Genomic DNA, 115343 nt, shown 5'->3' on the forward strand with positions numbered 1-115343 from the left:
CGATACTGGAACTTACCGCGGGTGAAAATGCAGGAGCTGGTGAAGTAACAGCAACATATACAGTCGATGGCGAAAGTTACACCGATACGTTTGCATTTGAGTCGGATGGCGCACAATCAACAGATCCACAATTGAGTGTAACGCTTGTTGATTCATCTGGGGCTACGACTCGAAGTGTTGATTATTTAAACCCTGTTACCGCGCAGGTTGAACTATTAATTGATAATGAACCCGCTGCTTACCAATTAATTGAGTTTGTACTTACTGGTTTAGGGAGTATAAACCCTACAAATGGTACAGCTTTAACAAACGAACAAGGCATTGCAACAATTAGCTTGCTTGCAGGGACTGAAGCTGGGGCTGGCTCTATTGTGGCCACCTACACCGATAACGAAAATACTGTTTATAGCTCTGAAGGTTATACATTTACAACTGAAGGGGATGCGCCCATTCAAGGTGAATCATTAGACTTTTCTATCGGTTTAAGTCTTACCTCTTCAACGACGTTATCAGAAATTAGCACAATCAGCGCCGCAGATAGCGCAGTTGTTAAAGCAACTATTCTTGACGGAGATGGTGTTGAAGTTGAAGGGGCAGTTGTAAACTTCTCATCAACTCTAGGCAACTTAATCCCAAGTATTGGTACTGCACTAACGAATGAGAGTGGTGTTGCATCAATTAACTTAACTTCGGGTACTGTAGAAGGTGCAGGCGTTATAACAGCCCAGTACGAAGGTGTTGAGCAAACGCTGGGTTTTTATACAAAAGGTGATGCTGTAAATCCAGACCAAAGTACTGCAGATATTAGTTTTTCAATCCTAGAAAATTGTCCAGCAGACTTTAAATCTCAAAGAGATGCAAGCCAGTGTGATCTAGTAACTAGTATCTCAGGTGATTCAACGGCGATTCTTTATATCGAAGTGACTAACGAGAATTCGACAACTCCTCTTACGCAAACTCTAGTAACAGCGAGTACAACAATTGGCTCAATCACACCTTCAACTGGCACGGCTATTACCGATGTAAATGGTATCGCACTTTTAGATATAGTTCCTGGTCAAGATGTAGGCGCCGGTGAAATTACTGTGTCAGTGCTCGATAGCGATTTAACTAAGGCATTTCAAATTGCTGCTGTAGATGTTGAAATTGCTATTAGCAGCTCGGTTGCAGACGATGAGCTATTAGCTGCAGGTGCAACAGCACTTATCTCAATTGAAATTTCAAAAGACGGTGAGCTATATACCACACCACTTACTGTTGAATTTTCATCTGGTTGTGTTGGCTCTGGCCAAGCACTTATAGATGAAACAGTAACCAGTATTGGCGGCTTTGCACGCTCTACATACCGTCCGCTTACTTGTGTGGGTGGGGATATAATTACGGCTACCGTGATCACCGGTGGCGATACGGTTTCTGCTAGTACTACTATAAATGTATCACCTGCCAATATTGGCTTTTTACAATTTGTAGAAGTGACTGAGCCAGTAATTGCATTAAAAGGTACGGGTGGTGCTGACAGAACTGAAATCTCTGAAGTAACATTTAAACTTGTGGATTCAAATGGCAATGATTTAGCTTCAAGAACGGTTAACTTTGAGCTGTCAACGGCAGTTGGTGGTATAACGTTAGGCACAGCCAGTGCAATTACTAATGCCAGCGGTGAAGTGACTACCTCAGTTCAATCGGGCTCAATTGCTACGCCTGTGCGTGTTATCGCATCTAGCGAAGAAGACGTAGATGGCGATACGGTTATTGTAACCGCCCCTTCAGATATTCTTGTAATTAGTACAGGCATTGCTGATCAAAATAGCTTTTCGCTATCGCGTTCAATATTTAACCCTCATGCGTTAAATGTTGATGGTAATACGGTATCGGTTAATGCTCGCCTAGCTGATCACTTTAACAACCCTGTGCCAGATGGAACAGCTGTTAGCTTTATCACAGAAGGGGGCGTAATAGAGCCAAGTTGTACAACAACCAATGGTACGTGTAGCGTAACGTGGACCAGCAGTAACCCACGCCCGTTTACTGACTCTATGTATGAAAATACCATTACGCAAAAGTGTGATGGTGGCTTACCATGCCCATTAGGAATTTTAAATAATGACTTAACGGTAGATTTACCGTTAGGTGGACGTGCCACTGTACATGCTTATGCAATTGGTGAAGAAACGTTTTCTGATTTGAATGGCAACGGCTACTTTGACAGTGAAGATTTTTTTGATGATTTATTTGATATTCCAGAAGCCTTTATCGATAACAATGAAGATGGCACCTATGGCGGTAAAGACTGTAATGATGGAACCGACCCCTGTTCACGTGATAACTCAACCGGTGATGAGTTTGAAGAATTTGTCGATTTTGATGGCAATGGTACATGGACCACACAAAACGGCCTATACAATGGTTTACTGTGTCGTGAAGAAGACGAAGCCGCAGGTATTTGTAGTCGTCAAATGGTTAATGTATTTCAAAACCAAGAAATCGTAATGTCGGGTGATACTGCATTCTTTAGGCTAGTTACATACGCGGATGATTGTTCTGCTATCGCGGGTGCAACCGCTTCAGAGGTACGTGTAAACAGCGACCCTGCAAGTCCACTTGTTCGCCGTGTGCAAAACGACCCCACTAGCGCAATAATGTGTCAGGTTGATGCAATAGATTTAACACAAACTGCATCAGGCACGGCTAGCCTTGGGCTTACGGTATTTATAGCGGATATATATAACAACCCAATGCCTGCTGAAACAACCATCTCTATTGACACAGACAATGGTATTTTAACAGGTAGTGATAATTACACTTACCCTAATACAACAAGTATTGTGCCTGTTGGTTTATCCTTTGGTATTACGCGTGAAGACTTAGATGGAGGAAATGAGCAGTTTAGTGGTATTTTAACCATTACTGCCGAAGCGCCTTCTGGGTTAGAAAGTACGCTTTCTGTTAGCGTAACCGACGATTTATAATCGGTAGAATGTAAAAAATGCCAACCTTAAGGTTGGCTTTTTTATTTGTGTTCTATATATTCCACAGCAATTATTTTAAAAACACCGGTTTGTATAATTTAACAACAAAAATTGTTTGTTTATTCAGTAAATACTGAAAAGTTTGTATTAAAAGCTTGTAACAATAGGTGTTTGTAGATATACCTATAAATATTCGCGCCGTTTATGTCGGCAAAACACATTTAAATATTTGGTTAGAAATAGGCAACTATGGGCAAATCGCTAGTAATTGTAGAGTCACCTGCTAAGGCTAAAACAATTAATAAATACTTAGGTAAAGACTTCATCGTAAAGTCCAGTATTGGACATGTGCGTGATTTACCTACTTCAGGTTCGAACAAAGCTAAAGTACCGGCGACTAAAACGCCAGCTGAAGTTCGTAAAATGGAGCCTGAAGAAAAGGCAGCGTATAAACAGCAACGAGATTACACTAACTTAGTTGCACGTATGGGTATTGATCCTGAAAAAGGGTGGGAGCCACATTACGAAATTTTGCCAGGTAAAGAGAAAGTAGTTCAAGAGTTAAAAAAGCTGGCCGAAAATGCAGACCAAGTTTATCTCGCAACGGATTTGGATAGAGAAGGGGAAGCAATTGCTTGGCACCTTCAAGAAATTATTGGTGGTGAGCCTGAAAAATATAAACGCGTTGTATTTAACGAAATTACAAAAAATGCGATTCAACAAGCGTTTGAAACACCTGGTGAACTAAATACCGACATGGTATATGCACAACAAACACGCCGCTTCTTAGACCGTGTAGTTGGCTTTATGGTATCGCCATTATTATGGGCTAAAGTAGCGCGCGGGCTTTCTGCTGGGCGTGTGCAATCGGTTGCGGTACGTTTATTAGTAGAGCGCGAACGTGAAATCAAAGCGTTTATTCCTGAAGAATTTTGGGATATACACGCCGATGTTAAAAATACCGAGTCACAATTACGCTTAGAAGTCACCAAACAAGCAGACAAGCCATTTAAGCCGGTAAATGAGGCTCAGGCTACAGCCGCAGTTAAAAGCCTTGAGACAGCCGAATATAAAGTAATAAGTGTTGAAGAAAAACCCAGCAAAAGCCGCCCAAGTGCGCCTTTTATTACTTCAACCATGCAACAAGCCGCCAGTACACGTTTAGGCTATGGCGTTAAAAAAACAATGATGCTTGCACAGCGCCTCTACGAAGGCGGTTACATTACTTATATGCGTACCGATTCAACTAATCTGTCAAAAGATGCAGTTGAAATGTGTCGTGATTATGTAACCCAAGAGTTTGGCGCAAAGTACTTACCTAAAGACCCAATTAGCTACAGCTCTAAAGGCAATGCACAAGAAGCGCACGAAGCGATCCGTCCTTCAAGTGTAACTGTACTTTCTGGGCATGTTGAAGGTGTTGATGCCGATGCCAAAAAACTGTACGAATTAATTTGGCGTCAGTTTGTTGCCTGTCAAATGGTGCCTGCAGAGTACGACTTAACAACACTTACTGTGGCCGCTGATGAGTTTCAACTAAAAGCAAAAGGGCGAGTACTTCGCTTTGATGGTTGGACAAAAGTGCAACCTGCGGTACGTAAAAAGAATGAAGAAGATCAATCGCTGCCAGCAGTAAAAGAAGGTGAAGTACTTAGTTTAATTGAGCTTGACCCTAAGCAGCATTTTACTAAACCGCCAGCGCGCTTTAGTGAAGCAAGTTTAGTAAAAGAGCTTGAAAAACGTGGTATTGGTCGTCCATCTACGTACGCATCAATTATTTCAACAATTCAAGACCGTGGTTATGTACGGGTAGAAAACCGTCGTTTCTTCGCTGAAAAAATGGGCGAAATTGTTACCGACCGTTTGGTTGAAAACTTCACTGATTTAATGAACTTTGACTTTACAGCAAAAATGGAAGGTCGTTTAGATGATATCGCCGAAGGCGAGCGTGTATGGACCCAAGTGCTTGATAAGTTTTATGCTGATTTTTCTACGCAATTAAACATAGCCAAAGATGAGCCAGAGCAAGGCGGAATGCGCCTTAATCAAATGGTCGAAACCGACATTGACTGCCCTACGTGTGGCAGAAAAATGGGTATTCGCACGGCATCTACAGGGGTGTTTTTAGGGTGTACAGGTTATAACTTACCGCCTAAAGAGCGTTGTACAACCACTATGAACCTAGTATCAGGGGATGAAGCGGTTGCGGCAGATGTTGAAGACATTGAAACTGAAACATTAATGCAAATGAAGCGCTGTCCAATCTGTGAAACGGCTATGGACTCTTACCTAATAGACGAAACCCGTAAATTACATGTTTGTGGTAATAACCCTGCATGTGAAGGGTATATCGTTGAGCAAGGTACCTTTAAAATTAAAGGATACGATGGGCCTATTATCGAATGTGATAAATGTGGCTCAGACATGGAGCTTAAATCGGGCCGTTTTGGTAAGTATTTTGGCTGTAACAACGAAGAGTGTAAAAATACGCGTAAGTTACTTAAAAACGGCGAAGCTGCGCCACCAAAAGAAGATCCTGTGCACATACCTGAACTTGAATGTGAAAAGTCAGAAGCTTATTTTGTTTTACGTGACGGGGCTGCAGGTATTTTCTTGGCGGCTAACACTTTCCCTAAATCACGCGAGACGCGAGCACCTAAAGTGGCTGAGCTAAAGCGTTTTAGAGAGCGTATTTCACCTAAGTTTTATTACTTAGCTGATGCGCCAGATAAAGATCCTGATGGTAATTTAGCCGTAGTACGTTATAGCCGTAAAAATAAAGCGCAATACGTGATGACTGAAGTTGACGGAAAAGCCACAGGCTGGACTGCTCACTACGAAGCGGGTACATGGGTAGAAGAAGCGAAGAAAAAAGCAGCGCCTAAAAGGAAAGCGGCTGCAAAAAAATCGCCAGCTAAACCTAAAGCAAAAAAAGAAGCTGAATAAACGTTAAAATTTATTTAGCCTAAGACAAATAAAAACCGGAATACACAGCCTGTGTCATTCCGGTTTTTTTATGATTATATGCGTCGCAATGGCTTTATTAGCCGCATATTTTTTATTGTTTAGATTTGTACAGTAGATACTTTTTTGTAGCCTTCAGACTCTAATTCATCATTAACGCATTGAAGAACATAGCCAAATAGATCGTCGTTACTTACATCATCATCTTTAGCCCAATTTACACACATATCTGTGTATTCTTTAATTGTTTGTGCAGAAGCTACTGGTGCATCGTCTGCGATTGCAACCGTTGCAGATACAGCAAAAAGTGGTGCAACTATTAATGCTAGCAATGCTTTATTCATTTGTTGATTCCTAAATAAATGGTTTAACGATTTAAATACATTTTAAAGCTGTATTTAAATAGTGCCCAATGCAGAACAACTCTGTTGGTGTAGTGATTTTTAATCGAAATTAAAATAAAAGATAACGAAAAATTTTTATCGTCAAGATGAGTAAATTACGCTTAAATAATTATATAAGTAATTGTGTTGTAATAAATTATAAGCTAAGGTCGCTTTTTTATAAAAAGATAGATTAATGTCAGAACACCAAGCAAAACCAACCAGTACGCCTCGTAAAATACACAAAGTAGAGCAGGGCTTAGAGTCGTTTATATTTAAAGGGCGCTGGTTATTAGCCCCGTTTTTTGTAGGCCTACTATTTGCTGTAATATTGCTATTAATAAAGTTTTTTAAGCAACTTTATTTAATGGGTATTGCCACTTTTAGTGCAACAAACCAAGAGTTATTAGTGGGTATACTTACCCTCGTTGATACCGCTTTACTGGCTGGTTTATTACTTATTATTATTTTTAGTGGTTATGAGAACTTTGTTTCAAAGCTTAATATAGAGGGCCACGAAGATAGGCCGTCATGGATGGGAAAAGTAGCTTTCTCTGGCTTAAAAATGAAGCTTATTAGCGCAATTGTTGCCATATCTGCGGTTGAGCTTTTAAAGGTATTTATTAATTCTAATATTCATTCAAGTGAGGAGCTATTTTGGAAAGTGATTATCCATGTCACCTTTGTAAGCTCTGGCGTGTTATTTGCGCTCACTGATTATTTAAATAGTAAAACACAATCACATTAGAAAGGTTAAGTTAGTGGTTTGGTGGCCTGTATTTCGTCTTAATACCGGCTATAGCAGTCCCACTATTTGAGCACACAAAAAAGCCCGATAAAATCGGGCTTTTGAGCATTATAAGTCAGGGCGTTCTTATTTTACAAAAGCAAAGTAACAGTCAAAACCATTCATGTTTAGCTTATTACCATCTAAAGTAGCATTACAATGAGATAGTGAGTCATGCGCCTCAGTCACTGTTTTAGTCAACTCAAATGTTTGATTGCTATCAGCTAAGTTAAACACACATAACATAGTTTGCTCGTTTAGCGTTCTGTAAAAAGCGAGGATAGGCTCAGCAGTATCAATAAAATTAATATCGCCTGCTAATAACACAGTATGCTGTTTACGCCATGCCATAAACTCACGATAGGCATTAAGTATAGAGTTTGCATCTTTATCTTGTACAGACACAGCCTGCTGCGTATGCGCGCTACCAACCGGTAACCACGGTTTAGCAGCACTAAATCCTGCGTTTTGTATGTTGTTACCTTCCCATGGCATTGGCGTTCTACAGCCGTCGCGACCTTTAAAGTTTGGCCAAAAGGTAATGCCATATGGGTCTTGTAGGTCTTCAAATGCTACAGAGGCTTCACCTAGCCCCAGCTCTTCACCTTGGTACATACATACGCTACCACGTAATGAAGCAAGTAGGGCTGTAAGCATTTTGCATTGTGCTGGGTTTATTTCACCATTTTGGCTCCAGCGGCTCGCAACACGCTCTACATCGTGGTTGCTAAACGCCCAGCACGGCCAACCTTCAGTCATGCGTTGCTCAAGGGTCTGTACGGTTTCTCTTATGTATTCACTTGAATAATCATCCGTGAGTAGTTCAAAACTGTAGCCCATATGCAGCTTATCACCGCCTTGGGTATATTCTGCCATTGTTGCCAATGAATCTTCCGATGAAATTTCGCCAAGTGATACAGTACCCGGGTATTTATTAAGTAGTGCACGTATGTCTTGCATAAACTCAATGTTTTCTGGTTGGGTGTTATTATAATAATGGTACTGAAAAGCATATGGGTTATCTTCACTAAAGCCACGGCCTTGGCGTTTATCTTTAGGCTTTGCAGGATTGTCACGTAATTGTGCATCGTGGTAGCAAAAGTTAATAGCGTCTAATCTAAAACCATCTACACCTTTTTTAAGCCAAAACTCTACATTTTCTAAAACAGCTTTTCTTACATCTGGGTTATGAAAGTTTAAATCAGGCTGTTCGGTTAAAAAGTTATGTAAATAGTATTGACCGCGACGAGGCTCCCATTGCCAAGCACCGCCACCAAAAATAGATAACCAGTTATTAGGCGCTGTGCCATCTTCTTTAGCATCTGCCCATACGTACCAGTCAGCTTTATCATTGTTTTGATTTTCGCGGCTATCTAAAAACCAGTGATGTTGGTCTGATGTATGGCTTAACACTTGGTCAATAATAATTTTAATGTCGCGTTTATGTGCTTGATCTATTAACTCATCAAAGTCGTTTAGGTCACCAAATATGGGGTCTATATCGCGATAGTCACTTATGTCGTAGCCAAAATCTTTCATTGGAGATTTGAAAAAAGGAGAAATCCAAATAGCGTCAACGCCTAAGCTTTTAATGTAATCAATGCGATTAATTATCCCTTTAAGATCACCAATACCATCGTTATTGCTGTCTTGAAAGCTTCGCGGGTAAACCTGATAAATAACCGCACCTTTATACCACTGCTGTTGGGCCATGCTTTTCTCCGTCGTTCCACACAGTATTTATATTGTTATTAGTTTGATTGAAACAATCACTAAATTTTCAAAAAGCATACGTGAAGGGTGCTGCTCTGTAAAAAGTCTGCATACGTATGCAGCTAATTTACTTACATAAAAGCGGTTTTAGCTAAGCAGAAAGTTACCCATAAAAACCGCTGCAGCACTTTTACCAATCATGTTTATTTAAGTGTAACTAAAACAGCTGACTATTTTGGTGCTTATTTTTAAAGGGCTGCACAGCTTTGGTGATTCCACTCTTTGGTCAGACCAATTTAACCTGGTAATCTTTACAAAAGATATGCGTGTAAATTTATAAAAAACCTTTAATTAACGCTATTTACAAATAATGACAAAGGGATTTCAGTTAAATAATTGATGTATTTTTATAATGATAATAAATCACTAGGTTGCACCAATATAAAACTATTTAAAACAGTGGGTTAAAGTTTTATTTGTGAACTCATTGTTAACTTTTAGCCTTTTGCATAGTACTGAATACGTATGCATAAAGTTGTTAATAAAATAATTCGAGCGTTAATATTGATGCTGACAACAAAATTAGCTCGCCTGTTTGACTATCACTCAAATAAAGAAGCGAGTATCACAATATGGGTAACGGGAAAAACATCATGTCTATGTTCAAACCAAGTATATTAACGTTGGCAATGGCTACTGCAGGATTAGCAAGCTTTGCCTCTGTAGCAGCACAAGAAGATACAGTTAAAAATGATGACGTTGAGGTTATCGAAGTAAAAGGCTTTCGTGGCAGTGTTGTAGAATCAATCAACACAAAGCGTTTTTCTACTCAAGTCGTTGAGTCAATTTCAGCTGAAGATATAGGTAAACTTCCTGACTCGTCTATTGCTGAGTCTATTGCACGCTTACCAGGTTTAACGGCGCAGCGCCTAGATGGTCGCGCAAGTAGAGTATCAATTCGTGGTTTTGGTGAAAACGAAAGTGGCACCACATTTAATGGCCGCGAGCAAGTTTCTATTGGCGATAACCGCGGCGTAGAGTTTGACCTTTACCCATCAGAAATTATGAGCGGCGTTACCGTATATAAAACACCTAATGCAAGTATTGAAGCAGAAGGTATTGCCGGTGTTATTAACATGCAAACCGTACGTCCTTTAAGTAAAGGCGAGCGTGTATTTCAAGTTAATGGCCAGTACGAGCAAACTAGCTTTGATAAACTAAACCCAGACGGTAACGACGATGGTTACCGCGGTACTATTTCATACATTGATCAATTTGCAGATGACACCATAGGTGTTGCGTTTGCACTAAATACCATGAGCTCTCCAAATCAAGAAAAACGTTGGAACGCTTGGGGTTACCCTGAATTTACTGCTGATGATGGTCAAACGTACTCTATATTAGGGGGTGCAAAACCATTTGTACGTTCATCAACCCTTGAACGTGACTCAGCAATGCTCGTACTAGAGGCCGCGCCTACAGACAAATTAAACATGACGTTTGATGCGTTATATGTTGATTTTACAGACGAAAAAATCTTACGTGGTATCGAAATTCCATTCGCATGGGGTCAAGGTTCGATTGACCCTGCAAGCGTAGCTGTAGATGACGCAAGTGGTTTTATTACCAGTGCGGTAACAAATGGCCAACGTGCGGTTGTGCGTAACGACTACGAAGAGCGTGAAGCAGAATTAACCGCGTTTGGCTTTAACACTAAATACGATATTGATGACTCGTGGTCAGTAGAGTTTGATGCAAGTTACTCTCAAGTAGACCGTAAAATTTGGAGCCTTGAGAGCTACTCTGGAACAGGTCGAGGCGATGCTCGCGGTGTTGCAGATAACCTTGGTTACACATTTAACGGTGGTAATACAGGTGCTACGTTTACTCACGATTTAGATTACAGCGATTACAGCTTAATACAATTAGGTGGTCCTTTATCATGGGGTGCAAGCTCTGCTTTAAATGATAAATATGGCTTAACCGGCACCGAGTATGAAAACCAAGCGCAAGATGGCTTCATTAATGCACCTACAATTGAAGATGAGTTATCTACGTTAAAACTAGCGGCATCTAAAGTATTAGAAAACGAGTACTTTAGCTCAATTGAATTTGGTATGTCTTATAAAGAGCGCGAAAAAACCAAAGATTCGCAGGGCTTCTTTATGACGTTATCTGGGTTTTCACTTGATAACCCGGGTTTAGTTACCGTGCCAGAGCAGTATCGAATGGGCAGCGTTGATTTAGACTTTATTGGCATGGGTGACATGATTGCCTACAATGTAAATGGTCTTGTTAATGACGGCTACTACGACTTACTAGATGAAAGCTTAACAAATACGAGCCATTTAACTAAATCGTGGACCGTAAAAGAAGAAATTACCTCTGCGTTTGCACAAGCTAATATTAATGCAGAAGTAAGCGGCTTAGCGTTAACGGGTAATATAGGTGTACGTTACGTCCACACTGATCAGTCATCGCAAGGTAATGCATTTAGTACTGTAGATGGCATTGTTGTGGCATCACCTACCAATATTAGCCACGATTATTCACACGTTTTACCAAGTTTGAACTTATCACTTGCGATTGATGAGCAGCAAACAGTGCGTTTTGGTGCAGCTAAAACAATCTCACGCGCCCGTTTGGACGAAATGAACTCATCTATTGATGCATCATACAACACAACGCCTGATGAAAATGGTAACTTTTGGTCTGTATCGGGTGGTAACCCTAACCTAGAACCTAAAGAAGCAACTGGTTACGATTTGACGTACGAAAACTACTTTAGCGATGAAGGTTACTTCTCTGCTGCGTTTTTCTATAAAGACTTAACCCAGTGGATTTTTGACGGCACATACGAAATTGATATGTCGGGCGTTGCTGACCCATCAACAGGTGAAATACCAGCTACATCTGAAGGTACTGGCAGTGGTAAAGTAAATGGCGGTGGCGGCGACCTATACGGTTACGAGCTATCTCTAGCGTTACCATTTAAAATTTTCCACCCATCACTAGAAGGCTTTGGTTTAATTGCAAGCCATACCGGTATTGAGTCTGATATTGAAGATCAAAACGGTAATGAGTACGAGCTACCGGGTCTGTCTGATAAAATTCAAAGCTTAACGGTTTACTACGAAATGAATGGTATTCAACTGCGTACCAGCATGCGTAAACGTAGTGCCTTTAAAGGTGATGTATACGGGCTAGGTTTTGATACCGAGCAAGTGGATATCTTAGGCGAAACAATTTGGGACATCCAAGCTGGCTTCGACTTTAGTGAGGCCGGTGTTGAAAGCCTTGAAGGGTTATCAATTCAGTTCCAAGTTCAAAACTTAACAGAAGAGCCGTTTACATCGCTTTCTGGCGATAACGCGCTACAAGTTCGTGACTACCAAGATTACGGTCGTACTTACTTGTTAGGCTTTAGCTACAAGCTATAATAAAGGTTGTGTGTAGGAGCCCTTGTAATTTGTTTTACAAGGGCTTTTTTATAGCTACTTTATCTAAATTTTATCAAACTTAACAAAGCTTTAAACTGTAAACGTGGACAATAATATGAAACCAATAAAACACGTCGTAATCGCAGGCGGGGGCACGGCAGGGTGGATAACAGCCGCCTTGCTTAATAAAGTGTTAGGTAAAGTAATTAAAATAACCCTTATTGAGTCAAGTACTATTGGCACTATAGGCGTGGGTGAAGCAACAATTCCGCCTATTATTCAACTTAACAATGCATTGGGTATAAACGAGCAAGATTTTATAAACGCTACAAATGCATCTATAAAATTAGGAATTGAGTTCGAAAATTGGAAAACCCCCTCTCATAGCTACATGCATGCTTTTGGCTCATTTGGAAAAGACTTCCCCTTTTGCGATTTTTACAATTTTTGGGTAAAAGGGCATATTAGCGGTGCAGAAGAAAGCTTATGGGATTTTTCTCTTAACTACCAAGCGGCTAAACAGCATAAATTTGCACCCTTAAATACCCTACCTAATACACAATTGCCTGGCTTGAGTTATGCGTATCATTTTGACGCAACGTTATATGCTGAGTTTTTAAAAAAGCTCGCAACATCACGCGGTGTTGAGCATATTGATGCCAAAATAGAGCAGGTAGAACAATGCCCTCTATCAGGGAATATAAAATCATTAACCCTTGGTAACACACAGCAGATAAATGGCGACCTTTTTATAGACGCTACAGGCCAGCGCGCCTTACTCATAGAGCAAACCCTTAACACCGGTTTTGTCGATTGGTCTCATTATTTACCGTGTGATAGCGCCGTAGCGGTGCAGTCTCAAGGTACTAGCGAGCTGAAACCTTATACGCGTTCAATTGCACACAGCGCAGGCTGGCAGTGGCAAATACCGCTGCAAAGCCGAATAGGAAATGGCTTGGTGTATTGTAGTCGTTATTTATCTGACGATGCGGCAACGCAGTTATTAATAGATAATTTACCCGCTGAGCCAATGACTGAGCCGCGGGTGATTAAATTTAAAACAGGGCGGCGGTTAAAGCAATGGCATAAAAATGTGGTATCGGTTGGCCTTGCCAGTGGCTTTTTAGAGCCGCTAGAGTCTACCAGTATTCATTTAATACAAAGTGCCGTAACCCGTTTAATAAAGCTGTTTCCACACAATGGCATAAGCGAAGCTTTAGTTACTGAATTTAATAAGCAAAGCGTGATAGAAATAGAGCACATTCGTGATTTTATAATATTGCATTACACACTAACAGCGCGAGAAGACTCCCCATTTTGGCGACAATGTAAGCAAATGGACATTCCTGACTCATTGGCCCATAAGCTCAAATTATTTAAGCAAACCGGCAAAGTAGTGCGCGAAAACGACGAATTATTTGCCGAAGTTGCCTGGCAACAGGTATTTATTGGCCAAGGGCTTATCCCCGAAGATTACAACAGCATTGTTGATTCACTCAGTAGTGAACAACTAAACGATTTATTCTCAACACTAAAAACGCTTATTACCTCAACGGTAGATCAATTACCCACTCATAAAGATTTTTTAGCAAAAATTAAAAAGGCCTGATGATGCAACTTTTAAAAAAACTTTTACTTGTAAGTGCCTGTACTTTACCAACCATTAGCTACGCACTTGACGTTGAGCCAGCTAATTGGTGGGTTGGCATGAACAAAAACACGATTACCATCATGGTTCATGAGCAAAACATTGCAAACGAGCAAATTAAATTAGCTAAATACAACGGCGTTAAGTTAAATAAAGTAACCCGCACCGACAATCCAAATTATGTATTTTTAAATATTACCATTACCGACGCCGCTAAAGCCGGAACGCTTGAATTTAATAGCAGCGAAACGAGCAATAACTTTGAGTTTCCACTTCTTGAGCGAGATAAAAACAGCGCTCAGCGTCAAGGGTTTACATCAGCTGATACGCTTTATTTAATTAACCCTGATCGATTTGCTAATGGTGATAAACAAAACGATACCGTCCCAAGCATGTTAGAAGCGGCAAACCCGAGTATAAAAGGTGGGCGCCACGGTGGTGATATTCAGGGCGTTATAAACGCGCTTCCCTATTTAAACGACTTAGGCGTAACACAGCTTTGGCTAACCCCTGTGCTTGAAAACAACATGCCTAACTATTCTTATCATGGCTATGCAATTACAGACTTTTATAAGGTTGACCCACGAATGGGCTCAAACCAGCTATACAAAACGTTATCAGTAAAAGCAAAAGAGCAGGGTATAGGGCTAGTAATGGATATGGTTCTTAACCATTTTGGCTCTGAGCATACTTGGGTTAACGATAAGCCAACTAAAGATTGGATTAACTTTAATGGTGAATTTAATAAAGGCAAAAATGCCACCAGCCATGCGCGCCAAACCATACAAGACCCACACGCCAGTGAATACGACAAGCGCCAGTTTAACGATGGCTGGTTTGTAGAAACCATGCCTGATTTAAATCAGCGCCAACCACTGTTAAGTGAATACTTAATTCAAAATGCGATTTGGTGGATAGAATACGCCGATTTAAGCGGCATACGTGTTGATACCTACTCTTACTCAGATAAAGCATTTTTGAGTGATTGGACAAAAGCCATAATGCAAGAGTACCCAGATTTTAATATTGTGGGAGAAGAGTGGACGTCTAACCCTGCTATTGCCTCTTACTGGCAACGTGGCAAGCATAACCAAGATGGCTATACATCAAGCTTACCAAGCGTGATGGACTTTTCGTTGCAAGAGTCGGTAATTCAAGCGCTAAATGAAGATGAAAGCTGGAACACGGGTTGGGTTAAAGTATATGAATCGTTAGCTAATGACTTTTTATACCCTGATACAAATAACATTATGGTATTTGCCGATAACCACGATATGAGCCGTGTTTACACTGAGCTTGGCCAAGATGTTGCCAAAACAAAAATGGCGATGACCTTGTTTTTAACTACACGTGGCATAGCGCAAATGTATTACGGTACGGAAGTACTATTAGATAACACCCCAAGTAAAGACCATGGTGATATTAGAATCGACTTCCCCGGCGGGTTTGAAGGCCAAACACGTAATGCCTTTACCAAAGAGGGCTTAACAAAACAGCAAAAAGAGATGCATAACACCATCAGTACGTTGCTTAACTTTAGAAAAAACAGCTCAGCACTAGATAAAGGAAAGCTTGTACATTTTACGCCTCAACAAGGGGTTTATAGTTATGCGCGTATTACCGAGGAGCAAACAGTGTTGGTATTTATGAATAAAAACACACAAACGCTACAAAAAAATATTGAGTATATGCAAGAGGTAATGCCTAACAGCACAACAGCATTTAATTTATTTACTCAAAAAACACAAAAGGTTGGCAAAACCATTGAATTACCAGCGATGAGCGCAACGGTACTCGTTATAAATACGCCACAATAGTGACCTGAATACGTATGCAGCAACTGTATGGTTGCTGCAGTAATCTTTAGTATAAAGTTAATAACAATACTGACAAAAAAGACACACAATGAAAAAATCAGTTTATGTACCCGCAGTACTGTGTAGTGCACTTATTGCTACAGGGTGTTCAGAAAATAACAAACCTGAACAACAGCAAGCACCTGCCCACACGCAAAATGAGCTTACCAAGCCGGTTGTATATCAAGTATTTACCCGTTTGTTTGGTAATACCGAAACAGCCAATGTGCCATGGGGCACTAAAGAGCAAAACGGCGTAGGTAAATTTGCCGACTTTAACGATGCAGCCCTCAAAGGCATTAAAGAGCTAGGTACCACGCACGTTTGGTATACCGGTGTATTACACCACGCGTTAGTGGGCGATTATACCGACTTCGGCATTTCACAAGATGACCCCGATGTAGTAAAAGGTCGCGCAGGGTCACCGTACGCAATTAAAGATTACTACGATGTTAACCCCGATTTAGCCGTTAATGTAACAAACCGCATGGGGGAGTTTAGCCAGCTTATTGAGCGTACACATAGCCACGGTATGAAAGTCATTATTGATATAGTGCCTAACCATGTTGCCCGTAATTATCAATCACTTGGAAAGCCTAAAGGCGTAGAGGATTTCGGCGCACAAGACGACACCAGTAAAACGTACGATAAAAATAACAACTTTTACTATGTGCCTGGGCAGTCATTTCAAGTGCCTACCTCTACAACTTATACCGTGTTAGGGGGAAAGGCTCACCCACTTGCGGATGGCTTTTTTGATGAAACACCTGCTAAATGGACAGGTAACGGTGCCCGTGCACCAAAACCCGACATTAACGATTGGTACGAAACAGTAAAAGTAAATTATGGCGTAAAGCCTGATGGTAGCTACGATTTTGCTCAGCTGCCAAACGACTATAAAGACAAAGATTACCGTGCTCATTATGCGTTTTGGCAAGATAAAGAGCTACCAGATAGCTGGTACAAATTTAGAGACATTGCACTTTTTTGGTTAGACAAAGGCGTTGATGGCTTTAGATACGACATGGCCGAAATGGTACCGGTTGAATTTTGGAGCTTTTTAAATTCGTCAATAAAAATGCAAAAAAGCGATGCGTTTTTATTGGCCGAAGTATATAACCCGTTAATGTACCGTGCCTATATTCAGCAAGGTAAAATGGATTACCTTTACGATAAAGTCGGCTTTTACGATACCTTAAAAGCGATAATGCAACTTAAACAACCTGCCAATAGTATTTTTGATGCGCATCAAAGTGTGCTCGATATAGAGCAACACATGCTGCACTTTTTAGAAAATCACGACGAGCAACGAATCGCAAGCCCGGATTTTGCGGGTAATGCCCAGTGGGGTAAACCTGCTTTAGTTGTTTCTAATTTAATTAGCCGCGCGCCAACACTTTTATATTTTGCTCAAGATGTGGGAGAAGATGGCTCTGAAAAGGCGGGGTTTGGAGCGCCGACACGTACCAGTATTTTTGACTACATTGGCGTCCCAGCGCACCAAGCATGGATGAATAACGGAAAATTTGATGGCGCTAATTTAACCGCAGAGCAAATAGCACTTCGTGATTACTACAAAGCGGTTATGTCACTGAATAGTTTACCTGCTGTAGTAGGCGGAGAAATGTCGGCACTTAACCTTGTAGGAAGTGAACGTGTTGTTGGTTTTACCCGCTCTTTAGGCCAGCAAAGTGTGTATGTGTTAAGTAACTTTAGTGAGAAGCCACAAACATTTACGGTTAATTTATCAAAGGCACAATTAGGTGCAGTGAGTGAAAATACGCTATTAAATGATTTACTTGAAAATCACACCACCGAGCTTAAAGCTCACCCGCAAGGCGCTACATTTAACCTCACACTTGATGCATTTAGCAGCGCAGTATTAACAAATAAGGCTAATAATGAATAATCAAAATAATAATACCGATAAGCCAAATTTAAGTTTTTGGCAAATATGGAACATGTGCTTTGGCTTTTTAGGCATACAATTTGGTTTTGCCCTGCAAAACGGCAATGTGAGCCGAATATTTCAAACATTAGGCGCACAAGTTGATGATATTCCCATTTTATGGGTTGCAGCCCCACTTACAGGCTTAATTGTTCAGCCTATTATAGGCTATTGGAGTGATAAAACCTGGGGGCGCTTTGGCCGCCGTCGTCCGTTCTTTTTTATAGGCGCAGTGTTAACAACGCTTTCACTATTTATTATGCCGCATTCACCAACGCTTTGGATTGCCGCGGGTATGTTATGGATCATGGATGCGTCAATCAACGTAACCATGGAACCGTTTAGAGCACTTGTTGGTGATAACTTGCCAGAAAAGCAACGCGCGACAGGCTACGGTTTACAAAGCTTTTTTATTGGTATTGGGGCGGTGTTAGCCTCAGCGCTACCATGGATGATGACCAACTGGTTTGATGTAAGTAATACCGCAGCCCCAGGGCAAATTCCTGAATCTGTTAAATACTCATTTTATTGGGGCGGGGTGGTGTTACTTGTCGCCGTGCTCTGGACCGTAGCACGTACTAAAGAATACAGCCCTGAGCAATTAGCGGCTTTTGAAAAGCAAAGCGCTCAACCTACTACAAGCAAAGTGGTTGATATTAACTTTATTAAAGGTGCCATTATTTTTGTGGTACTGGGTTTAGCAACTCTTGCATTAGTCATGGGCTTATCCCTTGAAAAAGAATTATACCTACTTGCTGGTGGTTTATTAGCGTTTGGTATTGTGCAGTGGATTGCAGCGGCGCTTAAAAGTGCGAATAAAACCCAAGGTGGTTTTTACCAAGTAGTACAAGATGTATTTACTATGCCGGAGGCCATGAAGCAGCTTGCCTGGGTGCAGTTTTTTAGCTGGTTTACTTTATTTGCTATGTGGATTTATACCACCGCTGCAGTAACAAGCTTTCATTATGGTAGTAGCGATGCAACTTCTAAAGCATTTAACGATGGTGCAGATTGGGTGGGTATTTTATTTGCCGCTTACAATGGATTTGCCGCAATTGCCGCTATGTGTATTCCGTTTTTAGTTAAAAAAATGGGATTAAAAGGCGCGCATTGCTTTAATTTATTGCTGGGCGCGTTAAGTCTTGCAAGCTTCATGTTTATTCAAGACCCTAAAATGCTACTTATACCTATGATAGGCGTAGGGTTTGCTTGGGCGTCTATTTTATCACTCCCGTATGCCATGTTAAGTAACGCACTACCGAGTAACAAAATGGGCGTTTATATGGGGATTTTTAACTTTTTTATAGTTATACCTCAGTTACTTGCCGCCAGTGTTTTAGGGCTTATTTTACGCCACGTATTTTCTAATCAGCCTATTTACGCATTATTAATTGGTGCAGCTTCGTTTGTTGTTGCTGCTGTTGCAGTAATGCGCGTTAAAAATTCTCATTAAGGACACACAATGAAAAAATATAACCTTATAACCGCCTCTCTTTTAACGTTAGGTTTAACGGCTTGCGGTGCTCAAAACACAAGCACAACTAACGAAAGTACCACAGCACAGGTTACATCGGCACCAGGCGCCCCAGGTGCAGAGCCTTTTTGGGCTTATGCGGGTAAAACAGGTATTGGTACATCATACGAGCAATACCAAAACGGCCAATACACTGATGCAGCTGCAACGGGGGATGTGTCTAAAGTATGGTTTTCAATTGCTAAAGGGATGATCACCGAAACCATGTTTGGGCTTATTCACCAAGCACAAATAAAAGACATGCAATTTATAGTAACAGGTAAAGATTTTACCGTTAGTGAAGTGGATGATTTAAATGTCACCATTGATTACTTACATAAAGATGCACAAGGTCGCCCGTTATCGCTGGCTTATAAAGTAACAAGCACTGATAAACAAGGCCGCTTTAGCCTAGAAAAACACATATTTACTGACCCAGATGGGCAAACCCTGTTTGTACGCAGCGTATTTAATACTGAGCTTGAAGGGCTAAAAGCGTATGTGTCTGTTAATCCGTACATTAATAATAACGGCTTAGGTGACTTTGCTAAAACAACAGAGCAAGGCCTAGTAGCATGGGAAAACGATAACTATCTATCACTTCAATCCGCATCACCATTTAAAGCAAAAACGGTAGGGTTTACAGGAAAAAGTGACGGCATTAATGCACTTAAAACTACGCAATCTATAACTACCCAATACACAAATACCGGCGAAACTGCTGGTAATGTAAGCATGCTTGCAGAGCTTGGCGAGATAAGTGCAAATACCACTTTTGATTTAGCCCTGAGCTTTGGTAAAACGCAGCAGCAAAGTATTCAGCAAGGCGAAAAAAGTTTGGCAAAAGGGTACCAAGCGGTGCTCGATCACTACAACGGCAAAGGAGAAGCGCTAGGCTGGGAAGATTACCTACAAAGCCTAAAACCGCTTAATACCATGGTTGAACAAACAGCCGATAACGGTAAGCTTTTATACACCAGCACCATGGTACTAAAAGCACAAGAAGATAAAACACACGCAGGGGCATTAATTGCTTCTTTATCTAACCCATGGGGCGAAACGGTTTCAGCCAAAGAGGGTTCTACGGGTTATAAAGCGGTATGGGTGCGCGATTTTTATCAAGTAGCCATGGCATTTATGGCGCTTGGTGATACTGCCACAGCAAAAACAGCGTTCGAATACCTTGAAAAAGTGCAAGTAAACAGCAAAACACCAGGTAATAAAGGCGATACAGGCTGGTTTTTACAAAAAACACACGTCGATGGTGAGTTAGAATGGGTAGGCGTACAGCTTGATCAAACTGCTATGCCTATCATGCTGGCATGGAAGTTACATAAAGCCAACGTACTTAGCGATGAAGAGCTAAAAAGCTGGTACGGCAAAATGTTAAAACCAGCGGCAGATTTTTTAGTAGAGGGCGGACTTGCTAAAATTTTGTGGAACGACACACAAATTACACCACCGGCAACACAACAAGAGCGCTGGGAAGAGCAAAGCGGTTATTCGCCATCTACAACTGCGGCAATAGTGGCAGGCCTTATTACCGCAAGTGATATCGCAACGCTTAGTGGCGATGATAAAAACGCGCAGCGCTACCTTGCCACGGCTAAAAAATACAGCAGCGATATTGAATCGCAAATGTTTACTACCGAAGGTAACTTAAAAGGCGAAAATAGCGATGGCGAATATTTTATTCGTATAGGCCAAGATACCGATGCAAACTCAAACACTAAAATTAACGCTAATAATGGCCGCGAAGGGTTTAATAAAAAGCAAATTTTAGATGGCGGCTTTTTAGAGTTAGTACGCTATGGTGTACGCGGTGCAAATGATGGAAGCATCGTTAAGACACTACCTGAGTATGACGATGAAACACTTGAAGATAACCTACAAGTAAAATACAGCTTTAGCTTTGACGATGGCAGCGGCACTTTTGCAGGCTACCGCCGCTATGGCAATGATGGCTACGGTGAAGATGAAGTTAAAGGCACAAACTATGCTGAGGGTGGTAGTAATACACCAGGCCAACGTGGGCGTGTATGGCCATTTTTCACCGGTGAGCGCGGGCATTACGAAATCGCAGCGGCTAATGCAAACAACGCTCTGGATGATGCTAAACAAGCGCAAATTAAAAACAGCTATGTGAAAGGCTTAGAGCAATTTGCTAATAACGGCCTTATGTTACCAGAGCAAGTATGGGATGGTGTAGGGGTTAACAAAGTAGGTTATGAGCTAGGCGAGGGAACTAATTCAGCAACACCATTGGCATGGACTCATGCCGAGTATATTAAATTAGTCCGTTCACTGAGCGACAAACAAGTTTGGGATCATTACCCAGTTGTTGAGAAAGCTTTAAAATAAGGCTAGTTCAAAATGTAAAATTAAAGCCACGGTTAACAGCCGTGGCTTTTTTGTATCTAAGTGGGGGGTTAATGTTTAATAAGCACAATGAAGTTGAGTGATAAATTCTTAACTAGACCCTCTGGCAATTAATACCGGCGGTAAAAGGGTGCTTTGCACTTCTTCTTCACGTATTAATTTAAGTAAGTTCTCTACTAACATTTGCCCTGCGACGGTGGTGTCTTGCGCTATGGTGGTGAGCGGTGGGTTTATGTAGCTTGCAATGGCTATGTTATCAAAACCGACCACGGCCACTTCGTTAGGAACATTAATATTGGCTTCTTTTAAAGCGCGAATTGCACCAATGGCAATTAAATCACTGGCGGCAAATAAGGCGTTAAATTTTATGTTATTAGCAATAAGTGAGCGTGTAGCATGATAACCAGACTCTTCAGTTGAAATAGCATTGGCCATTTTTCGCTCATTAATGGTTATACCGTTAGTAAGTAGCTCATCTTTAAACCCCTGAAAGCGGGCAAAAAATTCTGGGCTGTGATCAGATGCATCACCGATAAACGCGCAATCGGTGCGGTTATGGGCAATTAAATGGCCAGCGGCTAGTTTGCCCCCGCCATAGTTGTCGCAGCATACAGTAAGATCTGGGCGGTTATCTACTGTGGCGCCCCAGCATACAAACTTAGTGTTTTGGTCAAGCAAGGTTTTAAATTTTGGTTGAAAGTCTATGTAATCACCATAGCCGAGCAAAATAATGCCATCGGCTCTGTGGCTGTCTTCGTAGTCGGCTTGCCAATCGGCACTAGCTGATTGAAACGATACTAATAAGTCGTAACCTTCTTTTGCACACGCACGGGTAATACTGCCCAGCATTGATAAAAAGAATGGATTGATTTGTGATTCATCTGATGTTGGGTCTTCAAACAACAATAGCGCAAGGGTACTACTTTGCTGAGTACGCAAGTTGCTGGCATTTTTATCAACTTTATAGTTAAGTTGTTTTGCTATGTCGTGGACGCGTTTGCGTGTTTCTTCATTAACAAGGGGGCTGTTACGTAAAGCGCGAGATACAGTTGATTGTGAAACCCCTGCATAATGGGCAATGTCAAATGAGGTGGCTTTACCTTTCATTGTTACAACTTAATTATATGCTAAATAATTGTGTCATTTTCGACTATTAGTGAATTATTTCAAGCTTTTTGCGATTTATTATTGATCTAATCCTGACACCGGTGTCATAATGCCAATGTTTTATCATTTTGTTGTCAAAACGTATTAGCTGCTATTTTATATAGCAGCCTTTTTTACTGTGATAGCTACTTTGAGGTGATAGCTCAAAGTGTATAAATAACAACGCATAGCCGTTGTAAAATAATAAGCATAAGCCGCTTACACAAAAGAGATAATACCATGAGCCAAAATTCTTCTGCCCAGTTTAACCCTATCTTAGTTGCCGATATTGGTGGCACCAATGCGCGCTTTGCATTAATTACCGACTTTAATGAGCAAACTAACCAATTTGTTATTGAGCATATTAACATATTTCCCAGTGCTAATTTTGGCTCTTTAGAAAGTGCACTTGAACAATACTTAACAACGATCCCTCATGTTACGCCAACTCAGGCATGTTTAGCTGTTGCAGGCCCTATAAAAGCAGGCCAAGTGCATTTAACCAATTTGGGTTGGCATTTTAGTGTTAGTGAATTTAAAGCACATTTTAATCTAACACAATTAGAAGTAATTAATGACTTTGCTGCGTTTGCTTATGCAGCGCCTTATTTAGACTCAACGCAAAATATTACCATTAAACCAGGGCAAGCCGATGCAAATGCAAATATTGGTGTTATGGGCCCTGGTACAGGTTTTGGCGCTGCGTGCTTAGTGCGTACCGCGCAATCTACGGCAGTGTTAAGCTCTGAGGGCGGGCATATGTCGCTTGCTCCTGTGAACGAGCTAGACGCTTTATTAATTAACGAGCTTCGAAAAGAGCACCCTCATGTATCTATAGAAACTGTTTTTTCAGGCCCAGGTATTGCCCATTTATACAAAGCAATGGCAGCCGTGAAAGGGGTTACAGCTAAAAATTTAGACGCAGCACAAATTAGTAGCCTTGCAAACAGTGGCGAGTGTGAAGTGTGCGATGCAACGCTTAATCAGTTTTGTGACTGGATTGGCAGTGTGGCAGGCGATTTAGCGGTAGTATACGGCGCATTAGGTGGCCTATTTATAGGCGGCGGTATTTTACCGCGTATGCAAACCCGATTACTTGAAAGCCGTTTTGTAGAGCGTTTTTCGCAAAAAGGTGTTATGTCGCAATATGCAGGGCAAATTCCAGTTACTTTAGTAACGCAAGATAACATTCCGCTAATTGGGGCGGGTGCGTGTTTATATAACAGCAAGTAAATTTGCTTAATGGTTGTATTTGGATAATGAACAAATGAAAAAAGTAACCATAAATAGCGTAGCAAGCCATGCAGGCGTTTCTAAAAAAACCGTGTCGCGGGTTTTAAATAATGAGCCTAACGTGAGTGCAGCTACGCGCGAAAAAGTACTTAAAGTATTTAAAGAGCTTGATTACACGCCTAACCCAATAGCACGCGGGCTTGCGCAAAATCGCAGCTTTATTATTGGCTGCTTATACGACAATCCCAGTAAAAGTTATATAACACGCGTACAAACGGGTGCGCTTGCTGCCTGTAAAGAAAATAACTACAACTTACTAATACACCCGTGCGAATTACGTGGCGATGATTTAATTAACGATATAGAGCAGTTATTACAAACCTCGCGTTTAGACGGCGTAGTACTGACCCCGCCATTTGGTGATTTTGAAAAACTCGCTAATTTTTTAAAAGCTAAAAAAATACCCTATGCACGGGTTGCATCGGCACTGCTAGAAGATGATTCAATTTCAGTGCGCAGCAACGACGAGCAGGGCGCTTATGAAATAACCGAGCACTTAATTTCGCTTGGTCATAAGTCGATTGCTTTTATTAAAGGCCACCCTGATCACAGTGCTACGCAACAGCGCTTTAAAGGTTACAGACGAGCGTTGGCAAGCCACGGTATAGAATTTGACGAGCGCCTAGTAGAAGAGGGTAACTTTAGTTATCACTCAGGTGTAGACAGTGCGCGCAGTATTTTAGATTTATCGCCACGCCCTACCGCGGTATTTGCATCAAACGACTACATGGCGGCGGCGGTATTAAAGCTTGCCACACAGCGCCAATTACGCGTACCCGATGATATTTCTATTGCAGGGTTTGATAACGCACCAATTGCACGCCATATATGGCCGGGCTTAACGACTATTGCACAACCTGTAGAAGAAATGACTAAACAAGCTGTTACGCAGCTTATATCGCATATTTCGCAGCCACAAGAGCAGCCGTATCAGGTAACGTTAGAATCACGCTTAATTACCCGCGAGTCTACTGCTGCAATAAAATAACCCCCTTTTTTGTTTTTCACAGTAACCCGAATTTGAGTGACGCTTATTCGGGTTTTTTTTGTGCGGATTTTAGCAAATAAACTAAAATTAGCATGGTCATTAATTGGTCACGTTAAAATTTTACACTATTTTTGTTACTCAGGGTTGACACCGGTGTCAATGCTATGCGTTAATACAGTGACACCGGTGTCAGGGTTGTTGTGAGAGGCTCCCTGGTAGCGTACCTTTGAACGGGTAAATCAAAGATGCTCAGTGCAGTTATTTACGTGGAGTCTGTAATTGCTACTGAGCCTTTTTCCTCTAACTAATAGAGATGAGCTAAATTATGTTGCACCCTCGCATTGAAGAAGTCACCCAACGCGTTATTGAACGCAGTAAACAAACCCGTCAAGATTATTTAGATCGTATTTCGCACGCAAAAAAACAAACAAGAGTCCGTGCCGGGCTAGGCTGCGGAAACATCGCTCACGTTATGGCTGCGTGTAGCAGCGACGACAAAGCGCGCTTAAAGGCTGATGAGCAGCCAAATCTTGCTATTATCAACTCATATAACGATATGCTTTCGGCCCATGTGCCATACAAAGATTTCCCAGATTTAATTAAAGACCTTGCTACTAAGTACGACGCAACTGCCCAAGTTGCAGGCGGTGTGCCAGCAATGTGTGATGGCGTTACGCAAGGGCGTGATGGCATGGAGTTATCGCTTTTTTCTCGCGACGTAATTGCTATGTCTACTGCAGTATCACTATCGCATGACGTATTTGACGGCGTTTTTTGTTTAGGCGTATGTGACAAAATTGTCCCAGGTTTATTAATTGGTGCCTTATCTTTTGGTCACTTACCGGTATTCTTTTTACCTGCTGGGCCAATGCAATCTGGTATTCCTAACAAAGAAAAAGCACGTATTCGCCAAAAATTTGCACAAGGCTTAGTAAGCCGTGAAGACTTACTTGAAGCTGAAAGCGCCTCGTACCACAGCGCAGGTACATGTACGTTTTACGGTACCGCTAACTCAAACCAAATGTTAATGGAAATAATGGGCCTACACCTTCCAGGTAGCTCGTTTATTAATCCTTATACTGAGCTTCGCGATGGTTTAACAGGTAATGCTGTAGAAACCATGCTTAAGCAGCTTACAGATGATAAAGAAAGCCCGTGTTTAGCAGATGTAATCAGCGAAAAAACCATTATTAATGGTTTAGTTGGCTTGCTATCTACAGGTGGCTCAACTAACCACGCTATTCATATTGTTGCTATCGCAAAAGCGGCGGGTATTCAAGTAACGTGGAAAGACATGTCTGATTTATCAGAAGTTGTACCACTACTTACGCGTATTTACCCTAACGGCTCAGCCGATGTAAACCATTTCCAAGCCGCAGGCGGTATGGGCTTCTTAATGCGTGAATTAGCCGGCGCAGGTTACTTGCATACTGATGTTAAAACAATGCTTGGTGAAGGTTTAGCGCCTTACATGATGGAGCCGCGTTTAGATAAAGACGACAGCTTAATTATGAGCAACTCAACAGGCCCTTCAAAAGTGAAATGGGTAGATTGCCCAGAAAACTCACTCGATGAAGAAGTACTGCGTCCAATTAGCAATCCATTTAGCAAGCAAGGCGGCCTACAACTACTTACGGGTAACCTAGGTAAAGCAGTCATTAAAGTCTCTGCTGTAGCCACTGAGCACCAAGTAGTAACAGCCCCAGCTAAAGTATTTAGCTCACAAGGCGAACTGCAAGAGGCATACAGCCGTGGCGAGTTAAACCAAGACTTTATTGCCGTGCTTAAAGAGCAAGGCCCTAAAGCGAAAGGTATGCCAGAGCTTCATAAATTAACGCCAGTAATGGCAACACTTCAAGACGAAGGCTTTAAAGTAGCTATTGTGACTGATGGCCGTATGTCGGGCGCATCAGGTAAAGTGCCTGCTGCTATTCACTTAGCGCCAGAAGCTGTTGAAGGTGGCATTATTGCAAAAATTCTTGAGGGCGATTTAGTAACACTGGATGCGCCAAACGGAATATTAAAAGTACATGTTAGCGACGAAGAGCTTGCTAAGCGTGAACTACAACTTAGCCAACCAAGCTTAACCTTTGGTACCGGCCGAGAGTTATTTACTGGATTTAGAAATATTGTAAGCAGCGCCGATTTAGGTGCGAGTGCTTTTGGACTTGAATAATAATTGCCACACACTGGGTAATGAGGAACAAGTAATGAGTATTGAAAAAATCTTAGCGTCGGCACCTGTGGTGCCAGTGGTTGTAATCGAAAAACTAGAAGATGCAGCACCACTCGCTAGAGCGTTATACAACGGTGGCTTAAAAGCCCTTGAAATTACGCTACGCACGCCTGTTGCAGTGGAAGCTGTAAAATTGATGAAAGCTGAAGTGCCAGAAGCTTTTGTTGGTACGGGAACTGTAGTTGATAAAGCAAGCTTTGAAGCATCAGTGGCTGCAGGTGCAGATTTTATGGTTAGCCCAGGTGTGAGTACTGAGTTATTAGCACTTGCAAAAGAGTCAGACATTCCATTTTTACCTGGTGCTGCAACTGCGAGCGAAGTAATGCAGTTAGCAAGTCATGGTTTTAAGTATTTAAAATTCTTCCCTGCTGAAGCTGCAGGCGGAACGGCAATGCTTAAGTCTATAGGCGGACCATTACCACATATTACTTTTTGCCCAACAGGTGGCATTAGCCTAGCAACTGCACCTAACTATTTAGCACTTAACAATGTTATTTGTGTTGGTGGTACATGGATGCTAGACAAACAACTAATTGAAAATAAAGACTGGCAAGCCATTGAAGCGCTTGCTCGCCAAGCAAGTGAACTTAAATAGGAGTCTCAAATGATTAATGTAGCAATTAACGGTTATGGTCGTATCGGTCGCAATGTATTGCGTGCGCTTTATGAGTCAGCACAAAACAGTGAAATTAAAATTGTAGCAATTAACGATTTAGCACCGGCTAATGTAAATGCACATTTAACACAATTTGACTCAGTTCATGGTCAATTTTCTAAAAAAGTAACACTTGCAGATAACACCATGCTGATTGGTGATGACGTAATTACACTTACTCAAGAGCGTGACCCTGCAAACCTACCGTGGAAAGAGCTAAACGTAGACATTGTTTTAGAATGTACGGGCTTTTTCACTAAGCGTGAAGACGCGGCTAAGCACATTACAGCTGGCGCTAAAAAAGTTATTGTATCTGCTCCTGGTAAAGATTTAGATGCAACAGTAGTTCACGGCGTTAACAGCGATGTAATTAACGCTGATAGCAACATTATCTCTAACGCATCTTGTACGACTAACTGTTTAGCACCTATCGCAAAAGCAATTAACGACACAGTAGGTATTGAGCAAGGTAGCATGACTACAATTCATGCTTACACAAACGATCAAAACTTATCTGACGTTTACCACCCAGATCTATACCGTGCGCGTAGTGCAACACAATCTATGATCCCAACTAAAACAGGTGCTGCTGCAGCTGTTGGCTTAGTACTTCCAGAGCTTGCGGGTAAATTAGACGGTATGTCGGTACGTGTACCTACTATTAATGTTTCTTTAGTTGATTTTACGTTTATTACTAAGCGCGAAACAACTGCTGAAGAAATTAACGAAGTAATGAAAGCCGCAGCAACAGGTTCAATGAAAGATATCTTAGAATACAACGAGCTTCCGCTTGTTTCTATTGATTTTAATCACAACCCTGCGTCATCAATTTTTGATGCAACGCAAACAAAAGCTGATGGCAAACTAGTTAAAGTAATGGCTTGGTACGATAACGAGTGGGGTTTCTCAAACCGCATGTTAGACCAAGTTAAAGCATTAGGTCAGTACTTATAATTGACCCTGTAAAAGTTTAGCTTTATCCAACCAAGCCTGCATTATGCAGGCTTTTTTTTGCTTAATTTATACCAATTCGTTTAATAAGGTGCTTAATGCTTTAAAGCTAGGGCGTGATGCAATAACGCTGTTGGTAGAACGCGTTGCTATATCGGACATTTTGCCAAACAATTCATCTTGCTTAACTGCTGCGCTAACAGTACTTAGTAAATCCTCTATTAAACAACCAAAAGCGCGGACTTCTATTAATTGTATTTGCTGTTGTTGATAATTACTGAGCATAGCTAAATTTGTTGATGCTCCAAAATCGCCAAATAAAACGTCATATTGTTCATTTATCATGGTGTTGTGTGCGTAAATATCGCCATGACTTACGTTGTTAGCATGTAAGTGGGCTAGGGTGCTTATCATTTGCTGGGCAACTTTATAAATTGCATCAGGCGAATAGTGACAGTGTGTATTAAATGTATCGCGCGTACAGGTTTCTAAACTTGGCGGCAAACCTAAATTAGTAAAGCGTGTATCTATTAGCTCCATCACTAAACCAAGCTGTGTGCTTTGCTCTATGTAGCTTAATACGTTAATTAAGTTTTTATGATAGCCTGCTTGTAAACAGCAGTTTACTTCATCAAGTGGGTAGCCATCGCTTGTAATTGCCCCTTTAAATAATTTTACCGCCACATCGAGCTGGGCTGTTTTAGCTAAATGAATAACGCCCGATGCACCTTGGCCAATTACTTTTTTAAGCTGAAAATTTTCAAGTGGGGTGTTTTGCAAACGACTGTTAGTTAAGCATTGAGCTTTATTAAATGCATTACCCGCAAAGGCAAGCCAAGCAAGTTTGGGGAGTTCTAATAGCCAATTATCAAGTTTTGTTAGGTTATTAGCAGAGAGCCTAACTAGCTCTAAATTAGTACAAGAGGCCATACTCGCGGGTAGTTGTTTTAGGTTATTTCCTGCAAGGGCGAGCTTTTTAAGCTGTGTGTAATTACCAAAGTCACTTGGCAATGCGCTTAATTTGTTATCGGTAAGTATTAACCATTCAATATTTTTAGGTAAGCTGTTTAGTGCAAACTCTGTTATTTGATTGCCTTTAAATGCAACCATAATTAAAGCAGGGCACTTAGCGAGTACTTTAGGTATATGTTTAAATTGGTTAAACGATAAAAACACCCGCTTAAGCTTTGTTAAGCATGCAAACTCATCTGGCAGTGTAGTGAGATTATTGTTTGATAAATCGAGTACTTCTAAGGTATCTGCAAGGGTTAAAATTTCTAAAGGAAACTCAGTTAAGCCTTCTACGAGTTGTAAGCGAGTAACACCATTCAACCTACCAGACTTAAGCTCTGCAAGGGTATTCATAAATTTTCACAAGCCTTATAAAATAAAAAAGCCAACATCGCTGTTGGCTTAAAGTAAATACGTTTAGTAAAGTTTAAAATTGCGCGTTATGGTAAACGTTTTGCACGTCGTCACAATCTTCAAGCATGGCTAAAAAGCGCTCCATTACTTCTACGTCTTCACCTTCAATAGGGGCTTCAACTTGTGGTACAAACGAAATTAAATCTACGTCAAAATCTGTAATACCCATTTCTTCAAGCGCTGTACGGGTGTTGTTGTATTCTGTATGTGGTGCAAAAACCGTCACTTTACCGTTTTCTACTTCTACATCTGTTACATCAACATCGGCCATCATAAGGGCTTCTAGTACAGCTTCATCGTCATCGCCATCAAAAACAAAAATAGCGAGGTGATCAAATAAATGTGATACCGAATTTTGTGCGCCTATTTTAGCGTTTGCTTTGGTAAAACAAATACGTACATCAGCAAACGTACGTTTGTTGTTGTCGGTTAAACAGTCAACAATAATCATACAGTTACCAGGGCCGTAACCCTCATAACGTGTGGCTGCGTAATCTTCACCGCCGCCGCCTTTGGCTTTGTCTATTGCGCGCTCAATAACGTGTGCGGGTACCTGGTCTTTTTTAGCGCGCTCGATTAAACGGCGCAGCGCAAGGTTACCATCTGGATCTACGCCACCATTTTTAGCGCAAATGTATATTTCTTTACCGTACTTAGAATAAACTTTAGTTTTAGCACCCGCAGTTTTAGCCATTGAATCTTTTTTGTTTTGGTAAGCTCTTCCCATCTGCGTTTCGCCTTAATATATGTAAATTATTGAATAAAATTGCAAGGCCGTATTCTAAAGGTAAAGCCGCAGTATCGCCAGTAAATGGCGTTAATTAATCATCTTGCTGTTGTAAATGCCACATTTGAGCGTATTGACCATTTTGTAATAAAAGCGCTGAATGTGTGCCTTGCTCAACCAGTTCGCCCTTTTTAAATACTAATATGTTATCGGCATCAACTATAGTTGATAGCCGGTGTGCAATCACAATACTGGTGTGGTTTTGAGTTACATCGCGCATTGCCTTTAAAATGGCTTGCTCAGCGTGCGAGTCGAGCGCCGAGGTCGCCTCATCAAAAATTAAAATAGGAGATTGCTTTAAAATTGCACGTGCAATTGCAATACGTTGTTTTTCGCCGCCAGATACTTTTAAACCGCGCTCGCCCACTAACGTTTTATCACCTTGCGCTAAAGTTGAAATAAAGTCCTTTAAATGGGCCATTTCTATTGCTTTATCTATTTCACTATCGCTTGCTGTGGGTCTGCCATAGGCGATGTTTTCGCGTATGCTGGTGTTAAATAGCACTGTGTCTTGTGGCACTATAGCAATGGCTTTACGCAGGCTATCGAGAGTGACGGAGTCTATAGCTTGGTTATCTATGGTTATACTGCCCGCGCTAATATCGTAAAAGCGATAAAGTAACCGCGCCAACGAGCTTTTACCTGCACCACTTGCACCTACAACGGCAACCTTACTGCCTGCTTTAACTTTAAAGCTAATATTACTAAGAATAGGGCGGCTTGCATCGTAACTAAAACTGACATTATTAAAGGCTATATTACTTTTGCTAACACAAAGGTGTTGAGCATGGGGGCGCTGAGTTATCTGTGGTTTTTTATTAAGTAAGCCCAGCATGTTTTCTAAATCGGTTAGGGCGCGTCTTATTTCTCGATAAACAAATCCTAAAAAGTTAAGCGGTAAAAATAATTGGATCATGTAGGCGTTTATCATTACAAGTTCGCCAATTGTTAGAGCGCCCGTTACCACTTCTTTGGCACCTAACCACATTAGCGCTGTAATAGCGCTTGCAATTATTAACGCTTGGCCTGAATTAAGCGCAAGCAACGACATTCTATTTTTTAAACGGGCGGTTTCCCAATTTGCTAAAAAAGAGTCGTATGTTTTGGCTTCAAATTCTTCGTTATTAAAATATTTTACAGTTTCGTAGTTAAGCAGGCTGTCTATGGCGCGTGTATTACTAAGGTTATCGGCGGCGTTTGCCTCGCGTATAAAACGGTTTCGCCACTGCGTTACTGTTACAGTAAAGGTAATATAAATAGCAACCGCTAATAAGGTTATTAACGCAAACCAAATAGAAAATAGTGAGCCAAAAATAATAGCAACGGTCAGTATTTCAAAAAGGGTGGGGACAATATTAAACATTAAAAAACGCATTAAAAAGCTCAGCCCACTAGTACCACGCTCTATATCACGGCTTATCCCACCGGTTTGCCTATCGAGATGAAAAGCAAGCTCTAGCGAGTGTAAATGTTTAAATACTTTTAACCCAATATCACGCATCGCGTGCTCTGTCACACGAGAGAACACCGCATCTCTTACTTCGCCTAAAAACACGCTGGCAAACCTAAGCCCACCATACATAAGCAATAGTAATGCAGGGATAACTAAAACTGGATTGATTGATTTATCAACCGAGTCGATAATTTCTTTTAATGCCCAAGGCATTAAAAGAGTTGCGCCCTTAGCTCCTATAAGCGCTAAAAGGGCTAAAAGTACGCGCCCTTTAAATTTAGTAATGTATGGCCACAGCGTTTTAATGCTTTGTTTTAAGGTCATTGCATCGGCGCGTTTTATAATACTGTGTTTAGAGCGCATTACGGATCTCAGTCAAATAAATACTTAATTAATATGCATTGTATTTTAAATACTTGCCCATATATACTACGCATCCCTTATTTTAGTTTGACGCAACCATGTTTAACGTTCGTGTGTTTATATCTGCTTTTTTACTGTTTTGTGCGCTTTTTAGTGTTCAAAGTAGTGCGCAGTGCGCGACACATAAATTAAACACTGCAACCACCTCATTGAGTGTATTTGCTGATAGCGTTGGTCTAGCTAAAACGCTGCCTATATCAAAATCAGTAAAGGGAAGTGAGCACAAAAAAACACATCAAACTGGGTTTGACGCTCATCAACCTAGGTTAACGGCTAGTAATTCTTCGTTATTTTTACATGTCGTGCAAAGTGAGCCTGAATACGACGTTGTATTTGAATTTTTTGCACACACCCATTTTAGAGAAATATACCTAAGCCCCAACGCGTTTATTGCCCAACAGCCATGGTATACACTTGTAACGCATAGCAAAAAGTCGCGACTCAGCGGCTGGAAAGACGCTAATTTACTTTATACCGCCGTAAGTACCTACCACGCTTAATTTTCTTATTTAATTTTTATTAGGTTTTAACGTTTTACGTTTAAGCCTTGAGATTAATTGTGCTTTTAAAAAGTACGTTACCGGTTCTGGTAATAAGGAAACACCATGTTAAGTGTAAAAAAAGATCACAAGCCGTTTATGGCTAAATTTAAATTAAGCTATATAGCCATGCTTATTGTGCTGGTTTTATTAGCCATTAGCGCATTACCCAACTTATACCCTAATAAATCGTGGTTACATGTAAGCAATGCACCTCATAGCGAAACACAAGCTGTGCCAAGCACTAATGCATTAGTAACTTTTTTAAATAACCAAGGTTTAAAAGTTGAGCAAGGGCTAAATAATCAAACATCTATAAATATTTTGTTAAACGAGCCAACTAAAAGCGCACAAGCGCAAGCGGCTATAAAGGCGCAGTACCCACACACGCAAGTTAAAATTGTAGAACATGCAACGAGCCCACTTTGGCTGCAAGAATTTGGTTTATCACCAATAAAATTGGGACTAGATTTAAACGGCGGTGTGTTATTTGTACTCGACGTAGATTTAGATAAAGCAATTGATGAGCAATTAGTCAGTGCGTATCAACAAGCAAAATCAATTATTATTAAGCAAAAAGCGCACGGCCTTAAAGTGCTGCAAACAGGGCACGGCTTTGAAATAAATGCACACCCAAATGGAGCGAAAAAGCTTACCCCGGTAATCAATGAGCTACAAAGTCGATTTGCTAATTTAGCAGTTTCAACAACCAGTAATGGTGATATTAAAAATGCAAAATTCACCTATTCAGAGCAAGGGCGAAGCAACTTTGATAAAGAAGTTATGAGCCAAACGCTCACAACGCTTCGCTCACGCATAGAAGAATTAGGCATTACCGAAGCCGTCACTCAGCGCCAAGGTAAAAGCCGTATACGCATAGAGCTACCTGGCGTGCAAGACCCAACAGAGGCAAAGCGCATTATTGGTGCAACTGCATCACTTGGCTTTTATCAGTTAAAAGAAATCGGCGGGCAAACATTTGATATGCAATCTGGCGGGACCATCAAACTTGATCCTGTGCCAATTTTTACCGGTGAGCATATTAATAATGCCACTATAGGGCGCGACGATTGGGGTAAACCCCTTGTGCAACTTAGCCTTGATGGGCAAGGCGGCGATGCCATGTCAGCGTTTTCAAAAGCGAATATTGGTAAGCCTATGGCCACGGTTTACTCTGAGTACTCTCAAAACGCTAAAGGTGAAACCGTTAAAAAAAGCGAAGTTATAAATGTAGCGAATATTGCGCAGCATTTAAGTTCACGTTTTAGTATTACCAATATGAAAAGCCAACAGGCAGCGGCCGATTTAGCACTATTATTACGCGCAGGCTCGCTAACAGCACCGGTTACTATTGTGCACGAACAAACAATTGGCCCAAGCCTAGGTCAAGAAAATATAACTAACGGCTTGGCCGCATTGATGCTGGGCATGGGTATTACACTTGCCTTTATGGCAATGTGGTATCGCCGCTTAGGGCTTATTGCAAACGTAGCGCTGTTATTAAATTTAACGTCGCTTGTGGGGCTAATGTCGTTATTACCAGGGGTTGTGTTAACACTTCCGGGTATTGCCGGGCTGGTACTCACCATTGGTATGGCGGTAGATACCAACGTTATTATATTTGAGCGAATAAAAGAAGAGCGTAGAAAAGGGCGCTCTGCTTATCAAGCTATTCAAGAAGGTTACAAGCAAGCCGCTAACACCATATTTGATGCCAATATAACCACCATGATCACCGCGCTTATTTTATATGGAATAGGTTACGGCCCAGTTAAAGGCTTTGCCATAACATTGGCACTTGGCTTAATAACCTCGGTATTTACTGGCGTGTACGTATCAAAAGTACTAAGCCAAACGGTATATTTAAAAATGGCTAAAAAAGCAGGAGTAAATGCACATGCTTAACACTTTTTTAAAGGGCGAGGCGGGTACACGTCTGCGTTTTTCGGGCATGCTTTTGAGCGCCATACTTGTACTGCTATCGGTATTTACGCTTAGTCAAAAAGGGCTTAATTTTGGGCTCGACTTTACCGGTGGTTACCTAACAGAATTTACCACCAGCCAAGGTGTTGAGCTAAAACAACTTGAGCAATTTATTACTAAAAATCACAATGGCGAGTTTGAACTAACCGCACAAGGTAATAATCACTTTCAACTACGCGAAGCGCCCAGCGGTTCAACAGCAAATAGTAGTGATTGGCAAAGCGCCATTACACAAAATGCAGACATTAACGCCGAGGTTTTATCATCAGCATATATTGGCTCGCAAGTGGGTGATGAACTGTTTGAACAAGGTTGTTTAGCGCTATTTTCAGCCATGGTTGCAGTAATGCTTTATTTAGCTGTACGGTTTGAATGGCGTTTAGCTGTTGGCTCTGTGGTTGCGCTAGTGCATGATTTATTACTGGTACTGGGGCTATTTTCGCTATTAAATATTGAGTTTAATTTAACGGTACTTGCCAGTTTGCTGGCCATTATAGGTTATTCACTTAACGACTCTATAATAGTGGGCGATAGAGTACGCGAGCTTTTACGTGTTAAATCTAATAACACACTTAGCCCCGCAAATATTATTAACAACGCAATAAAAAGTACCTTAACGCGTACGCTTATTACATCGGGCACCACACTTGCTACAGTTGCAAGTGTTTGGCTCCTCGCTGGTGCGCCATTACAAGGCTTTGCCATCGCGCTATTTACCGGCATTGTAGTAGGTACGTTCTCATCTATTTGTATTGCCGCCACGTTACCCGAACTATTAGGGTTAAGTGCTAAAAATTACGAAGAAAAACAAGATGCAGAAACGCAAGCGTTGCTCGATATGCCCTAGCAATAAATACTTTTAAAAATCTTCATTAAAACACAGGCGCTTAAAATAATGGTTTTAAGCGTCTTATAACGGTAAAATTAATCACATAGTTTACCGTATTGGTTATTAGCGCCTTTCATGAATAAATCCCACGTAATAGAACACCTTAAATTTGCACTCGAAGCACAATTAAACAGTGCAAAACAAGCTGCCAAAGCCGCGCACGACGCCGCCACTCACGAAGAAAGCGTTGCAGAAACGCAATACGACACCCTAGGACTCGAGGCCGCTTATTTAGCACAAGGCCAAGCCGAGCGTGTAAACGATTGCTACAAAAGTATTAAACAATTTGAAGCCATTTTTAAAGAGCCCACTTACAAAAAAGTGATTATAAGCTCTCTCGTTTGCCTAGAAGATGAAAACGCCTTACAAAAATGGTTTTACTTAGGCCCAGCCGCAGGCGGTTTAACGGTTGAAGTAAAAGGGCTGACTATTCAAGTTGTTACACCAGAAGCACCGCTAGGTAAACAACTTTTAGGCAAACAACTTGATGATGAAGTAAGCCTAACCATTGCAGGAAAAAACCATGAATATGATGTGGTAGAGATTTTATAAAGCATTGGTTTTATATGTAGGTCGGATAAGCGAAGCGCCATCCGACAAAACCATATCAATACAATAAACGCTTATACTTATAAATTAATTGTCGGATGGCATGGCTTCGCCATTTATCCGACCTACGTCAATGTTGTAAATATCCTAAAATTGCGCTTTATTTATCTAATGCGTAACAAATAATACAATGGATATGCAATGCAATATCGTCGTAATTATGTAAAAGGTGGGACGTACTTTTTTATAGTTAATTTGCTCGATAGGAATAAATCGTTGTTGGTTGAGCATATCGATTTATTAAGAGAGTCTATCCGTTTTGTTAAATCTCAAAGGCCATTTTATATAGATGCATGGGTTGTGCTGCCCGATCACCTTCATGCAGTTTTAACTTTACCAGATGATGATGTGGATTATTCGAGTCGCTGGCGAGAAATTAAAAAGCGATTTTCAAAATCACTCCCAAAGACAGAGTTTTTAACTCAAACACGGAAGCGTAAAAATGAACGTGGAATTTGGCAGCGCCGTTTTTGGGAACATACTATTAGGGATGATAATGATTATTGGCATCATGTTAACTATGTTCATTTTAATCCGTTAAAACATGGCCTAGTTAGTCAAGTAGCTGATTGGCCTTATTCAAGTTTTCATAGAGCCGTGAAACAAGGCATTTATGCAAATAATTGGTGCGGATAAAAAATATAAATATTTCGTAGGTCGGATAAGCGAAGCGCCATCCGACAAAGCTATAGCTTCATAATACACTTTAATTTTGTACAAAAGTTTTTGTTAAATGAAATAATTTCGGCCTTTATTACGCGTCGGATGGCATGGCTTCGCCATTTATCCGACCTACCCAACTAGTTAGCCTTTTTCACAAACTTCGCTGTTACCATCATTTCGCCAATACCATCTACTTTGCAATCTAGCTCGTGATCTTTTTTATCAAGCACACGCCTAACGACCGCTTTAGTACCGATTTTAATAACTTGTGAGCTGCCTTTTATTTTTAAATCTTTGGCTACGGTTACTTTATCGCCATCAGTAAGTAAAGTGCCGTTGGCATCTTTAACTAAAATTGCGCCTTCATCGCTTGTACTATTTGGGTTCCATTCATAGGCGCATTCAGGGCATATAAGCAGTTGTTGGTCTTCGTAAACATATTCAGATTGGCACTGTGGGCAGGTAGGGTGTGACATTTATAACGCTCATAAAATAGTAATTTTGCGTATTTTAATCTGCATTAATAGGAAAATATAGTTAATCAATATTTTTTATCTTCACGCTAAAAATATCTCGTTTGTGTGGTTTTTAAAAAGGGCATATAAAGCAGATGTCGCTTAAGCAATTTAAGCGCTAACACTTACAGTAGGTATTTGTTAAAGCACCCATCGTATTAAGTGATACGCGCAATGCCCACTTAGTACGATGGGTGTTTCTATTTATAGTGCTGAGTATTTTATTAGGCATGCTTTTTATATTTCTGACTTAACTAGGAAAAGTCGTGTTTAAAACCTTAATAGTGGTTGATAACAACGAGCAAACACTTGCTCAATCGTTCGACAATGTGATTTCGTTTAATAGTTACTTACGTGATTACCCAAAACATAATGAACCTAAAACTCGCATTATTAATTTATGCGACTCAAGCCAATACTTGAGTAAGGGTTACTATTGCTCATTGCTTGCAGAGGCCCGTAAACACCAAGTTTTGCCAAGTGTAAAAACAATAAACGCGCTTCGAAGTGGCCAAGCTCCTATGTTAAATGTTGGGCAAATTGATGGCGAAATTTACTTTGGTAATGCGCTAAACGAATTACAAAGTAAAGCGGCTAAATCGGTATTTAAACAATACCCAGCGCCTATTTTATTTGTAGATGAGCAAGGTTTGTTACAGCAAGGTTCGCTTAGCTCTTTAAACGATGAGCAATATAGCAATTTTGTAGAAAAACTAAATACGTTTACCCAAACACAGTGGCGCATTGGAAATGTGCAGCGCCGTTTTAGATGGGATATGGCAATACTTGTTGATCATAACGAAAAAGTACCACCGAGTGATAAAGACGCCATTGCCCGATTTATAAAAGCCGCCGCTAAGCACGGCATTAATGCACAAGCATTAAGCTTTGATGAAATAGACAACATTGCCCAGTTTGATGCGTTATTTATTCGCCAAACTACAGCGATTGACCATCCAACGTATCGCCTTGCAAGCAAAGCGCAAAGCCTAGGTTTAGTGGTAATTGATGATGCTGAATCTATTTTACGTTGTTGTAATAAAGTGTATTTACACGATGCGTTTAATTATCAAAAAGTGCCCAGTTTAAAAACGGTTGTAGTGGCTGATCAATCAGCGCAAACGCTTGCGCAATTAGAAGAGGCGTTTACCTATCCGCTGGTTTTAAAAATGCCTGAAGGGTCGTTCTCAAAAGGGGTATTTAAAGTTGCAAACCGCGGTGAGCTTGAAGCTAAATTAACCGAGCTGTATGAATATAGCGCATTGGTACTTGCACAAGAATACATGTACACAGAATACGATTGGCGAGTAGGTGTATTAAATGGCCGCGCTATATATGCGTGTCGCTACTTAATGGCGCGAAACCATTGGCAAATTTATAATCACGATGCTAAACGGTTTTTCTCGGGTGGTTTTGAAACGCTACCTACCTTCGAGTTACCAAAAGTCGTATTAGATGCGGCTTTAAAAGCATGTAAAACAGTGGGTAAAGGGTTATATGGCGTAGATGTTAAAGAGCACCAAGGCAAAGCATACGTGCTTGAAGTAAATGACAATCCAAGTATTGATCACAAAGTTGAAGACGGCTATTTAGGCGACGAGCTATACATGATTATTATGGACGAATTTAAACAACGTTTAGAAGCGCGAGGCCGTGGCTAATAACATGAGTAATCTTGTTATTCGAAAGGCGCTTAGCAGTGATTTAAACGCATTAATTGACGTTGAAAACGCTTGCTTTAATAACGATAAATTGAGCCCGCGTAGTTTAAAGCGCTGGTTAAGTGCTAAGCACGGTATTTTGCTCGTTGCAGAAAATGGCGAGCAAGTATGCGGCTATGGGCTTGTGTGGTGCCATAAAGGCACGCGTTTGGCGCGTTTATATTCGCTTGCGGTATTACCCCAAATGCAAGGTAAAGGCATTGCCAAAATGCTATTAGCAGCGCTTGAAAAACAAACCTGTGAGCGTGGACGAATTTACTTACGATTAGAAGTGGCCGTAAATAACGAAAGTGCGATTGGGCTTTATAAAAGTTTGGGTTACAGAGTATTTGGCCAATATAGCGATTATTATGACGATCACAGTGATGCACTGCGAATGCAAAAAAATATTCGCCAAACGAGTGAGCTAAAAGTAGCGCGATTAACGCCGTGGTATCAGCAAACTACCGAGTTTACCTGTGGGCCTGCGGCGTTATTAATGGCAATGGGCGCACTTAAACCAACAACCGAGCTTAGTCAATCACATGAGCTGGCTCTTTGGCGCGAAGGCACCACCATTTTTATGACCTCAGGACATGGTGGTTGCCATCCGTTTGGTTTGGCACTTGCGGCTAATAAGCGCGGCTTTAAAAGCGAGGTAATGGTTAATACCACAGAGCCTTTGTTTTTAGATGGCGTACGCAATGAGAACAAAAAAGTGGTACTTACAACAGTGCACCAACAATTTGTTGATGGCATTGCACAGGCTAATATACCGCTTGTGCATAAAGATGTTGAGCTTGAGCATATTGAACAGTGGTTAAGCCAAGGCTTTAGTGTGCTGTTATTAATTAGCACATACAGTTTTGATGGTAAAAAATCACCCCATTGGGTGTGCGTTACCCACCTTGATGAGCACTGCGTGTATGTTCACGACCCGTTTTGTGAGCCAGGAAGCGACAAACAACTCGCAATAGATTGCCAGTACGTACCTATAGCGCGCAGTGATTTTAGTAAAATGTCAGCATTTGGTGGTCAACGGCTAAGAACCGCAGTGGCCATTGCAAATAATTAATAGGTTTAATGTAAAGAGTGACTTTTTTAGATTTAATTGATGTAGCCCCTTATTCGTGGGCAGCCATTGGCACCGCCGCTTTTTGCGGGGCCATAATTGGTATAGAGCGCCAGTTACGCGGTAAACCTGTGGGTATTCGTACCTCAGCTTTAATAACGCTGGGCACGTATTTGTTTTTATCGACCGCGTTTAACTTACAAGGCGATGTGATTGATCATTCTCGTGTAGTGGGGCAAATAATTACAGGCATTGGCTTTTTAGGCGCTGGCGTTATGCTTGCAAAAGACGGAGCCGTAGTAGGGGTTACCTCAGCTGCAACCATTTGGGTGCTTGCCTCAATTGGCGTAATGATAGCTACAGACAATTTAGGCGCTGCTATTAAACTTTCAGTGCTGGTGGTCGGTATTTTATATGGTGTGGATGTACTTGAAGCAAAATTTAAAAGCTTAAGTAAAGGCGTCCATACTAAGGTTAAAAGCTATCAAAAGCGTTACTATCGAAAGGAGTTTAACGACACCGAACGCCACTAATTTAGTGGCGTACTACTAGTTAAAGCGTGACTGCTTGATACTCTATTGCCTCGTTAATTGGCGCGGGGCGGCCAATAAAATAACCTTGTACGTTATCTACATTTAGTTTTCTGAGTGTGAAAAGCTCATCTTCATTTTCTATGCCTTCAGCTACAATTGAACAGTTAATTGCTTTTGCAAAACCACATAACGCCTTTGCTAATAAAAACTTTCTACGGTCGTTATTTATATTTTGGGTAAGGCTAATATCAAGTTTTATAATATCGGCTTCTAACTCTAATATATGCTGAAAAGACGAAAACCCAGCGCCTACATCGTCTATTGCCAGCTTTACGCCTTTTGCTCTCAATGGCTCAAGTGCAGCGCGCATAGCCTGGTAATTTGTAATAGGCGAATGTTCAGTCACTTCTAATATTATTCTGGTGCAATCTACATCATTTAATACGTTATTAATTGCACCCGATAATATATGCGCTGGCGATGTATTAATGGTTATGTAGGCATGAGGGGCAAGCTCATCCATGCAGTGTAGTGTATTTTGTATTGCAAGTATTTCTAGTGCTTCACCGAGACCTAAATTATCGGCATCTTTAAACCATACATCGGGTGTTTTGTAAGGCTCGGTAAAAAATCGAGAAAGCGACTCATAACCCGATAGCCGGTTAGTCGCTAGGTTAAAAATGGGCTGAAAATAAATAGTGATGGCTTTTGTTTTTATAATATTTTCAATGAGTATTTTTGTTTCAATACTTAATGTATCAGATTGTGCTTTTTGCTCTATTAGCTCGCTAGCAAGCTCTGATATAAGTTTTAAAAATGCCAAATCTTTATTATTTAAGTTGTCATCACATGTTGTTTTGTAGCAGCAAAAGGTACCGTAAATTTTACCTGATGCTAAAACTATAGGCACACCTATATATGAGCCTATATTTAACTTTTTGGTAACTGGCATAGCCTTAGTAATTGGGTGTTTATGCGTGTTTGGTATGATAGGTTCAAGTTCGTTATCTGAGATTTTTTTGCAATATGTTTGGCAAATAGGATCTGAATTACCAACTGCTACACAGGTGTTATTGGTTTGGTTATCGACCACTTTAAAAACGCGATCTGTTTTTGTAAACTCCGATATAAACGCAACATCCATTTTTAGGTGTTTGCGCACAAGCGAAAGCAGGCGTAATAATTTTTCGTCGATAGAGCCATCACTTTGTTGCTCAAAAAGCTGTTTTTTTATTTCATCGCTCATACAATAACCTGAATCGGATTTTAGGTAATAGTGTAATTTATATAACAATAAAAGCCACTTAATAGCCGCTATGCATTAACCAAATAATTTTCTTCTTACTACTTTTCTGTACTCGCTTGGCGTTTGGCTTAGCACTTTTTTAAACACGCGAGTTAAATGGCCTTGGTCGTTATAGCCAACCTCAAGCGCCACTTCTTGAATAGTTAAATTAGACGACGCTAATAATTCTTTAGCACCTTCAACCCTTAACTGTTGCCAATATTCTATAGGGCTTTGATTAGTTGCAAGCTTAAAACGCCGTGTAAAGGTACGGTAGCTTAAGCTAAATTGTGCCGCTACTTCTTGCAGGTTTAACTCGCTGGCTAAATTAGTTTTAAGCCAAAACTGAATTTGCGCTATTAGTTCATCTGGGTGGCGGTCAACCGCGCCTTCAAGGTAGCGCTGATCTTCGTAGGGTTTACGAACTTCGTGCGAAAAGTTACGTTCTACGTGCTGTGCAGCGGCTTTACCGTAATATTGGCTAATAATATGTACGATCACATCTGCAAGTGCATTTAAGCTTGCCACCGTATACATACGCTCAGATTGGGTTATAAAAAAGTCGGGTTTTAGGCTTACCAATGGGTAGTCGTGGCTAAATTGTTTTGCATAATGCCAGTGGGTGGTAGCGGGGTGCCCATCAAGTAACCCTGCCTCTGCAACTAAACAATTACCAGTACCTACACCAATTATATGGCTGCCAGTTTCAAAGCTTTCTTGTAGCCATTCAACTACCTCTTTATTAGTACGAACAACAGGACGAGGGTTTCGCCAAATGCCGGGTACTATAATTAAATCGTTATACGGTGCGTTAGCAGTAGTGCAATCGGGGACTATAGCAAGGCCTGTACGGTTTTGTATTGGCTCATTATTTTTAGCAATTAAATTTATACTAAGTGGTCTAAAGTCAGCTTGGTTTAAGTGGCCTTTTGCATAGGCTTCGCCGGCTCTTAGCATTTCAATGGGGAGCGTTAAACTGGTAATAAGTAAGTGTGGGTACACAGTAATTGCAATGTTTAGCGCGGGGTTGAGCAGTTTTTTATTCATTTTAAAGCTCCGACCAGTGGTTTTTGGCCTTTAATGCTGAATATTTGGCTATTAAAGCACAAAGTGCAGTGGTTAATCCATTTAAACTGTTTGCTTCTCCAATAACACGCTTTAAAGGTTAATTATGACAGCATTACCTGTAATTGTAGGCATGGGTGGTATTAACGCCGCAGGCCGAACTTCTTTCCATCAAGGTTACCGCCGTATCGTGTTAGATGCATTAAACGCACAAGATCGTAGTGAAACATTTTTAGGCCTCGCCACATTAATGAACTTGGTAAGCGTTGTTGATGGCCAATTACAAGACACAAACGGTAATAATGTTGAGCAAAGCGACATAGAAGCACGCTTTGGTGAGCAAATTATTGCTGGGACGCTTATTCGTAAAATCGAAAAAGAACATTTTGACGCAGATGCCACACCTTGGCAGCAAAAAATGACCTTAAAGTCATCTGACGAAAACGCAATTGTATTTGAAACTCGCGCACGTGATTTACCAACCCCTGTGCCTGCAAGCTGGAATGTACAAGAGCTTGACGGCAAAAAAGTAAAAGTAACGATAGCCGCAGACTTAGACGTAAAGCTTGATTCTACACGTGATAACCCGATTAAATCGGCGGGGCAATTTCCTACCGGGTTTGATCCATCAATTATGTATAACAGCCGTTATCAGCCACGTGGTTTGCAAGCCACCATATTTGCTGCAAACGATGCTATTAAATCAACTGGCCTTGACTGGCAACGCATAATGAATAGCGTAGAGCCAGATAAAATTGGTACCTATTCAGCCTCTGTTATTGGCCAAATGGACGATAAAGGATTAGGTGGTTTAGTTAAAGCGCGTCAGCAGGGCGATCGTGTTAGTACTAAGCAATTAGCACTTGGTTTAAACACGATGTCGACTGATTTTATAAACGCGTACGTTACAGGTAATGTAGGGACTACGTTTTCTACCTCGGGCGCATGTGCCACTTTTTTATATAATTTACGCGCTGCAGTAAACGATATTCAAGCAGGACGCACCCGTGTTGCGGTTGTGGCAAGTGTTGAATGCGCTATAACGCCTGAAGTGGTCGAAGGGTTTGGTAATATGAGCGCCCTTGCAAATGTTGAAGGCCTGCGCCGTTTAGATAACTTAAGCAGTGAACAAGAGCCCGATTACCGTAAAAGCAGCCGCCCATTTGGCGAAAACTGTGGCTTCACATTAGGTGAAGGCGCACAAGTCACTATTTTAATGGATGACGCATTAGCACTAGAGCTTGGTGCAGACATTATGGGCTCAGTACCTGATGTATTTGTAAATGCCGATGGCATTAAAAAATCAATCACCTCACCGGGCCCAGGTAATTACATTACCATGGCCAAATCTGCGGCATTAGCAACAAGCTTATTAGGTAAAGACGCACTACAAAACCGCAGCTTTATTTTAGCGCACGGTTCAAGTACACCGCAAAACAGAGTAACTGAGTCACTTATTTATCATAAAGTAGCGCAAACCTTTGCCATTGATAGCTGGAAAGTAACAGCGCCAAAAGCTTATGTAGGGCATACAATTGCACCTGCTAGTGGCGATCAGTTGGCGATTGCTCTGGGTGTATTTAGCCACAATATTATGCCGGGCATTACGACTATAGATAAAGTTGCTGACGATGTTTATGCAGATCACTTAGATATACGTAACAGTCATTACGATTGTGGCGATATGGACATAGCCTTTATAAACTCAAAAGGCTTTGGCGGTAATAACGCCACAGCTACTGTACTTAGCGCTAAAGTAACGATGCAAATGCTTGCTAAGCGCCACGGTGATGAGGCTATGAGTAATTATACAGATAAAAATACATCTGTTGCTGCTGCGCAAAATACCTATAGAGCACAAGCAGATCTTGGCAAGTACGAATTAGTATATCGTTTTGGTGATGGCGCCATTGACGATAACGACATTGTAATTGGCGAGGACGGCATAGAGCTTCCTGGTTTTGATAAAGCAATTTCGTTTAATGCAACCAACTCCTATCAAGATATGTTTTAAGCACACATACTTGAATCCAAAGGCGCTGTTTAAGGCGCCTTTTTTTCATCTTTTTAATCAGCTAAACCTACGGCGTGTTCTGTTTTGCAATTAAAATATACTGCTGTGAATTTTTACCTAGATGTTGACAATGTTTATTGTAAATAATAGCGAATCACGCTGGTTTAGTTTTTTCTACTTACTAACAGATGTGATCATTTATATGAGTTTAAGAGGTGCTTTATAGCTCATAACTGTTAAAGCAACGATTAGATTGATGAATAAATAGTAAGTATTTTCTTGCGGTAAAAACACACTTTAATAAAAATTTAATTATATTTTTAACTCTATGATATCAAGTTTAAAAAAGATAAAACTAATAACTTATGATTAGTATTAAACAATAAAAATAATTGAAAAACACTAGCGATGTTCCATACTATTTTTAATAGATAAGCCATATCAAAACTACTCCTACAATTAAATAATTACTAATTTGGCTATGAACTTTATTTACAACCCTTTGTAAATTTAACGTACGCCTGAACAGTTAATGATTAATTTCTGCTTAGGTAAATATTCAAATTATTAATTAGTTTAGGAATAGCAATGAAATTAACCTTAAAAATTCGTCGGATAAAAGGTAAGTTTTTACTTAGCTTTTATATTTTGTTGGTTCTACCGCACATTAGTATTGCTGAAACCGTTTTATTTGATGATTACCCCCAAAATGGCACCTCTTTGTGGTCTACTTCATCCAGTGAATCAAGCTTAACGCAGATAGATGAACCAGTAGCTGATGGCGATAAAGCAATCGTAATGTCAGCCCATCATTGGACCCAATCGGGTTTGCGCATTGCACAAGTACCGCCATACGAAGATACCATCCTCGAAGCAAAAATATACCGAAAGTCAGGTAGTAAAGGGACCCTTATGTTTCGTAGGGGGGAAAACTCTTTAAAGATAAATCTAGATGATTCTAATAGCGAGTTTTGGACCATTAATGGCGAGCCAGGACATAATGACTACTCAGATGACACTTGGCATACAATTCAAATACACCTTAAACACTTTAACTTAAACGAAGGAGAGAATGTACTCGCAGTAGGTATTCAGGGCCCTTACGGTACAGGTATATTTTATATGGATTCAGTCTACTTTAAAGAGAATAAATCGATTGTAACTACTAACCCTCCGGCGCCAGGGAATTGGGTACTTACTTTTGAAGATGACTTTAACCAAAACACCCTCAACCCTGATAAGTGGAAAGTTGGCAAGCAATACTTAGGTATGAGTGGCATTGCTGCTAATGCAGGAAGTGAAAATATTAGTGTTGAAAACGGTATGCTGATGTTCAAAGCCGAACGAGAACTCTTTAATCAAGGAGATAAAACGCATCATTATAAAGGGGCTGAGATCAGTACTTTTGGCCAGTTTAGACAGCAATATGGATACTTCGAAGCCAAGATTAAGTATGACTCAATACATGGTACGTGGCCTGCTTTTTGGCTGTTAGCTGATAAAGGAATTTATGGGAGTGATACTTATAGGCGCCAAGCTTTATTGAAATTTAGTCTTGATGATATATCAGATACGGTTGACTCAGCACTTCTAAAGCTCAAGGTCTCTAAAGCAACAAATAAAAGCAGTGTTGCGGTACATAAAACACTTTCGAGTGGTTGGTCTCAGAGTACAGTAACGTGGGATACAAAGCCGAAGATTGACCCCATTTGGTTTACTCACCGTTATGGTGCTTCATCTGGTGATATTATTGAGGTTGATGTTACTGATTATATTCAGAAGCAGAAAAATGCGGGAAGTGATGCCAGCTTTGCCTTAGTCGATAACTATATGAGAAAACAGCTTTTAGAAATATTCAGTAATGAAGCAGAAAACTCAGCTGATAGGCCTGTACTTATTGTTAATGACACAAATATAGGAATAACTGATGATGCAACAGTTCGTGGTGGTGAGTATGCTAAAGAAAACTATGGCGAGGAGCCTATTTTATTGGTTAAAGATGTGTGGGGCGATACATCAACCACTTTTGGTAGGGGTATGGAATTCGATATTATGGAGTATTTAGGCGTGTGGGGAGGCGGTGTCAGTTGGGCTGCTCTACATTGGGATGGATACGGTAGTAAACATGCATCAGTAGAGTCAGATAAACTTTACCTTAATGAAACAGAAGATGACTTTCATCTATTTGGTATGCATTGGGCCCCTAATTACGTTGGAATGTATATCGATGGTGAAAAAGTATGGGAACATGAAAGCGAGCGGATTGGCAGCTTACCCTCATATGTGATCTTATCATTACAAGTCGGTGGATGGGACGGTAATACTCGTAATATTGATGATGATTTTGTGGCCACAATGCTTGTTGATTATGTCAAAGTATGGAAAAACCAAGAGTAAAATTAGTATTAAAATTTAGGGTAACCGGCTACATAAAAATGAATACTGATTTAAACTATTTACTTAGCAACGTGTAGCAAAGGCGCTGTTTAAGGCGCCTTTTTTTATGCCTGTGTTTTTTATAAAAGCCATAATAATACCAATCCGTAATACTCAATCATTTTGCGCGGCTAAACATGTCGCTACAAGCGTTAAAATTCTCAATTAGATTAATTAAATAGCGAATTTTTTACCTAGCTACAAACATGTTTTTCCAGCCTCATAATAGCTCACTTAATAAAGCAGATTGGTATAAAGTTGATTAAAAAATGACGTGTTTTTTATGGATTAACTTGCATTTATGGAGTACCTTTGTTTTTATAATAGAAACATAATCTAGGATGGATATATCGATGAAAAAACTTTTACTAGCACTTTCTCTCGCTTCAACCTTTACTCACTTATCAGTATCAGCAGATGATTTTGTAGCTGCTGAAATTATTAATAAAAACTACGACCAGCTTACTAATACCTCGCCGCGTGCATCGAGGTTAGAAGGGATTAATTTAAGTAGCTACGTGGTTGATGAAAACGGCCAGGTGAGTGATATCGAAATTGTGGCTTCGCTTGGTCAAAAAAAATATCAACGAGAAGCTCTCGATTATGTTTCTAAGCTTAATTATAAAAGTGCACAGATAAATGGCAGTGCCGTGCCAACGGCGAAAACTATTACGGTAAGCTCGCAAAATGTACATGCTAGTTTTTCTAACGATCAGGCATCCCCGGCGTTTTTTGACGATTATGAGAAAGCCAGCCAGCTTATTGATGATAAAAAGTACGATGAAGCTAAAACGTATATTACTGAGCTTGAAAACGAACACACTAAAAACACAGTCGAAATAGTTTTACTGGCTTGGCTTAAAAGCCAACATAGCTACTTTGTGCAAGATTGGAAAAGCTTTGATAAGTCAATTTATGAAGCCTTTTTGTTTAGAGATAACTTACCGGATCAAATAAAAAAACGCGTTATTAAAAATGCCTTACAATGGTTTATTTCAAAACAAGACTACGTACGTGCTTACGATGCAATTGATGCATTAGGTGATATTGAATCAATAACGTTTAGCGAGGAAAATAGAGCGCAATTACTTGCACAAGTGAATGACATTTATAAAAACTCTGGCGCTATAAATCAACAAATAACGCTTGAGTCTGAAAAAGCGGTTTTACCTTTACTTTCTAAAGGTACGGTTGAACTTAGTGCGAGTAAACCGTTATCTAAAGTACAACTTCGCTGTGAAAACAAAGTCGTTAATTATAATACCAACGAGATTGATAAAATATTAATTTCAAAAAATGATATTCGTTGTGGGCTATTAATTAAAAGTGCACAGGCGCAAACGGTTACTTTAAAACAAACTGGTGAAAGCTTTTTATAAAGTATTTTATTGGTAATAAACACTTAAATAAAAACCCCACAATATTATTGTGGGGTTTTTGTTATATATATTTAGCAATTAGAGTGTGCTTATTGTTGCGCTTCCAGCCTAAATAGCGTTTTGCAAGCAAAGTGGTTAAGCCTATAACCACAGCTATAAATAACAAAGTTGCGCCATAACTCATACCGTACCCCGGTGGAAGGCCTACTAATGTGTCGCCGTATGTCATATCGCTAAAACTAAGTCCTAAAACAGGGATAAGCAACCAAGCGACAGCGTGCAATAAATACAAATGTGCAAGGTATGAGAACATACTGGTTTTACCAAGCACTTGTAAAAAGTTACGAGAAAAGTCGGCTTTAACATGGCTTAAAAGTTTAAGCGCAATTAGCCCAAGGCCTACGGTTAGCAACATAAATTGTAATGACAGTGGGTATTTAGTCGGGTTTAAAAACGACATAACAGTATTAATAGTATGGGTATGAATAGTAAATACTGAAGTGTCGCCGTATAAATTAAAACCGCGCAGCACAGTGTATAAAGCAAGGCAGCTTGCACCTAATATAGCTGCATAATTCATGACCTGGGCTTTGTACTGGTGTTTTTTATAATATACTCCCGCGCAGTAAGCTAAAGCCATTAAACCTACAATGGGCGCAACTGGGTAAGTTGTTCTCATTTTTAAGCCCAAAGGTAGTTCAAGTACATTTTTTTGATGTGCAATAGACCAAAGTGTATGTGCGAACGTATTTGGCTCAAAGCCTACGCCATCAAATAGATTATGGCCAAACACCAACAATAAAGCACTTATTAGCACTGCATAAGTGCCTAATAAACGTAATAAGCCTAATATGACAAATCCCCAGCCTATTGCCCAAATGACCTGTGCGTACAACATTGGAAAAGCGGGGTTAAAGCTCCATGACCACGAAACAATGGTGAATTCAAAAATGATTAGCACCAATCCACGGACAATTAAATTGTAAGAAAATGCCTTAGTTGAAGCGTATTTATGCTCAGTAACAGCTGCTGAAAGGCCTGCTAAAAAAACAAATAAAGGGGCACAAAAGTGCGAAATAAAGCGGGTGAAAAAAGTAACAGGGCTGGTACCCGGAACCGCCATAGGATCGGTTACTGAGTAATTAAGACAATAATACATACCATGGTCAATCACCATAAATATAATGATAATGCCACGCAATAAATCAATATGATGTAACCGAGGGGCTGTAGAGTGAGACGACATCATTAAGCTCAAATACGTTGTATAAATTTGCCGATATTATATGTTATATAGTATCGTCATGCGAGCTTGAGCGCTTTTAAGCGCCTTGATTTATTACATTAATTTAGGTTGCAGTAGTTACTCACAATTTATTTTCTTTTTAGTAATTACATAATGGTACACCTTAGCATTACTTAAACTTTTTAATGTACCTCAGTGTTATAAAATTAATGATAGCTAATAAAATAGCAATTTCGTAACGGCTGTAGGCAACCGCTATACCAATTAAACCCATATTCCATATGCTTGCTGCTGTTGCGGTACCCGATGTAGATTTATTATTTTTTAAAATTGCACCACCGCCAATAAAGCCTATGCCGGTAATAATTCCTTGTAGCATTTTAGATTGCGCTTCTGCACCTTCTAGCACTGACATAGCAATTACCGCATAGCCACATGAGGCAACTGCCACAAGCGGAAAAGTCCTTAACCCTGCACCATGGTGGCTTCGTTCCCTGTCGTAAGCCATAGGCAGGGCGAGTATGTAGGCAATGCCAAGGTGTACTAAATTATCGATGATTTCGTTCCACTGTAAATCAATTTCCATAATGGTCTCTATTGGTTAAAGGTGTAAACTAATAGCAACCTACAGGCCATCTTATTTTATTGCTTAAAATCAATGTGTTAAATTTAAATGTGAGAGGCGTTAATTGATTAATTGGTAACATTTACATAGTTAATTTACGCTTTTACAGATAAACCCTGCCTATGCGTTTAATTAATTAAGCAAAGTGCGTATTATTTTATTATTAAACATTAATAAACAGTATTTCACTTGCCTTTACATACAACCAAGCTTGAAAAAACAGCGTTATTACTTTGCCTTACTCTTTGTGCTATTGCATTTTTGGCGCCTCAATTACTCACTAATCATTTGCAACCGCTTATAAATAACGCCCTAAGTTTTTTAGGGGCGCCGTTTTTTTTATTAGTAAATTTTTTATTACTTGCAGTTATCGTTATTGCCATAAGCCCGCTTGGGAGGCGAAAAGTAGGCGGTGACAATGCCCGTATTGAATTTGGCTTATTTGGCTGGCTTTCTATGCTTTTTGCCGCAGGGATGGGGTCGGGCTTAATTTTTTGGGGAGTTGCAGAACCTGCGTTGAATGTAGTCAACTCTCCCTTAAAACATACACTTTACCCTGACAAAGTAAGTAGTGCTTTAGCGCTGACGTTGGTTAACTGGGGGGCGCATGCGTGGGCTCTTTATGCTGTATTTGGGCTTGTGTTAGGTGGCTTAACAAAAAACAGTCATTGCAGTGGTGATATTAGCGCACCGGTAATCAGTGCGTTAAAAGGCGCTATCAATATAAAATACCAATACAGGCTTACCTTTATTGTTAAATTAGTGGCCGTGCTTGCCATTTTTTTTGGTGTGGTTGGGACAATTGCAAACTCTACGTTATTGCTACGCAAGGGAATTGAAATAAACCTAGGGATAGAGTCAGCGCTTGTATCTGGTTTTATCATAATCAGCTTAATTGTATTGCTGTATACAATATCGGCCAAGCTTGGGCTTAAAAAAGGTATTCAAACGCTGAGTAAGTTTAATGTTTGGCTAGCTTTTTTACTTTTATTGTGGCTGCTTTTGTTAATGCCCATACAGCCTATAATGGCTATTGCCATTGAGGGCACAAGGGATTACTTACGGCTTATTTTTACAGGGGCATGGCAATTACAAAGCCAACTTAATAACCCTGAGTGGGCAAATGGCTGGACCTACAATTATTATTTTTGGTGGTTAGCGTGGGGACCTTTTGTTGGCGTGTTTTTAGCTAAAATTAGCCAAGGCCGGCCAGTGTGGCAATATATATTGGGCGTAGTTTTGCTACCTACGCTTGTGACTATTGTGTGGTTTAGTGTGTTTTCGGGCTCAGCTATCGCATGGGATAAAACCTACCATGCCGGTATTTTAGATGCCATTAAAGCCGACTATACCCAAGGGCTATTTATATTTTTTCAGCAGTTAGGCTGGCAAGGCGCCGTACTTATTTGGTCAAGCTTGTTATTGTTGCTTATTTTTGTGGTTACCTCAGCCGATTCGGCCATATTAGTAATACGTGATTTAACAAATAGCAAAAAGGCAAAAGCATGGAGTATTTATGGTTGGTCACTCGCGCTTGGGCTTTGTGCCTTTATTTTACTGGTACAAAATAATGAGCCACTAAACAGAACCATTGCTATTATTGGCGCTTTACCGTTTTTAGTTATTTTTATTTTGCAGCTGGTGGGCTTTATAAAAGAGTGTATAAGTGAATTTAAGTATTAGGGCTTAAACCCATTTTATTAATAAAATGATGATGCACTGTATTAAATTGTACGCTTAGGCCGTTCAAAATTAAGTATATAGAACAGGTATACATATTTTTACAATACTATTTTTAAAGATGTTTATAATTTAGGTAATATTTTTGATCAGGATGAGTCATGAGAGCGCTAACTTTATGTATATGTGTTATTTACCTAAGTGGCTGCACAGTCGCTGGTGTTATAATTGATGGTCAGGCACAGTCAAATGCACGCGCCAATAAATATAGTAATAGCCCAGCTCGCTCTGAGCCTTATAAAAATCCACTCGAACCTCTACCGAAAGACAAAAATGGGTTTAGTTTTACCGATATAGGGTTAAAAATAGATTCATTGCTGATCAATTTAGTAAAAGGTGAGGGCAATACGGTACAAGTGTGTAGGCAAGTGAGTAAAGTATTGAAAGAGTGTGTAGAAGTAGATAAATCTGATCTACACACTAACGAGATTACGCAGTTAAAAACTGACTATGAAATGATAAGTGTTGGTCAATAAAGCTGCTTATAAAAAAGTAACTATGATCGTAGCCAGCTTGCATTTCAATGCTAAGCGGGTAACCTTTATTTTTAGCAACAGCCGCTAAATTTTGTGGCTTAAGTTGCTCCTCTAAAAACCCATCGGCATCGCCCTGTGTAACAAGCATAGGGAGAAAATCAGCCTGCTGCGCTTTTTTCATCAATTCGCACGAATCGTATTGAGCCCAAAGCTCTTTGTCAGTGCCTAAGTAACCCGTAAATGCTTTCACGCCCCATGGGCAGTCAATTGGATTAACAATAGGGCTAAAGGCCGAAGCGCTAACAAACGCTTTAGGGTTTTTAAGTGCCACCATTAAAGCGCCGTGCCCGCCCATAGAGTGACCGCTAATTGCTTTAGTACTGGTTACTGGGAAGTGTTGCTCAATAAGCATAGGTAGTTCATCAACTACATAGTCATACATATTAAAATGTGTATTGAACGGTGCTTGTGTTGCGTTTACGTAAAAGCCTGCGCCTTGGCCAAAGTCGTAGTTGTCGTCATCAGGGACATTATCACCACGTGGGCTTGTATCAGGCGCTACAATTGCAATACCCAGCTCAGCCGCTTTTTTAAATGCGCCGGCTTTTTGCATAAAGTTTTCGTCTGTACAGGTTAAACCCGATAGCCAATATAGTACTGGCACTTTATTTGTTTCGCTTGCGCCAGGGGGTAAAAATACCGCAAAACGCATTGTGCAATGGGTACTTGTTGCAGTGTGGGTATATTGTTTGTGCCAACCACCTGCTACTTTTGTACTTGAGATATTTTCTAACATAAAAATCCTTAAAAGCCGCAAACAATTAAGTATTACGGCTTTTTAATACATAGGTTACCAATAGCGTATTAGTAGTGAATTACTGTACGAATACTTTTACCTTCGTGCATTAAATCAAACGCATCGTTAATTTCTTCAAGGCTCATGGTATGCGTAATAAAGTCGTTAAGCGCAAATTCGCCTGCCATGTAACGCTCAACTATTTCAGGTAATTGTGAACGGCCTTTAACGCCACCAAATGCGCTACCACGCCATACACGCCCTGTTACTAGTTGGAAAGGACGGGTTGAAATTTCTTGGCCAGCACCGGCTACACCAATAATTACCGACTCACCCCAACCTTTATGACAACACTCAAGTGCTGAGCGCATTACATCAACGTTACCAATACACTCAAACGAGTAATCAACACCGCCATCGGTCATATCAACAATCACTTCTTGGATAGGCTTGTCGAAATCTTTAGGGTTTACTAAATCGGTTGCGCCAAGTTTTGTTGCAAGGTCAAATTTGCTGGTATTAATATCAACACCAATAATGCGACCCGCGCCTGCCATTTTTGCACCAATAATGGCCGATAAACCAATGCCACCTAAGCCAAAAATAGCCACGGTATCGCCAGGTTTTACGTTTGCAGTGTTTGTTACCGCGCCCATACCTGTGGTTACACCACAGCCTAATAAACAAATTTCTTCAAGCGACGCTTCTTTGTTTACTTTTGCGAGTGAAATTTCTGGAAGTACTGTGTACTCAGAAAAAGTAGACGTCCCCATGTAGTGATAAATTGGTTGGCCGTCTTTAAAAAAGCGTGTAGTGCCATCTGGCATTAGGCCTTTACCTTGTGTTTCGCGCACTGCTGAACACAGGTTAGTTTTGCCTGAAGTACACATTTTACATACGCCACATTCAGCGGTGTAAAGTGGAATAACGTGATCGCCTACTTCAACACTGGTTACGCCTTCGCCCACTGCATACACAACGCCTGCACCTTCGTGGCCTAAAATGGCTGGGAAAATACCTTCAGGATCTTCACCTGATAAAGTAAATGCATCAGTGTGACAAACACCAGTAGCGGTAATTTTTACCATTACTTCGCCTTTTTTAGGCATCATTACATCAACTTCTTCAACGCTTAACGGTTGGTTTGGACCCCACGCAATAGCTGCTTTTGATTTTATAAATTCAGACATGTGTTTATCCTTTGTAGTGGTTTTAAATAACAATTGTAGACCCAATTTGTTTGGGTGATGGCTCTATTGTATTTGTTTCTCAAATAATGATAATCTCTGATTTATTAAAACACTTTTACAGTATGGTAATAATGGCTCGTTGGGATGGCATAGACGAATTTATAGCAGTGGGTGAAGAGGGTAGTTTTACAGCAGCGGCTAATGTACTGGGGTTGTCGGTTGCTCATATAAGTCGCCATGTAACGGCGCTGGAGCAGCGTTTAAACACCCAGTTACTCACCCGTACCACCCGCAAAGTGGTATTAACTAAAGAAGGTGAAGCCTTTTTACATCAAACTAAGCAATTACAACATGCTATGGACGATGCCACGCAAAGCTTAGCAACGCAGCAAACAACGCCTAAAGGTAAAATTAAATTAACAGCACCGGTTATGTATGGTGAAACTTTTATTATGCCCATTGTGCACAATTTTATGCACGCTCATCCTGAGGTCGAAGTTATTGCTACGCTTTCTAACGAGCAAGAAAATTTACTCGAAGGCGGGTTTGATTTAGCCATTCGGTTAGGGCATTTAAAAGATTCAAGCCACAGAGCACGGCGTTTAAGTGCTAGGCGCTTTATAATGTGTGCCTCCCCAGATTATTTATCCCGAGTAGGTGAGCCTCATACCCTAGGCGAGCTAAACCAACATCAATGTTTAATTGGTAACAGCAGTTACTGGCGAGTAAACGAAAACGGCCGCGATAAACACATTAAAATTGCGGGTCGCTTGCGCTGTAATAGTGGTTGGGCATTAGTTGATGGTGCAAAAAAAGGCTTAGGAATAGTGCAGCTGCCAAATTATTACATTGAAAATGAGCTACGAACGGGCGAGCTTGTGCCAGTATTAACTTCTTATCAGCCAGCTCAAGAAGGCGTGTGGGGAATTTACCCACCGCGCCAGTATGTTGCCACTAACGTAAGAGTATTACTCGATTATTTAGTGGCCGGGCTTGAATAAAGCGCGTTTAAAATATAGCCAAGTATAAGATTTATAAATTATTTCTTACATTTATGGTCATATTCAATTCATCTTAGTTCGTGCTACTATAGCCGCACACTTTTAGCATAAATGTTTTAAATAATATGTTTCAACCGGTTAGCTTATTTATAGGGCTCAGATATAGCCGCTCCTCCAAAGGAAATGCGTTTATATCGTTTATCTCGTTTTTTTCTATTGCCGGAATAGCCATAGGGCTAATGGCCTTGTTCACTGTAAGCAGTGTAATGAATGGCTTTGAAAACAGTTTAAAAACGAATATGTTAGGGCTCATTCCTCACGTAGAAGTACAAGCCAATAAACACACCAGCGAACAAATGACAGCGTTAAAAGCCGATTTAGAGCGCTCAGATTATGTAGATCACGTAAGCCTTTACCGTCACGGCGAAGCCATTTTGCAAACCAATAAAGATTTACACGGCGTATTACTGCAAGGCTTGTATGGCGATAACGGATCGCTATATAAAATTACCGATAAAGTTGTGCAGGGCAATTGGCAAAACGTTTTAAATAATAGCTACAACATAGCTATTAGCCGTTACTTAAGCCGTAAACTTGGCGTTGGTATGGGAGAAAAACTGCGCGTAATTATGCCTAATGCCTCAACTTACACACCACTTGGGCGCGTACCTAGTCAGCGTTTATTTAAAATAGCCGCAATATACGAAACCGGCTCAGAGATAGATATGAGCCTTGCATTTACCAGCGGCGCATCTTTACAGCGGGTATTAAAGCTTAACAAAAATACCGCGCCTAACTTAAGTGTCTCGTTACATGAACCCTTTGAATTGGCGCAATTTACAAAGGACAGCCAGCACATTTTACGCGATTACCAAGTAAGTGACTGGCGCAGTAGCCAAGGTACTTTATTTGCCGCGGTTGCCATGGAAAAACGTATTATGTCTATGTTGTTAGGGCTGATTGTATTAGTGGCTGTATTTAATATTGTTTCGGCACTGACTATGATGGTGAGTGAAAAACAAGGCGAAGTGGCGATATTACAAACCTTAGGTTTAACGCCTTCACAAGTACAAAAAGTGTTTATGGTGCAAGGCTTGTATAACGGGGTGATTGGCACCGCGATAGGGGCACTTTTAGGTGTATTGTTTAGCTTATATATTAATGAACTACTCGCTGCTGTGGGGCTAAACCTACTAGCAGGTGTAGAGCTTCCGGTAAAATTTGATGTGTTAAGCCTCGTTATTATTGCGCTTAGCAGTATTGCAATGAGCTTTTTAGCCACTTTATATCCTGCGCGCAAAGCCGCAAAAGTAAAACCAGCAGAGGTATTGCGTTATGAATGATTTAGTTATTAGCTGTCAAAACTTAAGTAAAGTTTATCAAGATGGCCAAAATCAAGTAGAAGTATTAAAAGGGGTGGACTTATCACTTAACCAAGGTGATATGCTGGCTATAGTGGGCAGCTCAGGCTCAGGAAAAAGTACCTTATTGCATATTTTAGGAACCCTGGATACGGCTACATCGGGTAGCGCTAAAATAAAAAATCAAGACGTTGCTAAATTATCGCGAACAGAGCAGGCGGCGTTTAGAAATAAAAACTTGGGCTTTATTTATCAGTTTCACCATTTATTAATGGAATTTAGTGCGGTTGAAAACGTGGCTATGCCGCTACTAATTAAAGGGCTCAACGCAAAAGAGGCGAAAGAGCAAGCCCTGCAAATGCTAGATAAAGTAGGCCTAGCGCATCGCAGTGAGCATAAACCTTCGGCACTGTCTGGTGGAGAGCGCCAGCGTGTTGCTATTGCTCGTGCTTTAGTGACTAAACCCGCATTAGTATTAGCCGACGAACCTACCGGTAACCTTGATAAGCAAAACGCGATTAAAATTTACGATTTAATTAATGAGCTAAATAAAAGCTTAAATACTAGTTTTGTGGTGGTTACTCACGACTTAGAGCTTGCAGACAAGCTAGGTAAAATTGCGTATTTAGATGATGGGAAACTTGCCATTAAAGAGTCGCACCATGTTGCTTAGTTTATTTTTAAGTGAACGCTTTAGAGCGTATTCTGGCCATAAAGATGAAAAAAACGCATTTGTAAGCTTTATTGCCAAAGCCTCTACCGTTGGTATTTTATTAGGGGTGGCGGTGTTAATTGTTGCGCTTTCGGTTATTAATGGCTTTGAGCAGCAATTAGTGCATCGTTTATTAAGTGTGGTACCGCAAGTTGAATACGTAGCGCCTAGCCGACCGATTGCTGATTGGCCTAACAAAGTAGAAAAACTTAAAGTAGAGCCTCATGTTACAGGTGCTGCGCCATTTATAGCAGTAAATGGTATGGCGCAATTTAAAAGCCAGCTAAAAGCGGTAGAAATACGCGGCGTTGAACCTAGCTATGAAGGGAATGTATCGGCCATAAATCAATTTACCAAAGGCACACTGGTTAGTCAGCTGCGCACGGATAACGTTATTTTAGGCAAGCAAATTGTAAAGCAATTAGGTGCTAATATAGGCGATAACATTACTTTACTCATTCCTAAAATTAGCGAGCAAGGCAAGTCTCTATTAGCCCCTAAGCGCGTAACGTTAACACTTGCGGGCATTATAGAAATGGGTGGGCCAATTGACAGTAGCGCTGCATTTATTCACTTAAATAAAGCACAGTCAGTTTTAGGTTACGACGACAGCCAAGTGACAGGTTTACGATTGAGCGTAGATGATGTGTTTGCTGCGCATCAAATTGCACTGCGAGTAGGGCAAACTATTAGTGATTATGTGTATGTCTCTAGCTGGTTTAGAACGCAAGGTAGCCTGTATCAAGATATTCAAATGGTGCGCACAATTGTGTACATTGTGGTGTTTTTAATTATAGCGGTAGCTAGTTTTAACATTGTATCGTCGCTTGTAATGGAAGTGCGCGAAAAACAAGGCAACATAGCTATTTTAAAAACTATGGGTGCTAAAGACAGTACTATTTTAGCTACCTTTGTCATGCAAGGTTTAACACAAGCCTTTGTTGGCGTGTTACTTGGCACACTAGTTGGGGTTATATTAGCGCTTAACATTAGTGAGCTGTTTACATGGGTTAGCCAGTTATTTGCAGCTAACCCGCTTGAAGGTGTTTATTTTATTGAATTTTTACCCAGTAAATTAGTACTCAGTGATATTGGAATAACAGTTATTGTTACCTTTGTTTTAGCTGTACTTGCTACTATTTATCCGGCGTGGCAAGCAACTCGAGTCGACCCTGCCAAGGTATTGGGTAATTAACAACTCTTTATAGTGTAAATATCAATAGGGCAGCGTGCCTTAAGCTGCTAAACTGCGCGCTCATTTAACGTGGGCGCTCTAATTTAGCCTCGCTCTCTACTCAGGAAATTACTTTGACAAATAACGATATTTTACGCCGTGTTCGCTATACCTTTAATTTAACCGATACTGCCATGGTAGGTATTTTTGCCGCCGCAGAGGCTACAGTTACCACTGAGCAAGTCGTTGCATGGTTAACAAAAGAGGGTGAGCAAGGGTTTGTTAAAATGTCAGACACTCAGTTTGCTACGTTTTTAAATGGCTTTATTAATACTAAGCGTGGCAAGCGCGAAGGCCCACAGCCTGTGCCAGAGGCTAAGTTAAATAATAATATTATTTTTATGAAGCTACGTATTGCTTTAAACATGAAAGCAGAAGATGTAATAGCAACACTTGCACAGGTTGACTTTGAATTAAGTAAACATGAGCTCAGTGCGTTTTCTCGCAAAGTAGAAAATAAACATTACCGTGTGTGTAACGATCAGGTTTTGCGTTTGTTTTTAACAGGTGTTCAGCAGCAGTATCGCCCTGCAGAGTAAATAAATTATTTAACGCTAAAAGCTCAGCAATTGCTGAGCTTTTTTGTAGTTAATGTTTGCGGTTAAGAAAAGGCCTTATCAGTAAGAGATTGCTGCATTTGCTCTCGCATTTTAAACTTTTGCAGTTTGCCTGTTACTGTCATTGGGTAACTCTCTACAAAGCGAATATAACGGGGCATTTTAAAATAGGCGAGTTTGTCTTTTAAAAATGCACGTATTGCTTGCTCATCAAGTACTGCATCTTCTTTTGGCTGGATCCACGCACACACTTCTTCGCCGTACTTCTCATCACTAATACCAAATATAGCGGCATCTTGAATACCTGGGTAAGTGTAAAGAACCTCTTCAATTTCGCGTGGGTAAATGTTTTCGCCACCTCGAATGATCATGTCTTTAATGCGGCCAACAATACTCACAAACCCTTCGCAGTCCATTACCCCTAAATCACCAGAGTGTAACCAGCCTTCGTCATCTATAGTAGCTTTTGTTTTTTCTTCGTCATTCCAATAGCAGCGCATTATACCGGCGCCCTTACTGCAGACCTCACCAGGTACACCTATTTTTTGAATGTTACCCAGTTCGTCAATAATTTTAACTTCAGTGTGAGCAAGGGCACGGCCAACGGTTGTTACTTGGCGCTCTATTGATGAGTCGGTTTCGGTTATATTGTTGATTGGGCTGCACTCAGTTTGCCCATACGCAATTAATACTTGATGCATGTTCATTTGTGTTTGGACTTTACGCATGACTTGCTCAGGGCACGTTGAGCCCGCCATTACACCAGTGCGTAAAGTGCTGAGGTTATAATTGGTAAAATTAGGCAGCTCTAGTTGGCTAATAAACATAGTCGGCACACCATGCAGCGCGGTGCAGCCCTCTTGCTGCACAACATCAAGCGTGGTTTTTGCATCAAACGCATCGCTTGGGTATATAGCTGCGGCGCCTTTACTTACACATAGCAGGCTGCCAAGCACCATCGCAAAACAATGATACAGAGGCACAGGTATGCACAGTTTATCTTGCGCTGTAAAATGCATAGCATCTGCAACAAAGAGCGCATTATTAAGTATGTTCTTATGGGTGAGTGTAGCGCCTTTAGGGTTGCCCGTGGTGCCAGAGGTAAACTGTATATTTATGTCTTGATCCGCGTTTAAATTTGCTGAAATCGCATTTAATTCAAGCTTGTGAGCCGGGGTGGCAAAATTCATCACATCAGCAAACGTAAACATACCAGGGCTTTTTTCATTGCCAATGCGTATTACATTTTTAAGGCTAGGTAGGGCATGTGCATTTAGCTCACCGGGTTCACATTGGGCAAGTTCAGGCGCTAAGCTGTTAAGCATGTCTATATAATTGCTGCCTTTAAAATGTGACGCGGTAATTAATGTGCTGCATTCTACCGAGTTCAAAGCATAGGCTAACTCGTTTGGCCTGTAGGCAGGGTTAATGCAGACCATAATGGCACCTATTTTGGCGCTCGCAAATTGGGTTAAACACCACTCAATGTTATTGGGTGACCATATTCCTACTCTATCTCCTGGTTTAACGCCTATTGCTAGTAGCCCCATAGCGAGTTGATTAACTTCATTTTGAAATGCTTTATACGTTAAGCGTACATTTTGATGGCTAACAACGACAGCGAGCGAATTAGGGTGTTTGTCGACAATGGAATCAAAATACTCGCCAATTGTTTTATCCGTTAGCGGCGGGCTTTGTGCACCTTTAAAATAGCTTTTTGTGAGCGGTAATGTGTTTATTTGTTCTACTTCTTTTACCGAGCGCGATGGTGTGTGCATGTGCTTCTCCGTATTAATGTGTGTCAGTTACTTATAATCAATCCGTGCTGATAAGTCAGTATTCATTTGCTTAGCCACGAATAGCTGTGTAGCAAAATAAAAAATAGTTAAGCGAATTGTTATAGGCTGTAGTTAAAATAAACACAAATTGTCGACAAAGAAAGGGTGGTTAGACTAATGTACTAAGCATAAATAAAAGTTAAATGAAACGTTTTACAGATGGCCAATAAAAACTAACTTTTATAAAGGCATAAAAAAACGCCACTAAATGGCGTTTTTTATAGCTTATTTTAATCGCTTTGTGACTTATAGCTCGTCACTGCGGTAGGTTTTTTTCATAATGTATACATAGGCATTAACAAAAGCGTTTTCTTGGTACTTTTTAAGGCCTGTGTCTTCAAACGCAATAGGTATAGGGTTGCGTTTAAGCTGCTCTTTAATTTCGGTCGTTGAGAATACGCGAACATCTAACTCTTCAATTAATTGAATCGCTGTTTCCATTTTAAAGCCCTTTGCACTGCCTGCAAATTTACCTTTAGGTTGGCGCTCACGAATGGCAACAGAATCAATTTGGTAATCTTGCATTAGTTTTGCAAAATCAAATTGAAATTTACGCATTATTTCAGTGTCGTTACCGTTACCTAAGGTAAAGCGTGTTTGGCGCACATCGCGAATATCAAATACGTCGTTATCTTTACTTAAAATACAAAGTAGTACATCACTACCGGTAATTTCTACACCACATGTTCTCATTGCTGTTCTCTAATATAACTTAATTGCTTGGTATTATACCCAACATCTAATAAATTGCGAGAGCAAGGCGGTGTAGGTGCATTTTAATAATCAGTAAACTCAAGTTGTCACATGCTTGATTTAAATTAGCGAGCGAAAAACAAAAAAATGACAATTTTAGGCAAAATTTCAAGTAATGAGCGCGCTTTAAACTTGTAATTGATACTCTATCACGCGACAATATCTTTTTTGTAGTTGAGCAGACTCAGCATCTACATTAGTCATTTATGGCGAAAAATAGTCAATGCTTATTCGTAAAAGCGTTGTCGAGTCATTCTCATTTAATTTATTTAAAAATACACGTGATACATTGTAGGTGTCACCACTGTATGTAAGGATTTATAATGCCAGTTATTACTCTTCCTGACGGCAGTCAGCGTAGTTTTGAAAACCCTGTAAGTACTCTTGATGTAGCTAACGACATTGGCCCAGGCCTTGCTAAAGCAACCATTGCTGGTCGTGTTAATGGCGAGCGTGTTGATGCGTGCGATATGATCAACGAAGATTCGCGCCTTGAGATCATCACCGCAAAAGATGACGATGGCCTAGAGATTATTCGCCACTCGTGTGCTCACTTAATCGGTCACGCAGTTAAGCAGCTTTTCCCAGACGCTAAAATGGCTATTGGTCCAACTATTGATAACGGTTTTTACTACGATATTGATATGGAACACTCTTTGTCTCAAGAAGACTTAGACGCCATTGAAAAGCGTATGTTGCAACTTGCAAAAACAAACTACGACGTAGTGAAAAAAAATGTAAGCTGGCAAGAAGCACGCGATACGTTTGAAGCGCGTGGCGAAACATACAAAATGGAAATTTTGGACGAAAACATCGCAAAAGATGATCGCCCAGGATTATACCACCACGAAGAATACGTAGACATGTGTCGTGGTCCGCACGTACCAAACATGAAATTCTGCCAAAACTTCAAAATAATGAAAGTAGCTGGCGCTTACTGGCGTGGCGACTCTGAAAACAAAATGCTACAGCGTATTTACGGCACTGCGTGGGGCGATAAAAAGCAGCTTAAAGTGTACCTTAAACGCTTAGAAGAGGCTGAAAAACGCGATCACCGCCGTATTGGTAAAGCGCTTGATTTATGGCACTGGCAAGAAGAAGCGCCAGGTATGGTATTTTGGCACAACGATGGTTGGAGCATTTACCGCGAGCTTGAAGAATTTGTTCGTGAAAAACTGCGTGAGTACAGCTACGAAGAAGTTAAAGGTCCAATGATGATGGACCGCTCTTTGTGGGAAAAATCAGGTCACTGGGAAAAATACTCAGACGCCATGTTTACCACAGAGTCTGAAAAACGCGAATACGCTATAAAACCAATGAACTGCCCAGGTCACGTGCAAATTTTTAACCAAGGTTTAAAATCGTACCGTGATTTACCACTGCGTATGGCTGAGTTTGGTTGTTGTCACCGTAACGAACCATCAGGCGCTTTACACGGCTTAATGCGTGTACGTGGCTTTACACAAGATGATGCTCACGTGTTCTGTACAGAAGAGCAAGTAATGGACGAAGTTTCAGCGTGTATTAAGATGGTTTATGATACATATGAGACATTCGGTTTTGACAAAATTGTAGTTAAGCTTTCTACGCGTCCTGAAAAACGCATCGGCGATGATGAAATTTGGGACAAAGCAGAGGTTGCATTAGCCGATGCACTTAAAGCAAACGACATTGAATTTGATTACCTACCAGGTGAAGGTGCTTTTTACGGACCTAAAATTGAATTTACTTTGTACGATTGTTTAGACAGAGCGTGGCAATGTGGTACAGTGCAACTCGACTTTGCATTACCGGGTCGTTTAGGCGCTACTTATGTAGCAGAAAATAACGAACGACGCACTCCAGTTATGATACACCGTGCTATTTTAGGCTCAATTGAGCGCTTTATCGGTATTTTAACTGAAGAATACGCTGGTTTATTCCCAACGTGGCTTGCTCCAAAGCAAGTGGTAATTATGAACATTACCGATAAACAAGCAGATTACGTGCACGAAATTGTACAAAAATTAAATAAACTTGGAATTAGAGCCGCTGCTGACTTGAGAAATGAGAAGATTGGCTTTAAAATCCGAGAACATACACTTAAGCGTATTCCTTACTTACTCGTTGTTGGCGATAAAGAAGTTGAACAACAGGAAGTAGCAGTACGTACCCGCACAGGTGAAGACCTAGGCAAATTTAATGTTGATGATTTTGTAGCTAAAATTAGCGAAGAAATTAAAAATCGACAGTAAAAATCGAGCGTGTAGGGCAATCACAAACAGCCAACTACGCGCTTATATTATTGATATTCTTGGAGGAACGTACCATTAGAGGCGGCAAGAAAGGGCAACAAACAGCTCAAAAAAATCGTATTAACGAAGAAATTACAGCTCAAGAAGTTCGTTTAATCGACATCGAAGGCGAACAAGCTGGAATTCAGTCATTAAAAGACGCACAAGCTATGGCTGATGCAGCGGGTGTTGATCTTGTAGAGATTAGCCCAAACGCTGAGCCGCCTGTTTGTAAGGTTATGGACTACGGTAAGTTCATCTTTGAAAAAAGCAAAGAACTAAAAGAGCAGAAGAAGAAGCAAAAGCAAATCCAGATTAAAGAAATCAAATTCCGTCCTGGCACGGATGAAGGTGACTATCAGGTTAAGCTTCGCAACTTACGTAAGTTCTTAGAAGCTGGCGATAAAGCTAAGATTACTATCCGCTTCCGTGGCCGCGAAATGGCTCACCAAGAAATTGGTATCGAATTATTAAACCGTGTTAAGGCTGATTTAGAAGAACTTGCAGTAGTTGAGTCTTTCCCAAATCGTGTTGAAGGCCGCCAAATGGTTATGATGATGGCGCCTGTTGCTAAAAAATAATTTTTAAGCGATAATACGCACCGAATTTAGCTCAGGTACCCAAGTAATATGCAAATATTCACCTGTGCTAACCGGTTTTAAAGTAAAATTGCGGCATTTTTGCTGGGTTTTCACCGGAATATGGCAGTAAGTTAGGCCTAAAAGTGGAGCTATAGAAATATATCTCACGCCTGCTTACTAATTTTTAAGCAATACATTTGGAGTTATTGCAATGGCTTATAAGCTAAAAAGTCACAGAGGCGCTGCTAAGCGTTTCAAGAAAACTGCTTCTGGCGGTTTCAAGCGTAAACAAGCGCATCTTCGTCACATTCTGACTAAGAAAACTTCTAAGCGTAAGTTACACCTACGTCCTAAGATGATGGTTCATAAAAATGACCATGGTCTAGTTTCACGTATGTTACCATTCGCTTAATAGGGGTTTTTAGAAATGGCAAGAGTTAAACGCGGCGTTGTCGCACGTGCACGTCACAAAAAAGTTTTAAAGCAAGCTAAAGGTTACTACGGAGCACGTTCACGTGTTTACCGCGTAGCTTTCCAGGCAGTTACTAAAGCGGGTCAATACGCTTACCGTGACCGTCGTGCTAAGAAACGTACTTTCCGTCAATTATGGATTGCACGTATCAATGCAGCTTCACGTCAAAATGGTCTGTCTTACAGCCGTTTTATCAATGGTCTTAAAAAGACTTCTGTAGAAATCGATCGTAAGATCCTTGCAGATATCGCTGTTTACGACCAAGTTGCATTTGCAGCGCTTGTTGAAAAAGCAAAAGAAGGCCTAGCGGCAGCTTAAGCTTTTTTAAATAAGTAATAAAGAGGAGCCCTAGGCTCCTTTTTTTGTGCCTGTAATTTAAGACTCACCTAATAATATTCCCCTGCAATAATACTTTATTAATTTTAGGCTAAATGTGTCGCTATCTGCGTTAAAAAACTCTCATTAAGAACTACTAAATAGCGAATTTTCCCTAGCTATTAACACGTTTATCCATTCTCAAAATAGATAGCTTAATTAAGCGGATTGGTATAAACAACGAATTTTTTAGCAAGCTATTGACACTTTTCCCCAGCCTTAAAATTAACTACTTTAATAATCACTTTATTAAGTCCATGGGTATAAACGGGCTTTCTTTTTTGTTGAATCACCGCACTTTTATAATATCGCTATGTTTACTTGGTATAATTTATTTTATTAAAGCGTTTGTTAGAGAAAACTATGTTTGCAAGCCTGTTATTTTTATCTGCAATTGTGGCAGATAACAGTCATTTACCGCCTCTTATTCCTTGGCAAGGTGATAGCGTTTCGTTATTACAACAGCAAGGCCCGTTAACCACTGATTTTGAGTTATCACAGGGCAAAGCCTCGCCAAACTATGCCGATACTATGGCGTTTGTAGATAGGCTTGTAGCGGCAAATCCCACGCAGTTTCAGTCTCAAATAATAGGCTACAGTAATAGTAATCGTGCTATTAAAATGCTGGTTGCCAGTGAACAAGGTTTTTTTGAAGCTGGGCAAATGGCCAACAGCACTAAGCCAACCGTTTTTATCCAAGCCGGTATTCATGCTGGTGAGATAGATGGTAAAGACGCCATGTTTATGTTGCTGCGCGATATTGCAACAGGTAAGCGCCGTGATATTTTAAAAAAGGTAAACATACTTTTTATTCCTATTTTAAACGTAGATGGGCATGAACGCAGCAGCGCATTTAATCGCATAAATCAGCGCGGCCCTAAAAAAATGGGCTTTAGAACCAATGCAAATAATCTAAACCTTAATCGCGATTTCACTAAATTAGATACACCAGAGGTGAGAAGTGTTTTAAAGGTTATTAATGATTACAACCCAAACTTATACATTGATGTGCATGTTACCGATGGCGCCGATTATCAGTACGGTGTGACCTATGGTTATAACCCTGTATTTGCAAGCGAATCGCCTGCTATATCTGATGCGTTAGATCAGTATATAAAGCCGGTTATTGACGAAACATTACAAAAGCAAGGGCATATACCTGGGCCATTGGTATTTGTTATGGATAAACGCGACTTTAAAAAAGGCCTTGCAGGTTGGGTGGCTACACCGCGTTTTTCAAACGGGTGGGGGGATTTAAAATCATTACCAACAATTTTAGTCGAAAACCATTCTTTAAAACCTTATCAACAACGCGTATTAGGCACCTATGTATTTTTAGATGGGGCAATAAACGCGCTTTCTCAGTACAGTCATGAGCTTTCGAACGCCGTTAAAAAAGAGCAAGAATTTGTACCTGAGAAACTAATTGTTAAACGAGGTTATGCTAAACAAGCAGACACGATTAGTGAGTTTAAAGGGGTAGAATACACATCAAGTGTAAGTGCGCTTTCGGGGCAAACTGAGGTTAAATATTTAGGTAAAGCCTATACCTACACTGACTTACCGATTTATTGGCAAAAAGAGGTTGAGCGAGTTGTTGATGTGCCTGAAGCGTTTTTTGTTCCGCCTGTGTATAGCGATATAATAGAAAAGCTTAAGTTACATGGGGTGTCAGTAAACAAACTTAAAGGCGCGAATACGCAACCTTTAAAGCTTGCCAAAGTACTTGATTACTCGTTTGATAAAGCCCCATTTGAAGGGCGCTTTAGAGTCTCTGCAAGTTTTGATTATGTACCAGCAATAAATGTAGATTTAGACGGATGGTATCAAGTAAATACGCAGCAAAAAGCAGGGGAGTTAGCGGTTCATTTATTACACCCAGAGGCTCCTGATTCATTTTTTGCGTGGGGTGAGTTTAATACAATTTTTCAACGAACAGAGTATATGGAAAACTACGCGTTAATCCCTTACGCAAGGAAAATGCTTAAAGACAACCCAAAACTTGCTCTCGAGTTTGATAAAAAACTTCAAGATAAAGCATTTGCGCAAGATGCCAATGCACGTTTGCACTGGTTATATTCACACACGCCATTTTATGACGAAGCGTATTTGAAATACCCAATTTTAATGTCGTATGAGCAAGTAGCCGTTATTCCCGATCAAAAAGATAAAGAAATTTAATATGCACGTTATTACGATACCCGTGACTGCTTTTTCTCAAAATTGCAGAATAATTAGCTGTACAGAAACAAGGCAAGCTGTGGTGATAGACCCAGGTGGTGATGCGCAAAAAATTATAGCCACGCTTAGTGAGCACAAATTAGTACTGAGCGCTATTTGGCTTACACACGGGCATTTAGACCACGTAGGTGCGGCAGATGAATTACGCTCACACTACAATGTGCAAATTATTGGCCCGCAAAAAGATGAGTCATTTTGGTTTGATAACTTGCCTATGCAAGCACAAATGTTTGGTTTTTCAGCTATTGATGCTTTTTACCCTGATATTTGGCTTAACCATAATGATGTATTAACGCTTGGTAAACTTAGCTTTAGTGTTAAGTATTGCCCCGGGCACACACCGGGTCATATTGTGTTTTATGAGCCTGAACAGCAATGCGTTATTGTTGGCGATGTTATTTTTAAAGGTGCTGTAGGGCGTACAGACTTCCCTAAAGGCAATACAGAGCAGCTCATTGAGTCTATTAAAAGCCATATTTTAACGCTTGATGAGAACACGCGTATTTTAGCTGGCCATGGTGAAGATACCACTGTAGGCCACGAAAAACGCACTAATCCATTTGTAAGTGGCCAATTTGGTTAATTAAAATCCATGAAAATGCAAAATTATTGCAGACGGAATTTTAAATTGGCTGTATAATTTAACCAGTTTATTAGATAAATAAGAAATAAAATGTCTCTAAATCACGTAGATCGCCAAATTTTGGCACTTTTACAACAGGACGCAAGTCTTTCAACTGCTGAAATTGCAGACAAAGTAGGCTTATCTCAATCACCTTGTTGGCGACGCATTGCAAAGCTTGAACAAGATGGCTATATCAAAAGTAAAGTTGCGCTTTTAGATGAGAAAAAGCTTGGTTTTGACATGCTTGTATACGCACATGTGCGCTTATCAAATCATGGCAAGAAAAACTTAGCTGAATTTGAAAAGCTAATCATGAGCTATGACGAAGTGACAGAATGTTACACAATGGCCGGCACGATGGACTTTATGCTGCGTATAATCTCACAAGGTATAGAAGGCTATGAGCACTTTGTACGTGACAATTTACTCAGCTTAGAATACGTTCAAGAGGTACACTCTAACGTAACCATGACATGTGTAAAACGCAGTACATCTCTTCCTCTATAAAATAAACGACACAAAGTTAAGCTATACTAAGAAAGCTAATAACGGTGTGTGCGAATTGTTAAATGAGCGCTAATTTGGTAACATTTAGCGCTTTTTCGATCCTAACCTAATAACCCCCTGAGGAACTCAATGTTTAACTTACTCAGCAAAGCGCCTAGCTCTGCTAAAAACGATATTTTATCTGGCTTAACTGTAGCACTTGCTTTAGTTCCAGAAGCTGTTGCGTTTGCTTTTGTAGCAAATGTCGAACCTTTAGTTGGTCTCTATGCCGCGTTTATCGTTGGTTTAATTACGGCTATTTTTGGTGGCCGCCCTGGTATGATTTCGGGCGCAACCGGTGCATTAGCTGTTGTAATGGTAAGTTTGGTACTTGATCACGGTGTTGAGTATTTATTTGCCACGGTGTTGCTGATGGGAATACTGCAAATACTCGCGGGGATATTTAAGCTCGGTAAGTTTATTCGCATGGTCCCTCATCCTGTTATGCTCGGCTTTGTAAATGGATTAGCGATAGTAATATTTTTAGCGCAACTTGGGCAGTTTAAAGTGCCAGATGGCGCAGGTGGCCAGCAATGGATGACAGGTAACCCGCTTTACATCATGTTAGGTTTAGTTGCATTAACCATGGCTATCATTCACTTTTTACCTAAGCTCACCACTGCAGTGCCTTCTTCTTTAGTGGCTATTGTAACGGTAACCGCGTTAGTAATAGGCCTTGATTTAGACTCGCGCACTGTACTTGATTTCCTAAAAGGGATGACAGGTAATGAAGCGGCTACCATTGCTGGCGGCTTACCTGAATTTCACATTCCTATGGTTCCATTTACCCTGGAAACTTTTTATATAATTTTTCCGTATGCATTAATTTTAGCGGCTATTGGTTTAATTGAGTCGTTATTAACGCTTAGCTTGATTGATGAAATTACCGAAACCCGTGGTCACTCAAATAAAGAGTGTATTGGCCAAGGTGCTGCTAATGTAACCTGTGGTTTTTTTGGCGCAATGGGTGGCTGTGCCATGATTGGGCAATCAATGATCAACATTAATTCGGGCGGGCGCTCGCGCTTGTCGGGTATAAGTGCTGCACTAATGCTGCTTGCATTTATTATATTTGCTTCAAGTTTAATTGAAATGATCCCACTGGCTGCGCTTGTAGGTGTTATGTTTATGGTTGTACTTGGTACGTTTGAATGGGCAAGCTTTAAAATGATGAAGCGTGTACCATTGTCTGATGCCTTTGTAATTGTATTGGTATCTGGTGTAACCGTAGTAACCGATTTAGCGATTGCCGTGTGTGTGGGTGTTATTGTTTCTGCCTTGGTATTTGCTTGGAATCATGCAAAACATATCTACACAACTAATTACATTGATGAGCAAGGTGCTAAAGTTTACGAGCTTCATGGCCCGCTATTTTTTGGCTCAGTTAAAAACTTTTCTGAGTTATTCGATGTTAAAAACGACCCTAAAGATGTAATTATTGAATTTGAACACAGCCGTGTTGCGGATCACAGTGCAATTGAAGCCATCGACAGCTTAGCTGATAAGTACACTAAAGCAGGTAAACAGCTTCACTTACGTCATTTAAGTAAAGACTGTAAGCAGCTGTTACACAAAGCGCGTGACTTAGTTGAGGTGAACGTAATTGAAGACCCAACTTATAAAGTAGCCTCTGATAAACTTGCCTAGTTTATAAGGTGGCTTTGCCCATACGTGCTGATTGAATCGGCATTTTAAAAGCGAAAGGTTAAAGCCTTTCGCTTTTTTATTGGCTTAACTTTGCGGTAAGGCTCTTAAAAATTAAGACAGTTGGTACTGCTAACACTTTGTAATAATCGATATAATAACCAAACCAGTGGTTAAATTAGCTAACGTAATTTTAACTTATTGGCTAACTTATACGGAGTTGTATTTTATTTTGAATTGGCAATCTTTAGTTGATAACAGGCAACGCTTTTTTTGGCTATTGCAAATTGCAGGCTGGATTGGTTATGCGCTTGTAAATTATATCGGCTCTAAAGTATTTGAAATGCGTGATATTTACGTGTTCGTTATATTATTAAATGCCTATGCGGGCTGTTTAATGACAGTCCCACTTCGTTATATTTATCGAAAAACCTGGAATGCATCGCCGTGGATATTAATGGTGGTTGTATTTGGTGCCTCGTACATTACAGGTACGTTGTGGGCAATTGTACAAAAATTTAATTTATGGGAAATATACCGCCATGGTTATCGCCCAGAAGATTGGTTTTACTATTTACAGCATGGCTTAGACTCTGTTTACATAATTTTATGTTGGAGTGGCTTATACTTTGGCATAAAGTATTACCAGCTATTACAAAGTGAGCGACAAAAAGCGCTTAAAGCAACTACAATGGCCCATGAAGCGCAATTAAAAATGCTCAGATATCAACTTAACCCGCATTTTTTATTTAATACGCTCAATGCTATTTCTACATTAGTTTTGGTAAAAGAAAACAAAGATGCTAACTTAATGGTGGCAAGGTTAAGCGACTTTTTGCGTTATACACTAAATACCGATCCCATTAAAAAAGTGCCTTTAGAGCAAGAGCTACACGCATTAATGCTGTATTTAGAAATAGAGCGGGTTAGATTTGATGAGCGCTTAAAAGTAAATGTAGATGTAAGCGAGCAAGCAAAAGAGGCACTTGTGCCAAGCTTAATTTTGCAACCGATAATTGAAAACGCAATTAAATACGCCATTGCGCATATGTCACAAGGCGGTGTGATAGACATAAAAGCACAGGTTTTTGCCAACGAGCTACTACTTGAAGTAGGTGATAATGGCCCCGGTACCGAACTAATAGACGGACAACTTGTAAATGCACAAGGGGTAGGGGTGGCAAATACCAAAGACAGATTAAAAACGCTCTATGAAAATAATTATTCGTTTGTATTATCACATAATACGCCAAGTGGATTGAAAGTTAATCTGCGAGTACCGTTTGAGAAGGCTGTGAAGAAATGACTAAAATTAAAACCATCATTGTTGATGATGAACCATTAGCAAGAAAGGGCTTAGCAGTAAGACTTGAAGAATATACTGATATAGAAGTAGTTAAACTGTGTAGTTCAGGCTCTGATGCAATAGCAGCATGTAAAGAGCACCCAATAGACTTAGTTTTTTTAGATATACAAATGCCAGGAATGAATGGCTTTGAAGTTGCCCGTGCCTTAAGCGAAAGCACTAAAGCGTTACCCGCGATTGTGTTTGTTACTGCATTTGATCAATTTGCAGTAAAGGCATTTGAAATACATGCTTTGGATTACATTTTAAAACCCGTTGACGATAACAGACTAAAACAGGCGGTAGAAAAAGTGCATAGTTACTTAAAAACACAGCAAGACAACGCCCATAAGAAAAAACTAGCGAGTTTTGTTGCCGGTATTACAGGTAATAACTGTGAAGAAATACTTAAAAAATTAGCCACAGGCGATACCCTAACCGACAAACGTTACCCAGAATCACTGGCGGTAAAAGAGCAGGGTGAAATTATTCGTGTCCCGGTTGCGACAATTCAGTGGGTTGATGCCGCCGGCGATTATATGTGTTTACATTGCCAAGATGGGCAAACACATATTTTGCGCAAAACAATGAGAGAGCTTGAGCAAGAGCTCGACCCACATTTGTTTGTGCGCGTTCACCGCAGTGCAATTGTAAATACAAAACAAATAAGCAAGCTGGTTACACAAGTCAGCGGTGAGTATTTATTAGTGCTTGAAAACGGACAAGAGCTTAAAGTAAGCCGAAGCTACCGCGATAAAGTAAAAGCAGCGCTAGCCAGCTAGTTTGGTATTTTGCAGGCATAAAAAATGCGAGCTTAGCTCGCATTTTTTATATAAGGCAGAAATTACGCAACAGTTACAATTTTCATTGTGTTCGTTGCGCCCACAGTTTCCATTGAGTCACCGTGAGTAATAATTACTGTATCGCCAGAGTGTAATGAACCTTGTGCTACAAGGGTATCAAGTGCGGCTTTAACCATTCCGTCTTTTTCAGTTTTTGTAGAATCAAAAAACACAGGGTAAACACCACGATAAAGCGCTGTTTGGCCTAGCGTGCTTGCATGGCGTGAAAGCGAGTAAATAGGTAAACCAGAGCTGATACGCGACATAAGTTTAGCGGTACTACCTGACTCAGTTAAGGTAACAATGGCTTTAACCGAATCTAAGTGATTAGCAGCGTACATAGCTGAAAGCGCGATAGATTCTGCATTGTTAGAAAAACGGCTGTCTAAACGGTGCTTAGATACATGGGTTTCTTTTTGCGATTCTGCACCTAAACAAACACGTGCCATTGTAGCGACCGTTTCTTCAGGGTAATCACCGGCAGCGGTTTCTGCTGAAAGCATAACTGCATCAGTACCGTCAAGTACCGCGTTTGCCACATCCATAACTTCTGCGCGTGTTGGCATTGGGTTATCGATCATCGATTCCATCATTTGTGTTGCGGTTACAACAGTACGGTTTAATGAACGAGCGCGACGAATAATGAGTTTTTGTTTACCCATTAGCGCAGCATCACCAATTTCAACACCTAAATCGCCACGAGCAACCATTACAGCGTCTGATGCTAAAACAATGTCATCTACGGCTTCTTGTGTTTCTACGGCTTCTGCACGTTCAATTTTTGCAAGTAGTTGTGCTTTAGAACCTGCAGCTTCTGCTAAAGAGCGTACATAACGCATATCATCGCCACTGCGTGGGAACGATACTGCAATGTAATCAACATCTATTTCAGCGGCAGTGATTAAATCTTCTTTGTCTTTTTCTGTAAACGCAGGGGCTGTTAAACCACCGCCTAAACGGTTAATGCCTTTATTATTTGATAATACACCACCTACCGTAACCGAGCAGTGCACTAAGTGACCTTCTACTTGCTCAACGGTTAGTTGAATAAGGCCATCGTTTAATAGTAATAAATCGCCAGGGCTTACATCTTGTGGTAATTCTTTGTAATCAATACCTACCGCGTTTACGTCGCCTTCACCTTTTTCCATTTTTGCATCTAGGGTGAATTTAGCGCCTACTTCAAGGTTTACTTTACCTTCTTTAAACGTTGAAACACGAATTTTAGGACCTTGAAGGTCTGCAAGGATAGCAACATGTTTACCTAATTTTGTGGCTATCTCACGTACAGCTTGTGCACGGTCTTTATGATCTTGTGCAACACCATGTGAGAAGTTTAAACGTACTACATTAGCGCCAGCGCGAATAATTTTTTCTAGATTGTTATCTCGATCTGTTGCAGGCCCAAGTGTAGCGACTATTTTTGTGCGTCTTAGCATCAAATTCTCCTGTGTGCTTAGATGTGTAAGCAGGTTGACGGTTATTTTGTGACTTCAAAATACTTATAACTTATGTATAAACATTTTTAGTTATAGGCAAACTAGTTAGTATTGCCACTATTTTATACAAAACGAATATGTCATCATTATGACACCGGTGTCAAAATCCGTCAATGATCTTAAATTCAAAATACGCAGAGTATTTGTAACCGCACAGCCCTTATATTTGATACAATTGCAGTGCTTTTTAATAGCGTAATAAAAAAGCATGCTGTATTAGCTCAACGTTCGCATTTTATGACGGTATGAGTATAATGCACGCGGTATTATTTAATGAATTACTTAGTTTACTAACCAAATAGTTGTTACCGAGGAGGACACTAAATGCAAGTTGCATTAGTCGGGTTAGGCGTTATGGGCAAAAATATTGCCTTAAACATGATTGAAAAAGGCATAACGTTAGTCGCATATGATAAAAACCCACATGCGGGTGAAGAGTTATTAAGTTGTGCTAAATCGCAAGGCATGGCCGATAGACTTCATATTGTTTCTGATTTAGGAGACATGGTAAGGCGTTTAGAAGCACCTCGCTCTATTTTATTATTAGTGCCTGCAGGCGAACTGGTTGATGCTGTGTGTAATGAGCTTGTTGAAGCTGGCGTACAGTGTAACGATATGATTGTAGATTGTGGTAACAGTAACTACAAAGACGGCATTAATCGTAAACTTAAGTATCAAAACAAATTTGAATTTGCCACCATGGGTATTTCTGGCGGTGCCGAAGGCGCTCGTCATGGTCCTGCAATGATGGCAAGTGGCTCAGAAGGCGGTTGGGAGCGTATCGAACCGTGGTTTGAAAAAGTAGCCGCTAGCTACAATGGCGAGTCGTGTTTTGCACGCGTTGGTCAATCGGCCAGTGGCCATTTTGTAAAAATGGTTCACAACGGCATTGAATACGCAATTATGCAGCTTATTGCTGAAGTGTATCAACTACTTCGTATTGGCACAGGTCGCTCACCAAAAGAAGTGGCTGAAATTTTTGATGACTGGTCTACCGGTCACTTAAATAGCTACTTACTTGCTATTTCTAGCCATATTTTATCTCTTGAAAACACCAAGCAAGAACCGCTTGTTGATTTAATTGATAATAAAGTAGGCGCAAAAGGCACAGGCCTGTGGACTGCGCAAAATGCACTTGAACTGGGTATTGCTGTTCCTTCACTGGTTGCCGCGGTGCAAGCTCGCCACTTAACCAATGTATGTGACACCACCGCTGCACAAGAAATGACGTATGCCGCTAAAGCTACAAACAAGGTTGATATTGACCTTGAAGAGCTAAAAGATGCATTTACATTGGCGAGCTTATTAGCGTATCGCCAAGGTTTAGCGTTAATTAAAGGGGCATCTCGTACCCATCAGTGGAAAGTAGACTTGTCTAAAACGCTGCAAACATGGCGTGCGGGTTGTATTATTCGCGCTGACTACCTAGATAGCGTAGCGCAAGGCGTTGAATACATTGATACGCTTGAAAATGAATCTAATGCGCTTCGCAAAGTAACTGGGCAAGCTGTAATGACTGGCTTAGCGTTCCCTGTACTTGCATCAACACAAACGTATTTAGCAACATTAACCACACCAAGTAATGGGCATTTAGTACAAGCTCAGCGTGATTACTTTGGTGAGCATGGTATTAAAACTCACTCAGGTGAAGTGTGCCACTTAACTGATTTAGTGGGTATAGACGCGAAAGTAAGATAATTACCGCGTTTATAAATTAATAAAGGCACGCTATTTAGCGTGCCTTTTGCGTTTTGGTCACTAAATTTAGCGACTTAATTCACCGCGTAAATTGTCTTGCATTAAATGGCGAATCGTTTCAATTTCTAGGTTTTGGCTAAACAAATAATGCAGCTTTGTTAAACACGCCTCTAGTGTCATATCGTAGCCACTTATTACACCAATATTTAATAACGCGTTACCCGTAGCATAGCCGCCCATATTTACATGGCCTTTTAAACACTGCGTTAAATTAACAATAACCATGCCGCGTTTACTTGCCTCACTTAGCACGTCTAAAAAGTCGGGGTCTTGTGGGGCATTACCTACGCCAAAGCTAAGCAATACTAGTGCTTTTATATTGTCATTCACCAAACTTTTAACCACGTCTTTACTAATGCCTGGGTATAAATAAAGTACACCAATTGGCTGAGGTGTAATGGTGGTTACCTGTAGTTCGTTTTCTACATAAGGGCTTAGCTGACCTTTAATTAGCTGAATATTAATTCCAGATAACGCTAAAGGCTCTAGGTTAGGAGATGCAAAAGCATTAAAACCATCGGCATGTGCTTTCGTGGCTCGGTTACCTCTAAATAATTGGTTATTAAAAAATAAGCTCACTTCAGCAATAGGGTAATTAGCCGCTAAAAACATGGCGTTTAATAAGTTAACTTGGCCGTCAGAGCGTAATTGCGATAAAGGAATTTGTGAGCCAGTAACAATAACGGGTTTAGTTAAGTTTTCGAACATGAACGACAGGGCAGAGGCTGTGTAAGCCATTGTATCGGTGCCATGAAGGACCACAAAACCATCGTAATCGTGGTATTTGCTTTTAATGTCATCAGCTATTAGTTGCCAATGCGCTGGCGACATATCTGATGAATCGATTAAAGGGCAGTACTCGTGAATATCAAAAAGGGGCATTTCTTCACGGTTAAATTCTGCGTTATTGACCACTGTTTCTGTTAAAAAACCTTCAGCCGGAATGTAGCCACGGCTCGATTTTTTCATACCTATGGTACCGCCAGTGTATGCGATATAAATGCGTTTACGTTTCATAAAAAAAGCCCAGTAAAAAAACTGGGCTTAGTATAACGTTAAGTTGTTTTAAATACAGCTGCTTGAGTAAATACGTGCACTTTTATTGTGCAACGCTACACTCTAAACAACGTGCGTATACACCCTGCGGATCGTTATAATCTTTCAGATCAGCTACTTCACTACTTAGGCGCTTTATCACCGTATTAATATTAGCTTGAGTGGCTAAAACAGAGGCTGTATTTGTATTTAAGCCAAGCATAGATTTAACGGATGCACTGCCAAAAATATCTTGCAGCATTTTTTCTTGTGGGCTTAGGTCTTGCTTAATTGTTTTCACTTCGTAGTGATTAAGTTTTGCAAGCGCCGCTGCGGCATCAATCGCATCTTGTTTATCACCAAGCTTATCAACTAGGCCAAGCTCTTGTGCTTGTGAAGCAATCCACACACGCCCTTGTGCAATTTTATCAACTTGCTCTGGTGTCATATTGCGCGCATCAGCAACCACATCTATAAAGCGGCTATAAGCTTCTTCAACACTCATTTGAATAACTTGCGCCATTTTTTCATTAAGCGGGCGAGTAATAGAAAATCCAGCCATTTCTGACGTTGCAACACCATCTGAGTACACACCAATTTCAGATAAAGTATCTTCAAAAGTCATAAATGTACCAAACACACCAATAGAGCCGGTGATGGTACTTGGTGCTGCCCAAATTTCGTTAGCTGCTGAGGCAATCCAATAACCGCCAGATGCGGCAACTGAGCTCATTGATGCGATTACAGGTTTGCCTGCGGCTTTAAGTGCTAATACTTCAGCACGAATAACCTCAGAGGCAAACATGCTGCCGCCACCTGAATCAATACGTAAAACAACCGCTTTTACTTTATCATCAAGGCGTGCTTTGCGAAGTAGTGCTGCGGTAGAATCGCCGCCAATTTCACCTGCTTTGCGCTCACCATCAACAATCGTACCTTTAGCAACAACTACGGCAACTTTTTCTGTAATTGGGTTATCAAATTCGATAGGGGGCTTAACTAAGCTTAAGTATTCACGAAAAGACACTTGCTTAAATGTTTTACCGTCTTCTTGTGCGCCAACTAAATCAATGAGTTGTTGGCGAATTTGCTGAGTTGTTTTAAGCGAGTCGACCCATTGATGGTCAAGTGCATATTTACCTGCATCGCCATTTGCCGCCTTCATTTTAGCAAGGTAAGCATCCATGGTTTCGTCAAAGTTAGATTCATCAAAAGGGCGTACCGCAGCAACATCTTGCTTATATTCGCTCCATAATGCACCAAGCCAAACACGGTTTGCTTCTTTAGCAGCATCAGACATATCGTTACGAATAAACGGCTCTACCGCCGACTTAAACGTACCGACACGGAAAATATGCTGCGTTACTTTAAGTTTTTCTAGTGCTTCTTTAAAGTAAAGTGGATACATTCCATAGCCTTCAATGGCTACCGAACCATAAGGATGCATTGCAATTTCATCGGCATGCGATGCAATATAATATTGCGATTGAGTGTAATAGTAGCCCGATGCAATCACTTTTTTACCCGCTTGCTTAAAGGCATCTAACGATTTAGTAATACGCTTTAGCTTATTTAGGTGGGCTTTCGGCATTTCTTGCAAATCTAGTAAGATAACGCTGATGCGCTCGTCATTAGTGGCTTCATCAATCACTTTGACTACATCATCAAGTAAAATTTCACTAGGTGCTTCTGAATTAGACGTAGCATCGTTAATGGCTGCTTCGACAGGGTCTATATATGTTTTTTCTTCCACAATAGGCCCATTAAGATTAAGCCTAAGTACAGAGCCATCTTCTATTATTATTGTATCGTCATCGCTTGATAGCGACATAAAAAATACAACAACCAGTAATAAAAACAAAATGTTGAGTATGAAACGACGAGAAAAGTTTATTCCAGCCCAAATACCTCTAAATACCTTTGCTATCAAAATAGCTCCTTAATTTGGTACAGCTAATACATTAGTTCCATCTTAGCCTAGAATAAAAATAATTTTAACTGCTAAATCGTAACGAAGTGTTTATGAGGTTACATAAATATACGTTTTTAATAGTATTTTTAATTAAATGCAGGCACATATTGCTTATTACTTGCCATTAAAGCAGAATTAGCTAATGTATACAGGTTAGACCAGTTAACGGGGCACAGGATGTTAGAACAACAATTACAATTAAAACACACACAATTACGAAACCGCTTGGTAATGGGTTCAATGCATACAGGCCTTGAAGAGGGCTGGCACAACCGCAAAAGGTTAAGCGCTTTTTACGAGGCGCGCGCTAAAGGCGGCACGGCCATGATCATTACCGGGGGCTACAGCCCTAACTTACGCGGTAAATTAACGCCTATTTCTTCATCATTTAACAGCTATTATGATGTATTTAAACACCGTGCATACACAGGCGCCGTTCATAAACATGGCGGAAAAATATGTTTGCAGCTTTTACATGCTGGTCGATACGCTTATCACCCGTTTAACCAGGCCCCGAGCGCTATTCAAGCGCCTATAAATCCATACAAACCTAAACAAATGTCGTTAGGCTCGATTAAAAAAACCATTAAAGACTTTGCGCACTCTGCCTATATGGCAGAAAAAGCAGGTTACGATGGTGTTGAAGTAATGGGCTCTGAAGGTTACTTAATTAATGAATTTATGGCGCCACACACCAATAAGCGCGATGACGAATTTGGTGGCAGCCTAGAAAATAGAATGCGATTAGCGCTTGAAATAGTTAAAGCCGTTAGGGCTAAAGTATCTGATACGTTTTTAATTATTTTTAGATTATCTGTTATGGACCTAATCCCGAATGGCTCAACCCCTGATGAAGTCACTATTCAGGCAAAAGCACTTGAGCAAGCCGGTGTGGATATTTTTAATACTGGCATTGGGTGGCATGAAGCACGCGTGCCAACAATCGCCAGTATGGTGCCTCCTGGAGCATTTAAAGAAGCTTCAAAACGATTAAAGTCAGTGGTTAATGTACCTGTTATAGCTGTAAACCGTATTAATACGCCGGATATAGCCAACCAAATCCTTAATGATAATGAAGCCGATTTAATTTCAATGGCGCGCCCTTTATTAGCCGATCCGGAGTTTTTTAACAAATATCAAAATCAGCAAACTAAACAAATAAATATTTGTATTGGCTGTAACCAAGGCTGTTTAGACCACGTTTTTAAAAATAAACGTGCAACCTGTTTAGTTAACCCACAAGCCGCCTTTGAACTTGATTACCCGTTAGATAAAGCTTCTAACGCTAAAAATGTATTAGTTGTTGGCGCGGGCCCTGCTGGGCTCTCGGCAAGTTGTTATTTGGCTGAAAAAGGGCACACAGTAACGCTTATCGATCAAAAAACACAAATGGGTGGCCAATTTAATCTAGCCATGCAAATTCCAGGTAAAGAAGACTTTAACCATACGCTTAGCTACTTTACTAATGAGCTTGAAAGGCTCAACGTAAATGTAGAGCTTGGTAAAGCCTACGATGATGCAATGTTACAAAAATACGATGACATCGTATTTGCCACAGGTGTACGCCCGCGTGAAGCTGCAATTGAATGCGCAGACTCTAAGCGTGTATTTGCTTATGATGAAGTTATACGCGGTGAGGTCGAACTGGGCAAATCAATAGCCATTTTAGGTGCCGGCGGTATTGGCTTTGATATGGTTGCTTTTTTAAGTGAGCATAAATCGCAATCTATTCCTGAGTTTAAAAAGCAGTGGGGTATTGAGTGCAAGGCAGAGCCACACAAAGATGAGCGACAATTATACATGCTAAAACGCAGTGCAGGGCGCTTTGGTAGCGGGCTTGGAAAAACCACAGGCTGGATACATCGTCAAGTTGCTAAGCAACATGGTGTTAAACAAATTGCTGATTGCCAGTACCACAGTTTTGATAAAAACGGCCTTACAGTTACTGTTGCTGGAGAAAAACAAGTACTGCCGGTTGATACGGTTATTGCGTGTATAGGGCAGGTTTCTAATAATGAAGTGCTTGAGCAACACCGCGAAAATGCAAAGGTACATGTTATTGGTGGTGCTAAATTAGCAGCAGCAATTGATGCAAAGCGTGCAATTTTTGAAGCGCTTCAAGTGGCCAGAGCCATTTAACAGTGTTAATAAAATGAAATAATTTACAGTGCCCTCAGGTCTTGTGTGTATAGAGTCCATAACTTAAAACACTGACAAAGCAGGCCACACATGAGTAAATTATTTCGTTTGTATAATAAAATCATGGGTAATCTATCGTATGCCGACGGATTACCTGCGTTACTTTTTCGCTTAATTTTAGCCCCCGTAATGATTATTGCGGGCTTTAATAAATTAGCCCTAAGTGGAGAAACCGACGGCTTTTTTAGCTATTTTCTTGCTGATGCAAGCGTTGTGCAATGGTTTGGCAATAGTGAATGGGGTTTAGGTTTACCATTTCCAGACTTACTTGCCTTTTTAGCAGGCTGGAGTGAATTTTTAGGCGGGTGGTTTTTACTCTTTGGGCTATTTACCCGCTTAGTAAGCATTCCGCTGATGTTTACAATGGTGGTGGCAGCAACAACTGTGCATTGGCATAATGGTTGGTTTGCTATAGCGCCATCAAACCCTACAACCAGTTCAGCTCAAGTACTTGATTGGTTATCAATTCCAGGGGCTAAAGAAAGCCTTGAAAACTCACTAGAAGTACAAGAACGTATAGGTAAAATTAGGGGCATAGTTGAAGAGCACGGATTTACTGATTACTTATATGAAAAAGGGAAACCTTCCATAATAAATAACGGTATTGAATTTTCTGCTATTTATTTTGCCATGTTACTTAGCTTGTTTTTTGTAGGTGGCGGTCGCTTTGTTAGTGTTGATTATTGGCTCAGGCGTGCAGTAGTAAAAGAGTAGCAAACAAATTGGTTTAAAAAGGGCGTATAAATATTTTTTATACGCCCTTTTTGTTTGTAACGTGTGTTAAACGCATAGCGCCTCTATCGGATTTATACAGTGGTATATGAATATTGTTGACGCAGTAAGGGCGCTGTAATACGAGAGAATAAGTAGGGTTTTAATAAAATTGATAATTAAGCAGAGTTTATTTTTTAAAGGCATAAATGGTACTCTAACGTTTTGAATTATGAGAGTACGCTATGGATGCTATTGAGCTTTTACTAACCCGCCAATCTGACACTAAATTAACCGCCCCAGGGCCAAATTCAGAGCAGCTCGATATAATAAAGCAAGCTGCGTTACGAGTGCCTGATCACGGATGTATTGCGCCTTGGCAGTTTATTGTCGTTCAAGGTGATGCCCGCCATAAATTAGGTGAGATATACCATCAAAGCGCCGTTGCTGAGCAGCAAGAAGAAAAAGTGATTAAACGCGCAAAAGAGCTTGTGCTACGCGCACCGATGATCATTATTGCTATTGCTAAGTATCAAGCCCATCCAAAAGTGCCGCGTATTGAGCAAGTACAAAGCGCCGGTTGCAGTGTACTTGCCATGCAACAAGCCGCATTTGCACAAGGTTTAGGTGGTGTATGGCGTACAGGGTATTTTGCACAAAGCACAGCAGTCAAAAATGCCCTTAATTTAGATGAACAAGATGAAATTGTTGGGTATTTATATTTAGGCACCCCAGAGATTGAGTGCAAAAAGGCAGCTAAGCATAAACCAGATGATTACTTCACTTATTTATAATAAATAATGAACTATTGCAGTTCTGCGCAGTCATATAGCATTAAGGTTGCTGCTGTTAGGCTCGTCCTTTTTTGATTTAGCTGTGAGAAGCGCACGGAAGCAATATAGGTTAACTTTTTCTTCTTCAGTTTGTTTTTTAATCGGTTGTTTTTTGTTAAAGTATGGAAAGTCTTAATAAAAATAACGATAAAGAAGACGAAAACGATGGGAAATTTATTTTTACAAGAAAAAGAGAATTGGCTGGCATGGTCAATTTGGGGAATAGTGGGTGCTTTTATTACACTTTATGTGGCAATGAGCACGAATACTGCACATTTTATAGCTGGCTCTGCTATGGGAATGCTTGTTTTATTAACCTGGTGGATGCAGCAGTCTAAAAGGTTTGATTTTGGTCGGGCCTTTAAAATTTGTTTTTATGTGTTATTGCTTAGTGTATTACCTGCATTTTTATTTGTGGTAGTACCAAGTGATGATTTAAACCGTTTTGATTTAATATTTCAAAGCGTTACATTTTTAGCACTTAGTTTATTACTGTGCTTAATTTGTTCGTGGATTGCACGCAGGCCAAAGCAATATTATTAATAGGGCAACGTGCAACCTAGGTTTTTAGCTATTTGTGGTGATTTTTTGAACCAAATGCTGTTTTTAGCTAATTATTTACATTTAGGTCTTTACAAGTTGCTCAATACCCCCTATTATTCGCGCCGTACGGAGAGATGGCAGAGTGGTCGAATGCACCGGTCTTGAAAACCGGCATAGGTTTGTAGCCTATCTAGGGTTCAAATCCCTATCTCTCCACCATTATTTAAAAAAACCGCCTTATGGGCGGTTTTTTGCTTTGTGGAGTTTAATAAATGTCAAAAGAAGCAAACCTTACAACATCGCAACGCTTAGTAAAGCATGTACTACTGTGGATTGTATTTGGCTACTGTTATCAAAGCGCGATTAATTTATTAATAAAAATGGCAGCAGATGCACAACCAGACGCAACGCTTATCACCGCCTTTGTGTATGGTATTGGCTTCAACGTATTAACTGCGCATCTTATTACTAAATACGATACGCATTGGCCTGTTATTGGCGCAGCTTTTATTGCTTTAGTTGGTTTAGTATTAGTGCCATTGGTGCTGTTTGGCAGTGGCGGTTTACTAGCGTGGCCATTGCTTGTTGGATTTTTATTCAGTTTACCCCTTTGTAGCTACATAGTTGGCAAAATTAAGGTAAAACACAGTAAAAACTAGCCCCAAACCGGTTTTATTTTATGTTAGCATGTACGCGTCTTTTAACTAACAAAACGTGAAAAACACATTATGTCAGATAATTTTACTACAGATGCTGAAAAAGCAAGTTACGGTATTGGCTTACAAATGGGTGAGCAACTTAAGTCTAACCCTTTTGAAGGCTTAAACCTAAATTCAGTATTTGAAGGCATGAAAGATGCGTACGCTGGTAGCGCTTTTCAAGTTGAGATCCCTGAGATCCAAGCTGCATTTGAAAAAATTAACGAAGAGATCCAAGCGCGTCGTGAAGAAGAAGCAAAAGTACTTTCTGCTGAAGGTATTGCATTCTTAGAAGAAAACGCTAAGCGTCCTGAAATCACTGTTACCGAGTCTGGTTTACAATACGAAGTACTAGTAACAGGCGAAGGCGAAAAGCCAACTGCTGAGTCTACAGTACGTGTTGATTACCACGGTACATTAATTAACGGTACAGTATTTGATAGCTCTTACGAGCGCGGTCAACCAGCTGAATTCCCAGTAGGTGGCGTGATCAAAGGTTGGACTGAAGCTTTACAAATGATGCCAGTAGGCACTAAATGGCGTATTTACGTTCCTCATGAGCTTGCTTATGGTGAACGTGGCGCAGGTGCTGCTATTGCACCTTTCTCAACGCTTGTATTTGACGTTGAGCTACACGAAATCCTTTCTTAATTTAGTTATTAAGTCAGTATTTAAAAAGCCGTGGTCTTGACCGCGGCTTTTTTGTGTCTTGTGGTTTTATAGCAAGCTTTAAAAACGTTAATAATTTAGGCCAATCCGCTTAATTAAGTGCGTTATTTTGGGAAAGATAAACTTGCTACCTGCGCTACAAACGCTATTACAACAAGTAAATAACCTAGTTAATTAAATGAGTAGGCATAAAAAAACCGCATATAAAATGCGGCTTTAAAAGTAACTAAATAAATGCCAAAGCGTTATTAAAAATAACCTCTAATACCAAAGCGGAAGTTTCTACCTGGTAGTGGGGCTTTATCTTTTATAAACGAGCTGTGAACAAGGCCAAGTTCGTCTGTAATGTTATCTACATTTAAGTATAACTGCGTATCTATAGCGCCTAAACTTAACTGATAATTAGCTTGAGCATCAACAATTGTGTAGCCATCGGTTTTAGTTTCATAGGCGCTAATTTTATCTTGCTCAAAGTAGTGCGTACCTGTGAGCGTTAGCTGTAAATCGCCTACATTGTATTGTAATTCAGATCCTAATTTATTTGCTGGTATGCGCGGCAAGTTACCTTCGTCGTCTTTTAGCTTAGCGCGTGTTGAATCACCAAATACTTTAACCATGGCATTAGGGTCAATTTGATAGTGTACATCAAATTCTACACCATAGAGTTCAGCATCTTTACTGGCAAACTGATATACGGCAACCGCATCATCGTCAGCGCCAATTGCAGACTCTAAACCATCTTCTTCGTCGTAAACTAATCCAGTGTTTTGTTGATAATAAAAGTTTTTAATATCGTTATAGAAAAAATTAACTGTGTAACCAAAGTCACCGCTAAAACGCCTAAAGCTAAAATCTAAATTGGTCGATTTTTCTTGTTTAATGTCTTCTGGCTCAAAGTGAACCTCGTTATCTTCAATATGATAGCCAAGGCCTAGCTCGTAAGTACCTGTAGCAATGTGTAATCCGTTTGATAAAAGCTCAGCAGAAAGGGGCGCACGCTCAGAGTGAGATAAGCTAAGTGCTACGCTTTGCCCTGGTGTGTATTGCCAAATAGCACCGGCAGAGGCGCTTACATTAGTAAAGCTTTCACTGTATGCAATGCTTTCTTCTTCGCCTTCGTCATGATCTTCTTCTTCATCGTGATCATGTGCGTGCTCGCTTTCGGTAATTGTGCTTGTTATTTCGTAATCTTCGATACGCGCACCAAGCTCGAGTGTAACATCACCAAATTCACGTTCTTCAAGTAGGTATAACGCATGTGTAGTGGTCACACTTGCAGGAGTAAATGCTTCTTCGCCAATTGCGTCGTAATCCGATTCGCTATAATGATAGCCCATCATACCGTGCCACTGCGCTAACTTGTGCTCTACATTTAAGCGTGCTTCGGTTGTTTCGTTTTTAAAGGTGGTGCCAATTTCACCGTCTTCAATTTCACTGTGTTTGTAATCAGTGTAGCCAACACGAAGATTAATATTTTCAATCCAGTTATTATCAAGCGCATAGCTTATAAGGCCTTGCCAACGATCTTGCTCTAGATGTGCATAAACAGACTCTTCTTCCTCTTCATCTGCGTGCTCATCGTGTTCTTCTTCGGTTTCACCTTCATGGTCATGGTCATGATGCTCATGCCCAGGAATACCGTAATCGGTTTCAATGCTACCGTAAGAAAAGCCAACCGTTAAATGATCGCCCACATAACTCGTACCCACATTAAATGTGTCGCTATCAATAAAAGTGTTTTCTACAGAGTTATGGGTTTCAACATCACCATCTTCATCTGTAATGTTAAATGTCGGCGTTTCATAGTCATCGCCGCTGCGTTTAGTCCCATCAAAATGAAAGTTAAATCCGTCATTTCCTGTTTCTAGTTTTGCAGCCACGGTATTTGAGTTAGAAACCGTGTCATGACTGTATTCAGCAGCACCGGTTAAATCATCTAAATTGCTCGTTGGAATACGGTTATCAACCACATTTACCACACCACCTATTGCGCCTGAGCCATAAAGTAGGGTGCTTGGTCCGCGCAATACTTCAATTTGTTCCGCTGCTAAGCTGTCGCTTGAGGTTGCATGGTCAGGACCAATGCGCGATGCATCGCTGGCATCTAAACCGTTTTGGGTAATTTTAACGCGAGGGCCATCTAAACCACGGATAATAGGGCTTGATGATACCGGACCAAAGTAACTGGCATTAACTCCTGGTAAGCCCTTTAGTGTTTCGCCAAGGGTCGCTTTTGATTTGTTTTTAAGCTCATCACCTGATAAAACGCTAACCGGCGAAATCATTTCTAAGCTATTTTTATGCAGTGCAGAGGCATATACAACAACGGTTTCTACCGAGGTAGGGGTAAGCGACACCGTTACATTGTTTGAGTTTTCATTTACCGCAATACGCGAGTCTATAAAGTTGTCTTTACTTACATGCAATTGACTTTGAGAGTCTACATCAATAGAAAATTCGCCCTGTGCGTTGGTTTTTACACCTTGGTCTTTACCATGTACGTGTACAGCTGCGTTTTCAATAGGTTGGTTTTTATCGTCTGTTATTTTACCGGTAACGGTAGCAGCAAGTGCTGAGTGAGAACATAAAACAGAAAAAACTGCAGAGGAAATTAATGTTAACTTTGTCATTATCTTAAAGGTTCGCGGTTACTATGTTGTGATATAATATAACACCGCATTTTTGACTTATCAACAATGTTATACTATAGCTTAATGTTTTTCGATGAATAAACACGCAAATAAGATAAGTTGTTTAAGAGCGGCTATCAAGCATAATTATATTAAGCTTATGTTGTGCTCTAATTTGTTTTTTTACATCGATAGGTTCTATCATTTCGCATTCATCACGTATCATTTCTGAGACCAGGCTTGGATAATGGCGGCAATCTTCTGGCCTATCTAGGTAAATGCTGCAGGTATACATTGTTTTATGGGAGGGCTCTTTTTTGGGCGCTATTTCTAAAAAGGGGCAAGTGGAGAGTCGCATTTGCGTTTTTGGATCAAACCAAATTTCATCATCTTTAACATATTGATAAATCTCTGGGTTAAACAGTGCCCACATTTCAATTTCTTGTACGGTTGCACTTAAATCGCCCCCACCGTATTTAATACAGCATTTACCGCATTGGTTGCACTCTTTCATTTTTAGCCAGTATATTAGGTGTCCATTTGTTCCTCAGTGTATCACTGTAACTAACGTGGATTACTTTTTTATATATAATTTTAAAACCACACTTTTATTTCCAACCCGCTATCTATTATTAATGTATTATTACACCTAAATAATTAGCCGTTCTAATAAGATTAGGGCGCCTCTAAATAGTTAGTTTAGTGACCAGTTAAGGATAGTTCCTGATGATGAACACCAAAGTATATAAAGCAGTACATGATTTAGCAGAGCAACTGATGGAAGCTGCAAATAGAAACGACCGTAAAAGATTTGAATTATTATTTTCTAGGCTCAAAGCTATTTGTGAAGAAAACGAGAATACTTCAAAAGATCACCCTGTACAGTGGGAAACCTTAGCTGACTTTACCGAAGAACTTGAAGAGGCAATTACCGCATATGAAAAAGCGCTACAGAAGTCGGTTGCAATCAATAATAAAGATCATATGTCGTCGGTTGCTTATTCAATGGCCACTCTACAAATAGAGCTTGGACAAACAAACGAAGCGATTAAAAGCCTAAAAAATGCCAAGGTTAGCGCTAATAAAATTGAAGATAAAGCGCTTAAAGCCGAAATACACGACCTACTAGAGTCACTTATTGAAGAAGAAGGCTAAATACATAACTTATCCATATTAAATGTGATTCTTGTGGATTTGGCTTAAGCTTAATAAAGCGCTGATGGTTTATACCCTCAGTGCTTTTTTATGTTCGCTATAAATACTAAACCAAAAGAAAAGGCTTACTATTGAGCTAGCTTATTCATAAAATCGACAATGTACTTTGCAATTTCTACTGGTTTTTCTTTAACACTAAAGTGTCCTGAATCGAGTAAATGTAGTTCAGCGTTCGGTACATCTTTTAAGTATGCTTTAGCGCCTGCGGCTATAAACGCAGGGTCGTTTTTACCTCATACAATTAACGTTGGGGGTTGGTAATTGCGTAAATAAGCTTGCCATTTTGGATAGTCGAGAAGGTTGTTGTAGTAATCTTGTAGCAATTGTACTTGAATTACTCTATCGGATTTGGTTTGTAAAAAGTGAAGAACGTGAGTCCAGCTATCTGGGCTCGTCACTTCTGGGTTACTTTGTACGTATCATAAATATTGCTTATTTATAATGGCTTTATTAGACGTGAATGAATAAATTTATCCCTCTGAGCTTGTGTTTTCTGCTCATTCGCGGCTTTAAAAAACGTTTGCCTCGGTAGGGTTAGCCCTTCTAAATACGCATTGCCATTTTGTACAATAAGTGCAACAAGTCTAATTGGGTTACTTAACAACATGCTAAAGCCCACAGGTGCTCCAAAGTCTTGTATATATAGGCCGTAGCGCCTTACTTTAAGCGTTGTTAGTAACTCTTCAAGTATTGAGCCAGAAAATCAAAAGTATATTTTTGAGTTTCTGGGTTTGAGCGTGCGTTATAACCAGAACCTAAATAATCAGGCGCTATTACGTGGTAGCGCCCAGACAAAGAGGAATTAGTTCACGGTAGCTATGTGACGATGATGGATAACCATGTAATAAAATAATAGTTTGTTTATGTTGTGTACCAGCTTCTCGATAGACGATTTTTTTTACCATTTACATTTGCATATTTGTAAGTGGTTTTTGAAGGCCATACAGCATCAGCGGCATACACTTAGGCGGTTAGTGTAGACATAGAAACTAGTAAAAACACAATGAATGAAATGATGTGAGCAGGTTTTATTTTAAAGTTTTTTTGTATATCTGGGTGCATAAGTAAACTCGTTATTTTTGGTAATGACGCTTTATTAATTTACCAGACCTGTTATTTACACAATTATATTCAGTTAATAGTGTTCACGTTATTATAACTAATAGGAATACAGTAATAGTATGTGTGATTTTAGAACGTACTATCAAGTATGCAGTAGGTTAGGGCGTCAGCTCTTTATTGGCAGCTTTTTTGCATTTGAAATAACTTATTAAATAAACCGCTATTGGAATAGTTGGGCTTAGTAAAACATGGGGGTTATAATAGACGTCTCGTTCGCCATAAAAACAAAAATATAATACTGCGGCGAGTATTGAGGGTAGGGGAAAGATGATTGCACCGTGCCCAAAAGCAGCAAAAATTGTCCACGAAAAAACACTAGGCCAAAGCACTGCTCTAATATAGGCTCCTTTATTTGTTGATTTCGCGGTTTTAGCGTAATTACGCGCAATAAAGTAAGATATTACTGTTGGAAATAAAATTAAAACGACGTTCAGTAGTATAAGTATAAGCACAGTGATTCAATTCCTTTTGATATTATTTTTATAGTCAGTTTTTTACAACAAGACCTTAGTCAGATTTAGTTAACTCAGTTTTTAAAGCAGTGATTTGCTCAACCTCATCTGCTGTTAATGCTTGATATAACCTAGGATAAGACCAGCCATAGCCCCACCTAAACGTGGTTGGTATAAAAGGGCTTCCACCAATACGTACCCCAGCAAGCATGAGATTAGCTATATGTATCTCGCCTACATCAGCAACACACTGCTGTAATACTTTATCTGCTTTTAAACGTTCCTCGTACGTACCACCTTGCCAATAGGCATAGTCATGCGCTGTGCAGCACGCTAACCAGAGCTTTTTATGATGTATGGTCCCATCAGGGAATGAGCTACACCCATCTGATGTAAAGGGTTTTATATTTTCAGCATTAGCTGTACCAGAAAGTAAAATTAGTAAAAGGCTTGCACATAAACGCATTGTGTTAATACTCAAATTCACGTATGTAAGGTTAAATTTATACATAAGTGTTTTAGCTACGATTTTAGTTACAAATAATAACAGTTTTTTAAGTATAAAGAAGACGTCTAACTATCTAGGAACTGTTTATTTTTCTATGTTGAAATTATTAGCATAGAGTTTGGTTTTAAGGTAAACCACGCCTATTCTATGAGCTTACTCCCTGTACATGGCAAATACGCGCTGTCTTTAAATTAAACCGAAGAGTGATTAACATTTTTAAATTTTAAAAAAGAGATTCGTTAATTTACTTTTGTTACAATTGAGTTGTTGGCTTACAACACTTATACAATGTTAAGTTAGTATTTTGGAGAAAGGACATGCTCGAACAAATAGAACAATGGATTGATGCAACAAATATTAAATATAAAACCCAAAGAATTAGTTGTGAGAAATTTGCTCGTGAGTTTGCAGGGTTTTATCCTGTCGAATTTTTAAAAAATGCCTTTTACGTTATTGTCGATGAAATACCCAAACCTAACTTTCCTTTTTTGCGTGAAATGGGATTAGACGATTTTATTGACATGGATGCCGCAGGTACTACATACAAAAACACTTATTACATGCTTCCTTACGTAGCTGATAATTTAGCTGTACATTTTCATGAACTTGTTCACGTAGCCCAATGGAGTGAACTTGGCGCCGAGGCTTTTATGTTACGTTACTTAACCGAAATTCAGCAGGTTGGTTATGCAGCTGCGCCACTTGAAGTAATGGCGTATGGTCTTGATAAGCACTTTACAAATAATGGCAATAAAATAAACGTGCCTGAACACGTGGTTCAAGCGTTGTAGTTAATTAACATTTTCAAAGGATTGCATATGACACGCTTTACTGTTTTTTTACTGAGCTTACTTAGTGTAAATGCCTATGCGGCATCGTTTGATGACGATATTGTGGCTGCATTACTTGAAAGAACAACACATAACGTTACCTACGATGGGTCTTATCGCTCTATTGGCTATCCTGGTGGTGATGTACCTGAGAATGTAGGTGTGTGCACCGATGTAATAATTAGAAGTTACAGAAAGTTAGGCATCGATTTACAGAAACTCGTGCATGAAGACATGCAAAATAACTTTACACTGTATCCATCTAAACGTATTTGGGGTTTAAATAAGCCTGATAAAAATATAGACCACCGAAGAGTGCCTAACTTACAAACCTACTTTAAAAGACAGGGTCGTGCGTTAGTGTTATCTGATAGCCCTGAAGAGTATAAAACAGGTGATATAGTGACTTGGATGTTACCGGGTAACCTGCCACATATAGGGATGGTAGTTAATGAGCGTTCAGTACAAACTGGCAATCCATTAATTGTACATAACATTGGGCGTGGGGCAGAAAAAACCGATATGCTTTTTGATTATAAAGTCACGGGGCACTACCGGTTTGAACCACAGTATTTGAATAAAACGCAGTAAATTTATTTTAAATTAATACTTATATTACCGTTTGGCTTACAACAGCACAGCAGTATTTCTCCCTCGCGTACAAACGCTAAAGGCTCTTCGTTATAGTGCACTTGGCCAGAGACTAACGTGGCTCTGCACGCGCCACAATAACCTTCGCGGCATTGATACGCTACGTCTATTTTTTGGTTTTCTAAGCAATGTAAAACAGAAGGGCAGCCAGTGCTAAACTCTATACACTGGCTGTTATCTGCAAGCGTTATACTTGCAGTGGGTTTGTCACTCATTATAAATCAAAGTCACCAAATTCTGAGGCATCTACTTGTGAGTCAATTTGACCTACAAGGTATGAGCTAATTTCAGCTTCTTGCGGTGCAACTTGCACATTGTCAGAGACAAGCCATGAGTTGATCCATGGAATTGGGTTACTGTTGTTTTCAAATTGCGCAGGCAGGCCAATGGCGGTCATACGTGCGTTGGTGATGTATTCAACATACTGACATAAAATGTGTTTGTTTAAACCAATCATAGAGCCATCTTTGAATAAGTACTCTGCCCATTCTTTTTCTTGCTCTGCGGCTTCAACAAACATTTTAATGGCTTCTTCACGGCACTGCGCGGCAACAATCGCCATTTCAGGGTCGTCTTTACCATCTTGCATAATGTTCAAAATATGCTGCGTACCCGACAGGTGAAGTGCTTCATCACGTGCTATTAGCTTGATGATTTTAGCGTTACCTTCCATTAATTCACGCTCAGCAAAGGCAAACGAACACGCAAAGCTGACATAAAAACGAATGGCTTCAAGAATATTTACCGACATCATGGCAAGGTAAAGTTTCTTTTTAAGATCAAATAAGCTAATCACAACGGTTTGACCGTTAATTTCGTGCTTGCCTTCGCCATACAGGTTATAGAGCGACACGCCATTGATTAAATCATCGTAGTAGGTGGTTACCGCATCAGCACGTTCGCTAATTTTTTCGTTACTTACTATGTCATCAAAAATAAGTTCTGGTGACTGTGTAACGTTACGAATAATGTGGGTGTAAGAGCGACTGTGAATAGTTTCACTAAATGCCCATGTTTCTATCCATGTTTCTAGCTCAGGAATAGACACAATAGGAAGTAGGGCAACGTTTGGCGAGCGGCCTTGTACACTATCAAGCAGCGTTTGATATTTTAAGTTACTTAAAAATATGTGCTTTTCGTGCTCTGGTAATGCTTGAAAGTCTAAACGGTCTTTACTTACGTCTACTTCTTCTGGACGCCAAAAAAACGAAAGTTGCTTTTCAATCAATTTTTCAAAAATAGGGTATTTTTGTTGATCGTAACGCGAAACGTTAACGGTTTGGCCAAAAAACATCGGCTCTTGCATTTGATCATTATGGTTACGACTAAAAGTAGTATAAGACATGTCTATCACTCAAAAAACTATCACTAAAACTATCAGGACAAAGCGGGCAAAGAGCCCGCTTTAAGTTTAACTATTAAATTTTACACGCGCCGCCTGCACAATCATCATCTTCCACTTCTGGAGTGTCGTCTTGTGCATCTGATGCGCCATCGCGGGTGTTATGGTAGTAAAGTGTTTTAACACCAAGCTTGTATGCACCTAGTAAGTCTTTTAATAAGACTTTCATAGGTACTTTACCGCCTTCGTATTTGTTTGGATCATAATTAGTATTGGCCGAAATAGTTTGGTCAATAAACTTTTGCATTATGCCCACTAACTGTAAGTAACCATCGTTTGATGGAATATCCCACAGTAGCTCGTAGTTATCTTTTAAGCGTTCGTACTCAGGAACTACTTGTTTTAAAATACCGTCTTTACTTGCTTTAACGCTAATGTGACCACGTGGTGGCTCAATACCGTTAGTTGCGTTAGAGATTTGCGACGATGTTTCTGAAGGCATTAATGCGCTAAGTGTTGAGTTACGCATGCCGTGCTCTTTAATGCTGGCACGTAATGAATCCCAATCTAAGTGCAGTGGCTCATCACAAATTTTATCTAAGTCACGTTTGTACGTATCAGTTGGCATAATACCTTGAGAGTACGTTGTTTCGTTAAACTTAGGACACGCGCCACGCTCTTTAGCCAGCTCGTTTGATGCCTTCATTAGGTAGTATTGAATTGCTTCAAACGTTTTGTGAGTCAGTGCATTAGCACTGCCATCTGAGTAACGCTTACCATTTTTAGCAAGGTAGTAAGCGTAGTTAATTACGCCTATTCCTAACGTACGACGGCCCATAGTGGCATTACGTGCAGCCGGTACTGGGTAGTCTTGGAAATCAAGTAGGTTATCAAGTGCACGTACTGCAAGCTCTGCAAGCTCTTCAAGTTCATCAAGTGACTCAATAGCGCCTAGGTTAAATGCAGATAGCGTACAAAGTGCAATTTCGCCTTCTTCATCGTTTACGTTATTTAACGGCTTAGTTGGCAATGCAATTTCTAAACATAAGTTAGATTGGCGAATTGGCGCAACTTTAGAAATAAACGGGCTGTGCGTATTACAGTGATCCACGTTTTGTAAATAAATACGACCTGTGCTGGCACGCTCTTGTGCGAACATTGAGAAAAGCTCAATCGCTTTAATACGCTTTTTACGAATAGACTCGTCTTGCTCGTATTTTACGTATAACGCGTCAAACTCGTCTTGGTCTTCAAAGAATGCATCGTAAAGGCCAGGCACATCTGATGGGCTAAATAATGTAATGTAGTCGTCTTTAATTAAACGAGAATACATTAGTTTATTAAACTGTACGCCGTAATCTAAATGACGAACACGGTTATCATCAACACCACGGTTATTTTTAAGTACTAGTAGGTTTTCTACTTCTAAATGCCAAAGCGGGTAGAATAACGTTGCAGCACCGCCACGTACACCACCTTGCGAGCAGCTTTTAACTGCTGTTTGAAAGTGCTTATAAAAAGGAATACAACCTGTGTGGTACGCCTCACCATTACGGATATGGCTACCTAATGCACGAATACGGCCGGCGTTAATACCAATACCTGCACGTTGTGAAACGTACTTAACAATGGCAGATGATGTGGCGTTAATTGAATCAAGGCTGTCGCCACATTCAATAAGTACACACGAGCTAAACTGACGCGTAGGTGTACGCACACCCGACATAATTGGCGTAGGTAAGGAGATTTTAAACGTTGATACTGCATCGTAAAAACGTTTGATGTAGTCAGTACGCGTTTCGCGCGGGTAGTCAGAAAATAAACTCGCAGCCACTAAGATATATAAAAACTGAGCGCTTTCGTAAATCTCACCCGTTACTCGGTTTTGTACCAGGTATTTACCTTCAAGCTGCTTTACTGCTGCGTAGCTAAAGTTAAGATCGCGCGAATGATCAAGATAAGCATCTAGCTCGTCAAGCTCTTGTTCTGTGTAATCAACAAGTAAGTGAGCGTCGTAGCGTTTGTCTTCAACCATTTTTGTAACATGGTCAAATAAACGTGGTGGCTCAAACTGGCCATACGCTTTTTTACGTAAGTGGAATACAGCTAAGCGGGCAGCTAAGTACTGGTAGTCAGGCGACTCTTTTGAAATTTGATCGGCTGCTGCTTTAATGATGGTTTCGTGAATGTCTTTTGTACGAATACCGTCGTAAAATTGAATGTGTGACTTTAATTCAACCTGTGAAACCGATACGTTGTTTAAACCTTCGGCGGCCCATTCAATAACGCGATGGATCTTATCAAGATCTAAAGGCTCTTTACGCCCGTCACGCTTGCTTACAGATAACTGTTGGTTCATAGCTTTGCCTGTATTCCTTGGGAATTGTGTATTTTGACCAATGCTTTATACCTCGCCAAAGCAAGGTACGTATTCATTTATTATAAGTTTCACCGTATTGGCGAATTTAATTGAATAACATTTGGCCACAATATCTGGTGTTGTTCAATTTAGAGATCACAAGATAGTGTGGTCTGAGCTGATTTGCAAGGGACATAATTGCCCCTATTTGTGGATAACTTTGGGATAACGTATTTGTGTTAGTAGTCACTCACCTTCGAACAATCATTTAAGTTGAAATAGCTAAAAATCAACTAATGATCTGCTAAATTTACGCATTTTGAAAATAAATTTCGACTGCTTTTTTTATCATCAAGCTTTGCATAAAAACTAACACAATCACAATATATAGTGTTTAAAAATTTACATGACACTATATATGGTTAAAAGCATCAATGGGGCTGTGCCAGTTAAAATCGGCTTCCCAGCCCTTGGCCTCATCAATACTTGGTATATAGCCCCAAAGCGCTGTTGCTGTGTGCATACCTGCGGCTTTACCTGCTTCTATATCACGTTGAGCATCACCTATGTATAAGCAACGTTTAGGATCTACGTTCATCAGTTTTGTACAGTGTAGTAAGGGTAAAGGTGATGGTTTAGCCTCGGTGAGCGTATCGCCACTGATCACAACGTGTGCATTTTTTAAAGCGGGTATAGCAGCCACTAATGGATCGGTTAAAAAACCGGGCTTATTAGTCATTATTCCCCATTTTATACCTTGGTTCTCAAGGGCTATGAGTAATGATTCTATGCCTTCAAAGCAGCGGGTGTGTGTCGCTAGGTTTTGGCTGTAGTGGCTGACTAACTGTTTTATACGTTCAGTTTGAGCTTGCGATGCCCATTGCGCTTTAAAGCCAAGTTCAAGCAATGCGCCGGTGCCATTAGACGCTACTTTTCTATACGCTTCAGGCGTAACTTGCGCAACACCTTCACTTTTAAGTACAGCATTTAAAGCAGCACCTAAATCGTCTGCCGTATCAAGCAAGGTGCCATCTAAATCAAATAAGAAAGCGTCGTACTCAAAAGGAGTTAAGGGGGTATGAGAGCTAGCCATTACGCTAACTTCTCAAAATGAAGAATATAATTAACACTCACATCTGTATTTAGTGAATACTGCTTAGAAAGCGGGTTGTAGCCCAGGCCAGCACTGGCACGTACTTTTAAACCGGCTTGTTCAGCCCATGCAATAAGTTGTGCAGGTTTGATAAATTTGTTGTGATCGTGTGTGCCCTCAGGCACCATTTTTAACAGCTTTTCAGCACCTACAATAGCAAACAAGTAAGCTTTAGGCGTTTTATTTAGGGTTGAGAAAAAAACATCAGCCCCTGGCTTGGCAAGCTCTGCGACTGCATGAATAATAGAAGCAGGGTCAGGTACGTGCTCTAGCATTTCCATACAGGTTATTACATCAAAGCGAGCAGGGTGCTGGGTTGCAAATTCTTCTGCAGGTACTTTTATATAGTCAATATTTACACCGGTTTCTAGGCTATGAAGCTTTGCTACGGTGAGTGGCTCTTGGCCCATGTCTATACCGGTTACGTGTGCGCCCATGCGTGCCATGCTTTCGCTAAGAATGCCGCCACCACAGCCTACATCGAGTGTTTCTTTATCAAATAAGCCTTGGGTTTTGTTAGCCACAAAGTCTAATCGTAATGGGTTAATTTCGTGAAGAGGTTTAAACTCTCCGTCTTGGTCCCACCATCGCTCTGCAATGGCTTCAAATTTTGCTATTTCTGCGTTATCTACATTTTGATGTTCGGTCATAAAATACTTCCTCGTCAATCTGAGGCCATTATATAGGGCTAAATTGATAAATCGCAAAGTTTTGCGCCTGTAAATTTAAATTAATTGTGATAGCATGGTCGCTTAGAAATAATAACAAATACTCTTGGCGCCTAATACCGGGTTGCTAAGAGCTGATACTGAAGGAATGTGATATCAAATGACTGATCTCGCCAATGAAATTCTGCCAGTCAATATTGAAGACGAGTTAAAAAACTCCTACCTTGATTACGCAATGAGCGTAATTGTAGGACGTGCATTACCAGACGTACGTGATGGTTTAAAACCTGTTCACCGCCGCGTTTTGTTTGCAATGAACGAGCTTAGTAATGACTGGAATAAGCCTTACAAAAAATCGGCCCGTGTGGTCGGTGACGTAATCGGTAAATACCACCCACACGGCGACAGTGCAGTTTATGACACCATCGTGCGTATGGCACAGCCATTCTCACTACGTTATATGCTTGTAGATGGCCAAGGTAACTTCGGTTCGGTTGATGGTGATTCAGCAGCGGCAATGCGTTATACAGAAGTACGTATGGCAAAAATGTCGCATGAGTTATTAGCCGATCTTGAAAAAGAAACGGTTGATTTCGTTCCTAACTACGACGGTACCGAACAAATTCCTGACGTTTTACCAACCAAAGTGCCTAACTTACTTGTTAACGGTTCATCGGGTATTGCGGTAGGTATGGCAACAAACATTCCACCTCATAACTTAACTGAAGTGGTTAATGGTTGTTTAGCGCTTATTCAAAACCCTGATTTAACGATTCATGAATTAATGGATTACATTCCGGGTCCTGATTTCCCAACGGCTGCTATTATTAATGGTAAAAAAGGCATTGAAGATGCTTATTTAACCGGCCGTGGTAAAGTGTACATGCGTGCACGCGCCGACATCGAAACCGATGAAAAAACAGGCCGCGAAACCATTATCGTGCACGAAATTCCTTATCAGGTTAACAAAGCACGCTTAATTGAAAAAATTGCTGAGCTTGTTAAAGATAAAAAAATTGAAGGCATTAGCGCACTACGTGATGAATCAGATAAAGACGGTATGCGTATCGTTATTGAGATCAAACGTGGTGATGTAGGTGAAGTTATCCTCAACAACTTATATTCACAAACTCAGTTACAAACTGTGTTTGGTATGAATATGGTTGCATTAATTAACAACCAACCTAAGTGTTTCAACTTAAAAGAAATGCTTGAAGAGTTTGTTATTCACCGCCGTGAAGTGGTTACACGCCGTACCGTATTTGATTTACGTAAAGCGCGCGACCGTGCTCATACCCTTGAAGGTTTAGCAATTGCGCTTGCCAACATCGACCCAATTATTGAGCTAATTCGTAAATCGCCAACCCCAGCAGAGGCTAAAGTAGCCTTAACAGCTCGCCCATGGGATTTAGGCAACGTACAAGCTATGCTTGAAAAAGCAGGCGAAGACAACGTAGCACGCCCAGATTGGCTGGCAAGTGAGCTGGGTATTCGCGATGGTCAGTACTATATTTCTGAGCAGCAAGCACAAGCAATTCTTGATTTACGTTTACACAAACTAACCGGTCTTGAGCATGAAAAAATCTTAGCAGAGTACCAATCGCTGTTAGATTTAATTGCTGAGCTACTACACATTTTAGCTAGCCCTGAGCGTTTAATGGAAGTTATTCGTGATGAGTTAGTAGAAATTAAAGAGCAATATGGTGATGAGCGTCGTACAGAAATTAACGCGGCAGCGCACGATATTAGCCTTGAAGATTTAATTAACGAAGAAGATGTTGTTGTGACCCTATCGCACGAAGGTTACGTTAAGTATCAGGCATTGTCTGATTACGAAGCGCAGCGCCGTGGTGGTAAAGGTAAGTCAGCAACGAAGATGAAAGATGAAGATTTCATTGAGCGTCTTTTAGTGGCTAATACCCACGATACCATTTTATGTTTCTCTACTGCGGGTCGTTTGTACTGGCTTAAAGTATACCAGTTACCACTGGCTAGTCGCGCCGCCCGCGGTAAGCCAATTGTTAACTTACTGCCACTTGAAGATGATGAGCGCATTACTGCTATCTTACCTGTACGCGAGTACGAAGAAGATAAATACATTTTCATGGCAACTGCATTTGGTACTGTGAAGAAAACACCACTAACGGCATACAGCCGTCAACGTGCAAGCGGTATTATTGCGGTAAACCTTAACGAAGGCGATAGCCTAATTGGGGTTGATATTACCGACGGTAGCAACGAAATTATGTTGTTTACTGATGCAGGTAAAGTGGTACGCTTTAAAGAAGCGGAAGAGTCTGCTGTTGTTGATGAAAACGGCAACCCGGTACTTGACGAAGAAGGCAACCCTGAAATTCGTTTCAAAGGTGTTCGCCCTATGGGTCGTACTGCTACCGGTGTTCGTGGTATTAAAATGGCCGACGATCAACGCGTAGTGTCGTTAATTGTGCCTAAGTCTGATGGTGCTATTTTAACTGTGACTGAAAACGGTTACGGTAAACGTACTCAACTTGAAGATTACCCATCTAAGAGCCGTGCAACACAAGGTGTTGTATCTATTAAGGTGAGTGAGCGTAATGGCGCAGTAGTTGGCGCTGTACAAGTTGACGACAACGACGAAATAATGATTATTTCAAACCGTGGTACGCTAGTACGTACCCGCGTTAATGAAGTATCGACGGTTGGACGTAACACCCAAGGTGTTATTTTGATCAGAACTATTGACGAAGAGCAAGTAGTTGGTTTACAACGTATCGAAGAGATTGAAGTTACAGACAGTGACTTAGTTGATATTGAAGACGTTGAAACGGTTGATACAGTAAATGAAGAAGCAACGGATGATAATCCACCTTCTGAATAACTGAAATTGAAAAAGCGGCTAAGGCCGCTTTTTTTAATCATGTTGAAAAAAATTAATAATCCTTTTTTGTTTATCAAAAGAGTTTAAATTACTGGAATGAGGCAAAGGTAATGAGTAAATATAATTTTTGTGCGGGGCCAGCTATGCTTCCACAAGCTGTTATGCAAAAAGCACAAAAAGAATTTTTAGACTGGCAAGACTTAGGCGTATCTGTGATGGAAATAAGCCATCGTAGTAAAGATTTTTTAGCGCTTACAGCAAAATGCGAAGCCAGCCTTCGTCGTTTAATGAACATTAGCGATGAATTTGAAGTGTTATTTATGCACGGTGGTGGCCGCGGTCAATTTAGCGCTGTGCCATTAAATTTACATCAAAATGGTAAAACGGCGGTTTACTGCGAGAACGGCGTTTGGTCTAAAAGTGCCACTGATGAAGCTAATAAATTTACTCAAACCCACTCAATCAACGTTAGAAATGACGCAAACGGGCTGTTTTCTATAAAAGAAGTGGCGCAGTGGGAGTTACCTGCAGATGCATCTTACATTCACTACTGCCCAAATGAAACAGTAGACGGCTTAGAGATTTTTGATGTGCCGAGCCACCCAACGGCACCTATTATTGCTGATATGTCATCGACTATTTTGTCGCGTGAAATTGACGTAAATAAATTTGATTTAATTTATGCCGGTGCACAAAAAAATATAGGTCCATCAGGTATAGCTATTGTTATTGTTCGCAAAACATTACTTGAGCGTGAAGGTTTAGCTAAACCAGGTATTTTAGATTACGCACTTGAAGCAAAACAAGGCAGCATGTTTAATACACCGCCTACTTTTGCATGGTATTTAGCAGCTGAAGTATTTGAATGGCTAGAGCAAAACGGTGGCGTTAAGGCAATGGAAGCACAAAATATTGCTAAAGCTAAGCTGCTTTATGACTTTATTGATGAATCGCCTTTTTATACTAATAAAGTAGCGACGCATTGTCGTTCGCGTATGAATGTACCGTTTTGGCTAAACGATGAAAGCTTAAACGAAAAGTTTGTAACGCAATCTAAAGAAGCCGGCTTACTTGCCCTAGAAGGGCACCGAATTGTAGGCGGTATGCGCGCAAGTATTTATAACGCAATGCCACTTGCAGGTGTGCAAGCCTTGGTTGACTTTATGGCGGCATTTGCAAAGGAGCACAGCTAATGGAACAACTTCGTTTAGAGCCTATTTCTCGTGTAAATGGCAGTGTGACCTTACCAGGGTCTAAAAGCCTATCAAACCGTATTTTATTATTAGCAGCGCTGGCTCAAGGGACTACCGTTGTAGAAAACCTGCTAGATAGCGATGATATTCGCCATATGTTGGGTGCATTAAAACTACTAGGTGTTAACGTAACGCTTAATGATGATCGTACTGTGGCAACCGTAGAAGGGGTTGGCGGTGTATTTAAAACCCAAAGTGAACCTTTATTTTTAGGCAATGCAGGTACAGCGTATCGTCCTTTAACCGCGGTACTCGCTGCTGTAGCTGGGGAGTATGAGCTTATAGGTGAGCCGCGCATGGAAGAGCGCCCAATAGGGCACTTAGTAGATGCACTACAAGCACTTGGCGGCGATATTACCTACACAAAACATAAAGACTACCCACCACTAAAAATAATTGGTGGGCAAATTAAAGGCGGTACTGTTGAAATTGATGGCAGTATTTCTAGCCAATTTTTAACAGCATTGCTAATGGCTGCCCCTTTATTTAGTGGTGATACGCAAATTACCATTAAGGGTACTTTGGTATCTAAGCCTTACATTGATATAACGTTAGATGTAATGGCGCGTTTTGGGGTGACTGTTGAGCACAGCGACTATACAACATTTAAAGTTAAAGGCGGCCAACAATACCAATCACTAGAGCGTATTATGGTGGAGGGGGATGCATCATCAGCGTCTTACTTTGTTGCGGCAGCGGCTATTGCCGGTGGCGAAATTGAAATTAAAGGCGTGGGCGCTAAATCAGTTCAAGGTGATATTGGTTTTGCTAAAGTGATGGAACAAGTTGGCGCTGAAATAAAATGGTATGACGAGCGTTTAGTTGTTCGCAAAGGTGAATTAAAAGGTGTAGATATTGACGCTAACGCTATCCCTGATGCGGCAATGACACTTGCTACGGTTGCTTTATTTGCTAAAGGGCCTACGGCTATTCGCAATATTTATAACTGGCGTGTAAAAGAAACCGACCGTTTATATGCTATGGCAACTGAACTTCGTAAAGTGGGTGCCGAGGTTGTAGAGGGTGAAGATTTTATCGAAATTACACCACCGAGTGCATTCAATGATGTGGCTATAGATACGTATGACGATCACCGTATAGCGATGTGTTTTGCAATGGTTGCCGTAGGCGGAAAGCCTATTACAATCAACGATCCTAAGTGTACATATAAAACTTTTCCAACCTTTTTCAAGGTTTTAGCATCAGTGAGTGAGTAGGTTTTTTATAAATAATTATAAAAAGTTACACACTAAAGCGGATCTATTTGCAGAAGTGACGTATAATATCGCGGTTTTATTTAGGTGTGCATTGCAGGAGGTTTTAAATGCAGGCGTTATTAATGCCCGTAATCACCGTTGATGGCCCAAGTGGTTCAGGTAAAGGAACTGTTTGTCGCTTGTTAGCCGACAAATTGGGGTGGGATGTATTGGATAGCGGCGCAATTTACCGTGTATTATCCCTTGCCGCACTTCATCACCAAATAGCATTAGACAACGAAGAAGCGCTTGTCCCGCTTGCTGCAAACTTAGATGTGCAGTTTTTGGTTGATAGCCAAACTAATGCTGGAAAAGTTATTTTAGAAGGCGAAGATGTAACCTCGACAATTCGTAATGAAGAGGTTGGGGCAGCTGCATCAAAAGTGGCTGCATTACCGCGTGTACGTGAAGCGTTACTTCGACGCCAGCGTGCGTTTAAAACCGAACGGGGCTTAATTGCTGATGGCCGAGATATGGGCACCGTGGTTTTTCAAGACGCACCATTGAAAATATATTTAACCGCTAGTGCACAAGAACGCGCGCGCAGACGTTATGTTGAGTTGAATGAGCGTGGCCTTGATGTTACACTAAGTGGTCTATTACAGGACATTCAAGCTCGTGATGAGCGCGATATGAATCGCACCGTTGCGCCGCTTGTTCCTGCTGATGATGCAATTGAAATAGACACAAGCGAGCTTAACGCTCAGCAAGTGTTTGATAAAGTTATAACTTTAGTAGATATTGCTATCTCACAAGGCAAGCTTCCTAAACGAAGCTAAACACATTTTATGCACCAGCAGGACGCCAGTGCTATTTTAACAACCCCATGCAGCATGGTTGCTTATTGGTATTAATATATGAGACGTATATTCGTATGTCAGAAAATTTTGCGCAGTTATTTGAAGAAAGCTTAAAGGGTTTTGAAGCAGAGCAAGGCTCTATTGTTAAAGGTACAGTAATCTCTATCGAGAATAACATTGTACTTGTAGATGCTGGTCTTAAATCAGAAAGTGCTATCCCTGCAGAGCAGTTCAAAAATGCTGCTGGTGAACTAGAAGTTGCTGTAGGCGACGAAGTAGATGTTGCACTAGATGCAATCGAAGACGGTTTCGGTGAAACTATCCTTTCTCGTGAGAAAGCGAAGCGTCACGAAGCGTGGATCCGTCTTGAGAAAGCATGTGAAGAGCAAGAGACTGTTACTGGTGTTATCAACGGTAAAGTTAAAGGCGGTTTCACAGTTGAAGTTGATTCAATCCGTGCTTTCCTACCTGGTTCACTTGTTGATGTTCGTCCAGTACGTGACACAACTCACCTTGAAGGTAAAGAGCTTGAATTTAAAGTAATCAAGCTTGACCAAAAACGTAACAACGTTGTTGTTTCACGTCGTGCAGTTATCGAATCTGAAAACTCACAAGAACGTGAAGAGCTTCTTGCTAACCTTGTTGAAGGTCAAGAAGTTAAAGGTATCGTTAAGAACCTTACTGACTACGGTGCATTCGTTGACCTTGGTGGTGTTGATGGTCTACTACACATCACTGATATGGCGTGGAAGCGTGTTAAGCACCCTTCAGAAATCGTTAATGTTGGCGACGAAATCGCAGTTAAAGTTCTTAAATTCGACAAAGATAAAACTCGTGTATCTCTAGGCCTTAAACAGCTTGGCGAAGATCCATGGGCAGCTATCGCTGGTCGTTACCCAGAAGGTTCTAAGCTTTCTGGTCGTGTAACTAACCTTACTGATTACGGTTGCTTCGTAGAAATCGAAGAAGGCGTTGAAGGTCTAGTTCACGTTTCTGAAATGGATTGGACTAACAAGAACATCCACCCTTCAAAAGTTGTTTCACTAGGTGACACTGTTGAAGTTATGGTTCTTGAAATAGACGAAGAACGTCGTCGTATTTCTCTTGGTCTTAAGCAATGTATTGCTAATCCTTGGCAGGAATTTGCTCGTCTACAAAACAAAGGCGACCAAGTTACTGGTAAGATCAAATCAATCACTGACTTCGGTATCTTTATCGGTCTTGACGGTGGTATTGATGGTCTTGTACACCTTTCAGACATTTCTTGGAACACGCCTGGCGAAGAAGCTGTACGTGAATTCAAGAAAGGCGACGAAATCACTGCTATCGTATTGCAAGTTGACCCAGAGCGTGAACGTATCTCTCTAGGTGTTAAGCAAATCGAAGCTGACCCGTTCAATAACTACCTTGATGCAAACAAAAAAGGTGCTATTGTTAAAGGTAAAGTGACTGAAGTTGATGCGAAAGGCGCAACTGTAGAGCTTATCGAAGGCGTTGAAGGTTACATCCGTGTAGCTGATATCGCTCAAGAGCGCGTTGAAGATGCAACAACTGTTGCTTCTGTAGGCGACGAAATCGAAGCTAAATACGTTGGCGTTGATCGTAAGAACCGCACTTTAAGCTTATCTGTTAAAGCTCTTTTCGAAGCAGAAGAGAAAGAAGTACTAGAGAAGCTTAAGAAAGAAGAGCCAGTGTTTGAAAACGCAATGGCAGCTGCTTTCGCAAATGCACAAAAAGACTAATTACTAATTAGTTTTTAATTGGAAGGGCAGTTTTGCCCTTCCACTATTCTCTTTAAGGAAACGCTATGACTAAGTCAGAACTGATAGAAACACTTGCCGAACAGCACGCACACGTTCCAGTGAAAGATGTTGAAAATGCAGTAAAAGAAATTCTTGAACAAATGGCCGGCTCATTATCTACTTCAGATCGTATTGAGATCAGAGGTTTTGGTAGTTTCTCTTTGCATTACCGCGCTCCTCGCACAGGTCGTAATCCTAAGACTGGCGATACAGTAGAGCTTGATGGTAAGCATGTACCTCATTTTAAACCAGGCAAAGAATTACGCGACCGCGTAAACGAGAGTATTGCCTAGTTAACCAGTTGGAGTAGTTACTTGTTTAAGGTATTAAAAATTATTCTGGTTGTACTATGCCTATTTTGCGCATTTTTATTGGGTTCTCAAAATCCACAATTAGTACAAATCAATTATATTATTGCCAGTAATACCTTGCCACTCGCTGTAATAATAAGTATCTGCTTTATACTGGGTGTAATAATAGGGTGTTTTATTAGCTTTAAATTGTTTTCTAAATTAAAGTGGCAAAATTACCGCTTAAAAAAACAATTAGGGCCAGAAAAAAATAATAGTAAGCTTATTGCTGATAAAGACACCTAATCATGATTGAGCTTTTGTTTTTACTACTGCCTGTTGCTGCCGGTTATGGCTGGATTATGGGCAAAAATAGTGCAAAAAACCAAGCTCATCAACTCAATCGCCAAATCACTTCTGAATACAGTAAAGGCTTAAAATTTTTACTAGACAGAGAAGAAGATCAGGGCTTAGAGTATCTAATAAACCTATTAGAAGTGGCTGCTGACTCTGTTGACCACTATTCAACCCTTGCTACTATGTTTCGCCGAAGAGGTGAGCTTGACCGCGCAATAAAAATCCATGAACTCCTTTTAAAACACCCAAGCTTAAATGAACAACAAGCTGCCGCTAGCCGTTTAGAATTAGCTGAAGATTATATTATGGCCGGCTTATTAGACGGTGCAGAAGAGCATTTAGTGTGGCTTGTTAAAGCTGGGTATGAACAAGCACTTGACCCAATTATTACTTTATACTCGCAAACCCGAGAGTGGGAAAAGGGCATTAATATGTTCGAAGCCCATAGTGAGTTATTCGTTAAAGAGCAGCATTTTAAAGCAATTGCTAATTTTTACAGCGAAGCTGCCTTAAGCGAAAATAAACCACAATTAATGAACAAAGCCATTAGCTTAAATTACAAAGCGGTTCGCCCTTTATACGAATTAGGGTTATCGGCTTACACAAGTGAAGACTACGTAAAAGCAATTTACTATTGGCGTGAACTCGTTTGCCAATTTACGTTATTTGCGCCTTTGTTTATTGACCAGCTTGCACATAGTTATAAGCAGTTAAATTTAACACATCAGTTTCATGATTTATTATGTGACTTGCTCGATAAAGGCGGGGTGCTAATAAAAATAAAACATTGCCAAGCACTGTTAGAGCAGGGAAATACTAAACAGGCATTTGATTTTTTAACCGACAGCTTAAAACGTCAGCCTACGATTCGAGGTTTTAGCTTTTTACTACAGCTAATGGGTGATAAAAATCCAAATACCAAAGAAGTACTTGATGAAATTGATAAGCTAGTTACGTCTTATATAGCTACAAAACCAGACTTTCAATGCCAACATTGTGGTTTTACAAGCCACACTATTTATTGGAACTGCCCATCTTGTAAACATTGGGAAACCATTGTGCCAAGTAGAGGCCTAGACGGATTTTAATAACCCCCAACTATTTATAACTTTACTGCCATTCATTAGGATAGTTATGTCTTTAGAAGATACAAAAAAAGTTCTTATTGCCTTAGATTACGATTCACAAGACGCGGCTCTTAATTTTGTAAAAAAACTCTCACCAGATACGTGTCGCTTAAAAGTAGGCAAAGAAATGTTTACTTATTTTGGCCCTGCATTCGTTAAACAGTTAATCGATTTAGGTTTTGATGTATTTTTAGATTTAAAATTCCATGATATCCCTAATACAGTGGCAAAAGCGGTCACCGCAGCGGCTAATATGGGCGTTTGGATGGTAAACGTTCATGCATCAGGTGGTTTTGAAATGATGAATAAGGCAAAGCTTGCACTTGAAAAGTTTGGTAATAAAGCACCTTTATTAATTGCAGTGACAGTGCTAACCAGCATGGACGAAGCTGAACTAAAGCGTTTGGGTGTTGAAAAATCAGCGCAAGAACAAGTTATTCATTTAGCTAAATTAACAAAAGATGCAGGGCTTGATGGCGTAGTATGTTCTGCCCAAGAAGCGAAAGCGCTAAAAGCACAATTAGGTAGCGAGTTTAAGCTAGTTACTCCTGGCATTCGTCCGGCTGGTAGTGATGTGGGCGACCAAAAACGCATTATGACACCTAAGCAAGCTATTGAAGCGGGTAGCGATTACTTAGTGATTGGTAGACCGATCACACAATCGTCAGATCCGGTACAAACTTTATCCGATGTTAATAAATCACTAGTTTAAGTTAACAAAAAGCAATTATTTAGTGCTAAACCCCTTTTATGAATACATTTTTATGCTACATTAGTACTAAGAATGCAGTAAGGGGTTTATTTTGAAGTTAATTTTTGGATCTATTTTAATTGTTGTTGCAGGTTTTTCAGTAAATAAATATGTTTTTTCTAGTAAAGCTTATGATGGAGTAGCGACGATTACTGACTTAGTCGCAAATTACCCTGTCGATTTATTTGAATTTAAGCAAACCATGCATGGCTACGCACACCACTTATGCTATAAAAATGAAGAGCGCTTAACGCGCCAAAACGTAACTACGTCAGATTGCATTTCAAATCACGACGACAAACAAAGTGAATGTGAAAATAAAGTATTTAGGTTGGCGCCACTAAGTTTAGAAACCAAAGCTGAGATACTTGATTATTCAAAGCAATATACAGAATGTACGTTGCCGTATAAGCGTATTATGGGCTAATGCCTATTAGCAATTCCCTAATTATTTTTCAGGGGTAAACCTAGTGTTAGCTTTGTTTAATAATTTCATTTGCGCGAAGGTGAGGGCAGAAAATAGGGCAATATAAGTGCCGTTAGTGATAATAGCTAAATAACGTTTTTTATTCATCAAAACGTTTTATCATCTTTGAACAATCATTTAATTAGACTATTTAGAAAAAATTTAACTATAAGCGCCAACATAATATTAGCGCTTATAAATAGGTTTACGACTATTTTAAGCGGATAGATTTGGCTTCTATGTCTATCAAGCCTTGCTTAAATAAACCACCAATGGCTTTTTTGTAGTTAGCTTTACTAGTTGAAAATACTTTTTTGATAAGCTCAGGATCAGATTTATCACCAATGGCTAGTATGCCGCCTTCGTTTTTAAGCTTTTCCATTATTTTATCGCCAAGTTCACTTACTTTACCCATGCCTGGCTTTTCAAGTATAACGTCGATTTTTCCGTCTTCTCGTACTTTTTGAACAAACCCTTTAAGCTTTTGCCCTACAAATAAGTTTTTAAATACCATGTTGTAAAACACAACCCCAAAGTGAGACTCTTCAATAAGCACTTTGTAGCCAATATCTGTTTTACCAGCAACAATTAAATCAACTTCTTGAAGATGTGTGTACTCAGGCTCATCTTTTGATAAAAAGCGATTAAAGTTGCTTGATGCACAAATACGTTGGCTCGCATTATCTAAATATAAGCGAACTAAATAAGAATGACCTTCTTGCATACGTGGTTTTTGCTCGTTAAATGGAGCTAAAACATCTTTCTCTAGTCCCCAATCTAAAAAAGCGCCAATGCTATTTATTTCTTTAACACGAAGCAGTGCGTATTCACCTACTTGGGCATGGGGTTTTTTTACTGTTGCTGTAGGTAAACTGGCGTTATCTAAAAAGATAAAAACGCTTATGCTATCGCCAGCTTCAAGTTCATCTTTAATTTCGTGTTTTGGTAAAAACACTTCCCCTAAATCGTGGCCATCAAGGTAAGCACCTTCATTGCTCACTTCTTTTACAAATAAGGTTTGTGTTGTTCCTAGGTAACTCATAATTATTCCTGCTCAGGCTTTTTTTTACGGCGCATTGGTGAATTGCCATCAATGTTCATCGGGGCTTTTATAGGTGCAGCTGGTTTTTTAGGTTTTGCCTTGCGTTTAACTTGCGGCTTTTTCACCTGTGCAACTTTTTTAGTTTTTACAGCGGCTGTTGCAGGCTTTTTCTCTTTTATACCTTTAAATTTAGCTTTAAGGCCATCAACGCTTGCAAAAACCAGCTCGTCGTTCAAAAACGACTTAATTGCTAAGTAGCTTGCCCAGTCTTTAGGGCCTACTAGCGATAATGCATTACCTTTAAATCCGGCGCGACCTGTACGACCTATACGGTGTACATACTCTTCAGCGTGTTTTGGTAAATCAAAATTGATTACGTGCGTTACACTTAATAAGTCCAATCCTCGCGAAGCGACATCAGTGGTGATCAAAATTTTAAAGTTTTCGCGGCTAAACGAGTCCATGATCTCTAGGCGTTTGCTCTGTGTTAAATCGCCAGCTAAAGCCACCGATTTAAAACCTTTTGCATTTAATGCTTCACTTAAACGGCTGGTATCGGCACGGGTTGCTGTAAATATAATACATTGGCCAACATCATCTTGTTTTAAAAAATGCTCAAGTAACGCTTCTTTATGATCAAGGTGATCGGCTAAATAGAGTGTTTGTTTAATATCACTGTGTTGCTCGTTAGCGGCGCTCAGTGTAATTTGTTTTGGCTTTTTTAATAAATTACGCGATAGGGCATCTACTTGAGCGTGATCTAGTGTCGCTGAAAACAACAATGTTTGGCGCAAGCGGTGATTAGCTTGCTCGTTAATCATTTTCAGCTGTTCAGTAAAACCTAAGTCTAAAATACGGTCGGCTTCATCAAAAATTAATAGCTCTAACCCGCTTAATTGTAATGAGCGTTTTGTGATGTGATCGGCCAAACGCCCAGGGGTTGCCACAACAAAGTGCGGGTCGTTACGAAGGGCTTTAATTTGATCGTTAAAGTTCTCACCACCGAGTATTTTTACAGCTTTAATGTTTGTGCCCGCAATTAATAAACGCAATTGCGTAAATACTTGCGTTGCAAGCTCACGGGTTGGTGCAACGATGAGGACACGTGGATCGCGTTTACTGAGCGCTTTTTGTTTCATAACTCGCTGAACAGCAGGTAATAAAAACGCTAATGTTTTGCCCGACCCAGTTTTAGACTGAGCAAAAATGTCATGCCCTGCAAGTGCGGTAGGCACTGCATGTGCTTGAATATCTGTGGGCTGGGTGATCCCTTGATGTGCTAATTGTGTTTCAAGGCGAGTATCAATCCCAAGATCAGTAAAGTGCAAAGTCGTGTTCTCCAATGTGCAACTTAAATTAATGGCCGCATTATAGCTTACACAAGGGTTATGCCGACAGTAAAAACCATTCTAACGCGCTATTTTTTGCAATTAATCATAAAAAGCGTAAAATACGCGCCCCATATGCGCCGGATTTACGATTCGGTAAACGCCACTTAAGGCTATCAAAGCAAAATAGGAAGTAAAATGTCTGCTGTTCATAAAGATGATGTAACAAACGAGCACTTTGTAGTGTGTGCAATGTACAAATTTGTAGGTTTGCCAAATTTTGAAGCGCTACGTAAACCCCTTTTAGAGGTGATGGAAGCAAACGAAGTACGCGGTACTTTATTGCTTGCTGCTGAAGGTATTAACGGTACTGTATCGGCTAAGCGCGAAGGAATAGATAACTTACTTGCGTGGTTAGACACACAAGAAAACCTAAAAGACATAGTGACTAAAGAATCATACGATGATGAATGCCCGTTTTACCGCACTAAAGTAAAGCTAAAAAACGAAATTGTTACTATGGGCGTTGAAGGGGTTGACCCACTAAAAGTAGTGGGAAGCTATGTTAAGCCTAAAGAGTGGAATGCATTAATATCAGACCCTGAAGTTATTTTGATTGATACACGTAACGATTACGAAATTGAAATTGGCACTTTTCAAAATGCAGTCGATCCTAATACCAAAACTTTCCGAGAGTTCCCTCAGTGGGCTAAAGAAAATTTAGACCCAGAAAAACACAAAAAAGTAGCCATGTTTTGTACCGGTGGTATTCGCTGCGAAAAATCAACGGCTTACATGAAAGAGCAAGGGTTTGATGAAGTTTACCACCTTGAAGGCGGTATTTTAAAATACCTAGAAGAAGTGCCAAAAGAAGAAACAATGTGGGAAGGCGAGTGTTTTGTTTTTGATAATCGTGTAGCAGTAAATCATGATTTACAAAAAGGCTCTTACGATCAATGTCATGCGTGTCGTATGCCGATTACAGAAGAAGAAAAGCAAAAGCCAGAATACATGGAAGGTGTTTCGTGTCATCACTGTATTGATAATGTAACCGATGAGCAACGTGCTCGTTTTGCTGAGCGTCAAAAGCAAATAGAATTAGCACAAGCACGTGGTGAAGGGCACATTGGTAATGAAGCGCAAGCGGTTTTACAACAACGTAAAGAAGCTAAAAAAGCACAAAAAGAAGCCCAGCGCGGTAAATAATCTTTAACTACCTATTATCTACATAGCCCAGTTTATACTGGGCTTTTTTATTTATATAGCCACTTTTTAGTTTAATCCTGCCAGTATTTGTATAAATGCTTAGTCATTAGGCGCCTTTTTCAAAAATTAATTGGTATTACCAATTTAATTTCATCTTATAGTTTTGCTAATTTATCGTTCTATCCTACCTATTGATCAATCAGCTGTTAGACTTCGTAAGGTAATGGAAATAATAATTAATTAAGGTGTTACTTTGAAATCGCAAAACTTTTTAATCGGTGTGCTTAGTTCGCTGCTGTTTTTCAGCCTTCCTGCAATGAGCGCGAACGTTGTTGTACAAAAAATTGCCCTAGAAAGTGCAAAACAACAAGTGCGAGCGGTAGGAAATACAGAGGCAATACATTCGGTTGTAATGTACCCTGCAGTAGGCGATAGAGTAACAGGCGTTTTTTTTAAGCCAGGTGATAAAGTAAAAAAAGGCGATACTTTACTCGAACTTGATTCTCGTAGGCAAAAAGCAGCGCTTGATGAGGCTAAAATTAAACTTGCCGACACCCAGCGAATACTAAAACGATTAGAACAAAGTCAGGCCAAAGGCGCAGTGCCTAAAAGCGATGTTGATGATGCTAAAACCGTTGTAGAGCTTGCCAAAGTCACCCTCATACAGGCTCAAACTGAGCTTGAAGACAGAAAAGTAATTGCGCCGATAAATGGCATTATGGGTTTAACAGATGTTGAGGTAGGCGATAGAATAACCGAGCAAACGCCCATTGCCACAATAGATGACACAACAAGCCTGTACATAAATTTTAACGCACCAGAGTCGGCTATCAGTATGCTGCGTAATAAAAGCAGCTTAACGGTGTTTCCTTGGCAATCAGACACTGCCATTAACGCTGATATTGCCTATTTAGACTCACGCGTAGACCCACAAACTCGTACTTTACGTGTTAAAGCCAAGCTAAATAATGAAAAACAACAATTTTTACCTGGTATGAGCTTTAGAGTACATATTGAAGTGTTAGGCGAGCGTTTTGCTGCAGTTCCTGAGGCTGCATTACTGTGGGGGGCAACAGGTCCGTATGTATGGACCAGCGTTGATAAAAAAGCCACACGTGTTGATGTAAAAATAGAGCAGCGCTTGGCGGGGCGATTATTGGTTTCAGGGCCGTTAAATAAAGGCGATACTTTAGTAATTGAAGGGGTACAACGCTTACGTGCAGGCCAAGAGCTAAGCTTTAATTTACCCTTACAAGATTCGCAGGAGTAGGTATGAAACAGCAACCTATGATGCAAGACTTACCCTCAATGGCGATTCGCCGCCCAGTACTTGTTGTGGTGCTTAACTTGTTAATTATTATTGCAGGTATCGCTGCTATTGCGGGTGTTGAAGTAAGAGAGCTTCCTGATGTAGATAGACCACGTATTACGGTTTCGGCGCCATTTCCTGGTGGCTCGCCTGAGACCGTTGATACCGAAGTAACCAGCAAATTAGAAGGCGCAGTAGCGCGTGTAAGTGGCGTTAAATCAATACGCGCACAAAGTGAAGAGGGAAATGCTCGTATTGTGGTCGAATTTAGACCAGGCATAAATTTAGATGATGCCGCGAATGAAACGCGTGAGTCTGTTGCACGTGTAGAGCGAGACCTTCCAGAGGAAGTAGAGCGTGTTTCTATTATTAAAGCCGACAACGACGCCGAAGCAGTTGTATCTCTGACTGTTTCAAGTGAAAATTTATCGCTTGAAGCACTTACCGAGCGCGTAAATGTTGACTTAGCGCCGCAATTTTTAACTATTCCGGGTGTCGCAGATGTACGCTTAAACGGTGATAGAGAACGAGTATTAA

The 115343-nt window shown here is 40.4% G+C and carries 93 protein-coding genes and 1 tRNA gene (2 of these 94 cut by a window edge); 66 read left to right on the top strand and 28 right to left on the bottom strand.

From position 1 onward, the window contains the following. Both CWB60_RS11385 and topA read left to right on the top strand, forming a co-directional pair. Positions 1 to 2969: the 3' portion of an Ig-like domain-containing protein gene (locus CWB60_RS11385; RefSeq protein ID WP_138578210.1), read on the top strand. The gene continues 337 nt to the left of window position 1, outside the view; the window shows 2969 of its 3306 coding nt (coding positions 338–3306); its start codon lies beyond the left edge, outside the window; it ends in the stop codon at positions 2967 to 2969. A gap of 249 nt (positions 2970 to 3218) precedes the next feature. Further along, positions 3219 to 5915, top strand: a complete 2697-nt coding sequence (gene topA, locus CWB60_RS11390; protein ID WP_138578208.1) for a type I DNA topoisomerase — start codon at positions 3219 to 3221, stop codon at positions 5913 to 5915. 119 nt (positions 5916 to 6034) lie between these two features. On the opposite strand, the gene CWB60_RS11395 is transcribed toward topA, so the two are convergent. Continuing rightward, positions 6035 to 6277 (bottom strand): hypothetical protein, encoded by a 243-nt coding sequence (locus CWB60_RS11395; protein WP_004587793.1) that lies wholly within the window; start codon positions 6275 to 6277, stop codon positions 6035 to 6037. A 235-nt stretch (positions 6278 to 6512) separates the two neighbouring features. Between CWB60_RS11395 and CWB60_RS11400 the strand changes: the two genes are divergently transcribed. Next, complete coding sequence (locus CWB60_RS11400) at positions 6513 to 7064, top strand: TIGR00645 family protein (protein ID WP_138578206.1); 552 nt, start codon at positions 6513 to 6515, stop codon at positions 7062 to 7064. A 126-nt stretch (positions 7065 to 7190) separates the two neighbouring features. Here the strand turns inward: CWB60_RS11400 and CWB60_RS11405 are convergent, their stop codons facing one another. Continuing rightward, positions 7191 to 8816, bottom strand: a complete 1626-nt coding sequence (locus tag CWB60_RS11405) for an alpha-glucosidase (RefSeq protein ID WP_138578204.1) — start codon at positions 8814 to 8816, stop codon at positions 7191 to 7193. Positions 8817 to 9469: 653 nt separating this feature from the next. Here CWB60_RS11405 and CWB60_RS11410 point away from each other — a divergent pair. The 6 genes from CWB60_RS11410 to CWB60_RS11435 all read left to right on the top strand — a co-directional run bounded on the left by CWB60_RS11410 (position 9470) and on the right by CWB60_RS11435 (position 21582). Next, on the top strand, positions 9470 to 12256 hold the full coding sequence (locus CWB60_RS11410; RefSeq protein WP_138578202.1) for a TonB-dependent receptor: 2787 nt from the start codon (positions 9470 to 9472) through the stop codon (positions 12254 to 12256). A gap of 115 nt (positions 12257 to 12371) precedes the next feature. Beyond that, entirely contained in the window at positions 12372 to 13865 is a 1494-nt protein-coding gene (locus tag CWB60_RS11415; protein ID WP_138578200.1) for a tryptophan halogenase family protein, read from the top strand. Continuing rightward, positions 13865 to 15721 (top strand): glycoside hydrolase family 13 protein, encoded by a 1857-nt coding sequence (locus CWB60_RS11420; RefSeq protein WP_138578198.1) that lies wholly within the window; start codon positions 13865 to 13867, stop codon positions 15719 to 15721. Before CWB60_RS11415 ends, CWB60_RS11420 begins: the two co-directional genes overlap by 1 nt. A gap of 88 nt (positions 15722 to 15809) precedes the next feature. Then, positions 15810 to 17669, top strand: a complete 1860-nt coding sequence (locus CWB60_RS11425; protein ID WP_138578196.1) for an alpha-amylase family protein — start codon at positions 15810 to 15812, stop codon at positions 17667 to 17669. Then, positions 17662 to 19161, top strand: coding sequence for an MFS transporter (locus CWB60_RS11430; RefSeq protein WP_138578194.1), 1500 nt, complete (start codon positions 17662 to 17664; stop codon positions 19159 to 19161). The genes CWB60_RS11425 and CWB60_RS11430 overlap by 8 nt, the downstream gene beginning before the upstream one ends. A gap of 9 nt (positions 19162 to 19170) precedes the next feature. Further along, positions 19171 to 21582 (top strand): glycoside hydrolase family 15 protein, encoded by a 2412-nt coding sequence (locus CWB60_RS11435; protein WP_138578192.1) that lies wholly within the window; start codon positions 19171 to 19173, stop codon positions 21580 to 21582. Positions 21583 to 21690: 108 nt separating this feature from the next. Here CWB60_RS11435 and CWB60_RS11440 read toward each other — a convergent pair whose 3' ends face one another. Continuing rightward, positions 21691 to 22707 carry a LacI family DNA-binding transcriptional regulator gene (locus CWB60_RS11440; protein ID WP_054982417.1) on the bottom strand — a complete coding sequence of 339 codons (1017 nt, stop codon included), beginning with the start codon at positions 22705 to 22707 and terminating at the stop codon, positions 21691 to 21693. A 279-nt stretch (positions 22708 to 22986) separates the two neighbouring features. Between CWB60_RS11440 and glk the strand changes: the two genes are divergently transcribed. The 5 genes from glk (at position 22987) to gap (ending at position 28872) form a co-directional block, all read left to right on the top strand. Continuing rightward, a complete protein-coding gene (gene glk / locus CWB60_RS11445; protein WP_024034046.1) occupies positions 22987 to 23979 on the top strand; it encodes a glucokinase in 993 nt (330 codons plus the stop codon). 34 nt (positions 23980 to 24013) lie between these two features. Further along, the gene (locus CWB60_RS11450) at positions 24014 to 25027 is read left to right on the top strand and encodes a LacI family DNA-binding transcriptional regulator (RefSeq protein ID WP_024034047.1); all 1014 of its coding nucleotides are present in this window, start codon (positions 24014 to 24016) and stop codon (positions 25025 to 25027) included. A gap of 325 nt (positions 25028 to 25352) precedes the next feature. Further along, complete coding sequence (gene edd, locus CWB60_RS11455) at positions 25353 to 27203, top strand: phosphogluconate dehydratase (protein ID WP_029773525.1); 1851 nt, start codon at positions 25353 to 25355, stop codon at positions 27201 to 27203. A 34-nt stretch (positions 27204 to 27237) separates the two neighbouring features. After that, positions 27238 to 27858 (top strand): bifunctional 4-hydroxy-2-oxoglutarate aldolase/2-dehydro-3-deoxy-phosphogluconate aldolase, encoded by a 621-nt coding sequence (gene eda / locus CWB60_RS11460; RefSeq protein ID WP_138578190.1) that lies wholly within the window; start codon positions 27238 to 27240, stop codon positions 27856 to 27858. Positions 27859 to 27867: 9 nt separating this feature from the next. Beyond that, positions 27868 to 28872: a type I glyceraldehyde-3-phosphate dehydrogenase gene (gene gap, locus CWB60_RS11465; protein WP_138578188.1), complete on the top strand. Its 1005-nt coding sequence runs from the start codon at positions 27868 to 27870 to the stop codon at positions 28870 to 28872. 66 nt (positions 28873 to 28938) lie between these two features. Here the strand turns inward: gap and CWB60_RS11470 are convergent, their stop codons facing one another. The 3 genes from CWB60_RS11470 to CWB60_RS11480 all read right to left on the bottom strand — a co-directional run bounded on the left by CWB60_RS11470 (position 28939) and on the right by CWB60_RS11480 (position 32897). Further along, positions 28939 to 30234: a leucine-rich repeat-containing protein kinase family protein gene (locus CWB60_RS11470; protein ID WP_138578186.1), complete on the bottom strand. Its 1296-nt coding sequence runs from the start codon at positions 30232 to 30234 to the stop codon at positions 28939 to 28941. 73 nt (positions 30235 to 30307) lie between these two features. Beyond that, complete coding sequence (locus CWB60_RS11475) at positions 30308 to 31021, bottom strand: YebC/PmpR family DNA-binding transcriptional regulator (protein WP_004587809.1); 714 nt, start codon at positions 31019 to 31021, stop codon at positions 30308 to 30310. A gap of 94 nt (positions 31022 to 31115) precedes the next feature. Then, positions 31116 to 32897 (bottom strand): ABCB family ABC transporter ATP-binding protein/permease, encoded by a 1782-nt coding sequence (locus CWB60_RS11480; protein ID WP_138578184.1) that lies wholly within the window; start codon positions 32895 to 32897, stop codon positions 31116 to 31118. Between the two features lie 98 nt (positions 32898 to 32995). On the opposite strand from CWB60_RS11480, the gene CWB60_RS11485 reads away from it, so the two are divergent. From CWB60_RS11485 to CWB60_RS11505, 5 genes are all read left to right on the top strand, one after another. Then, positions 32996 to 33457, top strand: coding sequence for a hypothetical protein (locus CWB60_RS11485; protein WP_138578182.1), 462 nt, complete (start codon positions 32996 to 32998; stop codon positions 33455 to 33457). A gap of 105 nt (positions 33458 to 33562) precedes the next feature. Beyond that, the gene (secD, locus tag CWB60_RS11490) at positions 33563 to 35401 is read left to right on the top strand and encodes a protein translocase subunit SecD (RefSeq protein ID WP_138578180.1); all 1839 of its coding nucleotides are present in this window, start codon (positions 33563 to 33565) and stop codon (positions 35399 to 35401) included. Continuing rightward, positions 35394 to 36326 carry a protein translocase subunit SecF gene (gene secF / locus CWB60_RS11495; RefSeq protein WP_138578178.1) on the top strand — a complete coding sequence of 311 codons (933 nt, stop codon included), beginning with the start codon at positions 35394 to 35396 and terminating at the stop codon, positions 36324 to 36326. The genes secD and secF overlap by 8 nt, the downstream gene beginning before the upstream one ends. A gap of 117 nt (positions 36327 to 36443) precedes the next feature. After that, positions 36444 to 36920 carry a GreA/GreB family elongation factor gene (locus CWB60_RS11500; RefSeq protein WP_138578176.1) on the top strand — a complete coding sequence of 159 codons (477 nt, stop codon included), beginning with the start codon at positions 36444 to 36446 and terminating at the stop codon, positions 36918 to 36920. Positions 36921 to 37118: 198 nt separating this feature from the next. Beyond that, positions 37119 to 37613 (top strand): REP-associated tyrosine transposase, encoded by a 495-nt coding sequence (locus CWB60_RS11505; protein ID WP_138578174.1) that lies wholly within the window; start codon positions 37119 to 37121, stop codon positions 37611 to 37613. Between the two features lie 164 nt (positions 37614 to 37777). Here CWB60_RS11505 and CWB60_RS11510 read toward each other — a convergent pair whose 3' ends face one another. Then, entirely contained in the window at positions 37778 to 38116 is a 339-nt protein-coding gene (locus CWB60_RS11510; RefSeq protein WP_138578172.1) for a zinc ribbon domain-containing protein YjdM, read from the bottom strand. Positions 38117 to 38421: 305 nt separating this feature from the next. Between CWB60_RS11510 and CWB60_RS11515 the strand changes: the two genes are divergently transcribed. Genes CWB60_RS11515 through CWB60_RS11525 form a run of 3 tightly spaced genes read left to right on the top strand, consistent with a single transcriptional unit; the run spans position 38422 to position 41460 of the window. After that, positions 38422 to 39816, top strand: coding sequence for a RimK family ATP-grasp domain-containing protein (locus CWB60_RS11515; protein ID WP_138578170.1), 1395 nt, complete (start codon positions 38422 to 38424; stop codon positions 39814 to 39816). Positions 39817 to 39820: 4 nt separating this feature from the next. After that, positions 39821 to 40930, top strand: a complete 1110-nt coding sequence (locus CWB60_RS11520; RefSeq protein WP_138578168.1) for a GNAT family N-acetyltransferase/peptidase C39 family protein — start codon at positions 39821 to 39823, stop codon at positions 40928 to 40930. 17 nt (positions 40931 to 40947) lie between these two features. Then, positions 40948 to 41460 (top strand): MgtC/SapB family protein, encoded by a 513-nt coding sequence (locus tag CWB60_RS11525; protein WP_089347485.1) that lies wholly within the window; start codon positions 40948 to 40950, stop codon positions 41458 to 41460. Positions 41461 to 41479: 19 nt separating this feature from the next. On the opposite strand, the gene CWB60_RS11530 is transcribed toward CWB60_RS11525, so the two are convergent. Further along, positions 41480 to 42706: an EAL domain-containing protein gene (locus CWB60_RS11530; protein ID WP_138578166.1), complete on the bottom strand. Its 1227-nt coding sequence runs from the start codon at positions 42704 to 42706 to the stop codon at positions 41480 to 41482. A 75-nt stretch (positions 42707 to 42781) separates the two neighbouring features. Then, positions 42782 to 43792 (bottom strand): GlxA family transcriptional regulator, encoded by a 1011-nt coding sequence (locus tag CWB60_RS11535; RefSeq protein ID WP_138578164.1) that lies wholly within the window; start codon positions 43790 to 43792, stop codon positions 42782 to 42784. A 124-nt stretch (positions 43793 to 43916) separates the two neighbouring features. On the opposite strand from CWB60_RS11535, the gene CWB60_RS11540 reads away from it, so the two are divergent. The 3 genes from CWB60_RS11540 to CWB60_RS11550 all read left to right on the top strand — a co-directional run bounded on the left by CWB60_RS11540 (position 43917) and on the right by CWB60_RS11550 (position 49639). Beyond that, positions 43917 to 45824, top strand: a complete 1908-nt coding sequence (locus tag CWB60_RS11540) for a beta-ketoacyl synthase (RefSeq protein ID WP_138578162.1) — start codon at positions 43917 to 43919, stop codon at positions 45822 to 45824. 588 nt (positions 45825 to 46412) lie between these two features. Further along, positions 46413 to 48221, top strand: coding sequence for a CBM96 family carbohydrate-binding protein (locus CWB60_RS11545; protein ID WP_138578160.1), 1809 nt, complete (start codon positions 46413 to 46415; stop codon positions 48219 to 48221). A 392-nt stretch (positions 48222 to 48613) separates the two neighbouring features. Further along, on the top strand, positions 48614 to 49639 hold the full coding sequence (locus tag CWB60_RS11550) for an energy transducer TonB (RefSeq protein ID WP_138578158.1): 1026 nt from the start codon (positions 48614 to 48616) through the stop codon (positions 49637 to 49639). Between the two features lie 61 nt (positions 49640 to 49700). On the opposite strand, the gene CWB60_RS11555 is transcribed toward CWB60_RS11550, so the two are convergent. Together CWB60_RS11555 and CWB60_RS11560 are read right to left on the bottom strand one after the other, a co-directional pair. Beyond that, positions 49701 to 50885 (bottom strand): acetyltransferase domain-containing protein, encoded by a 1185-nt coding sequence (locus tag CWB60_RS11555; RefSeq protein WP_138578276.1) that lies wholly within the window; start codon positions 50883 to 50885, stop codon positions 49701 to 49703. 169 nt (positions 50886 to 51054) lie between these two features. Next, positions 51055 to 51471 (bottom strand): MgtC/SapB family protein, encoded by a 417-nt coding sequence (locus CWB60_RS11560; protein ID WP_004587826.1) that lies wholly within the window; start codon positions 51469 to 51471, stop codon positions 51055 to 51057. Between the two features lie 228 nt (positions 51472 to 51699). Between CWB60_RS11560 and CWB60_RS11565 the strand changes: the two genes are divergently transcribed. Both CWB60_RS11565 and CWB60_RS11570 read left to right on the top strand, forming a co-directional pair. Beyond that, complete coding sequence (locus CWB60_RS11565) at positions 51700 to 53193, top strand: BCCT family transporter (protein WP_138578156.1); 1494 nt, start codon at positions 51700 to 51702, stop codon at positions 53191 to 53193. A 158-nt stretch (positions 53194 to 53351) separates the two neighbouring features. Next, on the top strand, positions 53352 to 53726 hold the full coding sequence (locus CWB60_RS11570; protein ID WP_138578154.1) for a hypothetical protein: 375 nt from the start codon (positions 53352 to 53354) through the stop codon (positions 53724 to 53726). On the opposite strand, the gene fghA is transcribed toward CWB60_RS11570, so the two are convergent. Continuing rightward, positions 53680 to 54522 (bottom strand): S-formylglutathione hydrolase, encoded by an 843-nt coding sequence (gene fghA, locus CWB60_RS11575; RefSeq protein ID WP_004587829.1) that lies wholly within the window; start codon positions 54520 to 54522, stop codon positions 53680 to 53682. The two genes, CWB60_RS11570 and fghA, sit on opposite strands and share 47 nt — an antisense overlap. Positions 54523 to 54590: 68 nt before the next feature. Beyond that, the gene (locus CWB60_RS11580) at positions 54591 to 55712 is read right to left on the bottom strand and encodes an S-(hydroxymethyl)glutathione dehydrogenase/class III alcohol dehydrogenase (protein ID WP_004587830.1); all 1122 of its coding nucleotides are present in this window, start codon (positions 55710 to 55712) and stop codon (positions 54591 to 54593) included. A 131-nt stretch (positions 55713 to 55843) separates the two neighbouring features. Between CWB60_RS11580 and CWB60_RS11585 the strand changes: the two genes are divergently transcribed. The 5 genes from CWB60_RS11585 (at position 55844) to CWB60_RS11605 (ending at position 60559) form a co-directional block, all read left to right on the top strand. Continuing rightward, positions 55844 to 56713: a LysR family transcriptional regulator gene (locus tag CWB60_RS11585; protein ID WP_171036143.1), complete on the top strand. Its 870-nt coding sequence runs from the start codon at positions 55844 to 55846 to the stop codon at positions 56711 to 56713. A gap of 125 nt (positions 56714 to 56838) precedes the next feature. After that, positions 56839 to 58056: a lipoprotein-releasing ABC transporter permease subunit gene (locus tag CWB60_RS11590; RefSeq protein WP_138578150.1), complete on the top strand. Its 1218-nt coding sequence runs from the start codon at positions 56839 to 56841 to the stop codon at positions 58054 to 58056. After that, complete coding sequence (gene lolD / locus CWB60_RS11595) at positions 58049 to 58747, top strand: lipoprotein-releasing ABC transporter ATP-binding protein LolD (RefSeq protein WP_029774428.1); 699 nt, start codon at positions 58049 to 58051, stop codon at positions 58745 to 58747. The genes CWB60_RS11590 and lolD overlap by 8 nt, the downstream gene beginning before the upstream one ends. Further along, entirely contained in the window at positions 58737 to 59981 is a 1245-nt protein-coding gene (locus CWB60_RS11600; protein WP_138578148.1) for a lipoprotein-releasing ABC transporter permease subunit, read from the top strand. Before lolD ends, CWB60_RS11600 begins: the two co-directional genes overlap by 11 nt. A 113-nt stretch (positions 59982 to 60094) precedes the next feature. Further along, complete coding sequence (locus tag CWB60_RS11605) at positions 60095 to 60559, top strand: YehS family protein (protein ID WP_138578146.1); 465 nt, start codon at positions 60095 to 60097, stop codon at positions 60557 to 60559. A gap of 62 nt (positions 60560 to 60621) precedes the next feature. Here CWB60_RS11605 and CWB60_RS11610 read toward each other — a convergent pair whose 3' ends face one another. Together CWB60_RS11610 and CWB60_RS11615 are read right to left on the bottom strand one after the other, a co-directional pair. Beyond that, positions 60622 to 62355 (bottom strand): AMP-binding protein, encoded by a 1734-nt coding sequence (locus CWB60_RS11610; RefSeq protein ID WP_138578144.1) that lies wholly within the window; start codon positions 62353 to 62355, stop codon positions 60622 to 60624. A gap of 306 nt (positions 62356 to 62661) precedes the next feature. Then, the gene (locus CWB60_RS11615) at positions 62662 to 63108 is read right to left on the bottom strand and encodes a DUF3010 family protein (RefSeq protein WP_004587837.1); all 447 of its coding nucleotides are present in this window, start codon (positions 63106 to 63108) and stop codon (positions 62662 to 62664) included. A 383-nt stretch (positions 63109 to 63491) separates the two neighbouring features. On the opposite strand from CWB60_RS11615, the gene thrS reads away from it, so the two are divergent. The 10 genes from thrS (at position 63492) to CWB60_RS11665 (ending at position 74052) form a co-directional block, all read left to right on the top strand. Next, on the top strand, positions 63492 to 65402 hold the full coding sequence (thrS, locus tag CWB60_RS11620; RefSeq protein WP_138578143.1) for a threonine--tRNA ligase: 1911 nt from the start codon (positions 63492 to 63494) through the stop codon (positions 65400 to 65402). Between the two features lie 59 nt (positions 65403 to 65461). Then, positions 65462 to 66022 (top strand): translation initiation factor IF-3, encoded by a 561-nt coding sequence (gene infC, locus CWB60_RS11625; protein WP_024034072.1) that lies wholly within the window; start codon positions 65462 to 65464, stop codon positions 66020 to 66022. Between the two features lie 211 nt (positions 66023 to 66233). After that, the gene (rpmI, locus tag CWB60_RS11630) at positions 66234 to 66434 is read left to right on the top strand and encodes a 50S ribosomal protein L35 (protein ID WP_004587840.1); all 201 of its coding nucleotides are present in this window, start codon (positions 66234 to 66236) and stop codon (positions 66432 to 66434) included. Between the two features lie 15 nt (positions 66435 to 66449). Beyond that, the gene (gene rplT, locus CWB60_RS11635; protein ID WP_004587841.1) at positions 66450 to 66812 is read left to right on the top strand and encodes a 50S ribosomal protein L20; all 363 of its coding nucleotides are present in this window, start codon (positions 66450 to 66452) and stop codon (positions 66810 to 66812) included. Positions 66813 to 67232: 420 nt separating this feature from the next. Beyond that, positions 67233 to 69050 (top strand): M14 family metallopeptidase, encoded by a 1818-nt coding sequence (locus CWB60_RS11640; protein WP_138578141.1) that lies wholly within the window; start codon positions 67233 to 67235, stop codon positions 69048 to 69050. 1 nt (position 69051) lies between these two features. Continuing rightward, positions 69052 to 69693 carry an MBL fold metallo-hydrolase gene (locus CWB60_RS11645; protein ID WP_138578139.1) on the top strand — a complete coding sequence of 214 codons (642 nt, stop codon included), beginning with the start codon at positions 69052 to 69054 and terminating at the stop codon, positions 69691 to 69693. Between the two features lie 90 nt (positions 69694 to 69783). Then, the gene (locus CWB60_RS11650) at positions 69784 to 70242 is read left to right on the top strand and encodes an Lrp/AsnC family transcriptional regulator (protein WP_002960703.1); all 459 of its coding nucleotides are present in this window, start codon (positions 69784 to 69786) and stop codon (positions 70240 to 70242) included. Positions 70243 to 70371: 129 nt separating this feature from the next. After that, positions 70372 to 71928 carry a SulP family inorganic anion transporter gene (locus CWB60_RS11655; RefSeq protein ID WP_004587844.1) on the top strand — a complete coding sequence of 519 codons (1557 nt, stop codon included), beginning with the start codon at positions 70372 to 70374 and terminating at the stop codon, positions 71926 to 71928. A gap of 229 nt (positions 71929 to 72157) precedes the next feature. Further along, entirely contained in the window at positions 72158 to 73231 is a 1074-nt protein-coding gene (locus tag CWB60_RS11660; protein WP_024034075.1) for a sensor histidine kinase, read from the top strand. Beyond that, the gene (locus tag CWB60_RS11665; RefSeq protein WP_138578137.1) at positions 73228 to 74052 is read left to right on the top strand and encodes a LytR/AlgR family response regulator transcription factor; all 825 of its coding nucleotides are present in this window, start codon (positions 73228 to 73230) and stop codon (positions 74050 to 74052) included. The genes CWB60_RS11660 and CWB60_RS11665 overlap by 4 nt, the downstream gene beginning before the upstream one ends. Before the next feature lie 62 nt (positions 74053 to 74114). On the opposite strand, the gene pyk is transcribed toward CWB60_RS11665, so the two are convergent. Further along, positions 74115 to 75551 carry a pyruvate kinase gene (pyk, locus tag CWB60_RS11670; protein WP_004587847.1) on the bottom strand — a complete coding sequence of 479 codons (1437 nt, stop codon included), beginning with the start codon at positions 75549 to 75551 and terminating at the stop codon, positions 74115 to 74117. Between the two features lie 384 nt (positions 75552 to 75935). On the opposite strand from pyk, the gene gnd reads away from it, so the two are divergent. Beyond that, positions 75936 to 77309, top strand: a complete 1374-nt coding sequence (gene gnd, locus CWB60_RS11675) for an NADP-dependent phosphogluconate dehydrogenase (protein ID WP_024034078.1) — start codon at positions 75936 to 75938, stop codon at positions 77307 to 77309. Between the two features lie 66 nt (positions 77310 to 77375). On the opposite strand, the gene ansA is transcribed toward gnd, so the two are convergent. Beyond that, complete coding sequence (gene ansA, locus CWB60_RS11680; protein ID WP_024034079.1) at positions 77376 to 78386, bottom strand: asparaginase; 1011 nt, start codon at positions 78384 to 78386, stop codon at positions 77376 to 77378. 82 nt (positions 78387 to 78468) lie between these two features. Further along, a complete protein-coding gene (sppA, locus tag CWB60_RS11685; protein ID WP_138578135.1) occupies positions 78469 to 80334 on the bottom strand; it encodes a signal peptide peptidase SppA in 1866 nt (621 codons plus the stop codon). 219 nt (positions 80335 to 80553) lie between these two features. On the opposite strand from sppA, the gene CWB60_RS11690 reads away from it, so the two are divergent. The 7 genes from CWB60_RS11690 (at position 80554) to bamJ (ending at position 86011) form a co-directional block, all read left to right on the top strand. After that, the gene (locus tag CWB60_RS11690; protein WP_138578133.1) at positions 80554 to 82515 is read left to right on the top strand and encodes an oxidoreductase; all 1962 of its coding nucleotides are present in this window, start codon (positions 80554 to 80556) and stop codon (positions 82513 to 82515) included. 90 nt (positions 82516 to 82605) lie between these two features. Further along, a complete protein-coding gene (locus tag CWB60_RS11695; protein WP_055253459.1) occupies positions 82606 to 83289 on the top strand; it encodes an HvfX family Cu-binding RiPP maturation protein in 684 nt (227 codons plus the stop codon). 242 nt (positions 83290 to 83531) lie between these two features. Then, positions 83532 to 84080, top strand: coding sequence for an NAD(P)H nitroreductase (locus tag CWB60_RS11700; RefSeq protein ID WP_138578131.1), 549 nt, complete (start codon positions 83532 to 83534; stop codon positions 84078 to 84080). Between the two features lie 204 nt (positions 84081 to 84284). Next, the gene (locus CWB60_RS11705) at positions 84285 to 84662 is read left to right on the top strand and encodes a hypothetical protein (RefSeq protein WP_024034084.1); all 378 of its coding nucleotides are present in this window, start codon (positions 84285 to 84287) and stop codon (positions 84660 to 84662) included. A 128-nt stretch (positions 84663 to 84790) separates the two neighbouring features. Continuing rightward, positions 84791 to 84881: transfer RNA gene (locus CWB60_RS11710), tRNA-Ser, on the top strand. Positions 84882 to 84934: 53 nt separating this feature from the next. After that, positions 84935 to 85321, top strand: coding sequence for a hypothetical protein (locus tag CWB60_RS11715; protein WP_029772511.1), 387 nt, complete (start codon positions 84935 to 84937; stop codon positions 85319 to 85321). A 69-nt stretch (positions 85322 to 85390) separates the two neighbouring features. Continuing rightward, complete coding sequence (bamJ, locus tag CWB60_RS11720; RefSeq protein ID WP_138578129.1) at positions 85391 to 86011, top strand: BamJ family beta-barrel-assembly machinery protein; 621 nt, start codon at positions 85391 to 85393, stop codon at positions 86009 to 86011. Between the two features lie 266 nt (positions 86012 to 86277). On the opposite strand, the gene CWB60_RS11725 is transcribed toward bamJ, so the two are convergent. Next, positions 86278 to 88659 carry a TonB-dependent receptor gene (locus tag CWB60_RS11725; RefSeq protein WP_138578127.1) on the bottom strand — a complete coding sequence of 794 codons (2382 nt, stop codon included), beginning with the start codon at positions 88657 to 88659 and terminating at the stop codon, positions 86278 to 86280. Between the two features lie 124 nt (positions 88660 to 88783). Continuing rightward, entirely contained in the window at positions 88784 to 89173 is a 390-nt protein-coding gene (locus tag CWB60_RS11730; RefSeq protein WP_138578125.1) for a YkgJ family cysteine cluster protein, read from the bottom strand. A 212-nt stretch (positions 89174 to 89385) separates the two neighbouring features. Here CWB60_RS11730 and CWB60_RS11735 point away from each other — a divergent pair, with 212 nt between their 5' ends. Next, entirely contained in the window at positions 89386 to 89814 is a 429-nt protein-coding gene (locus CWB60_RS11735) for a tetratricopeptide repeat protein (RefSeq protein ID WP_138578123.1), read from the top strand. 1689 nt (positions 89815 to 91503) lie between these two features. On the opposite strand, the gene CWB60_RS11745 is transcribed toward CWB60_RS11735, so the two are convergent. Further along, positions 91504 to 91929 (bottom strand): hypothetical protein, encoded by a 426-nt coding sequence (locus CWB60_RS11745; protein WP_404820997.1) that lies wholly within the window; start codon positions 91927 to 91929, stop codon positions 91504 to 91506. A 344-nt stretch (positions 91930 to 92273) separates the two neighbouring features. On the opposite strand from CWB60_RS11745, the gene CWB60_RS11750 reads away from it, so the two are divergent. Both CWB60_RS11750 and CWB60_RS11755 read left to right on the top strand, forming a co-directional pair. Further along, positions 92274 to 92747 carry a hypothetical protein gene (locus CWB60_RS11750; protein WP_138578121.1) on the top strand — a complete coding sequence of 158 codons (474 nt, stop codon included), beginning with the start codon at positions 92274 to 92276 and terminating at the stop codon, positions 92745 to 92747. Between the two features lie 27 nt (positions 92748 to 92774). Then, the gene (locus CWB60_RS11755; protein WP_138578119.1) at positions 92775 to 93377 is read left to right on the top strand and encodes a DUF1287 domain-containing protein; all 603 of its coding nucleotides are present in this window, start codon (positions 92775 to 92777) and stop codon (positions 93375 to 93377) included. Between the two features lie 2 nt (positions 93378 to 93379). Here the strand turns inward: CWB60_RS11755 and yfaE are convergent, their stop codons facing one another. From yfaE to ubiG, 5 genes are all read right to left on the bottom strand, one after another. Further along, positions 93380 to 93652 (bottom strand): class I ribonucleotide reductase maintenance protein YfaE, encoded by a 273-nt coding sequence (gene yfaE / locus CWB60_RS11760; protein ID WP_004587862.1) that lies wholly within the window; start codon positions 93650 to 93652, stop codon positions 93380 to 93382. Then, on the bottom strand, positions 93652 to 94782 hold the full coding sequence (gene nrdB, locus CWB60_RS11765) for a class Ia ribonucleoside-diphosphate reductase subunit beta (protein ID WP_004587863.1): 1131 nt from the start codon (positions 94780 to 94782) through the stop codon (positions 93652 to 93654). The genes yfaE and nrdB overlap by 1 nt, the downstream gene beginning before the upstream one ends. Before the next feature lie 73 nt (positions 94783 to 94855). Then, on the bottom strand, positions 94856 to 97138 hold the full coding sequence (gene nrdA, locus CWB60_RS11770) for a class 1a ribonucleoside-diphosphate reductase subunit alpha (RefSeq protein ID WP_054982452.1): 2283 nt from the start codon (positions 97136 to 97138) through the stop codon (positions 94856 to 94858). Positions 97139 to 97550: 412 nt separating this feature from the next. Then, positions 97551 to 98231, bottom strand: a complete 681-nt coding sequence (locus CWB60_RS11775; protein WP_138578117.1) for an HAD family hydrolase — start codon at positions 98229 to 98231, stop codon at positions 97551 to 97553. Further along, positions 98231 to 98941, bottom strand: coding sequence for a bifunctional 2-polyprenyl-6-hydroxyphenol methylase/3-demethylubiquinol 3-O-methyltransferase UbiG (ubiG, locus tag CWB60_RS11780; protein ID WP_138578115.1), 711 nt, complete (start codon positions 98939 to 98941; stop codon positions 98231 to 98233). The genes CWB60_RS11775 and ubiG overlap by 1 nt, the downstream gene beginning before the upstream one ends. A 178-nt stretch (positions 98942 to 99119) precedes the next feature. On the opposite strand from ubiG, the gene gyrA reads away from it, so the two are divergent. The 10 genes from gyrA to CWB60_RS11830 all read left to right on the top strand — a co-directional run bounded on the left by gyrA (position 99120) and on the right by CWB60_RS11830 (position 109882). Next, the gene (gyrA, locus tag CWB60_RS11785) at positions 99120 to 101819 is read left to right on the top strand and encodes a DNA topoisomerase (ATP-hydrolyzing) subunit A (protein ID WP_054982454.1); all 2700 of its coding nucleotides are present in this window, start codon (positions 99120 to 99122) and stop codon (positions 101817 to 101819) included. Positions 101820 to 101929: 110 nt separating this feature from the next. Beyond that, on the top strand, positions 101930 to 103012 hold the full coding sequence (serC, locus tag CWB60_RS11790) for a 3-phosphoserine/phosphohydroxythreonine transaminase (protein WP_029773999.1): 1083 nt from the start codon (positions 101930 to 101932) through the stop codon (positions 103010 to 103012). Further along, positions 103012 to 104289: a 3-phosphoshikimate 1-carboxyvinyltransferase gene (gene aroA / locus CWB60_RS11795; RefSeq protein WP_138578113.1), complete on the top strand. Its 1278-nt coding sequence runs from the start codon at positions 103012 to 103014 to the stop codon at positions 104287 to 104289. The genes serC and aroA overlap by 1 nt, the downstream gene beginning before the upstream one ends. Positions 104290 to 104396: 107 nt before the next feature. Further along, positions 104397 to 105107, top strand: a complete 711-nt coding sequence (cmk, locus tag CWB60_RS11800) for a (d)CMP kinase (RefSeq protein ID WP_004587870.1) — start codon at positions 104397 to 104399, stop codon at positions 105105 to 105107. 95 nt (positions 105108 to 105202) lie between these two features. After that, complete coding sequence (gene rpsA / locus CWB60_RS11805; RefSeq protein ID WP_004587871.1) at positions 105203 to 106870, top strand: 30S ribosomal protein S1; 1668 nt, start codon at positions 105203 to 105205, stop codon at positions 106868 to 106870. Positions 106871 to 106935: 65 nt separating this feature from the next. Further along, entirely contained in the window at positions 106936 to 107223 is a 288-nt protein-coding gene (gene ihfB / locus CWB60_RS11810) for an integration host factor subunit beta (RefSeq protein WP_004587872.1), read from the top strand. Between the two features lie 21 nt (positions 107224 to 107244). Beyond that, positions 107245 to 107526 (top strand): lipopolysaccharide assembly protein LapA domain-containing protein, encoded by a 282-nt coding sequence (locus tag CWB60_RS11815; protein ID WP_138578111.1) that lies wholly within the window; start codon positions 107245 to 107247, stop codon positions 107524 to 107526. 2 nt (positions 107527 to 107528) lie between these two features. After that, entirely contained in the window at positions 107529 to 108665 is a 1137-nt protein-coding gene (gene lapB, locus CWB60_RS11820) for a lipopolysaccharide assembly protein LapB (RefSeq protein ID WP_138578109.1), read from the top strand. Positions 108666 to 108711: 46 nt separating this feature from the next. Beyond that, complete coding sequence (pyrF, locus tag CWB60_RS11825) at positions 108712 to 109416, top strand: orotidine-5'-phosphate decarboxylase (protein WP_138578107.1); 705 nt, start codon at positions 108712 to 108714, stop codon at positions 109414 to 109416. A 91-nt stretch (positions 109417 to 109507) separates the two neighbouring features. Next, positions 109508 to 109882 carry a hypothetical protein gene (locus tag CWB60_RS11830; protein WP_004587876.1) on the top strand — a complete coding sequence of 125 codons (375 nt, stop codon included), beginning with the start codon at positions 109508 to 109510 and terminating at the stop codon, positions 109880 to 109882. A 250-nt stretch (positions 109883 to 110132) separates the two neighbouring features. On the opposite strand, the gene CWB60_RS11835 is transcribed toward CWB60_RS11830, so the two are convergent. Together CWB60_RS11835 and CWB60_RS11840 are read right to left on the bottom strand one after the other, a co-directional pair. Next, a complete protein-coding gene (locus CWB60_RS11835) occupies positions 110133 to 110963 on the bottom strand; it encodes a CvfB family protein (protein ID WP_138578105.1) in 831 nt (276 codons plus the stop codon). Between the two features lie 2 nt (positions 110964 to 110965). Beyond that, positions 110966 to 112291: a DEAD/DEAH box helicase gene (locus CWB60_RS11840; protein ID WP_029774003.1), complete on the bottom strand. Its 1326-nt coding sequence runs from the start codon at positions 112289 to 112291 to the stop codon at positions 110966 to 110968. A gap of 198 nt (positions 112292 to 112489) precedes the next feature. Between CWB60_RS11840 and trhO the strand changes: the two genes are divergently transcribed. From trhO to CWB60_RS11855, 3 genes are all read left to right on the top strand, one after another. Further along, positions 112490 to 113497 carry an oxygen-dependent tRNA uridine(34) hydroxylase TrhO gene (gene trhO / locus CWB60_RS11845; RefSeq protein WP_138578103.1) on the top strand — a complete coding sequence of 336 codons (1008 nt, stop codon included), beginning with the start codon at positions 112490 to 112492 and terminating at the stop codon, positions 113495 to 113497. Between the two features lie 253 nt (positions 113498 to 113750). Then, positions 113751 to 114767 carry an efflux RND transporter periplasmic adaptor subunit gene (locus CWB60_RS11850; RefSeq protein WP_171036144.1) on the top strand — a complete coding sequence of 339 codons (1017 nt, stop codon included), beginning with the start codon at positions 113751 to 113753 and terminating at the stop codon, positions 114765 to 114767. Positions 114768 to 114769: 2 nt separating this feature from the next. After that, a protein-coding gene (locus CWB60_RS11855) for an efflux RND transporter permease subunit (RefSeq protein WP_138578101.1) crosses the window boundary here: on the top strand, positions 114770 to 115343 show its start. It continues 2507 nt past the right edge of the window; only the first 574 of its 3081 coding nucleotides appear in the window; it begins with the start codon at positions 114770 to 114772; its stop codon lies beyond the right edge, outside the window.

Origin of the sequence: Pseudoalteromonas sp. S327, from assembly GCF_005886415.1 — a bacterium.
GTDB lineage: Bacteria > Pseudomonadota > Gammaproteobacteria > Enterobacterales > Alteromonadaceae > Pseudoalteromonas > Pseudoalteromonas atlantica.

Bases quoted from the DNA above. Each gene is read 5' to 3' on its own strand.
- CWB60_RS11655 (WP_004587844.1), top strand. From the start codon at position 70,372: ATGTTTAACTTACTCAGCAAAGCGCCTAGCTCTGCTAAAAACGATATT.
- gyrA (WP_054982454.1), top strand. From the start codon at position 99,120: ATGACTGATCTCGCCAATGAAATTCTGCCAGTCAATATTGAAGACGAG.
- rpmI (WP_004587840.1), top strand. From the start codon at position 66,234: ATGGCTTATAAGCTAAAAAGTCACAGAGGCGCTGCTAAGCGTTTCAAG.
- CWB60_RS11425 (WP_138578196.1), top strand. From the start codon at position 15,810: ATGAAAAAATCAGTTTATGTACCCGCAGTACTGTGTAGTGCACTTATT.
- CWB60_RS11600 (WP_138578148.1), top strand. From the start codon at position 58,737: ATGTTGCTTAGTTTATTTTTAAGTGAACGCTTTAGAGCGTATTCTGGC.
- rplT (WP_004587841.1), top strand. From the start codon at position 66,450: ATGGCAAGAGTTAAACGCGGCGTTGTCGCACGTGCACGTCACAAAAAA.
- ubiG (WP_138578115.1), bottom strand. From the start codon at position 98,941: ATGACCGAACATCAAAATGTAGATAACGCAGAAATAGCAAAATTTGAA.
- CWB60_RS11485 (WP_138578182.1), top strand. From the start codon at position 32,996: ATGTTTAACGTTCGTGTGTTTATATCTGCTTTTTTACTGTTTTGTGCG.
- CWB60_RS11775 (WP_138578117.1), bottom strand. From the start codon at position 98,231: ATGGCTAGCTCTCATACCCCCTTAACTCCTTTTGAGTACGACGCTTTC.
- CWB60_RS11410 (WP_138578202.1), top strand. From the start codon at position 9,470: ATGTCTATGTTCAAACCAAGTATATTAACGTTGGCAATGGCTACTGCA.
- pyk (WP_004587847.1), bottom strand. From the start codon at position 75,551: ATGCTAAGACGCACAAAAATAGTCGCTACACTTGGGCCTGCAACAGAT.
- CWB60_RS11715 (WP_029772511.1), top strand. From the start codon at position 84,935: ATGTCAAAAGAAGCAAACCTTACAACATCGCAACGCTTAGTAAAGCAT.
- CWB60_RS11730 (WP_138578125.1), bottom strand. From the start codon at position 89,173: ATGAAAGAGTGCAACCAATGCGGTAAATGCTGTATTAAATACGGTGGG.
- CWB60_RS11555 (WP_138578276.1), bottom strand. From the start codon at position 50,885: ATGTCGTCTCACTCTACAGCCCCTCGGTTACATCATATTGATTTATTG.
- nrdA (WP_054982452.1), bottom strand. From the start codon at position 97,138: ATGAACCAACAGTTATCTGTAAGCAAGCGTGACGGGCGTAAAGAGCCT.
- CWB60_RS11500 (WP_138578176.1), top strand. From the start codon at position 36,444: ATGAATAAATCCCACGTAATAGAACACCTTAAATTTGCACTCGAAGCA.
- CWB60_RS11535 (WP_138578164.1), bottom strand. From the start codon at position 43,792: ATGAATAAAAAACTGCTCAACCCCGCGCTAAACATTGCAATTACTGTG.
- cmk (WP_004587870.1), top strand. From the start codon at position 104,397: ATGCAGGCGTTATTAATGCCCGTAATCACCGTTGATGGCCCAAGTGGT.
- CWB60_RS11695 (WP_055253459.1), top strand. From the start codon at position 82,606: ATGAGTAAATTATTTCGTTTGTATAATAAAATCATGGGTAATCTATCG.
- fghA (WP_004587829.1), bottom strand. From the start codon at position 54,522: ATGTTAGAAAATATCTCAAGTACAAAAGTAGCAGGTGGTTGGCACAAA.
- CWB60_RS11550 (WP_138578158.1), top strand. From the start codon at position 48,614: ATGAAAAAACTTTTACTAGCACTTTCTCTCGCTTCAACCTTTACTCAC.
- CWB60_RS11570 (WP_138578154.1), top strand. From the start codon at position 53,352: ATGAGAGCGCTAACTTTATGTATATGTGTTATTTACCTAAGTGGCTGC.
- CWB60_RS11700 (WP_138578131.1), top strand. From the start codon at position 83,532: ATGGATGCTATTGAGCTTTTACTAACCCGCCAATCTGACACTAAATTA.
- gnd (WP_024034078.1), top strand. From the start codon at position 75,936: ATGCAAGTTGCATTAGTCGGGTTAGGCGTTATGGGCAAAAATATTGCC.
- CWB60_RS11470 (WP_138578186.1), bottom strand. From the start codon at position 30,234: ATGAATACCCTTGCAGAGCTTAAGTCTGGTAGGTTGAATGGTGTTACT.
- glk (WP_024034046.1), top strand. From the start codon at position 22,987: ATGAGCCAAAATTCTTCTGCCCAGTTTAACCCTATCTTAGTTGCCGAT.
- CWB60_RS11475 (WP_004587809.1), bottom strand. From the start codon at position 31,021: ATGGGAAGAGCTTACCAAAACAAAAAAGATTCAATGGCTAAAACTGCG.
- CWB60_RS11520 (WP_138578168.1), top strand. From the start codon at position 39,821: ATGAGTAATCTTGTTATTCGAAAGGCGCTTAGCAGTGATTTAAACGCA.
- CWB60_RS11505 (WP_138578174.1), top strand. From the start codon at position 37,119: ATGCAATATCGTCGTAATTATGTAAAAGGTGGGACGTACTTTTTTATA.
- lolD (WP_029774428.1), top strand. From the start codon at position 58,049: ATGAATGATTTAGTTATTAGCTGTCAAAACTTAAGTAAAGTTTATCAA.
- CWB60_RS11580 (WP_004587830.1), bottom strand. From the start codon at position 55,712: ATGTCTGAATTTATAAAATCAAAAGCAGCTATTGCGTGGGGTCCAAAC.
- nrdB (WP_004587863.1), bottom strand. From the start codon at position 94,782: ATGTCTTATACTACTTTTAGTCGTAACCATAATGATCAAATGCAAGAG.
- secF (WP_138578178.1), top strand. From the start codon at position 35,394: ATGCTTAACACTTTTTTAAAGGGCGAGGCGGGTACACGTCTGCGTTTT.
- CWB60_RS11405 (WP_138578204.1), bottom strand. From the start codon at position 8,816: ATGGCCCAACAGCAGTGGTATAAAGGTGCGGTTATTTATCAGGTTTAC.
- CWB60_RS11560 (WP_004587826.1), bottom strand. From the start codon at position 51,471: ATGGAAATTGATTTACAGTGGAACGAAATCATCGATAATTTAGTACAC.
- CWB60_RS11835 (WP_138578105.1), bottom strand. From the start codon at position 110,963: ATGAGTTACCTAGGAACAACACAAACCTTATTTGTAAAAGAAGTGAGC.
- CWB60_RS11585 (WP_171036143.1), top strand. From the start codon at position 55,844: ATGGCTCGTTGGGATGGCATAGACGAATTTATAGCAGTGGGTGAAGAG.
- thrS (WP_138578143.1), top strand. From the start codon at position 63,492: ATGCCAGTTATTACTCTTCCTGACGGCAGTCAGCGTAGTTTTGAAAAC.
- CWB60_RS11750 (WP_138578121.1), top strand. From the start codon at position 92,274: ATGCTCGAACAAATAGAACAATGGATTGATGCAACAAATATTAAATAT.
- CWB60_RS11540 (WP_138578162.1), top strand. From the start codon at position 43,917: ATGACAGCATTACCTGTAATTGTAGGCATGGGTGGTATTAACGCCGCA.
- edd (WP_029773525.1), top strand. From the start codon at position 25,353: ATGTTGCACCCTCGCATTGAAGAAGTCACCCAACGCGTTATTGAACGC.
- eda (WP_138578190.1), top strand. From the start codon at position 27,238: ATGAGTATTGAAAAAATCTTAGCGTCGGCACCTGTGGTGCCAGTGGTT.
- CWB60_RS11640 (WP_138578141.1), top strand. From the start codon at position 67,233: ATGTTTGCAAGCCTGTTATTTTTATCTGCAATTGTGGCAGATAACAGT.
- CWB60_RS11725 (WP_138578127.1), bottom strand. From the start codon at position 88,659: ATGACAAAGTTAACATTAATTTCCTCTGCAGTTTTTTCTGTTTTATGT.
- CWB60_RS11755 (WP_138578119.1), top strand. From the start codon at position 92,775: ATGACACGCTTTACTGTTTTTTTACTGAGCTTACTTAGTGTAAATGCC.
- CWB60_RS11645 (WP_138578139.1), top strand. From the start codon at position 69,052: ATGCACGTTATTACGATACCCGTGACTGCTTTTTCTCAAAATTGCAGA.
- CWB60_RS11650 (WP_002960703.1), top strand. From the start codon at position 69,784: ATGTCTCTAAATCACGTAGATCGCCAAATTTTGGCACTTTTACAACAG.
- CWB60_RS11665 (WP_138578137.1), top strand. From the start codon at position 73,228: ATGACTAAAATTAAAACCATCATTGTTGATGATGAACCATTAGCAAGA.
- CWB60_RS11530 (WP_138578166.1), bottom strand. From the start codon at position 42,706: ATGAGCGATGAAATAAAAAAACAGCTTTTTGAGCAACAAAGTGATGGC.
- CWB60_RS11435 (WP_138578192.1), top strand. From the start codon at position 19,171: ATGAAAAAATATAACCTTATAACCGCCTCTCTTTTAACGTTAGGTTTA.
- CWB60_RS11690 (WP_138578133.1), top strand. From the start codon at position 80,554: ATGTTAGAACAACAATTACAATTAAAACACACACAATTACGAAACCGC.
- secD (WP_138578180.1), top strand. From the start codon at position 33,563: ATGTTAAGTGTAAAAAAAGATCACAAGCCGTTTATGGCTAAATTTAAA.
- CWB60_RS11610 (WP_138578144.1), bottom strand. From the start codon at position 62,355: ATGCACACACCATCGCGCTCGGTAAAAGAAGTAGAACAAATAAACACA.
- topA (WP_138578208.1), top strand. From the start codon at position 3,219: ATGGGCAAATCGCTAGTAATTGTAGAGTCACCTGCTAAGGCTAAAACA.
- CWB60_RS11430 (WP_138578194.1), top strand. From the start codon at position 17,662: ATGAATAATCAAAATAATAATACCGATAAGCCAAATTTAAGTTTTTGG.
- ihfB (WP_004587872.1), top strand. From the start codon at position 106,936: ATGACTAAGTCAGAACTGATAGAAACACTTGCCGAACAGCACGCACAC.
- rpsA (WP_004587871.1), top strand. From the start codon at position 105,203: ATGTCAGAAAATTTTGCGCAGTTATTTGAAGAAAGCTTAAAGGGTTTT.
- CWB60_RS11415 (WP_138578200.1), top strand. From the start codon at position 12,372: ATGAAACCAATAAAACACGTCGTAATCGCAGGCGGGGGCACGGCAGGG.
- CWB60_RS11510 (WP_138578172.1), bottom strand. From the start codon at position 38,116: ATGTCACACCCTACCTGCCCACAGTGCCAATCTGAATATGTTTACGAA.
- ansA (WP_024034079.1), bottom strand. From the start codon at position 78,386: ATGAAACGTAAACGCATTTATATCGCATACACTGGCGGTACCATAGGT.
- aroA (WP_138578113.1), top strand. From the start codon at position 103,012: ATGGAACAACTTCGTTTAGAGCCTATTTCTCGTGTAAATGGCAGTGTG.
- bamJ (WP_138578129.1), top strand. From the start codon at position 85,391: ATGTCAGATAATTTTACTACAGATGCTGAAAAAGCAAGTTACGGTATT.
- gap (WP_138578188.1), top strand. From the start codon at position 27,868: ATGATTAATGTAGCAATTAACGGTTATGGTCGTATCGGTCGCAATGTA.
- lapB (WP_138578109.1), top strand. From the start codon at position 107,529: ATGATTGAGCTTTTGTTTTTACTACTGCCTGTTGCTGCCGGTTATGGC.
- CWB60_RS11705 (WP_024034084.1), top strand. From the start codon at position 84,285: ATGGGAAATTTATTTTTACAAGAAAAAGAGAATTGGCTGGCATGGTCA.
- CWB60_RS11545 (WP_138578160.1), top strand. From the start codon at position 46,413: ATGAAATTAACCTTAAAAATTCGTCGGATAAAAGGTAAGTTTTTACTT.
- CWB60_RS11735 (WP_138578123.1), top strand. From the start codon at position 89,386: ATGATGAACACCAAAGTATATAAAGCAGTACATGATTTAGCAGAGCAA.
- CWB60_RS11420 (WP_138578198.1), top strand. From the start codon at position 13,865: ATGATGCAACTTTTAAAAAAACTTTTACTTGTAAGTGCCTGTACTTTA.
- CWB60_RS11440 (WP_054982417.1), bottom strand. From the start codon at position 22,707: ATGAAAGGTAAAGCCACCTCATTTGACATTGCCCATTATGCAGGGGTT.
- CWB60_RS11480 (WP_138578184.1), bottom strand. From the start codon at position 32,897: ATGCGCTCTAAACACAGTATTATAAAACGCGCCGATGCAATGACCTTA.
- serC (WP_029773999.1), top strand. From the start codon at position 101,930: ATGAGTAAATATAATTTTTGTGCGGGGCCAGCTATGCTTCCACAAGCT.
- CWB60_RS11590 (WP_138578150.1), top strand. From the start codon at position 56,839: ATGTTTCAACCGGTTAGCTTATTTATAGGGCTCAGATATAGCCGCTCC.
- pyrF (WP_138578107.1), top strand. From the start codon at position 108,712: ATGTCTTTAGAAGATACAAAAAAAGTTCTTATTGCCTTAGATTACGAT.
- CWB60_RS11615 (WP_004587837.1), bottom strand. From the start codon at position 63,108: ATGAGAACATGTGGTGTAGAAATTACCGGTAGTGATGTACTACTTTGT.
- CWB60_RS11395 (WP_004587793.1), bottom strand. From the start codon at position 6,277: ATGAATAAAGCATTGCTAGCATTAATAGTTGCACCACTTTTTGCTGTA.
- CWB60_RS11450 (WP_024034047.1), top strand. From the start codon at position 24,014: ATGAAAAAAGTAACCATAAATAGCGTAGCAAGCCATGCAGGCGTTTCT.
- trhO (WP_138578103.1), top strand. From the start codon at position 112,490: ATGTCTGCTGTTCATAAAGATGATGTAACAAACGAGCACTTTGTAGTG.
- yfaE (WP_004587862.1), bottom strand. From the start codon at position 93,652: ATGAGTGACAAACCCACTGCAAGTATAACGCTTGCAGATAACAGCCAG.
- CWB60_RS11400 (WP_138578206.1), top strand. From the start codon at position 6,513: ATGTCAGAACACCAAGCAAAACCAACCAGTACGCCTCGTAAAATACAC.